Origin of the sequence: Streptomyces sp. NPDC004610 (assembly GCF_040609715.1) — a bacterium.
Taxonomy (GTDB): Bacteria; Actinomycetota; Actinomycetes; order Streptomycetales; family Streptomycetaceae; genus Streptomyces.
Genome location: NZ_JBEXLA010000008.1, coordinates 93349 through 208691 on the forward strand (window position 1 = coordinate 93349; position 115343 = coordinate 208691).

The following is a 115343-nucleotide window of genomic DNA, read 5'->3' on the forward strand; positions in this document are numbered from 1 at the left end:
ACGGCCGGAAGCAACCTGAGCGGGATCACCCCTACCGGGAACGCGGACACGGAGCATGCCAGGACGGCCGGAAGCGACCTCAGGGGGATCACCCCTACCGGGAACGCGGACACGGAGCATGCCAGGACGGCCGGAAGCGACCTCAGGGGGATCACCCCTACGGGGGCACAGACACGGGGCATGCCGCGACGGCCCACAACGACCTGAGGGGATCGCCCCACCGGGAACGCGGACGCGGCGCGGCCCCGGGCAGCCGACAACGACCTCAGCGATACGGGCCCCAACCGGGAACGCGAACGCGCGCCACACCGACGCAGCCGAAACGACCCGACGGCCGATGACGTCATACGCCCGGCGTAGCGCACCCCCCGCCGCTCCCCAGCGGGCTGACCAGGCCCGTTTCCCCGCACGCGGCGCCGACCGCGAACACCGCTGCGGGCGCCGAACGGCGGACCTCCCGACGATGAGGAGAACCCCGCCCGCCAGGGCCCCGCCGGAGGCTGGGCGCCGGGGGTGCACGTCACGCGGAACCCCCACCCGCCAAGAACCCCATCCGGAGCCCCGGGCACGGAAGGTGAACCCCCGACACAAACCCCACCCCCAAGAACCCAAGCCCAAGCCCAAGCCCAAGCCCCAGCCCCAGCCCCAGCCCCAGCCCCAGCCCCAGCCCCAGCCCCAACGCCAACGCCAGCGCGCGCCTCGGCGCCGAAGCCGCCCCCTCCGCCAAACCCAAGGAGCCCCCCCGTGCGTGTCTTCCTCACCGGCGCGACCGGATTCATCGGCAGTGCCGTCACGCGCCTGCTCCTGGACGCCGGTCACACGGTCGTCGGACTCGCCCGCTCGGAACAATCGGCCACCGCGCTGGCAGCGATCGGCGCGGAAGCCCACCCCGGCGACCTGGGCGATCTCGACGCCCTGCGCGCCGGGGCGGGCGCGGCGGACGGGGTGATCCACACCGCCTTCATCCATGACTTCGCCGACTACGCCGCCGCCTCCCTCACCGATCTGCGGGCCATCGGCGCGATGGGCGAGGCGCTCGCCGGGTCGGGCCGCCCGTTCGTGGTGACCTCGGGCACGGCCGGGCTCACCCAGGGCACCCTCGCCACCGAGGACACCCCCGCCGACCCCGCCGTACCGGGTGCGCTGCGGGCGCCCTCCGAGCAGGCGGCCCTGGCGCTGGCCGAACGCGGAGTGCGGGCCAGCGTCGTACGGCTGCCGCCGTCGGTGCACGGGCCGGGGGACAAGGGGTTCGTGCCGGCGCTGATCCGGATCGCGCGGGAGAAGGGGGCCGCCGCGTATGTGGGGGACGGCGGCAACCGGTGGCCGTCCGTGCACCGGCTGGACGCGGCCCGGCTGTTCCGGCTGGCGCTGGAGCGGGCACCGGCCGGTGCGCGGCTGCACGGTGTCGCCGACGAGGGCGTGCCGTTCCGGGACATCGCCGGGGCGATCGGGCGGGGCCTGGCGGTACCGGTGGAGTCCCTCGCCGCCGACGCCGCCCTCGACCACTTCGGATGGCTCGGCACCTTCGCCATGTCCGATGTCCCGGCGTCCAGCGCCCTCACCCGCGAACTGCTGGACTGGCACCCGGATCAGCCGGGCCTCCTGGCCGACCTGGAAGAGGGCTTCTACTTCCGCGCCTGAGGCGGGCCGCGCCACCACCGCCCTCGTACGAACTGGTGTGCCCCGTACGGCAGTATGAGCCCGCACCCGGTCCGCGTCGCGGCGGCCGGGACGCATGCGCTTCGCACATTCCGGAACCGAGCAGGTGACCCAGTGACGACACTCCCCATCCGCCCGCCCGCGCCCCCGCGCGCCGCCCCGCGTCCGACCGGAGGTGGCCGATGGACCGCGCGCTGACCCTGGACGATCTGATCCTGGCCGGGATCGCCCTGGCGGCGGGTGTGCTGGCGGCGTTCCTGCTGCGGGTGCTGCTGCGCTGGCTGGGCAAGCAGGCCGGCCGGACCCGCTGGAACGGCGACGACGTACTGGTCGCCGCGCTGCGGATCATGGTGCCGTGGGCGGCGGTGGTCGGGGGCGCGGCGGCCGGGGCGGCGGTGCTCCCGCTGACCCCGACCGTGCAGCACCACACCAATCAGACGCTGACCGTGCTGCTGATCTTCGTGGTGACGGCGGCGGCGGCGCGGCTGATCGCCGGGACGGTGCAGTCGGTGACGCTGTCCCGGTCCGGGGTGGCCGGGTCCGCCACCATCTTCGTCAACATCACCCGGGTGCTGGTGCTGGCCATCGGTTTCCTGGTGGTGCTCCAGACGCTGGGCGTCTCGATCGCGCCGATGATCACGGCCCTCGGGGTCGGCGGTCTGGCGGTGGCGCTGGCCCTCCAGGACACCCTGGCCAACCTCTTCGCGGGCATCCACATCCTCGCCTCCAACACCGTGCAGCGCGGCGACTACATCCGGCTGAGCAGCGGCGAGGAGGGCTATGTCGAGGACATCAACTGGCGTCAGACGACCGTGCGCAACCTCTCCAACAACCTGGTCGTGATCCCCAACGGCCAGCTCGCCAAGACCAATATGACCAACTTCATGCGCCCCGAGCAGGAGTTGACGATCCTGGTCCAGGTCGGGGTGGCGTACGACAGTGATCTGGAGCAGGTGGAGCGGGTGACCAATGAGGTCATCGGGCAGGTGATGAAGGACGTCGAGGGCGCGCTGCCGGAGCACGATCCGATCGTGCGGTTCCACACCTTCGGGGACTCGCGGATCGGGTTCACGGTGATCCTGGGCGTGGGTGAGTTCAGCGACCAGTACCGGATCAAGCACGAGTTCATCAAGCGGCTGCACAGGCGGTACCGCGAGGAGGGCATCCGGATCCCGGCGCCGACCCGGACGGTGGCGCTCCAGCAGGGTGCCGTGGTGATCCCGCAGCAGCGGGGCGCGGAGGCCGGGAACGAAGCGGGCGACCTCCCCTCTGCCCGCTTCGACTGACCGAGCGCCGCCCGGGTTCACAGGTGGCGGAGCCGCCGCGAGGCCCACTCCGCCACCACGCGGCGACCGGGACTGCCGGTGTCCCCGACCGCCGATCTCCAGGACCATCGGCGGCGTCCCCGACCATCGACGCCCAGGACCATCGGTGCCGAGCACCGAGCACCGACCCACATCGGCATCCAGAACCCTCCCCGCCGGGATCCGGATCCGACACACACCCGGCGCGCGGCGCGATTCCGCACGCCCCCGGCGCATTCCGTCCGCACCGCTGTCGAGCCACCCCGGGGCACGAGATATCTTGATGTCGAGCAATGTTGCAGACGTGGAGCGGAGCACCCGGTGACTGACTCGACCATCATCTATACGCACACTGACGAGGCCCCGGCCCTGGCGACGTATTCCTTCCTGCCGGTGGTCAAGACGTACGCCGCGCAGGCCGGTGTCGCCGTCGAGACGCGGGACATCTCGCTGGCCGGACGGATCATCGCCGTGTTCCCTGAGTACCTCAGCGAGGACCAGCGGATCCCGGACGCGCTCGCCGAGCTGGGCGAACTGGCCAAGACCCCCGAGGCCAACATCATCAAGCTGCCGAACATCTCGGCGTCGATCCCGCAGCTCAAGGCCGCCGTCGCCGAGCTCCAGGGCCAGGGCTACGCGCTGCCGGAGTACCCGGACGACCCCAAGACCGACGAGGAGCGCGACATCCGCGCCCGCTACGACAAGGTCAAGGGCTCCGCCGTGAACCCGGTGCTGCGCGAGGGCAACTCCGACCGCCGCGCCCCCGCCTCCGTCAAGAACTACGCCAAGACCCACCCGCACCGCATGGGCGCCTGGACCGGCGACTCCCGGACCAGCGTGGCCACCATGGGCGTGGACGACTTCCGCTCCACCGAGAAGTCGGTGGTGATCTCCGAGGCCGGGGCGCTCCGCATCGAGCTGACCGGCGACGACGGCTCCACCACCGTGCTCCGTGAGTCCGTGCCCGTCCTCGCGGGCGAGGTCGTCGACGCCTCCGTGATGCGGGTCGGCGCGCTGCGCGAGTTCCTCACCGCCCAGGTCGCGCGCGCCAAGGCGGACGGCGTGCTGTTCTCCGTGCACCTCAAGGCGACGATGATGAAGGTCTCCGACCCGATCATCTTCGGCCATGTCGTCCGCGCCTTCTTCCCGGAGACCTTCGCCCGGTACGGCGCCCAGCTCGCCGCCGCCGGTCTCACCCCGAACGACGGTCTGGGCGGTATCTACAAGGGCCTGGAGGCGCTGCCCGAGGGCGCCGAGATCAAGGCGTCCTTCGACGCCGAGCTGGCCCAGGGCCCGGCGCTGGCGATGGTCGACTCCGACAAGGGCATCACCAACCTGCACGTACCGTCCGATGTCATCGTGGACGCCTCCATGCCGGCCATGATCCGCACCTCGGGCCATATGTGGGGCCCGGACGGCCAGGAGGCCGACACCCTCGCCGTCCTCCCCGACTCCTCCTACTCGGGCGTCTACCAGGCCGTCATCGACGACTGCCGCACCAACGGCGCCTACGACCCGTCCACCATGGGCTCGGTGCCGAACGTCGGCCTGATGGCCCAGAAGGCCGAGGAGTACGGCAGCCACGACAAGACCTTCGAGATCCCGGTCACCGGCACGGTCCGGCTGGTCGACGCGAGCGGCACCGCCGTGATCGAGCAGGCCGTGTCCGCCGGGGACATCTTCCGCGCCTGCCAGACCAAGGACGCCCCGATCAAGGACTGGGTGAAGCTGGCCGTCACCCGCGCCAGCGCCAGCGGCGACCCGGCCGTGTTCTGGCTGGACGAGACCCGCGCCCACGACGCCAACCTGATCGCCAAGGTCACCGCCTACCTCGCCGAGCACGACACCGAGGGCCTGGACATCCGGATCCTCGCCCCCGTCGACGCCACCAAGCTGTCGGTCGAGCGCATCCGGCGCGGCGAGAACACCATCTCCGTCACCGGCAATGTGCTGCGCGACTACCTCACCGACCTGTTCCCCATCCTGGAGCTGGGCACCAGCGCCAAGATGCTGTCGGTGGTCCCGCTGATGGCGGGCGGCGGCCTCTTCGAGACCGGCGCCGGCGGCTCCGCGCCCAAGCACGTCCAGCAGCTCGTCAAGGAGAACTACCTGCGCTGGGACTCCCTCGGCGAGTTCTTCGCCCTGGTCCCGTCCCTGGAGCAGTACGCCAAGACCACCGGCAACGCCCGCGCCCAGGTGCTGGCCGACACCCTGGACCGGGCCACGGCGACCTTCCTCAACGAGGACAAGTCCCCGACCCGCCGCGTCGGCGGCATCGACAACCGCGGCAGCCACTTCTATCTGTCCCTGTACTGGGCGCAGGAGCTGGCCCGGCAGAGCGACGACGCCGAGCTGGCGAAGGCGTTCGCGCCGCTCGCCGAGACGCTCGCCGCGGACGAGCAGACGATCGTGGCCGAGCTGAACGCGGTGCAGGGCTCCCCGGCCGAGATCGGCGGCTACTACCAGCCCGACCCGGCGAAGGCGGCGCAGGTCATGCGGCCGTCGGCGACGTGGCGCTCCGCGCTGGCGTCCTTCGGGTGATCTGGCCCTAGGCCCCCTGCGTCGACCGAGCCCCGACCGGAGTCGTCCGGTCGGGGCTCGGTCGTGAGGGGGGCGGTGGGGGGTCGGTCGGTGGGGGGCGCTGCGGGTCGGTGGGGGGGGCGGCACACTGCGGGAACATTGCCCGTTCGTGTCATTTGTGACGTCACGTGACGTCGTGTGACGTGTTCGTTGCGCACCGCGCGCGGGGCCTGTCCGGGTCTTCCGGCCCGTGCTTGTCTCGTCGCAGGTCCCCGCTCGCCCCCGCACGAGGAGCACCACCATGTCGACGAGCCAGCCCATCGACTCCGTCACCGCCGGTCACACCCCCGAGGAGGCCCCGGCCGGGCCCGACACCTCGGCCTGGTCGTTCGAGACCCGGCAGATCCACGCCGGTGCCGTGCCCGATCCGACGACGGGCGCCCGTGCGACCCCGATCTACCAGACCACGTCGTACGTGTTCCGGGACACCCAGCACGCGGCGGATCTGTTCTCGCTCGCCGAGCCCGGCAACATCTACACCCGGATCCACAACCCCACCCAGGATGTCTTCGAGCAGCGGATCGCCGCGCTGGAGGGCGGGGTGGCGGCGGTCGCGCTGGCCTCGGGCCAGGCCGCGGAGACCCTGGCGATCCTCACCGTGGCGGGCGCGGGCGACCACCTCGTCTCCAGCACCTCCCTGTACGGCGGCACCTACAACCTGCTGCGGCACACCCTCCCCCGCTTCGGCATCGAGGTGTCCTTCGTGGACGACCCCGACGACCCCGAGGCATGGCGGGCGGCGATCCGGCCGAACACCAAGGCGCTGTTCGCGGAGACACTGGGCAATCCGCGCGGCAATGTCCTGGACATCCGGGCGGTCGCCGACGTCGCCCACGCGGCCGGGGTCCCGCTGATCGTCGACAACACCGTCCCCACCCCCTACCTCCTGCGGGCGATCGAGCACGGCGCGGATGTGGTGGTGCACTCGGCGACCAAGTTCCTCGGCGGGCACGGCACCACGATCGCCGGGGTCGTGGTGGACGGCGGCACCTTCGACTTCGGGGCGCACCCGGACCGCTTCCCCGGCTTCACCGAGCCCGACCCCAGCTACCACGGCCTCCAGTACTGGCCCGCCCTCGGCCCCGGCGCGTTCGCGATCAAACTGCGGGTGCAGTTGCTGCGGGACCTGGGCCCGGCGCTGTCCCCGCACTCGGCGTTCCTGCTGCTCCAGGGCGTGGAGACGCTGAGCCTGCGCCTGGAGCGGCACTCCGCCAACGCGCTGGCGCTGGCCGAGTGGCTGGAGCAGCGCGACGAGGTCGCCGCCGTCCACTACCCGGGACTGCCGTCCAGCCGCTGGTACGAGGCCGGGCAGACCTATCTGCCGCGCGGCGCGGGCGCGATCGTCTCCTTCGAGCTGCGGGACGGTATCGAGGCGGGCAAGCGATTCGTGGACGCGGTCGAGCTGTTCAGCCATCTCGCCAACATCGGCGATGTCCGCAGCCTGATCATCCACCCGGCGTCCACGACCCACAGCCAGCTGGACGAGGAGCAGCTCGCGGCGACCGGCACGACCCCCGGTCTGGTGCGGCTGTCGGTCGGCATCGAGAACCTCGCCGATCTCCGGGCCGACCTGGAGGCCGGTTTCCGGGCCGCCAAGGGCGCGTCCTGAACCCGGCGGCCACCGAGAGGTTCCCCCTCCCGCCGGTTCTGGGGGGCTGGCGGGAGGGGGATCCGCCCGGCCGACGCCGCTGGTGGCACGCACCGGGGCCGCTGCCGCTGGAGGCGGGCGGTGAACTGCCCGGCGTACGGCTGGCGTTCGAGACCTGGGGCACCCTGGCACCGGACGCCTCCAACGCCGTCCTGGTGCTGCACGCCCTGACCGGCGACAGCCATGTCACCGGCGACGCCGGTCCCGGACATCCCACGCCCGGCTGGTGGCGGGGGCTGGTCGGCCCGGGGCTGGCCCTGGACACCGACCGCTGGTTCGTGGTCGCCCCGAACGTCCTGGGCGGCTGCCAGGGCAGCACGGGCCCGTCGTCACCGCGCCCGGAGGGCACGGGCGGTTTCCGCGCGGGCTCGGTCGGCTTCCTGGCGGACCCGGCGGCTTCCCTGACGGGCGGGGCGACGTCCGTCGCGGGCCTGGCGACGTCCGTCGCGGGCTCGGCAGCTTCCCTGGCAGACGCGGCGGCATCCGTTGCGGGCTCGACGGCTTCCCTCGCGGGCGGGGCAGCGTCTGTCACGGGCCCGGCGACGTCCGTCGCGGGCTCTGCGGCTTCCCTGGCGGGCCCGGCGACATCCGTAGCGGGTTCGGAGGCTTCCCTCGCGGACCCGGCGGCGTCCGTTGCCGACTTGGCGGCTTCTGGCGCAGCCCCGGCGGCGTCTGGTACGGCCCCGGTGGCGTCTGGCGCGAACCCGGAGGCGCCTCTCGCGGGCTCGGCCGCGTCCATTGCAGACCGGGCTGCCCCCGCTGCGGACCCGGCCGTGTCTCTCGCAGGCCCGGCCGCGCCCGCCGGGGACCCGGCCGCGCCCATCGCAGTACCGGCAGCGCCCCCCTCAGTCCCGGCTGCCGCTCCTCAAAGCCCCGCGACTCCCCCCGTGGGCTCGAACGGTCCCGCGCACACGGCAGCTCCCGTGGCGGGCCCGCCCCCTTCCCCGGCAGGCCCAACCCCTGTCCCGGCAGACCCGACTCCTCCCCCGGCGAACCCAACCGCACCCCCACCCACCACGACCGCACGCCCACCCACCACGACCCCACCCACCCCACCCCCTCCCCCCACCATCCCCCAAGCCTGGGGCGGAGCCTTCCCCTTCCTCACCCAGCGCGACCAGGTAGCCGCCGAGACGAAACTCGCGGACGCGCTCGGCATCGACCGGTGGGCGCTGGTGGTCGGCGGGTCGATGGGCGGGATGCGGGCCGTGGAGTGGGCGGTGACCCATCCCTCCCGGGTGGGGGCGCTGCTGCTGCTCGCGACGACGGCCACGGCGAGCGCCGAGCAGATCGCCTGGGCCCGCGCCCAGCTCACCGCGGTCCGCGCCGACCCCGACTGGCAGGGCGGCGACTACCACGGCACCGGACGCGCCCCCCACACCGGTCTCGGCATCGCCCGCCGGATCGCCCATGTCACCTACCGCAGCGAACCGGAGCTGGCGGCCCGCTTCGGCCGCGAGGCGCAGAACGCCGAAGACCCGTGGCACGGCGGTCGCTACCAGGTCGAGTCGTATCTCGACCATCACGCCGGAAAGCTGGCCCGCCGCTTCGACGCGGGCAGCTATGTCACCCTCACCGAGGCCATGAACGCGCACGACGTGGGCCGCAGCCGGGGCGGGAGACGCGCCGCGCTCGGAAGGGTCACCGCCCGCACCCTGGTCGCCGGGGTGGACTCGGACCGGCTGTATCCCCCGGCCCAGCAGTCCGAGCTGGCCGCGCTGATCCCGTCCGCCGACCGGCTCCGGGTGATCGAGTCGCCGTACGGGCACGACGGGTTCCTGATCGAGACGGGACAGGTCGGGGAACTGGTGAAGGAACTGCTGGGCTGAGAGGACCCGGAGAGGAGGAGGAAAAGCCGGTCACCAGTCGCGGGGCGCGACCACTTCCTCCAGGTCGGCGCCCTGGAAGCCGTAGGTCTCCACGATGAACCAGAAATCCTTCGCTATCTCGTCCCGCGCCACGGTCTCGATCTCGCTGCCCGCCTCCCAGAACTCCTCCTGGAGGGCGTTGAACTCCTCGGTCGCGGTATGGGTCAGGGCATAGAACGCGGTGACATCGGCGGGCCGCTCGGTCTCGATGCGCTCGCAGAGCCGGACCAGGATGCCCCGGCCCTTGTCCAGCAGATGGTCCGGGAAGTAGGTGTCGGGATAGAGCAGCTTCAGGAACTCGCGGGCGGCGGCCTGTTCATTGACGATCGGCATGAGGTTCCCCCCTCGTTCGGGCATGTCCGGGCCTGTGACACCGTGGGCGTCACTCCCCATCACCCCGATCTTGCCGCACGCCACTGACAACGCCCCCCGAGCCGCCGTCGGCCCCGGCCGCCGCCCCCGCCTCCCCGGAGCCGCCCGTGTCCACGCCCGTACCTCCCGCCGCCCCCTACGAGCTGCTGCCCGGCACGCCCGGCTCCCCGGTGCTGCTGCACGTGCCGCACGCCGCGCGCCGCATCCCGCCCGGGGTGCGCGCGGGGATCGTGCTGGACGACGGGGCGCTGGCGGGCGAGCTGGACCACCTCACCGACGCCCACACCGACCGCATCGCCGCCGAGGCCGCCGCGCTGGCCGGGCGTACCCCCTGGCGGTTCGTCAACGGGCTCTCGCGGCTGGTCGTGGACCCGGAGCGGTTCCCGGACGAGCGGGAGGAGATGCTCGCCGCCGGGATGGGCGCGGTCTACACCCGGACCACGCACCGGGAGGCGCTGCGGGCGCCGGACACCGATCCCGGGCCGCTGGTCGAGGCGTACTTCCGGCCCTACGCGCGCGCGGTGGCGGACGCCGTGGCCGGGCGGCTGGCGGCCACCGGCCGGGCCGTGATCATCGACGTGCATTCGTACCCCACCGCCGCGCTGCCCTACGAGCTGCACGGGGACGGGCCGCGCCCGCCGGTGTGCCTGGGCACGGACCCCTTCCACACCCCGCCCGCGCTGCTGGCGGCGGCCCGCGAGGCGTTCGCGGGGTGCGGGGGGACGGGGCTGGACAGCCCGTTCGCGGGGACGTACGTACCGCTGGAGTACTACGGGACCGATCCCCGGGTGAGCGCGCTGATGGTGGAGATCCGCCGGGACGCGTACATGAGCGAGCCGGGCGGTCCGGCGACGGAGGGGCTGGCGCGGCTCGCGGGGGCGCTGGCGGCGCTCGTGGACGCCGTACCGGAGTGAGAGGGTGCCTCCGGCTGGAGCACTTGAGCGCGACAGCCCGGCCGCGCCGGGTCAGGGTGAGGTCATGACCGAGGACACCACCACGCTGACCGGCCGGTCCCTGCCGCCGGTACGGGACTGGCCCACGCCCGATCTGGACGGCACCGCGTTCGACCCGGTCCTCACGGACCTGATGCGGGAGGGGCCGCTGCACCGCATCCGGCTGCCGTTCGGCGACGGCTGGGCGTGGCTCGCGACCCGCTACGAGGACGTCCGGGCGATCACCAACGACCCGCGCTTCGGCCGTGCCGAGGTGACCCGGCGTCAGGTGACCCGGATGGCGCCGCACTTCAAGCCGCGGCCGGGTTCGCTCGCCTTCGCGGACCAGCCGGACCACAACCGGCTGCGCAAGGCGGTGGCGGGGGCGTTCACCCTCGGCAGGATGAAACGGCTGCGGCCCCGCGCCCAGGAGCTGCTGGACGGGCTGGTGGACGGTGTCGTCCGCGACGGGCCGCCGGCCGATCTGATCGCACGGGTGCTGGAGCCGTTCCCGATCACCCTGGTCAGTGAGGTGATGGGGGTGCCGGACGAGGACCGGGCGCGGGTGCACTCCTGGACCCGGGAGATCATCTCCACCTCGGGCGGCGCGGCGGGCGCCGAACGCGCCAAGCAGGGGCTGTACGGCTGGATCACCGAGACCATCCGGGCCCGCGCCGACAGCGGCGGGGAGGATGTGTACGGGCTGCTGGGCGCGGCGGTGGCGGGCGGCGAGGTGGCCGAGGAGGAGGCGATCGGGCTGGCAGGTCCGCTCCAGATCGGCGGCGAGGCGGTCACCCACAACTGCGGGCAGATGCTGTTCCTGCTGCTGACCCGGCCGGAGCTGATGTCCCGGTGGCGCCAGGACGTGCCGGGGCGCGGGCAGCTGATCGAGGAGCTGCTGCGTTTCGTCCCGCACCGCAGCTCGGTGGGGCTGGCCCGGATCGCGCTGGAGGACGTGGAGCTGCACGGGACGACGATCCGCGCGGGCGACCCGGTGTACGTCTCGTATCTGGCCGCGAACCGGGACCCGGAGGTCTTCCCCGACCCGGACCTGATCGACCCGGACCGGACCGTCAACCCCCATCTGGCCTTCGGCAACGGACCGCACTTCTGCACGGGCGCGGTCCTCGCCAAACTCCAGACGGAACTCCTCCTCACCACCCTCCTGACCCGCCTCCCCGGCCTCCATCTGGCGGTCCCCGCGGACCAGGTGGAGTGGCGGAAGAAGACGATGATCAGGGGCCCGAAGACGTTGCCGTGCGCGTGGTGAAGGGGCGGGTACGGCCGACCTGACCCACCGGGGCCGGTGCCGTCCGGCCTGACCGGCGAGGCGTGAGTGCACGGCCGGTCGAAGGCCGCGGGCCTGACCCGCCGGTATCGGCCCTGCCGGGGCGATTGCCGCTGGCGCGGGCACCGCCGCCGCCACAAACCGCCGGGCGGACGCCACCCTGGCGGGGCCTGCCGCGGGCGCCGTCGGCCCCACCAGCGCGACCGGCTGACGAGGAGACCCGAAACGGCTGCTGCGGCAGATGCGGGTCTCCCGGGCGCCGGGGTGAGTCCGAGGACTCCGACCCGCCGCCCTCCAAGGCGGACACCACCAGCCCCGTCCGTCCGCCAGAGCGAAACCGGCGGGCGCGAGCGGCGAGGGCGACCCGCTGGCGTGTCCAGCTGGTGCGACCGCGGACCTGATCCGACCGACCGAGCGCCGCGTGGGGGGCGGACACCACCGCCCCGCCCCCCGTCACGAAGCCCACCCCCGTCACCACCCCCGGCAGCGCCCCCCGCCCCCTCAGGCCCGGAGCCACTCCGTCACGACCACCTCGGCGCCGGTGCGCAGGCGGAGGGCGAAGGGGCCTATGGGGGGTGCCTCGCTGGTGAAGCGGCCCATGGCGTCGGCGGTGAGCACATCCGGGGTGGACAGCTGCGGGCCGCCGAGGACCTCGATGCGGGCGGGCTGCGGGGGCAGGACCTGGCCCATCAGCCCGTGCGAGGTGACCTCCACGTCCACGGTCAGCTCGCCGGTGCGGAAGGTCAGCATCCGCGGCGGATCCGTCACCCCCCGGACGGGAATGGCATGGACCAGGGAGTCGAAGGTCAGCTCGGCGATCTGGGCGTCCAGGTCGCGGAGCGTGAACGCCTCGACCGCGAGCCGCCGCAGCTCCGGCGGGACCGGGTCCAGGACGGCCACGGCACGCCGCAGTTCCGCCTCCACCGGGCTGGTGTCGAACTCCCCGGGTTCCGAGGGCTCCCCCGGTTCCCCGGGCCCGAGGGCCCCTGCCCCCGCGTTCTCCGCGCTCCCCCCGACGTGCTCGTCGTCGCGGTCGTCGTTGTCGTTGCGGTTCACGATGCTCCCCGTGCGTCGAGTCGGGCCCGCAGGCGGCGCAGACAGCGCTGGCGCAGCGGGCCGATGCTGCCGACGGCGATGCCGAGCGCGGCCGACACCTCCTGATAGCTGGGCGGCGGCGAGGCCATGAGCACGCGCAGCAACTGCCGGCAGCGCTCGCCGAGTTCCTCGAACTCCTGCCACACCCGGCGGACCCGCTCGCTCTGGGCGGCGGCCTCCTCGGCGTCGAGCAGCGACTCCTCGGGGGTGGGCTCCTCGCTGACCCGGTCCAGCAGGACCGGGTCGTCGGTCGGCATCAGCCGCCGCGTGCTCTTGATGACCTTCAGGCTCTCGTGCCGCGCGGTGCTCGCCAGCCACGATCCGGTCTTCTGCGGCTCCCGGATCCGCCCCAGGTTCTGGGCGAAGCGGAACCAGACCGTCTGGTAGACCTCATGGGCGTCGGCGTCGGACAGCCGGTGGGCGCGCACCACCGACCACACCAGCGGGCTGAGCCCCTCCACCAGCGCTTTCCAGGCCGCCGCGTCACCGTCGACGGCGGATTCTACGAGCGCGCCGACATCTGCACGATCCACGGACCCACCCCTCGTGTACGGCCTGTCATGGTACGCCGTGGAGGGGTGGGTTCCGGCACTCACCCGGAATCCCGCGTTCAGGGTGATGCTCATGCCGGTGGGGCCGGGTTCGCGACCGGTACCGGCTGCCAGGTGGGCGGCAGCAGCGCGGCCACATGACCGCCGCGGACCTCCGCCAACTCCGTGTTCAGTTCCAGGAGTTGACGGGCCGCCGCGCGCGGGTCGGGCTCCCCGGTGGCGGTCATGTGGGCGGCGACCAGACCGGCGACGACCGGGGTGGCGAAGGAGGTGCCGCTCCACTGGGCGAGGCCCTCGAACATCACCTGGTCCGCCTTGCCGACCGTGGTCCCGCCGTCCTCGCTGAGCACCCCGGTGTGCCCGGGGTGGGTGCAGGTGCACCCGTACCCGTACCCGTACCGGCACTCGTCGTACGTCGAGTGGTGGTAGATGTACGGCACCGGGGAGCCGAAGCCGGTCAGGGGGCCGGTGACGCGCTCGCCGGGGGCGAAGACGCGCACCCAGGGGCCGTGGTTGCTGAAGCAGGCGCCGAACTCGCCGTCGCTGCGCAGCGCGCCGACCGAGAGGACGGCGTCCTCGAAGCCGGGGCGGGTGGCGTAGGCGGCGGGCCAGAACGGGGTGGCGCTGCCGTTGTTCCCGGCGGCGGCGACCAGCAGGGTGGGCTGCTCGCGCAGCTCCCGCATGAAGTTCTCCAGGCCGAGGAGTCCGTCGAGGCGGCCGTTGGAGGTGCCGGCGGACAGGCTGAGGATGTCGGGCCAGCCGTTGTCGTCGATCGCCTCGAAGAGCTTGTTGCCGAACTCCGACTCCAGGATCGCCCCGACGTCACTGAGCGTGTTGCGCACGGTGACGCTGGTGTTGGGCGCCACGGCGGCGAGCAGGCCCGCGATGAAGGTGCCGTGGCCGATGTAGAGCTTCAGCAGTCCGTCGTCGTCGGTCTCCTGGTCGTGCGCGTCGCCCTCGGTGCGGGCGAGCGCCGGGTAGGAGCGGTAGTCGTGGGTCAGCCCGTTGTCGATCACCAGCACCCGGACGGCCGTCCCCGCGTCGTACGGGGTGACGGCGAGCTCCGGGTTGGGCTGGGGGTTCTCCTGGGCGGGCACCGGCTCGTCGCCGGGGCAGCAGTTGACCGGGGAGATGTGCACGACATGGTTGCGGGAGACCAGCCGGCGCCCGGCGCGGCCCTCGGCGGTCCGCATCGCGCGCAGCGCCCCGGCCACGTTCAGGTCGGCGAGGCGACCGCCCTCGCCGGCGTCGCCGACCCGGATGCGGGTGATGCCGGAGCGGTTGGTCTGCGGGCTCGCCCGGCGGACGTTCTCCGGGAGCAGTCCCTCGGTCGCGGTGAAGTGCGCGCGGACGGCGTCCTCGACCGCGAGGGCCTCCTCGCCGTCACGCGCGAGGACGACGCCCTTCTCGTAGATGAACTCGGCGGAGTCGTCCGGGCCCATCGCCAGGGGTGTGTCGGGGAGCGCCCGCTGGATCTGATCGAACTGCTCGCGGAATCGCTGTGGTGCCATGGCTGTCCTCCCACTGGGGCGGCGGTACGTCAATTCAGAGTCAGGGGGTGGCCGATTGATACAGACCCAAACTGATGTGACGTGGTTCCGCTCGCACTACCATCCCTGGGGTGACAGCGGGAAGCGACACGGTCCTCGAACTGCTGCCGATGGTGTTCGCCGCGCCGAACGACGCCCTGGTCCGGGCGCGGCGGGTGCTGGACGGCGCGGCACCGCCGCTGCACGCCTCCGTGGCGCATCAGGTGATCGGTATCTGGCAGCGGGACTTCGGTGACACCAAGCTCGCCCTGCACCATCTGCGCCGGGCCCGGGACTACGCGGTGCGCGCGGACTCCCCCGACCGGGAGGCGGACGTCCTCGGCACCCTGGGCGTGGCGCTGATCCACGCGGGCCAGACCCGGCAGGGGCAGGAGGCGCTGGAGCGGGGGGTGGCGCGGGGCAGCGGGCACACCCGCGCGCGGGTGCTGTTCCGGCGGGCGTACGCGGGGTGGGTGCTGGGGCATCACCGGTCGGCGCTGGAGGACGTACGGCGGGCGATCCCGGTGCTGCGGCAGGCGGACGACGTGATCTGGACGGCGCGGGCGCTGACCCTGCGCGCGACGGTGCATCTGGCGCTGGGCGCGGTGGACCGGGCGGAGCAGGACTTCACGGCGGCGGAGTCGCTGTGGGAGATCACCGGGCAGGAGCACGACAAGGCGGACGCGGTGGAGAGCCGGGGCCTGGCCGCGTTCCGGTCGGGGGACGTACCGGCGGCGCTGCGGCTGCTGGCGGAGGCGGAGGACCGGTACGCGAAGCTGGGCACGCCGATCTTCCAACTGATCGTGCGGCGCTGCGAGGTGCTGATGGCGGCCGGTCTGGCGCCGGAGGCGCTGGGCGAGGCGGACGCGGCCATCGCCCAGCTCGACGGGATCGGCGGGCAGTCCACGCGCAAGGCGGAGCTGCTGCTGACGGCCGCCCGCGCGGCCCGGCTCGCGGGTGATCCGCACACGGCCATAGCGCGGGCGGCGCTCGCGGTGCGGCTGTTCGCGGCGCAGCGGCGCTCCTGGTGGGAGACGCACGCGCGGCTGGTGCTGATCGAGTCGCGGGTGGCGACGGGGCGGGGTTCGGGGCGGATGGTCGCGGACGCGGCGGCGGTGGCGGAGCGGCTGTCCTCGTTCGGGGCTCCGGCGGCGCCGGAGGCGTCGCTGCTGGCGGGCCGGATCGCGCTCAGGCTGGGCTGGCGCACGGACGCGGAGCGGCATCTGGCGCTGGCCGCCCGCAGCCGCCACAGCGGGCCGCCGCTGGCCCGGCTGACGGGCTGGGCGGCGCAGGCGCTGCGGGCGGAGGCGGCGGGGTCGCGGCGGGGTGTCCTGGAGGCGTGCCGGCGGGGTCTGGACGTGCTGGACGACCACCGGATGACGCTGGGTGCCTCGGAGCTGCGGGCGCGGGCGACGGAGCAGGGGGCGGAGCTGGCGGCGCTGGCGCAGGGGGCGTCGCTCGCGCAGGGCGGGCCGCGGCGGATGCTGGAGTGGAGCGAGCGGTGGCGGGCGACCGCGCTGAGCACCCCGCCGACCCGGCCGCCCGCCGACCCCGAACTCCTCGGTGACCTCACCGCGTTCCGGGAGATAGCGGCCCGCGCGGAGGAGGCCCGCCGGGACAGGCGTCCGGTGCCGGCGCTGGAGCGGGAGCAGCGGCGGCTGGAGAAGGCGATCCGCTCGCGCACCCTGCATCTGCGGGGGGAGACGCCGGGCGGCGGCCGACGGGTGGACGTGGGGCGTCTCCTGGACCGGCTGGGCCCGACGCGGCTGGTGGAGCTGGCGGTGGTCGACGGGCGGGTGCAGGTGCTGCTGTGCGGGGACGGCCGGGTGCGGCGGTTCGCGGCCGGGCTGCTCGCGGAGGCCGAGTCGGAGGCGGAGCACATACAGGCGGGCCTCAGACGGCTGGCGCATCCCGGTGCGGAGGCCCGGCTGCCTTTGGTGGAGGCCATGGGGCGGCGGCTGGAGGAACTGCTGCTGGGTCCGGCGGCGGCGCAATTGGGCGGGGGCCCGGTGGTGGTCGTACCGCCGGGTCGGCTGCACCGGGTGCCGTGGGCGCTGCTGCCGTCGCTGCGGGAGCGGGTGGTGAATGTGTCGCCGTCGGCGGGCGCCTGGCTGCGGGCCCATGAGACGGCGCCGCCGCCGGGCGGGCGGAACGTCCTGGTGCGTGGCCCGGGGCTGGCGACGGAGGGCGCCGAGGTTCCCGAACTCGCCGCCCGCTACACCGCCCCCGTCGTCCTGGAGGGCGATCACGCGCGCGTGCCCCGGGTATTGGAGGAGCTGAACGGCGCGGCCCTCGCGCACATCGCCGCGCACGGCACGTTCCGCGCCGACAGTCCGCTGTTCTCGTCGCTGGGGATGTCCGACGGCCCGCTGATCGTGCACGACCTGGAACGCCTGGACCGCAGCCCGTACCGGATCATCCTGTCCTGCTGCGACACCGCCCGTTTCGCGTCCGTGGGGGCCGACGAACTCCTCGGGCTGGTCACCGCGCTCCTGCCGTACGGCACGGCCGGGGTCGTCGCGTGCAGCGCCCCGGTCAACGATGCCGCCGTGGTGCCCCTGATGCTGGCCCTGCACAAGGGCATCGGCGCGGGTCTGCCGCTCGCGGAGGCCCTCCGGGACGCCCGAGCGGCCCTGCCGGGCGACGCGACCCACCAGGCGACGGGCTGGGCCTTCTCGGCGTTCGGAGCGGCGTAGGGCCCTTCAGGCCGGCACCGGTTGCTCGTCCGGGAGGTCCACCAGCCAGGGCAGGGCGCCCCGGTCGCTCGCGCCGAGGCGGGTGTAGGCGCTGTACAGATGGTTGCCGACCGTGCGGACGGACAGCGTGAGGCGGTCGGCGATCTGGCGGTTGCTGAGGCCCGCCGCCGCCAGCGTGACGATCTGGCGCTGGCGGGCGGTGAGTTCCCCGAGGGCGAGTCCGGCGAGGGCCGGGGTGCGGGCGCCCTGGCAGCGGCGGGCCAGGGTGATGGCCCGGGTGCGGGAGAGCCGGGCGGCGCTGGGGTCGCGGTGCGCGCTGACCGCCTGGGCGTGCGCCTCGGCGGCGAACAGCAGGAACCCGCGCGCCTCCAGCGCCTGCGCCGCCCGGTCCAGGGCGGGCCCGTCCGCGCGGGCCAGCGCCTGGGCGTGCCGGGCGAACGGGCTCCCGGGCGGCAGCACCCCGGCGGCCCCCTCGGCGACACCGAGCCGTACGGCCTCGTACGCCTCCCGCCAGGCCGTGTGCGGGTCGGACGGGGTGGGCTCCGGGGCCGGGGCGGTCTCGCCGAGCTGGGCGGTGCTGCGGGCGAGTTCCGTGCGGCACAGCGGGTCGGCCGGGTCGGTGCGCAGGCCCTCGCGGGCCCAGGCCACCGCCTCGCGCAGGGCACCGCGCAGCCGGTCGTACCGCGCGCGTAGGGCCGCGTAGTCGGCGGGGACGGTGCCGGTCTCGGCGAGCAGCCACTCCCCCACCGGCAGCGGCAGCGGGCGTACGTCGGCGGCCTCGATCCGGTCCTCCAGGGCGGCGGCCTCGGACTTGAGGGCGGCGGTGTACTCGTCGGGCGTCCGGGCCAGGCGGCGGGTGCGCAGGGTGCCGGCGGCGGCGCGCAGCACCGGGCCGTACAGGGGGCGGGCGAGGGCGAGGGTGCCGGACGGGTCGACGGTGACCAGGCCGTCGGATTCGAGGCGTTCGAGGACCGGGAGGTCGAAGTCGTCGTCCAGATGGGGTGTCAGGGGTTCGGTGAAGGCGAGGCGGTCGAGGGTCTCGCGCTCGGCGGGGTCGGCGCGGCCGAGGACGGCGGCGGTGCGCAGCCGGACCGTCTCGGTGAGCGGCACGGGGCCGTGCCAGGCGGCGGTGGGGGTGCCGGGCACGGGGGTGAGCAGGGCGTGTTCGGTGAGCGCGGCGGACAGATCGCGCAGCAGCCGCAGATCGCCGCCGCTGAGCTTGCGCAGCCGGTTCATGGTGAGCGGTTCGAGCCGTCCGCCGGTACCGGCCGCCAGGAGCCGGGCGGTGTCGTCGCCGGGGAGCGGCTCCAGGGCGAGCCGGGGCAGCACCTCGCCGGTCCACAGCCGGGAGATCGCGCCGGGCAGGGGCGCGGTGTCCCGGGCGACGACGACCAGCCGGGTCCTGCCGTGCAGGGCCAGGTGGTGGACGAGGGCGGCGGAGGCGTCGTCCAGGAGATGGGCGTCGTCCACCAGCAGCAGGCGGACGCCGGTGAGGAGCTGGACCGCGCGGTGCAGGGAGACCGACTCGGGCAGGAGGTGGGCGAAGGCGGCGAACGGGATGCGGTGGGTGCCGGGGGTCCCGGCGACCCGGGCGCAGTCGGTGCCGCGCAGCGCCTCGGTGGCGAGCCGGGTCTTGCCGCTGCCGGCCGGGCCGGTCACCACGATGCCGTTGCGCCCGGCCGTCAAGGAGCGGCGGACCAGCTCCAGTTCACCGGCCCGGCCGGTGAACGGCCAGGGGAGTTCCCGCAGGTGCGCGTCCCGTTCGAAAGTCGTCACGCAGTCATGAGCGCCGGTACTCAGATCTGATACAGGGCGACTTGAGTAGACCCCGACTCAGGCGGCCACGGGTCCGGGGGCGGCAGGCTGGGCGCATGACCGGTCGCTACTGCTCGCTCGCGCAGCAGCCGGCCCCCGCCTTCGTGCCGGGGCTGGCCGCGGAGCGGCTCAGTGCGCTCGTGGACGGGCGGGCGAAGTGGGTCAACGGCACGGTTCTGCACTACTACTTCTTCGACCGTGACACCGACGCCTCCGTGATCCCCGTGCCGGGGACCGGGGAGACGCGGCGGGTCAGCTGGGTGGGGGCCGAGGAGCAGCGGGCGGTGGTGCGCGCGTGTTTCGCGGAGTGGCAGGGGCTCGGTATCGGGCTGTCGTTCACCGAGGTCGACGACCGGTCGGAGGCGGAGCTGCGGATCGGCTTCCAGCGCGGCGACGGCTCCTGGTCCACGGTGGGCCGGGACGCGCTGCGGCTCGGTCAGAACGAGCGGACGGCGAACTTCGGCTGGGATCTGACGGCGGGCGGTGAACACACCACCGCGCTCCACGAGATCGGCCACGCCCTCGGCATGCTGCACGAGCACCAGAGCCCGTTCGCCGGGATCCACTGGGACGACGAGGCGGTCTACGCCGAGCTGGCGGGCCCGCCGAACTTCTGGGACCGGGACACCACGTTCCACAACATCCTGCGCAAGCTGGACCGCGACGAGGTCAACGGCTCGGTGTGGGATCCGCAGTCGATCATGGAGTATCCGTTCCCGTCGGGGCTGATCCTGGAGCCGGAGCAGTTCCGGGCGGGTGTGAATCCGCCGGGCACCCTCTCCGTGCTGGACAAGGAGTTCGTCCTGCGCTGGTACCCGTCGGTCGGTACGGGGCTGCCCGAGGAACTGGTGCCGTTCCGCTCGGCGCCGGTACGGCTCGGGCCGGGCGAGCAGGCCGACTTCCGGATCGAGCCGACACAGACCCGCGAATACACGGTCGGGATCTTCGGCGACGGGGACGCCGTGGCCGTGCTGTTCGAGGAGCGGGACGGCGTGCCCCGCTTCGTCGCCGGGGACGACGACGGGGGCGCTCCGCACAACGCCACGGTCAAGGCCCGGCTCGTCAAGGGCCGCCGCTACTTCGTCCGCGTGCGCCTGTACTCCGGCTGGGGTTCGGGCGAGACGGCGGTCATGTGCTGGTGAGAGCACACGACCGCCTCACGCGGACGGCTGGACCACTGTCCGGCGCCGGGGGAAGCGGGCGGAATGTTCCCTTCGGGGGAGGGGGACATTCCGCCCGTGCCACCGCAATACAGACCATTATCGCCGTGCCCACTCCGCCGCCAGCAGCTCGTACGACCGCACCCGGTCCGCGTGTGCGTGGGTGATCGTCGTGATCAGCAGTTCGTCCGCGCCGGTCGCCTCCTGAAGCTGCTCCAACCCGTCGGCGACCCGCCCCGGTGAGCCCACGAACCGGGTGTCGAGCCGGTCCCGGACCAGCGCCCGGTCGGTCTCGCTCCAGGGCAGGGCGCGGGCCTCGTCCGGCGTCGGGAAGGGGATCGCGCCCTCGCCGGTGCGGATGCTGCGCACCCACGGCCCGTATCCGGCGGCCAGTTCGCGCGCGGTGTCGTCGTCCTCGGCGACCACCACATCCGCCGAGACACTGACATAGGGCTTGTCCAGGACGTCCGACGGGTGGAAGGCGGCCCGGTAGCCGTCCACCGCCTCCAGGACCGTGCCCGGACTGACGTGGTAGTTCGCGGCGAACCGCAGCCCGCGCGCGCCCGCGACCGTGGCGCTCTGCCCGCCGCTGCTGCCCAGGACCCACAACTCCAGTTCGGCGCCCTCGCCCGGCACCGCGTGGGCGTCGAGGCCGTCCGGGGAGCGGTAGGTCCCGGCGAGCAGGGCGAGGATGCCGTCGATCTGCTCGGCGTAGTCCTGTGCGGCGGCGCCCGGCAGATGCAGCAGCGCGTGGTGCAGGGCGAACCGGGGGGAGCCGAGGAGTTGGTCGAAGGAGAAGCGGTCGGGGATCAGCAGCCCGTTGGGGGCGCGGCCCTCAACCACCGGGGCGGGCGCGGGTGTCCGGGGGGACTGGCGTCCGCCGGAGCGGCCGAGGCCGAGGTCGATCCGGCCCGGGTGCAGGGCGTCGAGCAGACCGAACTCCTCGACCGTGGCCAGCGCGGTGCGGTGCCCGAGCTGGACGGCCCCGGAGCCGATCCGCAGACTGGAGGTCACGGCGGCGGTGAGCGCCAGCAGCACCGCCGGGGAGGTGCCGGCGACCCCCGGGTTGAGATGGTGCTCGGCGAACCAGTACCGGGCGTAGCCGAGGCGCTCGGCGTGCCGGGCGAGGTCCAGGGAATTGCGCAGGGCGTCGGCGGCGGTGGACCCGGAGGAGATCGGCACCAGATCGAGGACGCCGAGCGGGATGTCGTCGTCGGACATGGGCGGCTCTCCTCAGGATCCGGGGGCGGTCGTCGTACGGGGCGGGTCGGGCGGCGTGGCGCCATCGGGCGGGACCGGGGGCCTGGGCGCCGTGCCCGGCACGACCGGTGCCCAGGCGAACGGCGGGTCCGGGATCCGGCGGCGCAGTTCCGGTGCCACCGCCGACTGGAACAGCTCCAGCGAGTCGCGGTGCACGGTGTCCGGCAGGCCGTTCGCGTCGGCGGGGACGTGCTGGACGGTGTGGCCGAAGCGCTCGTGGTAGCGGTGGACCTTCTCCAGGACCTGCTGCGGGCTGCCGATCAGCGCGGACGAGCGGGCGGCGAAGTCCTCCAGGGTCTCGAAGACGACCGGCAGCCCGGCCTCCTTCTGGAAAGCGAGGTTCCCCTCGAAGACCGGGCGGTAGGCGGCCAGCGCCCGCTGCGAGGTGGGGGCGACGAGCAGCCCGGCCGAGCCCGCGCCGACGGCGATGCCCGCCGGGTCGTGGCCGTGGTGGGCCCAGCGTTCGCGGTAGTGGTCGATCAGCGCGGCGTACGGCTCGATGGGGTGGGTGACGTTCGCCGAGAACAGCGGGTCGCCGTAGCGGGCGGCGAGCTCCACGGACTCCTTGCTGGTGGCGCTGCCGTGCCAGACCCGTACCGGTCGCTGGAGGGGGCGCGGCCACACCTCGGCGTCGGTCAGCGGGGGCCGGAAGCGGGTGGCCGCAGTGACCCGGTCCTGGCGCCAGATCCGCCGGAACACCTCATAGCTCTCGGCGTTGCGCTCCCACTGGTCCTCGGGGGTGACCTGGAAGAGATCGCGCTGGGCGGTGCCGTTGCCCTTGCCGATGATCAGCTCCAGCCTGCCGTCGCTCAGCTGGTCGAGGGTGGCGTAGTCCTCGTAGGCGCGGACCGGGTCGAGGAGGCTGAGGGTGGTGACGGCGGTGAAGAGGCGGATGCGCCGGGTCAGGGCGGCGATATGGCTGAGGACGACGGTGGGGGCGGAGGAGAGGAACGGCCGCTCGTGCCGCTCCCCCACCCCGAAGCCGTCGAAGCCGAGTTCCTCGGCGAGCAGGGCGGCGCCGAGGACCTCCCGGAACCGGTCGTGGGTGGAGGTCCACGCGCCGGTGACCGGGTGGGGGCGATGCACGATGAGCGTGATCGCCAGAAACCTCACGATGCCGCCCGCGCGCCGGGGGTCTCGTCGGCGATCTCGTCCGGGTGGTCCAGGCCGAGATGGTGGCGCAGGGTCGTGCCCTCGTAGTCGGCGCGGAAGGAGCCCCGTTCCTGGAGCAGCGGCACCACCTCGTCGGCAAAGGCGTCGAGGCCGCCGGGGGTGAGGTGCGGGACGAGGATGAAACCGTCGGCGGCGTCGGTCTGGACGTACTCGTCGATGGTGCGGGCGACGGTGGCCGGGGAGCCGATGAAGCTCTGCCGGTTGCCGGTCTCGATGACCAGGTCGCGGATGGACCAGCCGTTGGCCTCGGCCAGCTCCCGCCACTCCCGGGCGGTCTGCTGCGGGTCGCGGTACATCCGCACCTGGGCGCGGCCCCGGGAGACGGTGTGCTCACCGGGCAGCGGGTCCACCTCGGGCAGCGGGCCCTCGGGGTCGTAGGAGGACAGGTCCCGGTTCCACACCCACTCCAGATGCTTGAGGGCGGTGGCGCCGCTGACCTGCTGGCGGCGGATCTCCTTGGCGAGTTCCTCCGCCTCGGCGTCGGTGTCGCCGAGGACGAAACTGGCGGCGGGCAGGATCAGCAACTGGTCGGCGCGGCGACCGTACCGGGGCAGCCGGGACTTGACGTCGGTGTAGAAGGCGCGGCCCGCGTCCAGGGTGGCGTGGCGGCTGAAGATGGCGTCCGCGTCGGCGGCGGCGAACTCGCGGCCCTCCTCGGAGTCCCCGGCCTGGAAGATCACCGGGCGGCCCTGCGGCGAGCGCGGGACGTTGAACTGCCCGTGGATGTCGAAGTGCTGCCCCTGGTGGACGAAGGCCCCGGCCTTGGCGTCCCGCAGGAAGGCGCCGGTGTCCTGGTCGGCGAGGATCTCGTCGCCACGCCAGGAGTCGAAGAGTTCCTGGGCGGTGGCGAGGAACTCCCGGGCGCGGGAGTAGCGCTCCTCCTGGGGCAGGAAGCCGCCACGGCGGAAGTTCTCGCCGGTGAAGGCGTCCCAGGAGGTGACGACGTTCCAGGCGGCCCGTCCGGCGGAGAGATGGTCCAGGCTGGCGAACTGGCGGGCCACCTCGTAGGGCTCGTTGAAGGTGGAGTTGATGGTGCCGGTCAGACCGAGGCGGTCGGTGACGGCGGCGAGCGCGGCGAGCACGGTGAAGGTGTCGGGGCGGCCGACGACGTCCAGGTCGTAGATCTGCCCGCCCTGTTCGCGCAGGCGCAAGCCCTCGGCGAGGAACAGGAAGTCGAACTTGGCGCGTTCGGCGGTGCGCGCGAAGTGCGCGAAGGAGCTGAACTCGATATGGCTCCCGGCCCGGGGATCGCTCCATACGGTGGTGTTGTTGACGCCGGGGAAGTGCGCGGCCAGGTGGATCTGCTTCTGCGGCTTGCTCATGGGTCGGGTTCCTCCGGCTCAGGCGGTCGCGGTGGCGTAGCGGTTGGCGGGGTGGGGCAGGCCCAGCAGGCCGCGCAGGGTGTCGGCCTCGTAGGCGGTGCGGAAGGCGCCCCGGCGCTGGAGTTCGGGCACCAGGGCGCGGGTGATGGCCGGGAGGTCGTGGCCGGTGACGGCGGGGCGCAGCCGGAAGCCGGTCAGTCCGGCGGCCCGCCACTCCTGGAGGAGATCGGCGAGCCCGGCCGCGGTGCCGGTGAAGATCCGGGCGTCGCTGGTGTACTCCCCTCCGGCGAGGCTGTCGAGCCGTTCCTTGCGGGCGCGGGCGGCGCTCTCGTCGTCGTCCAGCAGGACCACCAGATCGGCGAAGACATGGACGGTGTCGTCCGCGCGCCCGGCGGCGGTCTGTTCGGCGCGTACCCGGGCGAGGGTGGCGCGGGCCTCGTCGGTGTCGTGCGGGGTGATGTAGCCGATGTCGGCGGCGCGGCCGAGGAACCGGTAGGGGATCGTGTCGTGGCCGAGGGCGGTGACGACGGGCTGGCCCTGGGGCGGCCGGGGGGTGATGGAGGGTCCCTTGACGCTGAAGTGGCGGCCCTCGAAGTCGATGTAGTGGAGCTTGTCGCGGTCGATGAAGCGGCCGGTGGCAGCGTCCCGGATCTCGGCGTCGTCCTCCCAGCTGTCCCAGAGCCGGCGCAGCACCTCCACAGCGTCCGCCGCCTCGTCGAAGAGTTCGGCGATGATCTCCTGCGAGGCGGGGCTGCGGTAGTCGTCGATCCGGCGGATCGTACGGCGGCCGAAGTGGGCGGCCTCGCCCGGACGGGCGGTGAGCTGGGCGCGCAGTCCGGCGCGGCCGTTGCTGACGTAGTCGAGGGTGGCGATGGCCTTGGAGAGGTGGAACGGCTCGGTGTGGGTGGTGACCACGGTCGGCACCAGCCCGATGTGCCGGGTGAGCGGGGCGACCCGGGAGGCGATCAGGACCGCGTCGAGGCGTCCGCGGACCTGGTCGGTGCGCTCGTCGGGGTCGAGGAAGTGGGAGGACTGGGGGCCGAGGCCGTCCTCGATGGTGACGAAGTCGAGCAGTCCGCGCTCGGCCTCCGTCACCTGGTCCGTCCAGTAGGCGGCGGTGAACAGGTCCCGGGGGCGGGCGACCGGCTCGCGCCAGGAGGCGGGGTGCCAGCCGGTGCCGTCCAGGGCGACGGCGAGATGGAAGGGGAGGGCGGAGGAGCTTGCGGACACGGCGGGGCCTTCCTGAGGGGTGGCTGCGGCGCGGGCCGCCCGGCGGTGGGGGGACGCGGGCGGCCCGGTGGCACGGTGGCACGGAGGGGGGAAGGGATGGACGGGGCGGACCGGGTCGGGGGTGGGGGCGGGACTGGATCAGGAGTTGGTCAGGGGCAGGCCGGGCGGGTCGATCTCCGACTTCTCCACCGCCTCGGAGGAGAGGTTCCACGCCGTGAGCCACTGCTCGTACTGGCCGTTGTCGATCAGGTGGTTGATGGCGGCGGCGAGCGGTTCGGCGAGTCCGCTGTCCTTCTTGGCGGTCGCGGCGATCAGGCCCTGGAGGGTCTCACCGGCACCGGAGAAGGTGCCCGCGACCCGGGTCGCCTGGGGGGTGTCGGCGGTCTGGGTGGTGTGGTAGGCGATGCTGGGGTTGGGGCCGAGATAGGCGTCGATCTTGCCGCTGGACAGGGCCAGATAGAGGCTGTTGGACTCCTGGTAGTACTTGACCGTGAGGTCCTCGCCGTCCTCGGCCAGCTTGTCCTTCCACTCCAGCAGGATCTTCTCCTGGTTGGTCCCGGCGCCGACACTGACCGTCTTCCCGGCGAGGGCGCGGTAGTCGCCGTCGAAGCTCCAGTCGCTGTTCTCGGCGGTCTCGAAGGCGAGGTCGTCGTTGCGGTAGCTGGCGAACTCGTACTTCTGCTTGCGTTCCTCGGTGACGGTGACGTTCGATATCGCCACATCGACCTTGCCGCCGTCCAGGCCGATGAACATGTTCTCCCAGGTGGAGGGGGAGATCTCGGGTTCCAGTCCGAGGACGGCGGCGATCAGCCGGGCGAGGTCGGGCTCGGAGCCGGTGAGGGTCTTCTGGTCGTCGCCGATGTAGCCGAGCGGGGCGGAACCGGAGGGCAGGATGCCGGAGCCGACGACCAAGGTGCCTTTCTTCTTGACGGCGTCGGGCAGCAGGGTGCTGATCGAGGGCACTTCGGCGACCTCGATGTTGGTCTCCTTGGCGGCGCCGTTGGAGAGCCGGCCCACGGCGACCGTACCGGCGGCCGAGGTCGTGGCGGCGGCGTCGCTCTCCCCGCCGCAGGCGGCGAGGGTGGTGCCGAGTGCGGCGAAGGCGGTGGCGGCGGTGATACCGCGCAGGAGCTGACGTCGCGAGACGATCGTGGGCATGGCTGGTCCTTGTCTGGGTCTTCGGAAGACGGAGGTTGGGGAGGGGAGGGAGGTGACGGGGGCGAGCGAGGGGAAAGACATCGGCTCACCGGCGAGTTGCCGGTTGACTCGGTTCACAGCACCTTGCTGAGAAAGTCCCGGGTGCGTTCATGGCGCGGGTTGTCGAGGACGTCCGCGGGCGGGCCCTGTTCGACGATCCGGCCGGCGTCCAGGAAGACGACCCGGTCGGCGACCTCCCGGGCGAAGCCGATCTCATGGGTGACGACCACCAGCGTGGTGCCGCTGGTCGCCAGGTCCTTGATGACGGCGAGCACCTCACCGACGAGTTCGGGGTCGAGCGCCGAGGTCGGTTCGTCGAAGAGGATCACCCCGGGCCGCAGGGCGAGCGCGCGGGCGATGGCGACGCGCTGCTGCTGGCCGCCGGACAACTGCCGTGGATAGGCGTCCGCCTTGTCCCCGAGGCCGACCCGGTCCAGCAGCGACAGCGCCAGTTCCCCGGCGGCGGACCGGTCCAGCAGCCCGGTGGCGACGGGCGCGGCGGCCACGTTCTCCAGCGCGGTCAGATGCGGGAAGAGGTTGAAGTTCTGGAAGACGAAGCCGATCCGGCGCCGCTGGACGAGGATGGCCCGCTCGCTCAGCTCCTTCAGCCGCTCACCGTGCCGCCGTACGCCGATGGGCTCGCCGTTGAGGGTGACGTACCCGATGTCGGGCTTCTCCAGATGGTTGATGGCCCGCAGCAGGGTGGACTTGCCGGAGCCGGAGGGGCCGAGGATCGCGGTGACCTCCCCGGGCCGTACGGTCAGATCGATCCCGTCGAGGACGCGATGGGCGCCGTACCACTTGTGCACGCCGTGCACCTGGACGGCGGCGGGCGCGACGCCCCCGGCGCCGGTCTCGTGGCCGGTCTCTTTCCCGGTGACGGTGACGCTGACGGTGCTCATACGGCGGTCTCCCTGCGGGCGCGGGTCCGTACCTCGCGCAGGCCGGCGCGCAGGCGTTGCAGCGGGGTCGGCGGCAGGGTGCGGGTGGCGCCCCGGGCGTAGTGCCGCTCGACGTAGTACTGGACGACGGAGACGGCGCTGGTCAGGATCAGGTACCAGACGGTGACGACCATGAGCAGCGGGACGATGTCACCGGGGTAGGTGGAGCCCATGGTCTGGGCGGCGCCGAAGAGGTCGAGCAGGGAGACGTAGAAGACCAGCGAGGTGGCCTTGACGAGGCCGATGAGCTGGTTGACGTAGTTCGGGGTGATGGAGCGCAGCGCCTGGGGGAAGACGATCCGCCGGAACTGGTAGCGCCGGGGCAGACCGAGGGCGGCGGCGGCCTCGTGCTGGCCCTGGTCGACGGAGAGGATGCCGCCGCGGACCACTTCGGCGGCGTAGGCGGCCTCGGCGAGGCTCAGTCCGACGATGGCGACGGCCATGTCGGTGCCGAGGCGGGACTCGTCGAAGGTGAAGAGGGCCGGGCCGAAGGGGACGCCGAGGCTGAGGGTCTGGTAGAGGGCGCTGAAGTTGTAGAGGAAGAGCAGCACCACGATCAGTGGGATGGAGCGGAAGGCCCAGATGTAGGTCCAGCTCACCGCGCGCAGGACCGGGCTCCTGGAGAGCCGGGCGAGGGCGAGGACGATACCGCCGAGCAGCCCGAACACCGCGCTGTAGGCGGTGACTTCGAGGGTGACCAGCAGACCGTCGAGGATGGTGGGGCGCAGGAACCAGTAGCCGAAGCGGTCCCACTGGTAGAAGGGGTTGGTGGCCAGGCCGTTGATGAACTGGGCGGCCAGCACCAGCACGATCGCGGTGGCGATCCAGCGCCCGGGGCGCCGCAGCGGCTGGACCCGCTGGGCGGTCAGGGGCGGTGACGGAGGGTCGGCGGGGGGTTCGGCGGTCTGCCGCGACACGTCCTTCGTCTTCTCCGGTGTGATGGTGGGTGTTGTCGCGGCGAGGGACACGCCCGCGCCTGGGGGTTCGCTCATCGTGGGCTCCGGCGGGGAGGGAACGCCCGGGGAGCCGTGGTGGGCCGCGCGGCACCGCGCCGGATCGCCGGGCCGGGGCGGCACGGTGGTACGGGCGGGGGCGCGCGCTGAGCGCACGGGACCGGGGGTTCGGGCGGCGGGGACAGCACACCGGGAGGGGGTGTGCGTCGGGTGCGGTGGCCGGGCGGGGTCGTGGAGAGACGGTCAGACCCCGCGACGGGCTCGGCCCGGTGCGGTACACAGTGCGCTGCTGACGCGGAGCAGATCGACGGCGCGGTCGGCGACGAGACGGTCGGCGCGGGGACGGACACGGCCCGCGGAACGGCGTACGGCCGTCCCTGTAGCTGCGCGCATGTCGGTCGTCCTTCGTCGTTCCGGCCCCGGGAGGTGGCCCGTCGTGGTTCGGTGGCGCGGCGCGGCCTCGGAGGCGGGGCCGCGCGGTCGACGCGGAGGGGGCTCGGCTCGGGGCCGCGCGTTTCCGCACCGCCCCGATCCCGGATCCACACAGGTGTCCGAAAGTGGGGCAGGTGCCCGAAAGTTAAGGCCGCGATCCGAGCCCGTGTCAATGCCGGTCCACCGACTGGGATGGCATCAGGGCCGGTCGGCCCGTACGGGGACGCCCTTCGCGTCCGCCGCGTGGGCGGCCCAGTCCAGGATCTGGACGGCGGCTCCGGCGGCCTCCAGGCCACGGCAGTGGGCCTGATGGCGGCGGGCGATGCCATCGAGGTCGAGATGCGCGGCGAAGGCCGGTCCGGCGGTGAGCCGGCGTGCGAAATCCCACACCGCCGGATGCTCGGCGACCCGGTGCACCGCACCGGCGTCGAGGTGGTGTCGGTGGACGGTGTCGAGCTGGAGGAGGGTGACCCAGAGGGTCACATCGGCGGCGGTGAGCTGATCACCCGTCACATAGGGGTGGACGGCGAGGCGTCGCTCCAACTCCTCGAGCGCGTCGAGTAGTTCGGCCACGACGGTGGCCCGCTCCCCGGGGTCGGCACCGGCCCGGCCCGCGCGCTGGGCGGCGTCGTCGATCCGCTCGGCGCACAGCCGTTCCACGGTCTCGATGGAGGAGCCGAGGGCGTGGGGGAAGAGGGCCGGGCGGCCCGCGCCGAAGTGCTGGGCGAGGTCGCGGACGATGTCGGGGGCGTGGCCGCTGACGATCCGGCCGGACCAGTCGTCGGCGAGGACGGGGGCGAGGGCGGGACCGGTGTAGCGGTGCGCGGTGGCCTCGTAGAGGGGGCGCAGGGCGGCGTGACCGCCGCCGGGACAGTCGGGGACGGGGGGCAGCAGGGTGACGGGACAGCTGTCGCCGAGGCCGAGGAGGGAGTGGACGACGGCGATCCGCAGCCCGTCGGGGTCGGCGGTGGACAGATGCAGCCGGTAGCGGCGGGGGACGGCGTAGTGCCCACTGCGGGCGTCCCGTCCGATGCGGCCCCGGAACACGGGGGTCTCGGGGGTGGAGATACGGAGGGGGGCGGGCGGTGTGACGGTCATGGGTCTCCCCGGAATCGGGCGCGCGGACAACCGCGCGGCGGGCGGGACACGCGGGTGGGCCAGGCACGGTTGGGAGGCGGGGCGGCGGCTGCGGTGGGGGGCCGGTGGCACGCGGGGGCGTCAGCGTCCTCAGGGCCGTCGGCGTCGTCTGCGGCCGGTCGCGCCGCAGACCCGCAGCAGATCGATATGACGGCGGGAGGTGAGCAGGGGCGTGCGGCGGGGCCCATGGCTGGCCCTGCTGAAGACCGGCTCCAGGCGCCCCATATTTCCCTACCTATTCACTAGGATTCCCTACGGGAGTGTCGATCGCCCCCCGCCCGGCGTCAAGACCACGTCCACGGAGCGGTCATATTTCCTGGACGGCACAGACAGCACAGACGGCACAGACGGCCCCGGATGGCACAGACGACTCCGACGGGGCGCGCACAGCGACACCGACCCCCTCCGACCGGGCGGCACACAGCAGACCGCCCCGGGTCTCGCGCGGGGTGCGCGGATCCCGGGGCGGTACGAGGTGGACGGCCGTCGGACTGTTGCCACTCCTTCCCTACTCGACACCACTCGGCCCCGATGGGCCCGACTCAGCCGGCCGTGGCCGCCGCTCGGTGTGTCAGGACGTCGGGAAGGCGTCCGGCGTCCGGATCCGGTCGCGGATCCACACCCCCGCCTGCTTCAGCCGCGAGGTGCCGGCCCATGGTCCGCCGGCGTTGCAGGTGCCCTCGGTGAAGACGGCACCGGAGCGGCCGTCGTCGGAGAAGTTCCAGTTGACCCAGGAGATCTTCTTCGCGGCCATCAGATCGATGTACCGCTGCGACATGGCGAAGTCGTTGCTCCCCTCACCGGCGTAGTTCTGGGTGCCGAACTCGGTGACGAACATCGGGATGCGGTCGGCGGCGCGGGACAGGGTGTCGAGGTACTCGTCGCGGTGCGAGTAGGCGTAGAAGTGGAAGGTGTACATGATGTTTCCGGCGTTCACCGGGTTGTTGACGACCTCGGTCTCGGTGGCGCCCTCGGAGACCCCGAGCGAGGACCAGGCGCGGGTGCCGACGAGGACGGGGGCGTTGGAGTCGATGTTCCGGATCACCGGGATGATCTGCTCGGCGTAGGACTTGATGGTGCTCCAGGAGACCCCGGACGGCTCGTTGGCGATCTCGTAGAAGACGTTGAGCTTGTCCTTGTGGCGGTTCGCGATCTCGGTGAAGAAGGTGCGGGCGCGGGAGAGGTTGTAGTGGGGGTCGCCGGGGGTGAGCATGTGCCAGTCGACGATCACGTACATGCCCCGGCTGGTGGCGTCCTCGATGAGCCGGTGGGCGAGGTCGGTGAACTTGCGCGGGTCGGTCTCGTAGCCGCCTTCCTGGACATAGGTCGAGACGCGCAGCACATCGGCGTTCCAGTCCTTGGCGAGGGCGTCCAGTGAGCCCGAGGTCAGACACTGGGGGTACCACTGGGTGCCGTGGCTGGACATGCCGCGCAGCTGGATGGGGTTGCCGTACTGGTTGCAGAGCTTGGTGCCGCAGACGGTGAGCTGGCCGTTGATGCCGACGGGGGTCGTGCCGGGAGTGGGGCCGCTCTGGGTGTCGACGGTGAGGTGGTCCACGTTGGGGCCGCCGTTGGCGGTGGTGGCGGTGGCGCGGACGGTGTTGGCGCCGGCCTTGAGGGCGGTGGTGAGGGTGGTGGTGGTCCAGCCGGTCCAGGTGCCGGTGGAGTTGAAGGCCCTGGCGGGGGCGACGAGGGTGCCGTTGACCCGGATGTCCATGGGGCGGTTGACGGTGGTGCCGTTGGCGTAGCGCAGGGCGAGGGTGGCGTTTCCGGCGGTGGCGGCGTTCACCGTCCACTCGACGGAACTGCCGGTGGCGTTGTCGTAGTTGACGAATCCGCTGCCGGTGAAGCCGGTGTGGTTGGACTCCACGACGCCCTGGGAGACGGCCGCGCTCTCGGCCTCGTAGGTCTGCGCGGCGAGGGGGGCGGCGCCGGTGGCGGGGGCGGGTCGTGCCTCCGGTGCGGCGGTGGCCTGGGGCGCGAGGAGCGCGCCGGTCAGGGCGGTGGCGAGGAGAACGGACCGCGCCCACAGGCGCGACCGGGTGGTGCGTGGGGGAATCACCATGATCTCCGTCTCGGTCGAGGAGGGATGGGGGGGAGAGGGCGTGCGGGGGTGAGGGGGGTGTGTGGCTGAGGCCCCTCGATTGGTAAGGAAACTTTCCTAACAGTGAAATAGCAGTGGCGGCCGAGCGGAGGCAAGAGGTGTGACAGCGGGAGACGGGCGGGGTTGCGGTGGCCGCGCACCCTCGGCGAGGGACCCATCGGCCCCTCGCTGCACGGCTGATCAGCGGCGGAACCGGCCCATGGCATGGGGTAGTCTTGATCCGCACGTTCACGCGATTCACGATTCAGGGATCCACCCGAGTCATCCGATCCGCGCGGATGTGCCTCGCGTGACACACGCGATGACAGCGGGACGTGGCGCAGCTTGGTAGCGCACTTGACTGGGGGTCAAGGGGTCGCAGGTTCAAATCCTGTCGTCCCGACTCATGAGAGTCGTGGCAATCGCCGTCGCACGAAAGGGCCGCTTCCGGAGGCATCCGGGAGCGGCCCTTCGTCATGGGTGGGTCAGTTTCGGCGTCGTCATGGGTGACTGAGTCTCGGCGTCGTCATGGGTGGGTGAGTCTCGGCGTCTCAGCTCTGCTCGTCGCCCGAGTCGGGCTCCATGCCCGGACCCTCGCCCCGGTAGAACGCGGACGTACGGTCGGCCGCGCCGCGTGCCTTCTCCGGGTCCTCGCCCCCGGCCACGTTCGCCGCGTACCAGCCCTCGCTGGCCGCCGTGACGAACTCCTTGCCCTCGTCGGAGGCGCCCCACGCCTCGAACTCGGCCGGGTCGACGGCCGGAGCGCCGCCGAGGTGCCGGAACAGGCCCATGAGGGAGAGGTCCCAGCCGACACCGACCGCGCCGGGGCCGAACTGCGCCCACCGATCCTCGTCCACATGGGCGATGTGCTCCAGCTCGAAGCGGGTGCGCTCGTCGCCCTCCGGGATCAGGCGCAGTTCGATCCAGCTGACCTCGCCGCCGTACTCCCAGGTGGCGAAGAAGCTCTTGGGCGGGTCGCAGCGCTCCACCGTGCCGGAGGCGTTGCCCTGGACCTGGTACCGGCCGCCGAGCCTGAGGTCGCCGGTGACCGGGGCGAACCAGCGGGGCAGCCGCTCCAGGTTGGTGCAGGCGTCCCAGAGGTCGTCCAGCGGGGTGTCGTAGGTCTGGCCGATGGTGACGATCCGGGCCTCGCCCGCCTTGAAGTCGCGGGTGCCGACCTGGCGCCGTACGGCGTTGATCTGGTGGTTCACATCGATCACGGGGTACTCCTCGGTGGTTCCTCGCCGCGCAGGCGGCGTTCGCGTCGGCCGCGGGCCAGTTCGGTGGCCAGGGCGTCCAGTCGGGGGGTCCAGAAGCGCCGGAAGCGGTCGAGCCAGACATCGACATCGCGCAGCGGCTCGGAGTTCACCGCGTACAGCCGCCGGGCACCCTCGGGGCGCACCGTCGCGAAGCCGTTCTCCCGCAGCACCTTCAGATGCTGCGAGACCCCGGGCTGCGATATCCCGAACTCCGCGCGGATGACCTCACTGACCGCCCCGGAGGTCATCTCGCCGTCGGCGAGCAGCTCCAGGATCCGGCGACGCACGGGGTCGCCGAGCACATCGAAGGCGTGCATGGGCATTAATCTATCACCCTTCACTTATATAAGCGAATGCTGAATAGAGGGGGTGGTGGGGCGGGGCGGACGGGGGCGCTCAGCCCGTGCGGTACAGCGCGCTGAGGAGTTCGATCACCGCCGGGGTCGCCGGATGCGGTTCGTCGCGCCACCAGGCCAGCCGTACGGCGACCGGCTCCGCGTCCCGCACCGGGCGGTACACGACCCCGGGGCGCCGGTACTGGTGGGCCGTGGACTCGGCGGTGACCCCCACGCACCGGCCGGCCGCGATCACCGTCAGCCAGTCGTCCACGTCCTGGGTCTCCTCGGTGCGCGGCCGGGCGTCCGGCGGCCACAGCTCCGGCGTGGTGGTGCCGGTACGGCGGTCGATCAGCAGCCTGCGCCCGGCCAGTTCCGCCAGCCGGACCGAGCGGCGCCGGGCGAGAGGGTCGTCGGCGGGCAGCGCGCACATCCGCCGCTCCAGGCCGACGAGCGCGGTCTCGAAACGGCGCTCGGTGACCTCCCGGCGGATCACCGCGAGATCGCAGGCGCCCTCCAGCAGCCCGGCCGTGGACGAGTTGACCCGCACCAGTTGCAGTTCGGTGTCCGGGCGGGCGGCGCCCCACCCCCGCTGGAAGGGCACGGTGTGCCGGCCGAGCGCCGCCCAGGCGTACCCGATCCGCAGCCGGACCTGCCCCGAGGTCGCCTCGCCGACCAGGTCCGCCACCTCCGCGAGCACCCGGCGGGCGTGCGCCACCACCCGCAGTCCGGTCGCCGTCGGGGTCACCTCGCGCGAGGTGCGCCGCAGCAGCCGTACGCCCAGGGCGCGTTCCAGTCCGGCCAGGGCGCGGGAGACGGCGGCCTGGGAGACCCCGAGGACATGGGCCGCGTCGGTGAAGCCGCCCTCGTCGACGATCGCCAGCAGGACGCGCAGCTGACGTAGTTCCAGGTCTTTGTCTCTGTCTTTGTCTCTGTCTTTGTCTCTGTCTTTGTCTTTGTCTCTCTCCCTGTCCTTGTCCCTGTCTCTGGCATCGGTGGCATTAGTGGCATCGCGGGTGTCTCGGGTTGCCGAATCATGCATGCGTTCAGCGTATAGATCGGCCTGACTATGCATTTTGCGCAACCCGGGGGCGGGCGCACGATCGGGGGATGCGCCTTCGCCATCCCGACGGACGTCCCGACACGGGGCCCGCCGCGCACGTGCCGGCCGCGCGTGGGCTCCCCGTGTCCCCGTCCCCCGGGGGACGGCTCGCCGGGGTGGTCACCATGACCGGGAGCGGGCTGTCCAACCAGTTCGGCGCCGCCGTCGGCGCCCTCGCCTTCCCGGTGCTCGGGCCGCTCGGCGTGGTGGCGGTGCGGCAGTACGTGGCCGCCGCCGTGCTGCTGGCCGTCGGGCGGCCGAGGCTGCGGGAGTTCACCTGGGGGCAGTGGTGGCCGGTGCTGCTGCTGGCGCTGGTCTTCGGGACGATGAACCTCAGCCTCTACACCGCCGTGGAGCGGATCGGACTCGGCCTCGCCGTCACCCTGGAGTTCCTCGGCCCGCTGGCCATAGCGCTGGCCGCCGCCCGGCGACGGCTGGACGCCTGCTGCGCGCTGATCGCGGCGGCGGGTGTGGTGGTGCTGCTGCGCCCGCGCCCCTCCGCCGACGGCATGGGTCTCGGGCTGCTCGCGGCGTGCTGCTGGGCGGCGTACATCCTGCTGAACCGCACGGTCGGGCGGCGCCTGCCCGGTGCGCAGGGGGCGGGTGCGGCGGCGGCCGTGTCGGCGCTGATGTTTCTGCCGGCCGGGGTGCTGGTGGTGGCGCACCGGCCGCCGACCGCGACGGCGCTGGGGTGCGCGGTGGTGGCGGGGGTGCTGTCGTCGGCGGTGCCGTATCTGGCGGATCTGTTCACCCTGCGCCGGGTGCCCGCGCAGACCTTCGGTCTCTTCATGAGTGTCAACCCGGTGCTGGCCGCGGTGGTGGGGTTGGTGGTGCTGGGAGAGGGGCTCGGCGGGGCCGAGTGGGCGGGCGTCGGGGCGGTGGTGGCCGCCAACGCGGTGAGCATGGCCGTACCGCGCGGGGGCAGGCGTACCGCGTGCGGAGGCGGTTCATCGAGCGGGGGTGGGTCATCGAGCCGGGGCGGTTCGTCGAGTCGGGGCGGTTCGGCGCGCCGGGGTCGTTCGTCTCGCCGGGGTCGTTAGTCGCGCCGGGGCGGTTCGTGCGGGCGGGACTCAGGCGGGCGCGAGCAGCCGGGCTGACGATCTGAGTACGGCTACTCAGGCCGGGGAGCCGTGCCGGACGCAGCATGGAGACCTGACCAGGTTCCGGCCGACCATCGGGGAGACACATCATGGACCGTCGTACGCTGTTCCGCTTCGCCGTCGGCAATCCCGCGTCGGCGGTGTATCTGACCGCTGTGGGCGGGTCGATCGCGGTCACGGCCGCGGTGGTCGCGTTCAGCGACGACCCCGGGTTCATCGGGGTGTGGCCGGTCTTCCTCACCTCGCCGCTCTCGCTGCTGGCCGCGGTGCCGCTGGCGGGGGCGGAGGCGGAGCCGCCGCTGACGGTCCTCGCCGGGGGGATCGTCGCCGCGGGGCTGGTGCAGTCGCTGGTCATCGGCACCTGCTTCGAACTGTTCCGGGGACGCGGCCCGGGGTGGCGTTCGCGCCGGACGCGCACCCAGTGAGCGGGGGCGCCCGACGAAGTGTCCCGCCGGGCGGGGTGATCACGGACAGTGTGTCGACGTCCCGGCGGGGCGGCGCTGGCTAGGGTCGCCGTATGAACCACAGCTTCGCCGTGCACGTCCCGGACGCCGTACTCGAACCCGACCCGCTGGACCCCGGCCAGATCGTCTCCGGCACCCCCGAGGTGACCGGAAAGGTGGTCTGGGAGTCGGCGGACGGCAAGCAGATCCGCGGTATCTGGCAGATCACCCCGGGGGTGGTCACCGACACCGAGGCGGACGAGGTCTTCGTGGTGCTCAGCGGTTCGGCCACGATCGAGTTCGAGGACGGTCCCACGCTGACCGTCGGCCCCGGGGACATGGCGGTCCTGCGGCAGGGCGACCGGACGACCTGGACCGTGCACGAGACGCTGCGGAAGGTGTACTCGATCAACCTCTGACAGGGCCAGTCAGTGTCTGATGGCGCCGGTCGACTTCTGGCAGGGGCCAGTGAATCCCGGGCGGGGGCCTGGCAACCTCGGACCAGGGCCGGGGCCCAGTCAATCTCGGGCCAGGGCCGGGGAGTGATCAGACGCCGACCGGTCCCGTCGTGCCGCGGGCTTCCAGGCGCGGCACGGTCAGGTGGAGCCGTCCAGCTCCCCCGGCGCCCTCCCCCGTGCCCTCCAGCCGGTCGAGGAGGCAGCGGGCGGCCCGGTGGCCCATCTCGTGCCCCGCGTGATCGACCGTGGTGAGCCAGACATGCCGGAGCCTGGCGATGCTGGTGTTGTCATAGCCCGCCACCGAGACATCGCCCGGTACCTCCAGGCCCAGGTCCTGGGCGGCCGAGAGGGCGCCGACGGCCGCGATGTCATTGGCGGCGAGGACGGCGGTGGGCCGGTCGGGACGGGCCAGCAACCGGACGGCGGCGCGGTGACCGCCCTCCTCGGTGAGGTCGCAGGGCTCGGCCAGCGCCTCCGCGCCCAGACCGTGCGCCAGCATCACCGCCTGGAAGGCGCGCAGCCGCAGTTCGCCCACCGCTCCGTAGCCCGCGAGATGCGCGATGCGCCGGTGGCCCAGGGCGATCAGATGCTCGGTGATCAGCCGCACGCCCCGCTCGTCGTCCCCGGCGATCAGGTCCACCCCGTCCGGCACGGATTCCCGGGCGCCCGCGACGACGACCGGCATCCGGGCGGCCACGGTGTCGAGGGCGGCGGGGTCGGGCAGGGTGCCGACGACCACCAAGGCGTCGACCGCCAGGTCCAGGAACGGGCCGGTGAGGTCGTGTCCGGCGCGGCGGCTGAGACGGGCGTCGGCGAGCAGCATGTGCAGACCCGCCGTGCGCAGAGGGCCGTTGAGACCGTCGAGGAGGTCCACGAACCAGGGGTTGCGGAGGTCGTTGAGGAGGACGCCGACCGTGCGGGTGCGGCGCTCGCTGAGGCTGCGGGCGGCGGCGTTCGGCCGGTAGCCGAGGTCTCGGGCGGCGTTCAGGACCGCGTCCCGGCGTTCGGGGCTCACCTGGCCGGAGCCGCGCAGCACCAGGGAGACCAGCGACTTGGAGACACCGGCGCGCTCGGCGACATCGCGGATGGTGGGCGGTCGGGCCATGGGAGGGGGCACGGGTGGACCGTTCCATGCGCCACGCGGGCTTGTCAAAGGGTTGACACCGGCCAGGATGATGCTGATCGTGGCCGAAACAGGTCTTGGACCGGTCCAGGTTCCAAAAGTCAATCCATGGACCGGTCCATGAGCTGGTTCCTGAACCGGTTCAGGAACCCGTTCAGGAGCCGGTTCAGGAGCCGGTTCAGGACCGATCCCGAGGTAGTGGACTGGAGTGGAGTGTCGTGGTGGAAGCACTGGGTGTCGCCGTCGTCGGTTTCGGCTGGATGGGGCGGGTGCACACCCAGGCGTACGCGCGGGTGCGGCACCACTTCCCGGAGCTGGCGCTGCGGCCGGAGCTGGTGACGGTCGCGGAGGAGGTGCCGGGGCGGGCCGAGGAGGCGGCGGAGCGGTTCGGGTTCGCGTCGGCCACCCGGGACTGGCGGGAGGTGCTGGCCGATCCCCGGGTGCGGGCGGTGAGCGTCACCGCGCCGAACTTCCTGCACCGGGAGATCGGGGTCGCCGTCGCCGACGCGGGCAAGCATCTGTGGATCGAGAAGCCGGTCGGGCTGAACGCCGAGGACGCGGGCGCCGTCGCGGACGCGGTGGCCAAGGCCGGGGTGCAGGGCGCGGTGGGCTTCAACTACCGCAACGCGCCCGCCGTGGAAGCGGCCCGTGCGCTGATCGCGGACGGCGAGATCGGCACCGTCACCCATGTCCGGATCCGGCTGTTCAGCGACTACGCGGCACATCCGGAGGGGGCGCTGACCTGGCGGTACGAGCGGGCGCGCGGCGGCAGCGGGGTGCTGGGCGACCTGGCCTCGCACGGCGCCGATCTGGCCCGTTTCCTGCTGGGCGAGATCGCCTCGCTGACCGCGGACACCGCGGTGTTCGTCCCGGAGCGGGCGCGTCCGGCGGGGGCCACGGAGGGCCATTCCCGGGCGGCGGGCGGGGAGCTGGGACCGGTCGAGAACGACGACTACGTCAGCTGTCTGCTGCGCTTCGTCTCGGGGGCGCGCGGGGTGCTGGAGGCGTGCCGGGTCTCGGTCGGTGAGCAGAACGCGTACGGCTTCGAGGTGCACGGCACCCGGGGCGCGCTGTTCTGGGACTTCCGCCGGATGAACGAACTGGGCGTCAGCCGCGGCACCGGCTACCAGGACCAGCCGGTGAGCACGGTGTACGTCGGTCCGGGCGCGGGCGAGTTCGCCGCGTTCCAGCCGGGCGCGGCGAACGCCATGGGCTACGACGACCTCAAGGTGATCGAGGCGTACCGGTTCCTGCGCTCGATCGCCGAGGGGACACCGTACGGGGCGACGCTCCCGGACGCGGTGCGCAGTGCCCTGGTGCTGGACGCTATGGAACGGTCCACTCGGCGTGGGGAGTGGGTGGACGTGCCGCAGGCGTGAGGCGGCCACCCGGGGCCCCGCCAAGGGCCACCAGGGGGCTACGGTCCACACGCGCGGGGGTGTGGGTGGACCTGCCGCAGACGTGAGACGGCCACCCGGGGCCCCGCCAAGGGCCACCACGGGGCTGGCGGGGGGCCGCCAGGAGGGCACCGAAGGCACTGAGGGCACTGAGGGCACTGAGGGCACTGAGGGCACCGAAGGATCAGCGGAGCGGCACCGTCGGCATGTTGTGCGGGGTGACGATCTGGATCGCGGAGGGCTGGGCGGGGTCGGCCGGTGGCAGCGCGCCGTGCGCCCGCATCACCTGGTGGCAGGCTTCCCGTAGATCCTGGCGCAGATCGTGATGGAGAACGGCGGAGAGCCGGCCCTCGCGCAGCAGCCGGGTGTTGTCCATGTCGAGGTCGTGGGCGATGAACACCGCGCAGGGGCGGCCGAGGTCGGCGAAGGCGCGCAGGGTGGCGATGTTGCCGCCGCCGATGGAGTACACGGCCCGCACGGCGGGGTCCCGGTCCAGGGCGTCGCGGACCAGGTCGTACTGGGCGGCGTCCAGGCCCTGGCCCTCGGTGATCTCCACGAGGACCCGCTTGGGGTGCAGGCCGCGCATGGCGGCCCGGAAGCCCATCTCGCGCTCCTCCTCGTTGCGGAAGAAGTCGCTGCTGAGGCTGGTGAGGATGTTGCCGGGCCGGTCGCCGAGCCACTGGCCCATCAGATACGCGGCGGTCGCCCCGGCCGCGCGGTCGTCGATGCCGACATAGCCGAGGCGGCTGCTGGTGGGCAGATCGGTGACCAGGGTGACGACCGGGACCCCGGCCGCCGTCAGCCGGGCCACCGCTTCCACCACTTCGGGCACGTTGGGCGCCTTGAGGATCACGCCCTGCGAGCCGCGCCGGGCGATCCGGTCCAGGGTGCGCACCAGTTCCTGGACCGGTCCCGTCTCCCGGAAATGGAACCGGGAGCGCAGCACGGCCGGGTGCAGGGCGGGCAGTTCGGCCTCCAGGGCGGCCCGTACGGCGGTGGAGAACCGGTCGGGGGCCTGCATCACGATGTCGATCATGAAGGTACGGCCGACCAGGCGGACCTGGGTGCGCTGCCGGTCGAGGTCGGCGATGGCCCGGCGCACCTCGTCCGCGGTGCTGTCCCGGACGCCGCCGCGGCCGTTGAGGACCCGGTCCACGGTGGCCTCGCTGAGCCCGGCCTGACGTGCGATCTCCCGGATCGGGAAGGGGTGTCCCACGGGTGCCGGCCTCCTGGCGCGCTTGAGGGGTTTTTGATGGCTCGCTGCTGGTTGTTCGAGGGGTTTGTACTGACAACAATGACAGGGCGGCGCCGCTCCTGTCACCGAAAGGACGACGATGTCCCCGACCGCTCACCCCTCCCTCACCCCTCCCCCTGTCTGGCCGGCGGAGCGGGACTGCTCCCTCGACGCCTTCCGGGCGCTGGTCGAACGCACCACCGACCCCGCCGCCTACCCCTACGCGGCGGCCGTGGAGCGGAACATCCCCCTCTACGACACCTCGGCGCTGCCCGCCGACCGGCGTGCCCTCCAGGCCGAGCTGGTGCGGGCCCTCACCGACGGCCCCGGCATCGTGGTCTTCCGGGGGGCGTTCGCCGCGCCGGTGGTGGACGGGCTGACCGGGGTCTTCGAGGCGCTGATCGCCGGTCAGCGGAGGGCGGGCGGCGGCGCCGGGGACCACTTCGCCCGGCCCGGCGACAACGACCGGGTGTGGAACGCGCTGGAGAAGGCGGCGCTGCACGACCCGGAGGCGTTCGCCGACTACTACGCCAACGAGGTCCTGGCGCTGGTCGCCGATGCCTGGCTCGGCCCCGGCTACCAGGTCACCTCGCAGGTCAACGTGGTCAACCCGGGCGGCGCAGCCCAGACCGTCCACCGCGACTACCACCTCGGTTTCCTGCCCGCCGCGACCGCCGCCCGCTATCCGGAGCACGTCCACCGCCTCTCCCCCGTGCTCACCCTCCAGGGCGCGGTCGCGCACTGCGACATGCCGGTGGAGACCGGGCCGACCATGTACCTGCCGTACTCGCAGCGGTACGAGCCCGGCTATCTGGCCTGGCGGCTGCCCGCGTTCCGGTCGTACTTCGAGGAGCGGTACGTGCAGCTGCCGCTGGCCAAGGGAGACGCCGTGTTCTTCAATCCGGCGCTGTTCCACGCGGCGGGCACCAACCGCTCGGCGACGGTGCGGCGCACGGCCAATCTGCTCCAGATCTCGTCGGCGTTCGGGCGGGCGATGGAGACGGTGGACCGGGTGGCGGTGGTGAACGCCGTCTATCCGGTACTGCTCGGGCGGCGGCGTGCCGCGGGGGCGGCGGACCTGGCGGGTGCGGCGGCGCGGGTGATCGCGGCGAGCGCCGAGGGGTATCCGTTCCCCACGAACCTGGACCGTGATCCGCCGGCCGACGGTCTCGCCCCGGCGTCGCAGGCGGATCTGGTACGGCGGGCCCTCGCCGAAGAGTGGCCACCGGAAGCACTGCGGGACGCACTGCGCACAGCGGCGGAACGCCGGGAGAGCGGGACGCTGTGAAGTGGAACGCCATAAAACCGAAGGCCATGAGAGCCGAACGCCGTGAAAACTGAGAGGACGGACAGGACCGTGGGACTTCTGGACGACAAGGTCGTACTGGTCGGTGGCGGCAGCCAGGGCGTCGGTGCCGCCGTCGCGCGGGCCGCCGTACGGGCGGGTGCGGTGGTCGCCGTGTCCGGGCGGCGGACCGGGCCGGGCGAGGCGCTGGTGGCCGAACTGACCGAGGCGGGCGGCAAGGCCCTGTTCGTACAGGCCGATCTCGCCGATCCCGGGCAGGCGAAGGGGTCGGTGGCGCGGACCGTGGAGGCGTTCGGGCGGATCGACTGCCTGGTCAACTCGGCGGGGCTGACCTCGCGGGGCACCCTGCTCGACACCACGCCCGAGCTGTTCGACGCCCATGTGGCGATCAATCTGAAGGCGCCCTTCTTCACCATGCAGGCCGCGGTGGCGGACATGGTGGCGCGGGAGGCGCCCGGCACGATCGTCAACATCATCACGTCCTCCGCGCACGGCGGGCAGCCGTTCCTGGCTCCCTATGTCGCCGCCAAGGCCGGGCTGATCGGGCTGACCCGCAACGCCGCCCACGCCCACCGCTGGGACCGGATCCGGATCAACGGCCTGAACATCGGCTGGACGGCGACGGAGGGCGAGGACGCCACCCAGCGCGCCTTCCACGCGGCGGGCGACGACTGGCGCGAGCGGGCCGCCACCCGGCTGCCGATGGGCCGGCTCGGGCAGCCAGACGAGATCGCGGACTTCGTGGTGTTCCTGCTGTCCGACCGGTCCGGGGTGGTGACCGGGTCGGTCATCGACTGGGACCAGAACGTCCTGGGCGCCCTGGACTGACCCCGCCCATCGACCCCGTTCACCTGCACGACCCTCTCCACCCGTACCACCCTCTCCACCCGTACGACCCCCCATCAGCAAGGAGCGGCACCCCCATGCGTATCGGAGTACTCGGCCTCGGCCGGATCGGCGCCTTCCACGCCGAGACCCTGTCCGGGCTGGACGCGGTCACCTCGCTCGTCGTCACCGATCCCGTCGCGGACGCGGCACGGTCCGCCGCCGAGCGGTTCGGCGCGCGCGTCGCGGACTCGCCGGAGGCGATGCTCGCCGCCGGGGTGGACGGCGTGGTGATCGCCGCCGCGACCGACGCCCACCCCGGTCTGATCCGCGCGGCGGTGCACGCGGGCGTGCCGGTGTTCTGCGAGAAGCCCGTGGCCCGCACGATGGCCGAGGGCGTCACCGTGCTGAAGGACATCGACGGCTCCGGCGTCCCGGTGCAGATCGGGTACAACCGGCGTTTCGACGCCGGGTTCACGGCGGCGCGGGACGCGGTGCGCGCCGGTGAGCTGGGCACCCTGCACACCGTGCGGTCCACGACGCTGGATCCGGCGCCGCCGCCCGCCGGGTATGTGGCGGCCTCGGGCGGGATCTTCCGGGACTGCTCGGTGCACGACTTCGACATCATCCGCTGGGTGACCGGCCGGGAGGTCACCGAGGTGTTCGCGGTCGGCGGCAACCGGGGCGCGGACTACATCCGGGCGGCCGGGGACGCCGACACCACGGGCGCGGTGCTCACCCTGGACGACGGCACGATCGCGGTGGTGTCCAACAGCCGCCACAACGGGCGGGGGTACGACGTCCGGATGGAGTTGCACGGATTCGCGGACTCGCTCGCGGTCGGGCTGGAGGACCGGCTGCCGCTGCGGTCGGCGGAGCCCGGCGTGTCGTTCCCTGCGGGGGTGCCGTACGACTTCTTCATGGACCGGTTCACCGCCGCCTACCGGGCCGAGCTGACCGCGTTCACGGAGGTGGTGGCGGGTACCCGGCCGTCGCCGTGCACGGTCGCCGACGCGCTGGAGGCGGGCTGGATCGCGGAGGCGTGCACCCTGTCGCTGCACGAGCACCGGCCGGTGCGGATCGACGAGGTACGGCTGGGCTGAACGTTTCTCCAGGGAGCTGAACACTCTCCCGGGATCAGGGGACCGGCGTCAGTGGTGGAACCCGGGCTGTTCCGCCACATGGGCCGCCCGGCCCTCGGAGAGCTGGTCGACGGCCTTGCGGATGTCCTCGGCCAGCAGCACCACCTTGTCGTAGCCGATGCCGTGCCGGACCAGGACGCGGGCGATGACCGTGCCGTCCCGGCTGGCGGGCAGCGGGTAGGCCGGGACCTGCCAGCCGCGGCGGCGGAGCTGGTCGGTGAGGTCGTAGAGGGTGAAAGCGGTGGCGGCGGGGTCGGTGAGGGTCCAGGAGACGGCCGGGAGGGCGTCGCGCCCGTCGTGCAGCACGGTGAACGGGCCCATCTCGCGCAGCTTCCCGGCCAGCATCTGGGCGGTGGTGGCGCAGGAGCCGTGGACCTGGGTGTAGCCCTCGCGGCCGAGTCGCAGCAGATTGTAGTACTGGGCGACGACCTCGCCGCCGGGGCGGGAGAAGTTCAGGGCGAAGGTGGGCAGGTCGCCGCCGAGGTAGTCGACCCGGAACACCAGTTCGTCGGGGAGGAGGTCGGCCTCGCGCCAGACGATCCAGCCGACGCCGAGCGGGGCCATGCCGTACTTGTGGCCGGAGGCGTTGATGGAGGCCACCCGGGGCAGCCGGAAGTCCCAGACCAGGTCGGGCTGGAGGAACGGGGCGACGAAGGCACCGCTGGCCCCGTCGACATGGATCGGGATGTCGAGGCCGGTCTCCCGCTGGAGGCGGTCGAGTTCGGCGGCGATCTCGGCGACCGGCTCGTAGACGCAGGTGTAGGTGACGCCGAGGATGGCGACGACCCCGATGGTGTTCTCGTCGACGTAGTCGCTCAGCTGGTGGGCGCGCAGGCCCAGGGCGTCCGGTTCCAGCGGTACCTGGCGCAGTTCGACATCGAAGTAGCGGGCGAACTTCTCCCAGCACACTTGGACCGGTCCAGTGACCAGATTGGGCCGGTCGGTGGGCTTTCCGGCGGCCCGGCGCCGCTCGCGCCAGCGCCATTTCAGGGCGAGGCCGCCGAGCATGCACGCCTCACTGGAGCCGGTGGTGGAGCAGCCGAGGGTGCGGGCGCCCTCGGGTGAGTTCCAGAGGTCGGCGAGCATATGGACGCAGCGGTTCTCGATCTCGGCGGTCTGCGGGTACTCGTCCTTGTCGATCATGTTCTTGTCCAGGCACTCGTCCATCAGGGCGTGCACCTCGGGCTCGGCCCAGGTGGTGCAGAACGTGGCGAGGTTCTGCGAGGCGTTGCCGTCCAGGGTCAGCTCGTCATGGATCAGCGCCTTCACCGCCCGCGCGTCGGACACCCCCCGGGGCATCTGGTACTTCGGCAGCTCGCGCCCGCTGATGGGCAGCGAGTAGACATCGTCGAAGGGGATGTCGTCGTCGCGGTTGGTCTGGTGCAGAGCCATGAGGGCCACCCCCGGGCAGCTAGGGCCTGTGGTTCGGATCGTCCCGGCGCTTCGCGGGCCCCGGCCGGCCGCCGGTCCGCGCGGCTCGGTCCGCCGCCCGCCGCCCGCCGGGCACCGGACCGCACTCCGGAATCTGCCACGCCGCACGCCCTCCCGCGCGCCGGGCGCATCCGGACGAGGGGCGGACGGCGGGCGGTCCCCCCGCATTGGCCCCCGTTTTGTCATCCAGGTGCGTAGACGCGCCCCCGGGGGTGCTCCTACGGTCTGCGGGCAGCGTCGTCACGTATCGCCACGTGTCGCCACGTCAGCCGAATGCCGAATGCCGAATGCCGAGTCGAACGTCGAACGGGAGCAGCGGATGCGCCGGAGTGTCTCACCCCTCCCCCTGGTCCTGCTGGGCATCGGGGTGTTTCTGCTGGTGCTCGCGCCGATGCTGGTCTGGTACGTGAAGCCGCGGGCCGCGGTGAACCCGATCGACATCGATGTGACGGCGGTCTACAAGGGCAGCGGCAGCTACTTCGACACCGGTGAGGCGAAGACGCTGGAGAACCAGGCGATCACGGTCACCCAGCGGGTGCGGGGTGATGTGGCGGCCAGTGAGCGGGCCGACGCGGCGGTGTGGGACGTGGTGACCACCGTCGACACCGATGCCTCGCTGCCGGCCGCCGATCCCCATGACGCGCTGGACTTCGCCACCGCCCGCTGGGTCACCGACCGGCGCACCAACGAGCCCGTGCACTGCTGCGACGAGCAGCCGTACCACGAGGGCGAGGCGTATCTGAAGTTCCCGTTCGATGTGCAGGAGCGGTCCTACCGCTGGTGGGACAGCACCGGCGACACCACGGTGATGCTCCGCTACGAGGGCCCCGAGAAGGTGCGCGGCTACGAGGGGCTGGCGTTCACCGGGGAGGTCGCCCCGATGAAGGTGGGCACCCGGCAGGTGCCGGGCGCGTTGGTGGGGCGTACGGAGTCACCGCAGATCCTGGCCGAGGAGTGGTACTCCAACCAGGGCATCAAGCTGGTCGTGGACCAGGCGACCGGCCGCACGCTCTACGCCGAACTGGGCCCCAGGCGCACCCTGCGGGCGCCGGGTTCCGAGGACGACGCGGTGACCCTGCTGGATGTGGAGAAGCTGGCGTTCACCCCTGACACCCAGCAGTTCGCGGTGGACCGCGCGGAGGCGGACGCGGGGCAGTTGCGGGCGGTCGGGGTGACGGTCCCGATCGGCGCGGGGGCCGCGGGCGCGCTGCTGACGGCGGTGGGGGTGTTCCGGCTGGCGTGGCGACGCGGTGGCCCTCCGGTGCCGGTGGAGGAGGACACGCATCCCCGGTTCACTCCGGGTCCGGCGTGATCTGACCTTGTCCGTCGCGGGTGCGGGCCGGTGGGGAAGACCGGCGCTGCCGCCAGGGCATTCAGGGGCGCTGGGGGTACCCCCTCTGGGGGAGGAACTGCGCGACCAGCCCCCACGCACCCGCACCCCACCCCGCACCCGTACCGTAAGACCCCCCTCACGCCCCGCAAGACCGCAGGAACTTGCGCGTCCGAACAGCGATCGGCAGCGGAGCGTCCGGCTCGCACGGGTACATGTCCTGCTCCACGATCGCGAACAGCTCCACCCCGAGCCGCTGCGCGGCAACCAGCACCGGCTCCAGCTCCGGCACGCCGGACGGCGGCTCGCACATCACCCCGCGCGCGACCGCCGGGCCGAAGGGGACGCCGTCCGCCACCACGTCCGCGAGGATGTCGGGGTCGACCTGCTTGAGGTGGAGATAGCCGATGCGCTCACCGTAGGTCTCGATCAGCTTGACGCTGTCGCCGCCGCAGTAGGCGTAGTGCCCGGTGTCCAGGCAGAGGCCGACCAGGCCGGGGTCGGTGGCGTCGAGGAAGCGCTCGACATGGGCCTCGGTGTCGATATGGGTGTCGGCGTGTGGGTGGACGACGATGTCCAGGCCGTAGGTGTCGCGGACCTCGCGTCCGAGGCGTTCCATGCCCCGGGTGAGATGGCCCCACTGCTCGGCGGTCAGCTCGGCCGGCTCCAGGATCTCGGCGGTCTTGTCGTCGCGCCAGAAGGACGGGATGACGACGAGATGCCGGGCGCCCATGGCCTGGGTGAGCGCGGCGACCTCGCTGACATGCTGCCAGGTGGTGTCCCAGACGGCGGGGCCGCGGTGCAGTCCGGTGAAGACGGTTCCGGCGGAGACCTTGAGGTCGCGCCGGGCGATCTCGTCGGTGAGGCGGGCGGGGTCGGTGGGGAGGTAGCCGTAGGGGCCGAGTTCGATCCAGGAGTAGCCGGCGTCCGCGACCTCGTCCAGGAAGCGCTGCCAGGGGACCTGCTGGGGGTCGTCGGGGAACCAGACGCCCCAGGAGTCGGGGGCCGAGCCGACCCTGATCCGGTCGAGTGCGGCGGCGGGCATGGTCAGGACTTCCCTTCGGTGGGGCCGCTGGAGGGGCCGGTGGAGCGGTTGGTGGTGGGGTCGGTGGTGGAGGCGGTGGCCGGGTCGGTGCCAGGGGCCGCGTCCGGGAGTTCGTTGACGTCGACGCCCCGGACCTGGGACAGCTCGTGCTTGAGCGCGGCGAGTTCCGCGCCGCCCGCCATATGGTTGGTGAGCTGCTCCAGGCTGACCTCGCTGCGGTCGGCGGAGAGTTCGAGGGTGCCGAGCCGCAGCACGCTGAAGTGGTCGCCGACCATATAGGCGTGGTGGGGATTGTGGGTGATGAAGATGACGCCGAGGCCGCGGTCGCGGGCGGCGGCGATGTACTTCAGCACCACCCCGGACTGCTTGACGCCGAGGGCGGCGGTCGGCTCGTCCAGGATGAGCACCCGGGCGCCGAAGTGGACGGCGCGGGCGATGGCGACGCACTGGCGCTGGCCGCCGGAGAGGGTGCCGATGGGCTGTTCGAGGTCGTCGAGGACGATGCCCATGTTGCGCAGTTCCTCGTCGGCGGTGGCCTTCATCCGGGCGATGTCGAGGCGGCGGACGGGCCAGGGGCCGCGGGTCAGCTCGGAGCCGAGGAAGAAGTTGCGCCAGACCGGCATCAGGGGCACGGTCGCCAGATCCTGGTAGACGGTGGCGATCCCGCGGTCCAGAGCCTCGCGGGGGCTGGAGAAGCGGACGGGCTCACCGTCGACCAGGAAGTCGCCCTCGGTGTGCTGGTGCAGCCCCGAGACGATCTTGATCAGGGTGGACTTTCCGGCCCCGTTGTCGCCGAGGACGCAGGTCACCCGGGAGGGGTGGACGGCGAGATCGACGCCGTGCAGGGCGCGGATGTTGCCGTAGGACTTGCCCGCGGCGCGCAGTTCCACCAGGGGGCGGTCCGGGTCGGGCGGGGTGTCGGGGAGGACGGCCCCGTGGGTGCCGGCGGCGTTGCTGGTCATTTCTTCCGTCACCTCCGGGTCGCCGTACGGCTGACCCACAGATTGATGAGCACGGCCCCGAGCAGCATCACACCGAGGAACGCCTTGAACCAGTCGGGGTTCCACCCGGCGTAGACGATGCCCTGGTTGACCATGCCGAACATGAAGGCGCCGAAGACCGGGCCGATGGCCGAGCCGTAGCCGCCGGTGAGGAGGCAGCCGCCGATGACGGCCGCGGCGATGTAGATGAGTTCCTGGCCGACGCCTTCGCCGGACTGCACGGTGTTGAAGGAGAACAGATTGTGCATGCCGATGAACCAGGCGCCGACGCCGACCAGCATGAACAGGCTGATCTTGGTGAAGGTGACCGGGACGCCGACGGCCCGCGCGGAGTCCTTGTTGCCGCCGACGGCGAAGATCCAGTTGCCGTACCGGGTGCGCAGCAGGACCCAGGTCGCCAGGGCCGCGAAGACCAGCCACCACACCACGGTGATCTTCACCTGGACGCCGCCGAGCTCGAAGGAGGAGGCGAAGAGGGCCCTGGCCTGCTCGAAGCCGTCCATGTTCGAGATGTCGTCGGTGGCGACATTGCCGGTGACCCATTTGGTGACGGCGAGGTTCACGCCCTGGAGGATCAGAAAGGTGCCCAGGGTGATCAGGAAGCTGGGCAACCCGGTCTTCATCAGCATCCAGCCGTTGAACGCGCCGACCCCGACGGAGACGACGAGGGCGGCGATCACGCCCATCCAGACGTTCATCGTCAGCTGGTAGCTGAGCATGCTCGCGGTGAGCGCGGAGGTGATGACGGCGACCCCGGCGGACAGATCGAACTCGCCGCCGATCATCAGCAGCGCGACCGGCAGGGCCATGATGCCGATGGTGGACGCCTGGTAGAGGATCGTGGCCATCGAGCCGCCCTGGCGGACCGAGGGCGCGGCGATCAGGAAGAAGACCAGGACGGCGACCGCGCCGAGGAACACCCCGATCTCGGGCCGGGCGAGCAGCCGCAGGGCGAGCGGGCGCTGCCGGGTGCGGCCGTCGGCGGGGCGGGGGCCGGGGACCGGCGGTGTGCTCACCGCCGGTGCGGCCTGCGGGGTCGTACTCATCACCGGGTGCCCTTCTCGGCGAAGGCGGCGACGGCCTCGACATTGGTCTTGTCGACGAAGGCCGGACCGGTGAGCACGGGCTGCTCGCCGCCGCCGCTGTAGTTGCCGTTGTTCTTGTGGAGCCACAGTCCGTCGACGGCGAGGTAGCCCTGGAGGTAGGGCTGCTGGTCGACGGCGAACTCGATGTCACCGGCGGCGATGGCGCCGGTGAGCTGCTTGTTGAGGTCGAAGGTGGCGACCTTGGCCGAGCTGCCCGCCTCGTCCACCGACTGCACGGCGGTCAGCGCGAACGGGGCGCCGAGGGTGACGACATGGTCGACGGCGGTGTTCTCGGTGAGCTTGGCGGTGATGGTGGACTTCACGGACGGCATGTCGGTGCCGTTGACGTTGAGGATCTCGGTGGTGCCGGTGAAGGTCTTCTTCACTCCGTCGCAGCGCTGGGTGAGGCCGACGTTGCCCTGCTCCTGGATGACACAGACGACGTTCTTCGCGCCGTCCGCGTTGAGCCGCTTGCCGAGGGCCTCGCCCGCGACGGTCTCGTCCTGGCCGAAGAACGACATCAGGCCGAGGTCCTTCCAGTCGCTGAGACCGGAGTTGAGTCCGACCACGGGTATCCCGGCCTCGCGCGCCTTGTCGAGGACGCCCTTGAGGGCGTCGGGCTTGGCGAGGGTGACGGCGATCCCGTCGACCTTCTGGTCGATGGCGTTCTGCACCAGGTTGGCCTGGTTGCCGGCGTTGGGGTCGGCGGAGTAGACGAGTTTGACGTTGTCCTTGTCGGCGGCGGCCTGGGCGCCCTTGCGGACGATGTCCCAGAAGGTGTCGCCGGGTGCCTGGTGGGTGACCAGGGCGACGGTCATCCGGGGGGTGGTGGCCTTGCCCGCGGCGGCTCCCTCCCCCGCCGTCTCCTCGGCCTTCTTGCCGCCGGAGCCGCTGGAGCAGCCCGCGAGGGCGAGGGCCGCCGCCGCGGCCACGGCGAGGGCGGGGGTGATTCTGCGGGAGCGAGCGGAGCGGTCCATCGTTGCTGCACCTCACTGTGCGGCCGGGGAAAAGGAAGGGGCGACCGGGTCCACGGGGGTGCCGACCAGGTCGGCGGGGTCTCGGAGAACCCGGTGCCCGGGATCAAATCCCCTCAGGCGCCCGCTGTCAATACTTTGTTAGGACATCATTGCAGAACAAGGTCCGAATGTAAGTACAAAGCCTTGACAAGGCTCCCCCTCCGGCCTTTAGCTCTCAGGACGTCGAGTACCCCGCCGAGGAGGTGCCCCCGTGGCGACGACCGGAGCCCCGTCCGTCCCGTCCGTCTCCGCCCTCGCATCACTGGACTTCACGCTGGACCGGGCGAGTCCGGTGCCCCTCTATCACCAGCTCGCCCAGCAGTTGGAGGCCGCGATCGAGCGCGGGGAACTGCCCCCGGGCAATCTCCTCGGCAACGAGGTCGATCTCTCCGGCCGCCTGGGTCTGTCCCGGCCCACGGTCCGCCAGGCCATCCAGTCCCTGGTCGACAAGGGCCTGCTGGTCCGCCGCCGCGGCGTCGGCACCCAGGTCGTCCACCGCAAGGTGAAACGCCCCCTGGAACTGAGCAGCCTCTACGACGACCTGGAGGCGGCCGGCCAGCAGCCCACCACCCGCGTGCTGCGCAACGAGCCGGTCCCCGCCCCCGCCGAGGCGGCCAGCGCCCTCGGCCTCCCCGAGGGCACCCCGGTCACCCTCCTCGAACGGCTCCGGCTCACCCATGACCTCCCGGTCGCCTTCCTCGTCAACTACCTCCCGACGGACGTCCTCACCCCCGAGACCCTCCGCCTGGAGGCCACCGGCCTCTACCGCGCCCTGCGCACCGCCGGCATCACCCTGCACAGCGCCCATCAGACGGTCGGCGCCCGCTCCGCGACCCCCGAGGAGGGCCTCCTGCTCGACGAGCCCCCGGGAGCCGCCCTCCTCACCATGCGCCGCACCGCCTATGACGTCACCGGCCGCCCGGTGGAGTACGGCACCCATATCTACCGGGCGTCCCGCTACGCCTTCGACTTCCAGCTCCTCGTCCGGGGCTGACCGGCCCACGGGCCGACCGGCTCCTCAGTGCGCCCCGTCGAGCCGGGCCCGCTGGTCCTCGGTCAGCTCCAGGTCGACCGCAGCGAGGTTCTCCTCCAACTGGGCCACCGAGGAGGCCCCGGCGAGCGGCAGGATCGGCGGTTCCGAGGCGAGCTGCCAGGCCAGCACCACCTGGTTGAGGGTGGCGCCGGTCTCCCGGGCCACCTCCCGCAGCGCGGCCAGCCGCACCGGGTTGCCCGGGTGGTCGTAGTCCGCGGGCAGCGGCTTGTCGTCCCGGGTGTACGCGCCGGCCAGCAGCGGTGAGTACGCGACGAGGGTGAGGTCCGGCTCGGCCCGCAGATACGAGGCCAGTTCGGCGCCCGCGTGCCCGAGGCTGCCCTCCGGAAACATCTCGCTGGGCACGTCGTAGCGGGGGCGGAGCAGGCTGTGCTGGTACTGGAGCACCTCATAGCCGGGCAGTCCCGCGGCGGCGGCCAGCGCGCGGGCGCGCTCCACCCGCCAGATGGCGTGGTTGCTGACGCCGAGCAGTCCGACGGTGCCCTCGGCGACCAGCGCCGCGAACCCCTCGACGGTCTCCTCCAGCGGGACGGTCCGGTCCTCGATATGGGCGTAGAGCAGGTCCAGCTTCTCGACGCCGAGCCGCTCCCGGCTGCGCTCGGCGGACTCGCGGATCACCTTGGCGGACAGGCCCTCGGGGTCGTCGGTGAACGAGGTGCCGGGGGCGAGGGGGCGGGCGCCCAGTTTGGTGGCGATGACGATCTCGTCGCCGACGCCCCGGCTGCGCCGCCAGCGGCCGAGGAGTTCCTCGCTCTGCCCGCCCTGGCCGCCGTCCTCCCAGAAGGCGTAGTTGTCGGAGGTGTCGATGAAGGTGCCGCCGGCCTCGGCATAGCGGTCGAGCACGGCGAACGAGGTGGCCTCGTCGATGCGGGAGCCGAACAGCATCGCGCCCAGCGCGAGGACGCTCACCTCACGGCGATGGGCCGGGTCGGTGCCGATCGTGCGGTATTTCATGGGGATTCTTGCCATCCTTCCCAATCGAGCCGGGTTGTCCGGGCTCGAAAGGGAGTCTGGTCGTTGAAGCGCTCTTCAAGTCAAGGAGCTTCGGGGCGGTCTCCCGCGAACGGGCCCTCCAGTGCCGCCCACTGGAGCAGCATGATCGTCTTGGCGTCGGCGATCTCCCCCGAGCGGATCATCGCCAGGGCCCGCCGGAAGGGCAGTTCGAGGATCTCGATGTCCTCGCCCTCCTCGTCCAGTCCGCCGCCCTCGTGGGTGCGGGTCGAGGCCCCGTACTCGGCGGCGTAGAAACCGACCCGCTCGGTGACCGAACCCGGGCTCATATAGACGTCGAAGACATGGCGGACCGCGCCGATGGTGTGCCCGGTCTCCTCCACCACCTCGCGCCGCACGGCCAGCTCCGGGTGCTCGTCCTCGTCGTCGAGGAGTCCGCCGGGGGTCTCGATCAGCATGCCGTCGGGGTGCCCGTTGACATACGCCGGGAACCGGAACTGCCGGGTGAGCAGGACCGTTCCGCGCTCGGCGGAGTACAGCAGCATGGTGGCGCCGTTGCCCCGGTCATGGGTCTCGCGCTGCTGGGTGCTCCAGGTGCCGTCGGCACGCCGGAGGTCGAAGGTGGTGGCCCGCTCCACGTACCAGTGGCTGGACAGCAGCCGGACGTCCCGGACCCTGACCCGGGGGTTGCGGTCGAGGTCGAGTCCGGTGCGGTGCAGTCCGGTACGACCGCGGCTGTCGGGGGTGTCGGCGCCGGCGGTCATCGGGCACCTGCGGCGGGGGTGGGGGCGGGGGCTGAAACGGGGCCGGAGGCGGGGGCAGGGACAGGGGCGGGGGCGGAGGCGGGGCCGGGAAGAGGGGTGTGGGCGAGATCCATGCTCGTTTTCTAACATCCCGGCCCATGCCTGCCCGCCCCGGCCCGCCCCCTCCCCCGTGGAACGCGCGGCCCGGGGTCATTTGAGCCCGGAGTGGGACAGTCCCTCCACGAAGTGGCGCTGGGCCACGACGAAGACGATCAGCATCGGCAGCACGGTCATGGTGGCCGCGGCGAGCTGGGTGTTCCACATCTGGCCGCCATAGGCGTCGGTGAAGCGGGTCAGTGCCTGGGGCAGGGTGAACAGATCGGGTGAGGTGAGGTAGACGGTGGGTTCCAGATACAGGTTCCAGGAGGCGAGGAAGGTCAGGATCGCCACCGCCGACAGCGCCGGGCGGGCCAGCGGCAGACAGATCCGCCACCAGATCGCCGGGCGGCCGAGGCCGTCGAGGCGGGCCGCCTCCTCCAGTTCGACGGGGAGGGTGATGAAGAACTGCCGCATGATGAACGTGGCCAGCACACAGGGCGCGGCCAGCGCGGTCACCAGGATCAGCGGCCAGTGGGTGTTGACCAGTCCCGCCGACTTGAACAGCTGGAACAGCGGCACGATGGTCACTTCGCTCGGCACCAGCATCCCGGTCAGCACCACGAGGAACAGGGCGTTGGCCCCGGGGAACCGGATCCGGGCGAACGCGTACCCGGCCAGACTGGACACCGTCAAGGTGATGAGGGTGACCAGGACGGCGATATAGACACTGTTGAGGTACTGCCGGGCGAAGGGCTGGAAGCTGAACGCCTCGGTGTACGCGGACAGGGTGGGTGAGTCGGTCCACAGCGAGGGCGGGGCCTGGAAGATCTCCGCGAGGGGCTTGACCGACGCCGCGACCATCCAGACGGTCGGTACCACGAAGGGGATCGCCAGCACGGCGAGGGCCAGCACCAACAGGACCGAACGGGCTCGGTCAGTCCTCATAGAACACCCACCTACGGCGCAGCTGCCATTGCAGCAGGGTGAGCAGCATGACGAAGGACAGCAGCATCAGGGCGAGCGTCGAGCCGTAGCCGATGTCGTTGAACTCGAATGCCTGCTGGAACACGTAGTAGACGAGGACCGTGGTGGACAGCTCCGGTCCGCCGCCGGTCAGTACGGCGATCTGGGCGAAGGACTGGAGCGCCCCGACGATCGTGACGATGACGGTCAGCAGGATCGTCGGCGAGATCAGCGGCAGGGTGATCCGGGTGAACACCGCCCGGCTGCCCGCGCCGTCGATACGGGCCGCCTCGTACAGCTCGCGCGGGACGCCCTGGAGGGCGGCGAGGAAGAGGACCACGTTGACGCCGACGCTGCGGACCACCTGGGTGAGGATCACGGACACCATGGCGGTGTCGCCGCGCTGGAGCCAGTTGGGGCCGTCGATGCCGACGGTGGCCAGCAGGCCGTTGATGCCGCCGTTGTCCTGGAGGAGGAAGCCCCAGACCAGGGTCCAGGCGACCACGGAGACGACCACCGGGGAGAAGAACAGCATCCGGAAGAACGTGACCCCCCGGAACCGGCGGTTGAGCAGGACGGCGATGAGCAGCCCGAGGGTGATGTTGAGGACCACCACCCCGCCGGAGAAGAGCAGGGTCGCCAGCAGTACCTCGGGGAGCTGCGGGTCGTCGGCGAGGGCGGCGTAGTGCCGGGCGCCGACGAAGGTCTGCTCGCCGGTGAAGATGTTCCGCTGGTTGAGGCTGTACCAGATCGCCATCCCGACCGGCAGCAATACGAACACCGCCACCCCGGCGAGCTGCGGCAGGATGAAGAGGTAGCCGGTCAGGGTGTCCCGGCGGCGGGTGGTCCAAAAGCGTGGCCCGGTCGACCGGGCGGCGGTCCGGGCGGCGGGTGCCGCCGCCCGGCCGTCGCCCGGCGCGGCGGTCCGCACGGCGGTCCGTGCCGTGGTCCGTGGGCTGGTCCGTGCGCTGGTGCGTGCGCTGGTCACTTGACCAGAATCGGTTCGATCGCGGCGCAGACCGAGCGCAGTACGGCCGGGATGTCGGCGTCCGGCTGCCACATCGCGTCCAGGGCGGTCTTGCCCTTCTGGGCTATCTCGGCCGGGTTGGCGTGGTTGGGCAGGGTGACGGCCTGCGGCAACTGGTCGACCACCGCGCCCTGGAGCTGGGTGGCGTTCAGGACCTGGTTGTTCGCGGCGAGCTTCTCCCCGGTTAGCAGGGACTTTCGGGGCGGCGGGAAGTACTGGGCGAGCTTCTCGGCGTTCGCCGGGTTGGTCAGATAGGCCAGGAAGTCGGCGGCCTGCTCGGGGTTCCGGCTGGAGGCCAGGACACCCACCCCGGCCTGGCCGAGCACCGCGTAGTCACCGGCGGGGCCCTCGGGGAGGGGGTGGAGGGCGAAGTCGAACGAGCCGGTGAGCAGGGAGGCGCGGGACACCTGGGCGACGGTGAAGGCGGCGTCACCGGCGAAGAAGTCGGCGGTGGTGCCGGGGCCGGGCATGGCCTGGGTCGTGAACGCCGCCTCGTGCAGGAAGGTGAAGGCGTCCTCCATCTCGGGGCTGTCGAAGGTGCAGGTCTTGCCGTCCTCGCTCCAGGCCGACGCGCCCCAGCCGGTCCAGACCGTGGCCAGCGTGTTCCACGCCTTGTAGTCGAAGTCGCGGACGACGAACCCGGCCTTGCCGGTCTTGTCGTTCACGGCCGCTCCGGCGGCGGCGACCTGGTCCCAGGTGAGGGTGGCCGGATCGATCTCCTGCCCGGCCTCGGCCAGCAGATCGGTGTTCACGTACAGGGCGTACGGCGAGTTGGAGAAGGGGTAGGCGTAGAGGGTGCCGTCGCGGCTGAACTCGGCGGTGACGCTGCCCAGCAGGTCGTCGTACTTCCAGCCCGGGGTGGCCTTCAGCTTGTCGGTGAGACCGAGGAGGGCGTCGGAGGCGATGAGGTCGCTGGACAGATCGCCCATCCAGGCGAGGTCGGGGGCGTTGCCACCGGCGATCTGGGTGGTGAGCGTGGTGTTGTACTCGGCGAACGGCAGGGACTCGAAGGTGATCTTCGCGACGTCGGGGTGATCGGCGCGGTAGTCGGCGGCGATGCTGTTCAGCAGCTTCAGCTGGGCCTCGTCGGAGGTCCACACCGTCATCCGGAGCTGGACCGCCGAGTCCTGGGTGTCGGCCGCGGACCCGGAACAGGCGGTCGCGCCGAGCGTGAGCGCCGTGGTCACGGCGACGGCCGTCAGCGCCTTTCTGGTTCTGATCATGTGCGGGGTCCCTCTCGTGGTGCGGGTGCGGTGGTGCGGGGGGTGCGGGGTGCGGTGGTGCTTGGTATGGGGGGTGCCTTGGTACTCGGTGTGGGGAGGGTGCCTTGGTACTCGGTACGGGGGGGGTGTCTTGGAGTGAGGGGTGTCTTGACGTCGGGAGGGCTCAGTAGCCCAGTGGCTGAGTAGCCCAGTGGCTCAGTGGCTCAGTGGCTCAGTGGCTCAGTAACCGACGATCTCGGGCCAGTGCAGTTCCACGCCCGCCTCGGTCAGCCGGCGCTGGAGCTGATCGACGAGGGCGGGGGCGGTGGCGACCTGCTGCGGGCTCAGCCCCCGGTCCAGGCAGAACGCGGCGAGTTCACCGGCCGACTCGCCGATGTTCCATTCGACGGGGTGGAGCCGGTAGGCACCGTTGGTGATGTGGGTGGTGCCGATGTTCTTCGCGGCGGGGAGAAGGTTCTGCGTCCGGACCGGGACGAGCGCGCCGAGCGGGATCTCGAAGGGCGCCGACTCGATGTCGATGTAGTTGTCACCGCCGGTCGAGGGGTGCAGATCGATCCGGTACATGCCCACCCCGACGGACGCGTCGAAGCGGGCCGGTCCGCCATGGCCACGGGCCTTGATGGAGATGTCCTGCTCGCGGACGGTGGTCAGCGCCCTGATCCGGCGGGACTCCCGGATGTACGGGGCCTGCGCGAAGCCGTCGTCGGTGCCCACCAGGTCGCCGCGCAGCCGGAGGCCGGGCCAGCCGTGCCCGCCGTCGGGCCGGGGCGCCTCGGTCTGGAGCCAGTGCACATACGCCCGGGACTGCGCCTTCGCCGCGGCGAGATGGCGCTCCCGGTCGTCGGTGTCGATGACCGAGCCGCCGACGTAGTCCAGCTGGGGCCAGTTGGCGAGGACGATGTCGCTGTCGTACAGGCCGTCGGTGAACGTCTGCCGGGCGGCGATCCGCCGGAACTGCCACAGATCCCGGTCCCCGGCGTCGAACCGCGGATCGCCGGCGCCGTCCTGCTCCGGGTTGACGATCAGGGTGCGCTCCTGTGGGGCGAGGGTGCGCGGGTCGGGCGCGGTGAAGGACAGCATCGGAGCGCCCCAGAAGGGCAGTTCGAGCGAGCGCCAGTCGTCGTAGTCGTCCGGGCGGGGGATGGTGTGGTCCCCCGTCGCGTGGTCGAAGACGAAGCACCAGGCGATCGACTGCACATTGGCCGGGTCGGCGGTGTCGGCGGCGCTGGGCTCACCGGTGTCGGACCGTGCCTCGGCGCCGACGACGTACTCGGTGCCGGTCAGCGGGAGCAGATCGCCGGTCTCGGTGCCGTCGAGCACGTACTCGGCGGTGATCAGGGTCTCCGCCCCGGTGTGCGGGTCGGCCACCGTGACCGAGCGGACCACCCCGTCCACGACCTCGGCGGCGACCGGGACGGCGGGCTGGAGGACCGTCAGCCGCCCGCTCGACCGGTACGGGGCGAGGAGGGCCTCGATCACCGCGAGGGCGACCCGCGGCTCGTGGCAGAGCCGGCTCACCCGGCCGCGGCCGGGGTTGAGTTCCCGGTCGGCGCGGGCCGCCGCCGACAGCGGATAGTGGTCGCGGTAGTAGCGGCGGATGTCTTCGCGCAGGGCCCGGTAGCGGGCGGTGACGCCGAACCGCTCCACCCAGATGTGCTCGTCCGGCGGCACCGCCTGGGACGTCAACTGCCCGCCCAGCCAGGGGAATTCCTCGGTCATCACGACCCGGCGACCGCGCTGGAGCAGCGCGAGCGCGGCGGCCACCGAGCCGAGACCGCCGCCGATGACGGCCACCTCGGCGCCGACGGTCCGCTTCTCCCTGATCCGTCCCGCTCCCCCGCTCACGAACGGTCCCCGTCCCCCGCTCACGAACGGTTCCCGTCCCCCGCTCATGAACGGTCCTCCGCCCGCGCCACGACCGTCTCGCCCGTCTCGACCTCGGCGACCAGCAGCCGCTGGGTCTCCAGATCCGCCCACTCCTCGGGATCGGTGAGGATGAGCTGCCGCAGCAGTTCCAGCGCCTCGGCGGCGACCTGTTTGCGCGGCACCCGGAACCCGGTCAGTGCCCGGCCGTCGGCCCGATGACCGCGTACCTCACCGAGCGCGGCGACCGAGATCTCGCCGGGTACGTCCACCCCGGCGGCGACCAGCGCGAGGATGACGTCCTCGGTGAGGAAGGCGTCCTCGGCGAGGATGAGGGTGGCGCCGGTGGCCTGCGCCAGCCGGGGCAGGTCGGCGACCCGCTCCTCGCCGACCAGCATGAACGCCATCCGGCCCGCCGCCGAGGCGGCCTCGACCGCGCCACGCCGGTCGCGCGCGGTGGCGGTGTCCCGGCCGCGGTGCACATACAGGGCCTGGCGGTGTCCGCTGGCCGCGGCCTGGTCGATCACGGCGTCGGTGGGGCTGACGTAGTCGATCCCGACGTACGGCACCGGCGCGGCCGTCTCGTCCCGGCGGCCGACGGCGACGAACGGGAACTGCTCGGCGACCATCCGCTCCAGCTCGGAGCCGGCCATCTGCTGGCCGAGCAGGATGCAGCCGTCGGTCAGCCGCAGCCGGGTCTTGCGGTGGAACAGGCTGCGGGTGCCGTTCTCGACCGGGGAGGACGTGAAGAACAGCAGGTCCCAGCCGATCGTCTCGGCGGCGCGCTCGATGCCGTTGAGCAGCGGGCCGTAGAAGTCCATGCTCTCCGGCGACAGGGCTTCCTCGTAGGTGAAGACGCCGATGATCTGGTTGTCCAGGCCGGCCAGCCGGCGGGCCGCCGGGTCGGCGACATAGGTGGCCTGGTCGAGCGCCTGCTTGACCCGGGCGCGGGTCTCCTCCGAGATACGCGCGTTCGAGTCGTCACGGTCGTTCAGCACCACCGACACGGTGGTCTGGCTGACGCCCGCGATCTCGGCGATCTCGCGCTGGGTCACCCGGCGCGGCTTGCTTGGCATCGATCCTCCGCTGCTCTGCGCAGCGCTGTCACCGTCACTGTCACTGTCACAACGACGGTCACTGCGCTGTCACTGACGCTGATAATGCGTATCTTCACCGAACACCGGTGACCTTAAGCCGCCGGAAACAAGAACGCAATCCCCCCTTGACCGACGGGTCATCCGGTTGAGATCGTCCGTCACGCCGCGATGAAGATAGGCATTATCACGACGACCGTCGCGGCCGGACAGGAGCCGCACGATGTCAACGCCCCATGCCCAAGTCCCGGACCCCGCACCTCACTCCAGCCCCCTCCTGAGCCGCCGGGGGCTGCTCGGCGCCGCGCTCGCGGCCGGTGTCGTACTGATCGCCGAACCGACCGCCGTCACAGCGCACGCGGCGGCCGGTGATGTCACCCTGACCGCGGGCGGGATCAGCCTGCTGGCCAGTGTCGGCGGCCGACTCGCCATCCGTGACGCGAACGGCGTCACCCGCTCCGCCGGATCGAAGTTCCAGGTCAAGGACCGGCTCACCGGCATCCACCTCTCCACCGGCGGCACCCCCGCGCTCGCCACCCTGCCCGACGGCACCCCGGCGATCCGGATGGACTACATCTTCGACCCCGCCGCCGGAGCGGCCACCACCGTCACCGGCTGGTTCAGCGTCGCCACCCGCCACGCCCGGCTGGAGTGGCGGATCACCGGCGCGGACACCCTGGTCCCGGACGGTTTCCTGTTCAGCCGCGCGATCCAGTCCCCCACCGCGCCCGACGACTACATCCCGGTCACCGAGTGGGTCCGCGACGCGGGCGGCGGCATCCCGTACGAGGACACCGTCGGCGTGGCCCACACCTCCACCTGGACCACTCTCCACGGGCTGTACCTCCTGAACCGCTCGCGTCAGGCATGGTCGAACTCGACCTGGATCCACGCCCCCGGCGAGACCGACCCGGCCGGCGGCTGGACCAGCCGGGCCGACTTCTTCTTCTCCACGACCCGCCCCTCGGCCACGGCCACCATCGGCCGCGGCACCCAGCTCGGCCTCGAATTGACCACCGACCGCGACTTCAACCTCTACACCACCCCCGGCGAGCCGATGCAGCTCACCGCCCTGGTGGCCAACGGCAGCGCCGCCTCCCGCCCGGCCGAACTGGAGCTGTCGGTACGGGACTTCGACGGCACCCACCTGGCCGCCACGACCGTGACCGGCACCATCGCCGCGGCGGGCACCTGGCAGCACACCTTCACCGTGCCCGCCCCGGGAGCGGGCATCGCCCTCGCCGAGGTCGTCGTACGCTCCACGGGCGACGAGGCCTTCGCCCGCACCAACCTCGCCACCCTCCCCGCCCCCACCCACCAACCCGTCGCCGACAGCATGTTCGGCATCGCCAACTACCCCTGGCTGCTGCGCCCGAGCGCCACCGCCGTCCTGGACCTCTGGCAGCGCGTCGGCATCTCCCTGGTCCGGATCGCCTACGACGGCGGCCCCGGACTGCCCCCCGCCGCCTTCGACGCCCGCGGTATCCGCCACAACATCGAACTCCAGCCCTCCCTCGAAGCGACCGACACCGAGGCGGCGGCCTGGGCGGCCGACAAACTCACCGTGGCCCAGACCTCCGGAGCGGCCTACTTCGAGGTCGGCAACGAACTCAACCGCCCGTTCAACACCGGAGTGGCCGCCCAGGCGTACCTGGACAAGGCCCTGCGCCCGGTCCACGACCGCAGAGCAGCGACCGGCGCCACGATCAAACTGATGAACAACGGCCTGGCCGGCATGGACAAGCCCTGGGTGGAGAACTTCATCGCGGCGGGCGGCTGGAACCTGATCGACGCGTTCGCCTACCACCCCGGCCGCGGCAACTTCACCCCCGACTACATCCCGCCGGGCGGCGACTGGGGCACCGGCCCCGAGGGCGCGTACTGGAACTTCTACGGCGGGCTGAAGCAGCTCAAGGCCCTGATGGCGACGCACGGCGAGAAGGAGATCTGGCTGACCGAGGCGTACGCGCCGACCAAGCCGAACAGCTGGTGGCACGACACCTACCGGCACGCGGCGGAGAACGTCCTGCTCACCCTGGCCCTGGCGAAGGCGGAGGGGGTCACCTGCGTCTGCTGGTACCAGTTCCACGACAGTGTGCTGGGCATGCCGCAGGTCGCCGACCCGGACAATGTCGAGTACCACTACGGCCTGATGAACCGCGACCTCAGCCCCAAGCCGTCCCTGCTGGCCTACGCGACCGCCGCCCGGGTCCTGGACCGCGCCACGTTCACCGGACGCCTGACCTTCACCGACCCACACACCTTCGGCCTGTGGTTCGACACCCCCGACGGCCCGGCGCTCGTCCTGTGGAACCGGGCCGACGGCTACCTCCTCAACACCACGGGCCAGCGCACCGACTGGCACTTCCCCGCGCCCGAGGTGTGGACCGACCCCTGGCCGACGAAGACCCTCCTCACCCTCCCGTCCACCACCCCGGTCCGCGAACTCGACGCCATCGGCCGGGCGCGGGTGCTGTCACCGGTCCAGGGCGAGGTGACGCTGACGCTGGACGGGGCGCCTCGGGTGTACTTCGGGTTGACGCCGCAGGGCGGGACCGTGCCGGGGACGGGGACGTTGGCGGGGAGCCGGTTCGGTCCGGCGTAGGTGCCGCGGGCGGGGATGTCCCCGGGGTGGGCACCCCACGGCTACTCCCAGCGGATGAGGGCCGGACGGCACCGTGGTACCGGTGCCTCCGGCCGCATTCACCTCCGTGGGCGCAAGGCCGCCGGGCAAGGCGTTCATAGCGTGATGACCGGGCCGTGAGACGGCCCGCCATCGCCTGCCGACCGCCTCACTGGAGTACTCCGTGGCAACGTTCCTCTACCGGCTGGGCCGGTTCTCGTTCCGGCGACGACGGCTCGTCCTCGTGCTGTGGATCGCCGTGCTGGCCGCCGTCGGCCTCGGCGCGTCGAGCGTGTCGAGCAGGACGACGGACAGCTTCAGCATCCCCGGCACCCAGTCCCAGCGGGCGCTGGACCTGCTGGACGAGGAGTTCCCCCAGGCGTCCGCCGACGCGGCCACGGCCCAGGTGGTCTTCCGGGCGGACGACGGCCGGCCGCTGACGTCCGGCGCGCACCGGACGGAGATCGAGTCCCTCGTCGCCGGCCTCCGCACCGCCCATCAGGTGGCCGGGGTCGTCGACCCGTACACCGGCGCCACCGTCAGCGAGGACGGCACGATCGCCTACGCGCAGATGACCTACGAGGTCGCCCAGGGCGAGGTCTCCGACCGGGCCCACCAGGATCTGGAGGACCTGGTAGCCCGGGGTGAGCGCGCGGGCCTCGACATCAGCACCCGGGGTTCCGCGGTCGCCGGGGAGGCCCATCAGAGCGCCACCGAACTGATCGGCATCCTGGTCGCCGCCGTCGTCATGGTGATCACCTTCGGCTCGCTCATCGCGGCCGGGCTGCCGCTGCTGACCGCGCTGTTCGGGGTCGGGCTGGCCATCACCGGGATCACCGCGGCCGGGGCGTTCGTCGATCTCGGCTCCGACACCAGCACCCTGGCGCTGATGCTGGGCCTGGCCGTGGCGATCGACTACGCCCTGTTCATCGTCTCCCGCTACCGAGGCGAGCTGAAGGACGGCCACGCGCCCGAGGAGGCCGCCGGGCGGGCACTCGGCACGGCCGGATCGGCGGTGGTGTTCGCCGGGATGACCGTGGTGATCGCGCTGGCCGGACTCGGTGTCGTCGGTATCAAGGTGCTGACCGACATCGGGATCGGGGCCGCGTTCGCGGTGGTCGTCGCCGTGGTCATCGCGCTGACCCTGCTGCCCGCCATGCTCGGCTTCGCGGGTCCGAGGATCGCCGCCGGGAGATACCGGACGCGGCGGCTGCGGGCCGTCGAGAGCGGGGAGCGCGAGCCGATGGGCGTGCGCTGGGCGCGGTTCGTGCTGCGCAACCCGGTCAAGGTGCTCGGCGTGTCGGTTGCCGGGCTGCTGCTGCTCGCCGCTCCGGCCCTGTCGCTGGAACTGGGCATGCCCGATGACGCGACGGCCGCCCCGGGCAGCACCCAGCGCATCGCCTACGACACCGTCAGCGAGGGGTTCGGCGCCGGGTTCAACGGCCCCCTGACCGTCGTGGTCGACGCCCGGGAGAGCGCGGATCCCGAGGCCGCCGCGGACGAGGCGGCCACCCTGCTGGGGGACCTGCCCGACATCGCCTCCGTGAGCCCGGTGACCTTCAACGAGAGCGGTGACGTGGCCCTGCTGCGGGCGGTGCCGGGCTCGTCGCCCGGCAGCGCGGAGACCGTGGCCCTGGTCTCCGACATCCGTGACCGCGGCGCGGCCCTCGCCGACGACACCGGCGCCGATCTGATGGTCACCGGCACCACCGCCCTCAACATCGACATGTCCGGCAAGCTCAGCGACGCCCTGGTCCCGTATCTCTGCGTGGTCGTCGGGCTGGCCCTGCTCCTGCTGACGCTGGTGTTCCGCTCACTCCTCGTGCCGCTCAAGGCCGCCGCCGGTTTCCTGCTGAGCGTCCTCGCGACCCTCGGGGTCGTGGTCGCCGTCTTCCAGAAGGGCTGGTTCGCGGACCTGTTCGGCGTGGACCAGACCGCCCCCATCGTGAGCATCCTCCCGATCTTCCTGGTCGGCGTGGTCTTCGGTCTGGCGATGGACTACGAGGTCTTCCTGGTGACCCGGATGCGGGAGGAGTACGTGCACGGGGCGGGGCCGCGCGAGGCGGTCGTGGCCGGTTTCCGGCACGGGGCCCGGGTGGTCACCGCGGCGGCGGTCATCATGATCTCGGTGTTCGCCGGGTTCCTCCTCAGCGACACCGCGATCATCAAGTCCATGGGCCTGGGCCTCGCCACCGCCGTGCTGTTCGACGCGTTCGTGGTCCGGATGGCGCTGGTCCCGGCGGTGATGGCCCTGCTCGGCGACCGCGCCTGGTCCCTGCCCCGCCGCCTGGACCGGCTGCTGCCCGACGTGGACGTGGAGGGCGAGAAGCTGCGGCAGCGGCTCGACGCCCACCCGGAGGAGACGGCACGGCTCACACCGGTGGCGGGCGCGAAGAGCTGAGCGACGCGACCGGGGTGCGGTGGCGCGGGCCACTCCCCCCGGGGCGGGTCCCGCGCCCGGAGGTACGGTGGGAGCCGCCCGACAGGGCCCCCGCCCGGCCCGACCAGCGGCGTCACTCGGCCGGGGACCCCCGGAGCGAGGACCCCCCGGGGGACCCGGAGCGAGGACCTCGTACCTCCTTCCCCGGCCCCGCACGGACGGACCGACGGACGGACACGGCGACGGACCGGGGCCTCTTGGCAGCCAAGGACCGAACTGCCCCTCCCCAGCGAAGGGCCGAACAGGCTTTCCCCGGCCAAGGGCCGGACAGCCGCTCCCGGCCGCTCCCGGCGAAGGACCGGACGACGGCTCCCCGGCGGCGGCGAAGGACAGAGCGAGCGCCCCTCGGATCCGGAGATCCAGGGGGCGCCCCTGGATCGAAAGGTGACCCAGTGACCACACCCACCACGGCCCCGCCGCCACCTCCCCCTCCGGCGGCGTCGTCGTCCTCCCTCGCCCCCGAGACCCTGCTCGGCGGGGCGGAGGGACGCTCGGACGTGGCCGTGCTGCGCGCGCTGACCCGCGTGGCACGGGCGGACCAGAAGCATCTGTGGGTACGGCGCTGGACCGTCCCGCTGATCTGCACGCTGTTCGGCATCCCGGCGCTCCAGAGCGCGGCGGATGGCGCCGGGCCCGGTCTGCCGGTCATGGTGGCGCTGACCGCGGCCTTCTGCCTCCCCCTGCTGTGGCGGCACCAGCGGCCCATCCTGATCTTCGCCCTCACCTCCGCGGTCTCGGTGCTGGGTCTGGCGCTGGACACCAGCACCGGCTCGGAGACCGCGCGGGTGGCCGCGCTGCTCAGCCTGGGCCGGGGGGTGCGGCCGGTGCAGCTGGCGGTCTGTGTGGCGGTGGCGGTCGCCCAGACGGCGATCGTCAGCGTCGTCGAGAACCGGGGCCAGACGAGCGGTCTCCAGACGCCGGTGGTGGCCATCGTCCAGGCCCTTCTGGTGGTGGCGGTCGCCGCGGCGGGGGTCGTCGGCCGGGTGCTGAACGCGTACATCACCGCCCTGCGCGAGCGGGCGGTGAGGCTGGAGATCGAGCGGGACCAGCGGGCCCGGCTCGCCGCCGCCGCCGAGCGCTCCCGTGTGGCCCGCGAGATGCACGACATCCTGGGCCACACCCTCGCCGTGATCGTCGGCCTCGCGAACGGTGCCGCCGGACTGACCGAGGCGAAGCCGGAGCGGGGCGCCCAGACCCTGCGCATCATCGCCGACAGCGGCCGGGGCGCCCTGGCGGAACTGCGGCGCCTGCTGTCGGTCATCGGCGACGACGAGAAGTCCGCGCCCGGGGACACCCCGCTCGCCCCGCAGCCGGGGTTCGGCGATCTGGACGCGCTGCTGGAGCGGGTCAGGGCGGCGGGCCCCGCCGTCACCCTGGCCGTGGAGGGCAGCCCGGACGAACTGCCGCCCGGCCTCCAGCTCGCCGTCTACCGCGTGGTGCAGGAGGCGATGACGAACACCCTCAAGTACGCGGCGCCCGATACGGCGGTCCGCGTGACCATCGCCGTCGACGACACGGCGGTGGACCTGACCGTGCAGGACACCGGGCCGTCCCGCGCCCCCGGGGTCAACTCCGACGGCCGGGGGCTGGTCGGTATGCGCGAGCGGGCGGCGCTCTACGGCGGCGGGGTCACCGCGGGCACCAACCGTCTCGGCGGCTGGACCGTCCACGCCCGCTTCCTGACCGCCCGCCCGCCGGTACTGATGGAGAATCGATCGGTATGACCACCGTCCTCATCGTCGACGACCAGGCCCTGCAACGGCTCGGCTTCAGCATGCTCCTGGAGCAGCACGCCGACCTGAGCGTGGTCGGCGAGGCCACCCATGGCGCCGAGGCGGTCCGGATGACCGCCGAACTCCGCCCGGACGTCGTCCTGATGGACGTCCGCATGCCCGGCGTCGACGGCATCGAGGCGACCCGCCGCATCGTCCACTCCGGAGGCCGCTCCCGCGTCCTCGTGCTGACCACGTTCGACCTGGACGAGTACGCGTACGACGCGCTGCGCGCCGGGGCCAGCGGCTTCCTCCTCAAGGACGCGCTGCCGGAGGAACTGGTGGGCGGCATCAGGGCGGTGGCCGCCGGGGACGCGGTGATCGCGCCCGGCCTGACCCGCAAGCTGATCGACGCCTTCACCCATCGCCTGCCGGGCCGCACCCCCGACCAGGACCGCCGGCTCACCGCCCTCACCGAGCGCGAGTGCGAGGTCCTGGTCGCGATGGCCACGGGCTGGAGCAACGCGGAGATCGCCGAGCGGCTGTGCCTGGCCGAATCCACGGTCAAGTCCCATGTGAGCCGCGTCCTGGGAAAGACCGGCGCGCGGGACCGGGTGCAGGCGGTGATCTTCGCCTACGACGCGGGGTTGGTGAGACCGGCGTGAGCAGGCGCGGGGCCCGCTGTGTGCCGCTTCCCGTCGCCGGCGGAAACACCCACCGCGTCCCGGTCCGGGCCGTGCGGGCGACCGGGTCACCCGGCCGTGATCCCGCGAGGGGAACCAGGGGGACCTCCGCACGCATCCTGACCCACAGTCCCCCATTCACCCGAGCGAAGGAGGGACCGTGGAGCAGGCGAGGTCGGCGCCGGGAGCCTGCGCCCCGGCCGATCGGGGTCGCCCCGGTGGTCCGGATGCCCGCCCGGCGCGCGCCCGGGGTGCGGGCGTGAGGCCGGGGAGGAACTGACCGTGGGCATCGGCGACTTCATCAGTGACATCACGCCGGACTCGGTCGAGGACGCGGTCGAGGGCGGCGTCGAGTGGGTGGGCAACCGGGTCGAGGACGCCGGCAACTGGACCGCCGACCGGCTCGACGACGTCGGCTGGGAGTCCGGCGCCGACTGGGTGCGCGAGCAGTCCCGGTCGGTCGCCAACCGGATGGGCGCCGAAGCGGACGAGATGGACCTCGGCCAGACCGAGGACAAGACCAGGCTCATCCACGGCAGTCCGGGCACGCTCAACGCCACCGCCACCAAGCTCCGCGCCTTCCAGACGGCCTTCGAGGACACCGGCGACGGACTGAGGGGCCTCGACTCCTCCCGGCTCAAGGGCGAGGCGGCCGACGCGCTGCGCACCGCGGTGAGCACCCAGCCGCCCCGGTGGTACACGGCCGCCGATGCCGCGGCGAGGGTGCTCGGCGCGCTGGAGGCGTTCGCCGGGACGGTCACCTGGGCGCAGGGACAGGCGCAGACGGCGATCGACAAGTGGAAGGAAGGTGTCAGGGCCTCCGAGGCCGCCGCCGACGCCCACCGCGGAAAGGTCGACGCCTACAACGCCGCCGTCGACCGCTACAACGCCCGGCCCGCCGACGAGCGCGATCCGGCCTCGCTCCCACCCCGGCCCGCGCCGACGTTCGAGGACCCCGGCCGACGGCTGATGCAGGAGGCCCAGGACATCCTCGCCGAGGCCCGCGAGCAGCGGAACTCGGCGTCGGAGACCGCGCGCAGGGCGATCCGTACCGCCCGCGACGCGGCGCCGGAGAAGCCGTCCTACACCGAGCAGGTCAGCGACGGGCTCCAGGAACTCCAGATCATGGGGGACCACTTCGGCGGCGGCATCATCAAGGGCACGGCGGGACTGGTCAACTTCGTCCGCAGTGTGAACCCCGTCGACCCGTACAACCTCACGCACCCGGCCGAGTACGTCACCTCGCTCAACAGCCTGGCCGCGGGTCTGCTGGTGGCCGCCAACGATCCGGTCGGAACCGGCCGTCAGATGGTCAGCACCTTCATGAAAGACCCGGCGGAAGGCTTCGGCCGGCTGATCCCCGACCTCGCGCTCACCTTGGCCACCGGTGGCGGCGGCGCCGCGGTGCGGGCCGTCCGGGTCGCCGAGGAGGCCGCCGACGCGGCGCGGGCGCGCACGGTGATCGACAAGGCTCCGGACGGCACCCACAACCGGCCGGACGGGCAGCGCACGAGCGGGGGCACCGACCCCGTCGACCTCGCCTCCGGCCGGATGTTCCTGCCCCAGACCGATGTCGAGCTGCCCGGCATCCTGCCGCTGGTCTTCACCCGCCGCACCGAGTCCGGCAACCCCACCGGCCGCTTCCTGGGGCCCGCCTGGACGTCCACCGTCGATGAGCGTCTGGAGATCGACGCCATCGGGGTCGTCCATGTCACCGCCGACGGACTCCTGATCCCGTATCCGCATCCGGTACCCGGCCTTCCCGCCCGGCCGGACAGGGGCACCTCCCGCACCCTGCTGGCCCGGGACGGGCAGGGCGACTACACCGTCACCGCCCTCGACACCGGACTGACCCGCCACTTCCCCGGGCCGTCCGGCGGTGAACCGGGCGGTGACGGAACCGCCTGGCTGGCGGGCCTCTCCGAACCCAACGGTCACACGATCGCCGTGGACCGCGCCGAGGACGGCACGCCGCTGGCCCTGACCCACTCGGCGGGCCACCGGCTGAAGCTGACCACCGCCGACGGCCTGATCACCGCGCTGTCCCTGGCCGGCGCGGGCGAGGCCGGGGCGGATCTGCCGCTGATGGGCTACGGCTACACGGGCGCCGATCTCACCACCGTCACCAGGCCGTCGGGGGCCGTCACCGCCTTCGGCTACGACGACCGGCACCGGGTCGTCACCTGGATCGACTCCAACGAGAGCCGCTACGACTACGTCTACGACGACCGGGACCGGGTCGTGGCCGAGGGCGGTGAGGCCGGGCACGTCCAGGTCACCCTGGCCTACACCGATCCGGACCCCGTGAGCGGCCACCGCACCACCACCCTGACGACCGCCGACGGCCGCACCACCCGCCATCTCATCGACAGCCGCTGTCTGGTGATCGCCACCACCGATCCCCTCGGCCGCACCACCCGCGCCACCTACGACAGCCGCGGCAACCCCCTGACCCGCACCGACGCCCTCGGCCACACCACCGCCCACTCCTACGACAGGGAGGGCCGGGAGGTGTCCGTCACCCGGGCCGACGGGAGCGTACTGCGGACCGTGCGCGGCCCCTCGGGACTGCCGGTGGAGACGACCGGCGCGGACGGGTCCCGCAGGACGCAGGAGTTCGACGGGCGCGGCAACCGCACCTCGGTCACCGACGAGTCGGGCGCCACCACCCGCTACCGCTACGACGACGCCGGCCGGCTCACCTCCGTCACCGACCCGCTGGGCGCCCTCACCCGGGTACGGTGCGACGCGGCGGGACTGCCCGTGGAGGTGACCGGCCCGGCCGGGGCCGGTACACGCGTGGTACGCGACGCGCTGGGCCGTCCGGTGCGTATCACCGATCCGGTGGGCGGTGTCACCCGCCTTGAGTGGCACGCCGACGGACACCTCGCCCGCCGTACGGAGCCGGACGGCGCGACCCGGTCGTGGACCTATGACGGCGAAGGCAACTGCCTGACCCACACCGACGCGGCGGGCGGTGTCTCGCGGTTCGAGTACACCCACTTCGACCTGCCGCTCGCCCGCACCGAACCCGACGGGGCACGCTACGAGTTCGAGCACGACGCCTCCCTGCGCCTGCGCAAGGTCACCAATCCGCACGGGCTGACCTGGACCTACACCTACGACGCCGCCGACAACGTCATCAGTGAGACCGACTTCGACGGCCGTACCCTCACCTACCGCCACGACGCCGCCGGGCGGCTGGCCGACCGGGTCGACGCGCTCGGTGGGACCGTCTCCTTCGCGCGCGACCCGCTCGGCCGGATCGTCGGCAAGGACGCCGACGGACGGATGACGACCTACGCCTACGACCGGGCGGGACGCCTGCTGGAGGCGGTCGGACCGGACGGCGACCTGCGCTACCGGTACGACCGCCGCGGCAATGTCACCACCGAACTCGTGGACGGCCGCCCCCTCACCTTCGCCTACGACGCCCTCGGCCGCCGCACCCGCCGTACCACCCCCACGGGGCATGTCACCGCCTACACCTACGGCGCCGACGGAACACCGCAGCGGCTGATCACCGGCGCACACCATGTCGACTTCACCCACGACGCCGCGGGCCGGGAGGTCACCCGCGTCCTCGGCGACGCCCTCACCCTGACCTCCGCGTGGGACGGGGCCGGACGGCTCACCGCACAGCACATCACCGCCCGGACCGGCACCGTCAACAGCCGTGCCTACACCTACCGCGCCGACGGCCACCTGCGGTCCGTCACCGACGAGTTGTCGGGCAGCCGCACATTCGACCTCGACCCGGTCGGCCGGGTCACCGCGGTGCACGCCGACGGCTGGACCGAGCGCTACGCCTACGACCCGAGCGGCAACCAGACCGCGGCGTCCTGGCCGTCCCACCACCCGGGTCACGAGGCAACCGGGCCACGTGCCTACTCCGGCACGGCCGTCACCCGCGCCGGAGGCGTCCGATTCACCCACGACGCGCTCGGCCGGGTCGTCCTGCGGCAGAAAACCCGCCTGTCCCGCAGGCCCGACACCTGGCGCTACGAGTGGGACACCGAGGACCGCCTCACCGGTGTGACCACCCCCGACGGGACGCGGTGGCGGTACCGCTACGATCCGCTGGGCCGCCGCATCGCCAAGCAGCGCCTGGCGGCCGACGGCGACAGCGTGCGGGAGGAGGTCCGTTTCACCTGGGACGGCCCGATCCTGTGCGAACAGACCACCCATCAGCCGGATCTCCCGCACACCGTCGCCCTCACCTGGGACCATCGCGACGACGTACCCCTGGCCCAGACCGAACGCATCCTCACGGCCGATCACCAGCAGCAGGAGATCGACCGGCGCTTCTTCGCCATCGTCACCGACCTCATCGGCACCCCCACCGAACTCGTCGACGAGACGGGCCATGTCGCCTGGCGGGCACGGTCCACCTTGTGGGGCACCACCGCCTGGGCCCGTGACAGCAGCGCCTACACCCCGCTGCGCTTCCCCGGTCAGTACTACGACCCCGAGACCGGGCTCCATTACAACTGCTTCCGCCACTACGACCCCGAGACCGGCCGCTACACCTCCCCGGACCCGCTCGGGCTGGGCCCGGCGCCCAACCCGGTCGCCTATGTCGCCAATCCCCATACCTGGACGGACCCGCTGGGGCTCGCCCCCTGCCCTCGGGGGGCTTGGGCGGACCGGGCCGATTTCTCCAGCCAGAAGGTGATGAGCAAGAAGTTCCACGCCCACGCGGGTGACTTCCTCGACACCCCCGGAAATCTGAACAAGGCCAATCTGCAACGGTTCCAGGACGCCATGCGTGACCATATGACAGCCGACGGAACGAAGATCTACCGGTTCGACTACAGAAATCAGGGGCCGGCCATCGGATTCATCGACCCGGCATCCCAGAAAATGGTCATGCTGCACGCCGATGGTAGGTTCTGGTCGGGATGGAAACTGGGTGACAAACAGTTCCAGGGAATCATCGACAAAGGGTTTCTGTGGTGACCGGACCAGAACACGGAAGTCCTCCGGCCCCGGGCGACGCACTCGGTGCGGACGGCACTTTCACCCCGTCCTGGCTGGCGGGGAAGTCCGTGACCCCGGTGCCCGTGGGCGCGCGGATCGACGTGGCGCTGGCCCGACGGATCACGGCCGGTTGCCGTGCCGTCGGAGCCTCACACCTCCTCACCACGAACCTGTCCGGCGCCTCGTCCGGTCCCGGAACGACGTCCCGCCTCCCCGCCGACGAGGACCGCACGGGCACCCGCCCGCCCGTCCTGCTGAGCACACCCGACGCCCGGGGAGCCGTCCTGTTCCCGGCGGAGGGCTACGCGCTGATCGGGGGAACCCCCGCCTTCATGGCGGCGGCCGTCCCAGAGGGCATCGACACGGCACGCACCGGCTTCAGCCGCTACGCGCGAGCCCTCCAGCACCGTCACCCCTCCCTCACGTCCGTCGCCGCCTCCTACCCGCCCGTGCACCGGGCCTGGTCCCGTCCCGGCGACGTCGACCCGTCCAGTGCGGCGGCACGGCAGCTGGCGCTGCTGGCCGCCTTCACCGACGGGACCTGCGGCGCACCGGACTTCGCGCACGGCTGGTGGGAGGCCCGGCGGGCCTCGCGGGCCAACGGGGAACGGATCCAGGGGGCCCTCGGGGACCTCTTCGACCAGGTGTTCATGATCCTGGAGGACTACGCGCCGGAACCCGAGCTGGCGGAGCCCGGCGACCTCGACGACGCCGCGCTCAGGACCGCCGTACGCGCGACCTGGGAGGCGTTCCGGCTGCGCTGAAGCGTCCCCGGGAACGCGTCAGGGCCGGATTCGGATGCCTCCGAATCCGGCCCTGAACCGCGACTCCGTAAAGTCGGGACGACAGGATTTGAACCTGCGACCCCTTGACCCCCAGTCAAGTGCGCTACCAAGCTGCGCCACGTCCCGATGCGGTTCCCGCGGTGTGTTGCGGGTTCGCGCGGTGAGTACTTTACCCCACCTCCGGCGCGCGCTCGCCGGGGGCGATCATCGACAATCGCCCTATGGACCAGCGCAACGACACCGACGGCCGCGACCGGGACGACGACGGGCGGGCCCGCAACGCCCGGCCCCGGGACGGGCTGGGGCGTCCGCTGCCGTACGGGGCGGCCGGTGTGGAGCGGCAGGCCGAGGGGGTCGTACGGACGCCGGAGGAGACGGTCGCCGAGGCGCAGGCGCTGCTGGACGCGGGGAAACCGTTCCACGCGCATGAGGTGTTCGAGGACGCCTGGAAGTCGCGGCCGGACGGGGAGCGCACATTGTGGCGGGGGCTCGCCCAGCTCGCCGTCGGTCTCACCCATGCCGCGCGGGGCAACCCCACCGGCGGTGCCCGGCTGCTGCGGCGCGGCGCGGACGCGGTGGAGGAGTGGGCGGCGGTGACGGGGCGTCCGCTGCCGTACGGGATGGATCTCGGCGCGCTGGCCCGCTGGGGCCGGGAGCTGGCGGCGGAGGTGGCGCGGGACGCGGCGACGGTGGACGCGGTGGCGCGGGCGCCGCGGCTCGGCGGGCGGGCGGCGGGGTAGGCGGCCGGGCGGTACCCCCGTGAGGGAGTGCTGCCGGTCGCGTTGTCAGTGGCGTAGGGCAGACTCGGCGGTGTGCGAAGGATTCATGTCATCGGTATCGGCGCGGGCGACCCCGAGCAGCTCACCCTCCAGGCGGTGCGGGCGCTGCGGGGCACGGATGTGTTCTTCCTGCTCGACAAGGGCGAGGTGAAGGCGGACCTCACCCGGTTGCGGCGGGACATCCTGGACACGCACATACCCGAGGGCACCTACCGGCTGGTGTCGGCCCGGGACCCGGAGCGGGACCGCGCGGCGGACGGGGCCTCCTACTCCCCGGCCGTCGAGGACTGGCGCGGCGCGCGGGCGGCGATCTACGAGCGGCTGATCACCGAGGAGCTGGGCGACGACGAGCGGGGCGCGTTCCTGGTCTGGGGCGATCCGGCGCTGTACGACAGCACGCTGGGGATCCTGGAGGAGGTCCAGCGGCGCGGCACCGTGCCCTTCGCCTACGACGTGGTGCCCGGCATCAGCAGTGTCTCCGCGCTGGCCGCCCGGCATCGCACGGGGCTGAACAGAGTCGCGCGCCCGGTGCAGATCACCACGGGACGGCGCCTCGCCGAGGGCTTTCCGGAGGGGGTGGACGACGTGGTGGTGATGCTCGACGCCCACCAGGTCTTCCGGCGGTACGCGGACCAGGACATCGACATCTACTGGGGCGCGTACATCGGGACGCCGGACGAGATCCTCGTCTCGGGGCCGATCGCCGAGGCCGCGCCCCGGATCGAGCGGCTGCGGGCCGAGGCGCGTGAGCGCAAGGGGTGGATCATGGACACCTATCTGCTGCGGCGCGATGGAGGTGGACGCGGGGAGGAGTGAGGAGCAGGGCCGACGCGGCGCCGGATTCCGGGGTCGCCCCCGAGCACCACCACCCCGTCCACCACCCCGTCCACCGCCCGTTCGCCGCCCTGTCCACCGCACCGGGCCGACGGCCCCACGGCCATAGCCACCCCGGGCCGACCGTCCCACCACCGCGGCCACCCCGTCCGCCGCACCGTCCACCACCCCGGGCCGATCACCCCACCCCCACAGCCACCCACCCGGTCCGTCCCGGCGTGCAAGGCCCCGGCGGCGATGTGATCGTGGCCCCGTGACAGTCGCCGAGGAGACCGCCCCTACCGAGGCCCCGCCACCCGTGCTCGACCGACGGCGGCGCAATGTCGTCTTCGTCACGGTCATGCTCGGTGTGCTGCTGGCGGCGCTGGACCAGACGATCGTGGGGACGGCCCTGCCGACGATCGTGTCGGATCTCGGCGGCGGCGAGCACATGTCCTGGGTGGTCACCTCGTATCTGCTCGCGGAGACCGTGGCGACGGTGCTGGTGGGCAAGTTCGGTGATCTGTTCGGCCGCAAGGTGGTCTTCCAGATCTCGGCGGTCGTCTTCATCACCGGTTCGTTCCTGTGCGGTCTCGCGTCCAATATGACGCTGCTGATCGTGTGGCGCGGGATGCAGGGGATCGGCGCGGGCGGGCTGATGGTGACGGCCATGGCGCTGATCGCCGATGTGATCCCGCTGCGGGAGCGCGGCAAGTACCAGGGCGCGATCGGCGCGGTGTTCGGGGTGGCGACGGTCATCGGGCCGCTGCTCGGCGGGCTGTTCACCGACCATCTGACCTGGCGCTGGGCGTTCTACATCAATGTGCCCATCGCCATCGCCGTGGTGATCGCGGCGGCGCGGACGATTCCGGTGGTGAAGTCGGCGTCCCGGCCGGTGATCGACTATCTGGGGATCGCGCTGGTCGCGGTCGGGGCCAGCGCGCTGATCCTGGCGACGAGCTGGGGCGGCAACGAGTACGCCTGGAGCTCCGGGGTGATCATCGGGCTCTTCGCGGGCGGGGTCGTGGCGCTCGGGCTGTTCTGCTGGGTGGAGACCCGGGCGGCGGAACCGATGCTGCCGATGCGGCTGTTCGGCAACCCGGTGTTCACGGTGTGCTCGGTGCTGAGCTTCATCGTCGGCTTCGCGATGCTCGGGGCGCTGACCTATCTGCCGACCTATCTCCAGTACGTCGACGGCGACTCGGCGACGATCTCCGGGGTGCGGACGCTGCCGATGGTGATCGGGCTGCTGATCGCGTCGGTGTTCAGCGGCACCGTGGTGAGCCGGACCGGCCGGTACCGGATCTTCCCGCTCGTCGGCACACCGGTGATGGGGCTCGGGCTGTATCTGATGTCCCTGATGGGGCCCGACTCGGGTGTCTGGCTGGAGTCGCTGTACATGTTCGTGCTGGGCGCGGGCATCGGGCTCAGCATGCAGGTCCTGGTCATCGCCGTGCAGAACACCGTCGACTACGCCGACCTGGGCACCGCCACCTCCGGTGTCACCTTCTTCCGCACCCTGGGCAGTTCCTTCGGCACCGCCGTGTTCGGCACCCTCTACGCCAACTCGCTCACCCCGCATCTACGGGACGGCATCGCGTCGGCCACGGCGACGGCCACCGCCACCGGCACCGCCGATCCGGCGGCCGTCGCCCGCGCGGCCACCAGCCCCCAGGGCCTGCACCGGCTGCCGCCCGACACGGCGGCACCGATCGTCCAGGCGTACGCCGAGACCCTCCAGACCGTGTTCCGCTGGGCGGTGCCGGTCGCGGCCCTGGGCTTCGTCGTCGCCCTGTTCCTCAAGCAGGTGCCGCTGCGGGACAGCGCCCGGCTCTCCTCGACCGACATGGGCGACGGTTTCGCCCAGCCGCACGACGCCGACTCGCGGCGGGTCCTGGAGGCGTCCGTCGGCCGGATCATCGGCTCGACCGATCTGGACACCGCGCGGCGGCTGGTCCGTGAGTCCGACACCCGGCTCGATCCGGCGGGCGCGTGGGCGGTGATGCAGGTCGAGATGTTCACCCGCCTGGTCGGGCACGCCAGCCTGGGGCTGATCGCCGCGCGCCGCCATATGCCGCCGGAGGTGCTGCTCCCGGTGTTCGAGCGGATGGTCGACGAGGGGTATCTCAGCCGTCACGGTTCGCTCTTCCAGCACACCGAGGCCGGTGCCCGCGAGGCCCGGGTGATCACCGGCGCCTGGGCCCACTGGCTGGAGCATCGCGTCCAGGACGACATCGGCCGCCCCACCGGCAAGGATCTCCGGGCCGCCGTCGACGCCATCGCCAAACGCCTGCTGGTGGAAGACCTCAGTCAGGTCCTGCCGGTCGGCGCCACCGCCACGGACCGGCCGCCGACCACGCGATCCGGTCACGCACCGCAGGTCATGTGAGTCACCGCTCAGGCACCCCGGGCACGTCAGCCGCTCGCGCTCCCTCCCAGGTCGCGTCAGCCGCTCACGCACCCCAGGTCACGTGAGCAGCAACTGCACCCCGCCGATCACCGTCGCCGCGATCACCAGTTGTTCGAACATTCGCTGGTTGATCTTGTTCACAGCCCATTTCCCGATCAACGCACCCGGCACCACGAACACCACCAGCGCCGCGTCCAGCAGCAGCGACCGTGCGTCGATCAGCCCCAGCCCCACACTGAACGGCACCTTCGACACATTCACGATCAGAAAGAAGAACGCCGACGTCCCCAGGAACCCCAGCTTCCGGAAGCCCGCCGACAGCAGATACATCGCCATCACCGGCCCCCCGGCATTGGCCACCATCGTCGTGAACCCGCCGAGCACCCCGTACGACCGTGCCTTGACCCGTCCCGTCCGGGTGCGGATCTCGTCCGGGTCGGTCTCCCGCTCGCTCTCCCGGCGCCGCCGCCACACCGTGACCGCCGCCATCAGCAGCAGGATCGCCCCGATCGAGGTCCGTACCTGCGCGTCGTCCGCCCACATCAGATACACCGTGCCGAGCACGACCCCCACCGCCACCGCCGGGAACAGCCGCCACAACGTGGGCCAGTGGGCGTGCCGTCGGTAGATGAGCACGGCCAGCACATCACCGGCGATGAGCACCGGCAGCAGGATGCCCGTGGAGGCACGGGCCGGCAGTACCGCGGCGAAGATGGCGAGGCTGACGGTGTTGGCGCCGCTCACCGCGGTCTTGGAGAAGCCGACCAGGAGCGCGGCGCCGGCGAGCGCCGCGAATTCCCAGCCGGAGATCTGCCAGAGAGTCATCGTGTCCATGCGGACACCGATGCTAGGGCCACCTAACTCCCCGGGGTAAGGAGTGTCCCTCGCACGTGACCCTGATCACCCCCTCGCTCCCCCGGCCCGAACACCGTCCACGCGTGGCCGAAGACCGACTCAGCCAGACCGCCGCGGCCATGTCAGACTGCGCCGGGACCCACGGGAACCCCGAGAACCAGAACCAGAACGAGCACCAGAACCAGCAGCAGAAGCAGAACCGGCAGCAGAACCACAAGCGCTTCGAGCACAAGGAGAGCCCCCTTGACCGGGACCGAGCCGACCGGCCCGCTGATCGACACGACCAGGCCGCACCCCGCCCGGGTGTACGACTGGTTCCTCGGCGGCAAGGACAACTACCCGGTCGACGAGGAACTCGGCCACCGGATCATGTCCATCGACACCGGCGCCCCGCGCGCCGCCCGCAGCAACCGCTGGTTCATGCAGCGGGCGACCCGGCTGCTGGCGCGACAGCAGGGAATCAGCCAGTTCCTGGACATCGGCTCCGGCATACCCACCGAGCCCAACCTCCATCAGCTGGCCCAGACCGTCACCCCCGAGGCACGGATCGTGTACGTCGACAACGACCCGATCGTCCTCGCCCACGCCGGCGCCCTGCTGCGCGGCACCCCGCAGGGCGCGACGGACTACGTCCAGGCGGACGCCCGCGACCCGCGGCGGATCGTCGAACAGGCGGCCGGCGTGCTGGACTTCGACCGCCCGGTCGCCCTGTCCCTGATCGCGCTGCTGCACTTCATCGCCGACGAGGACGGCGCCCACGACCTGGTGGACACCCTCGTCGACGCGCTCGCGCCGGGCAGCTTCCTCGTACTGTCCGCGCTGACCGCCGACTTCGAGCCGGAGAACGTACAGCGCGGCATCGAGGCGTACACGGCGGGCGGGGTGACCCTGGTCGCCCGCTCGGAGAGCGAGTTCGGCACGTTCTTCAAGGGACTGGAACTGGTGGCGCCGGGGATCGTGCCGCTGCCCGCGTGGCATCCCGAACTGGCCGAGGACGAGTCGGACATCGGCGACGGCCCGGTGTCGCTGTACGGCGCGGTGGGCCGCAAGCCCTGATCCCGACCTGGGCGGCGACCCAGCCTCCCCCGTCACCTCATTTGAACCGCCGCCTCATATGTGCCCATCAGCGGGCCGAAGTCGATGACCGTGCCCGGTCCGAAGATCGCGCCGTGCACCGCGGCGATCCGGGTGTCGAGCGCGGCGTCGTTGACCATGACCGGATACCCGGGCCGCACGGTGATCCCGGGCGGCTCGGGGCAGCCGGCCGCCGCGCACTCACCCCGGACGATCCGCTCGACCGCGTCGAGGACCCGGGTCCGGACGGCGGGGTCCTGGGTCCGCAGATTCAGGGCGAGCCGGGCCTCGTCGGGAATGACGTTGTGCTTGGTACCGGCGTGGAACTGCCCCACGGTCAGCACCACCGAGTCCCGCGCGGCGACCTCCCGGGCGACGACGCCCTGGAGCCGCGTCAGATGTACGCGGCCGTCACCACCGGATCGACGGTGGACTCGGGGCGTGAGCCGTGCCCGCCGAGGCCGTGCACGACGATGTCGATGTCATCGGCGGCGGACATGGTCAGCCCGGGGGCGTGCGGGTAGAAGCCCACGACGCCGGGCGCGGCGTGCTGGCCGAACAGCGCGTCGGGGCGCGGGAACCGTTCATGGAGCCCGTCGGCCACCATCGCGCGCGCTCCGCCGCCGTTCTCCTCGGCGGGCTGGCCGACCACCAGCAGGGTGCCGGACCAGGTGTCGCGGGCGGCGGCCAGGCAGTCGGCGGCGGAGGCCGGCCAGGTGACGTGCAGATCATGACCGCAGGCGTGCATCACCCCGTCGACCGTGGAGGCGTACGGCAGGCCGGTGGCCTCGGTGACCGGGAGCGCGTCCAGGTCGGCGCGCAGCAGGACGACCGGTCCGTCGCCGTTCTCCAGGACGCCGACCACGCCCGTGGAGCCGACGCCCTCGGTGACCGTGAGTCCGGCGGCCCGCAGCCGCGCGCCGAGCTTCGCGGCGGTGCGGTGTTCCTGGAAGGACAGTTCGGGACGGCGATGCAGATCGCGGTAGAAGTCCTCCAGCACGGTGGGCTCCAGCCCGGAGGTGATGTCATGCGTCCGTCGGGCGACGGCGTCCGGCTCGCTCATCCCGCTGCTTCCTCCCTCTCGCTCCGGCTCCACCGCTCACTCCTGCTCCTCGCCCAGCGCCGCCTCGTACGCCGCCAGCGTCCCGACGAACATCCGCCGCTCGGCCGCGCTGAGCGGCGCCAGCGCCGTACGCCACGCACCGGCGCTCCGCCCGAGCCAGTCGTCGATGGCGGGCCGGTGCCCGGCCGCGATGCTGACGATCTTGCGACGCCGGTCGGCGTCGTCCTCGCGCCGCTCCAGGATCCCCTTCCGGCTCAGCTCGCCCACCATCAGGCTCACCGTGGTCGGGGCGACCTCCAGCCGGGCCGCCAGTTCATTGACGCTCATCGGGCCGTCGAACAGCAGACAGGCGAGCAGCGAGAGATGGCGCGGGGCGAGGGACATCGACTGGAACACCTCGGGGGCCCGCATCCGCTTGGCCCGGCCGACCATACGCGGCATGAGCAGCAGCAGCGCCCGGATCGCCGCGTCCACCCCGGCGTCGTCCTCCTCCACCTCTCCCTCTCCCTCACTCTCCCTCTCGCCCGTGCGCCGGGTCGACCGGTCCGTTGACACGCACCCCACCTCCACATACTTTTGCCATCAAAGCTTTTGCTATCAAAGCTGTTTTGCTTGCAATGCAAAGCAGCCCGTCCGCCATGCTAGCGCCGCCACTCCCACGAAGGGCTTCGCCATGCCCACCTCCCAGTCCTCACCCGCCGCACTGAACCAGCAGGTCATCGCCGAGTTCCGGGCCCGTTCCGGCCGGGTCGGCGGGATGTTCGAGGGCGCGCCCCTGCTGCTGCTCACCACCACCGGCGCCCGCTCGGGTCGGCTCCACACCACCCCGGCGGTCTACGCCCGCGACGGCGACCGCCTGCTGGTCTTCGCCTCCAACGCGGGCGCCCCACGCCACCCCGCCTGGTACCACAACCTCCTCGCCGACCCCCGGGTCAGCTACGAGATCGGCACCGGGGACGGCCGGGTGACCCGCTTCGCGGCCACCGCCGAGCCCCTGCGCGGCCCCGCCCGCGAACGGGCCTACGAGGAGCAGTGCGCCCGCGATCCGGCCTTCACCGCCTACCGGGCGGCGACCACCCGGGAGATCCCGGTGATCGTCCTGCACCGCCCCGACTTCACCGACCCGGCCCGCACTCGCGCGATCGGCGAGTTCCTCCTCCGGGTGCACGGCGAGCTACGGGAACAACTGGCGTCCCTGCTGGCCCGGTTCGACACCGCCCCCGACACCCCCGAGACCCGCCCCCTCGCCCTCCACTGCCTGACCCTCTGCACCGCCCTGCACGGCCACCACACCAACGAGGACGGCGCCTTCACCGACCTCGCCCACCGGTTCCCCGAACTGGCCCCGGCGATCGAGCGGCTGCGCCGGGACCACACCCGGGTGGCCGCCATGGTCCAGGACATCGAACGCCTCGCCGAGCAGCTGGACGCGGACCCCGCCGACCCGGCCCACCTCCGCGCGGACCCAGCGCATATCCCTGCCAACCCCGCCCGCCTACGCGCCGAACTGCTCACCCTCACCGCCGACTTGGAGCGGCACTTCGCCTATGAGGAGGAGCAGTTGCTGCCGACGCTGTTCGGCACGGCGGGGAGCCGGTGATCCCTTCCCCCCCCACCTTGTGCGAAGCCCGAGGCCCGTGCCGCTACCAGCTACCGCTCGACACCCGGCAACCCCAGCACCCGCGCGATCGTGCGAAGCACCCCGTTGTCGTTGTTGGACGGGGCGAGATGGCGGGCCCGCGCCACGATCTCGGGGTGGGCGTTGGCCATGGCGTAGGACCACTCGGCGGTGTCCAGCATCTCCAGGTCGTTGAGATAGTCGCCGAAGACCATGGTCTGCGCGGGGGTGATGCCCAGTTCGCGCTGGAGACGGCGGACGGCGGCGCCCTTGTCGGCGGTGCGGTTCATGACGTCGACCCAGTGCGCGCCGGACACCACGACCTGGTGGGTGGCGGCGAAGGCGGCCAGCGCCGGTACGGTCACCCGCTCGACGGCGCCGAAGTCGAACAGGGCCACCTTCAGGATGTCGTCGTCCACGGCGGTGACATCGTCCACGACCTCGTTGTTGAGGTAGTACCGGCGCACCTCGTCGAGGAAGGGTTCGTCGGACCGCTCCACATACGCCGCCCGCTTGCCGCAGACGACGGCGCCCACGTCCGCGCCCAGGTCGGCACCGGACGCCGCCAGGTCCCGTACGGTCGCGACGAGGCGGGTGACCAGGGCCGGGTCCAGGGTGTCGGAGCTGAGTTCCACCCCGTCGCGGACCACATAGGTGCCGTTCTCGGCGATGAACGCCATGCCCTGGGCGGCCGGGGCGAACTCGCGGGCCAGGGTGGCGTACTGGCGTCCGCTTGCCGGGCTGAACAGCACGCCGCGCTCCCGCAGCAGCTCCAGGACCGTCCACAGCTGGTCCGGCATCCGCTTGGCGTCGTCCAGCAAGGTGCCGTCCATGTCGGTGACGATCAGCCGGATCCCGGCGGGCCGGGCGGTGCCGGTCGCCTCGTCCTCGGGGGTGGCGCGCGGCGGCGCGGGGGCGTGGGAGGGGGGCGAGGAGGGCATGGACCGGTTTCCGCTTTCCGTGGAGGGCGCCCGGGGCGACGGGGGTCCGTCCGACGGTGGACGGATGTTCGAGCGCCAGGGTACCGGGCGGAGGTGAGCGGGCGGGCGGTACGGGGTCCGCCGGGCGCCCCGGCCGGTAGCGCTGCCCCGCCCCGCACCGGGCACCTCGCCACCCCACCCCCTGCCCCCGGCCCCCGGCCCCCGCCGAGACGCTCGTCCCATTCCCGGGACAGCCGATCATGGGCGGTGCACAATGACGGCGAGAACCGGCCGGGCGCGGCGGCCCCGGGGGGCGAGGAGGACGGACGACGTGAGCGAGAGCGGGATCCCGGCCGGCGGATCCGCGGGGGTGAGAACCCCGGTGGCGCACAGCGCACGGGTCTGGAACTACTGGGCGGGCGGCCGGGACAACTACGAGGTGGACGAGCGGGTCGGCGATCAGGTCGCCTCGATGTTCCCGGTGATCCGTGATGTGGCCCGCGCCAACCGGGAGTTCCTGGGGCGCGCGGTGGGCTTCCTGGCGGCAGAGTGCGGCCAACGTCAGTTTCTGGACATCGGCACGGGCCTCCCGACCGCCGAGAACACCCATGAGATCGCCCAGCGCGTCGACCCCGGCGCGCGGATCGTGTACGTCGACAACGACCCGGTCGTCCTGATGTACGCCCGTGCGCTGCTGACCGGTACCGGCGAGGGCACGACCGACTACATCGAGGCCGATGTCCACGATCCGGACACCCTGATCGAGCGGGCCGCCAAGACCCTGGACCTGACCCGCCCGGTCGCCGTGCTGATGCTGGGCATCCTGAACTTCGTGCCGGACGGCGGGCAGGCGCGGGACATCGTGCGCCGGGTGATGGCGGCGGTGCCGTCCGGCAGTCATCTGGTGCTGACCCATCCCACCGAGGACCCGGAGCTGGGGGGCGCGGGCCAGCGCGCGGCGATGTCGTACTGGAACGAGCACGCGCGCCCTCCGATCGTCGCCCGGGGGCGGGACGAGATCGCGGGCCTGTTCGAGGGGCTGGAGCTGCTGGAACCCGGACTGGTGTCCTGTGCGGCGTGGCGCGCGGACGGCCAAGCCGCGTCCGTGGTACCGCAGTTCGCAGCGGTGGCCGTGAAGCCCTGACCCGCGGCGCCGCCGGACCGCGCACCACCAGGAGGACCTATGACCACCCTTGCCGACCCCGTACCCGGCGGCCGACCCGGGGAGGCGGAGCGGGCTGTCGCGCTGTCCGCGGAACTGGCCGGGCGCGGGGTGCACGGCATCGTGCTCGCCTATGTCGACACGGCCGGTGTGGGCCGGGTGAAGACGGTCCCGGTGGGCAAGCTGGCGGCGACGGTGGCGTGGGGTGCCGGGATGTCCCCGGTGTTCGACACCTTCCTCGCGAACGACGCCATCGTCACCACGGACGTCCTCGGCTCCCCGGACGGCGATCTGCGGCTCTTCCCGGATCTGGACCAGCTGACCGTGCTGGCGGCGCAGCCCGGGTGGGCGTGGGCGCCGGTGGACCGGATCACCCAGGACGGCGATCCGCACCCGGGCTGCTCCCGCACCTTCCTGCGCCATCTGGTGGCCCGCGCCGGGCAGGACCACCGGCTGGACTTCCGGGCGGGCATCGAGGTGGAGTGGATGGTCACCCGCGCGGGGGCCACCGGCACCGGCACCGACGGAAGCCGAGGCGGTGGCGCAGGCAACGGTGTTGACGGAGTCAACGGCCAGAACGGCGACGCTCCCGGTTTCATCCCGGCCGCCACCGGCCCGGCCTACAGCGCCGACCGCCAGATCGAGCTGAGCGACTTCGCGGCCGAACTGCTCGCGGCCTGCGCGGCGCAGGGGCTGGATGTGGATCAGTTCCATCCGGAGTACGCGGCGGGGCAGTTCGAGCTGTCGGTGGCACCGCTGGACCCGGTGGCAGCGGCCGACCGGAGCGTACTGGTGAGGCAGACCGTCCGGGCGGTGGCCCGGCGGCACGGGCTGCGGGTGTCGTTCGCCCCGGCCGTGCGGGGCCAGGGCGTCGGCAACGGCGGCCATCTGCATCTCTCCGCCTGGCGCGACGGCGAGAATCTGCACACCGGGGGCGCCCGCCGGCACGGGATGACCGCCACCGCCGAGTCCTTCACGGCCGGGCTCCTCGCCCATCTCCCCGCGCTGACCGCGGTCACCGCGCCGAGCCCGGCGAGCTATCTGCGGCTGCGGCCCTCCCAGTGGGCCGGGGTGTTCACCGCGTGGGGCCTGGAGACCCGGGAGGCGGGGCTGCGGGTGATCCGGGGCACCGCCGGGCAGCGCGGCCAGGCCGCCAATGTGGAGGTCAAGCCGGTCGATCTGGCCGCCAACCCGTATCTCGCCCTCGGCTGCGCCCTCGCCGCCGGGCTCGACGGCATCGGCGCCGGGGCCGCGCTGCCCCCGGAGACCACCGGCGACCCGGCCGGGCTGGACCCCGCCGAGGCGAAGGCCCGGGAGGTGCGCAGACTGCCGGTCTCCCTGGCGGAGGCGGTCACCGCGTTCCGCGCGGACCCGGTCCTGCGCAACGCCCTCGGCCCGGTCCTCACGGACGCGGTGATCGCCGTACGGGAAGGGGAGATCGCGGCGGTGGCGGGACTGGACGACGAGCGGGTGGCGGCGGCCTACCGGTGGAAGTACTGAGATGGGGGCCGTGCGCGAGGCGCTGGACGCGCTGGAGCTGGTGGACCACCACTGCCACGGGGTCGTCACCACCGATCCGGCGCCCCGGGACTTCGAGGGACTGCTCACCGAGGCCGGCCCCTGGCCGGACCGCTCGCTCTCCCTCTTCGACACGCCGGTCGGCACCGCCGTACGACGGCACTGCGCCCCGGTGCTCGGGCTGCCCGCCCACGCCCCGCCCGCCGAGTATCTGCGGCGCCGGGCGGAGCTGGGCGCCGGGGAGGTCAACCGGCGGTTTCTGGCCGCCGCGCGCACCGGCGTGTTCTGTGTGGACACCGGTTACGCGGCCGACCGGCTGAGCACACCGGACGCCCTCGCCACGGCGGCGGGCGGCGGCGCGGTGGCGTACGAGGTGGTGCGGCTGGAGAGCGTCGCGGAGCGGGTGGCGGCCGAGGGGGTGGAGCCGGACGCCTACGGGGACGCCTTCCGGGAGGCCGCGCTGACGGCGGTACGGCGGCCGGGGGTGGTCGGGGTGAAGTCGGTGGCCGCGTACCGTACCGGCTTCGCCCTGGACCCGGCGCGGCCGGGCGGGGCCGAGGTGACGGCGGCGGCCCGGGGCTGGCTGGCGGGCGGTTCCGGACGGCTGGCGGACCCGGTGCTGGTCCGGCATCTGCTCTGGACGGCCGTCGATCTGGGCCTCCCCCTCCAACTGCACACCGGGTTCGGGGACAGCGACCTGCGGTTGCACCACGCCGACCCCGCCCTGCTCACCGACTGGCTGCACCGGATGGAGGGGGTCGTTCCGGTACTGCTGCTGCACTGCTGGCCGTATCAGCGGCAGGCCGGATATCTGGCCGCCATCCTCGAACATGTGTACCTGGACCTGGGGCTCACCCTGCACCATGTCGGTCCGGTGCGGGCACGGGCGGTGCTGGAGGAGGCCCTGGAGATCGTCCCGTACCGCAAACTGCTGCACAGCTCCGATGCCTTCGGGCTCGCGGAGTTCTACCATCTCGGCGCGCTCGCCTTCCGGCGCGGGCTCGCCGAACTGCTCCAGGACCGCGTGGACGCGGACGAGATGGCCCTGTCCGACGCGCTGCGGCTCGCCGACTGGGCGGGCCGGGACAACGCTCGCCGGATCTACCGGTTTTCCCACGACAACTGAAAGTATGATCTAGCAATGTCTGACTTGACCGAGACCACGCCCGGCTGGCTGACCAGCGACGAGCTGGAACTGGCCCGCGCCCAGATGCCGATCCTCTATGTCGAGGCGGTCCCGGTGCGGGTCGACGACAGCGGCGAGGTCACCAGCATCGGCCTGCTCCTGCGCATCGGGCCGGACGGCACGGTCAGCCGCACCCTGGTCTCCGGCCGGGTGCTGCTCCACGAGCGGGTCCGGGACGCCCTGCTGCGCCATCTGGAGAAGGACCTCGGCCCGGTGGCCCTGCCCCGCGTCCCGGCCTCCCTCCAGCCCTTCACGGTCGCGGAGTATTTCCCGACCCAGGGGATCACCCCGTACCACGACCCGCGCCAGCACGCCGTGTCGCTGGCGTACGTCGTGCCGGTCGCCGGTGACTGCCGACCCCGGCAGGACGCCCTGGACCTGGTGTGGTTCACCCCGCAGGAGGCGGCGTCGGAGGCCGTGCACAGCGAGATGCCCGGCGGCCACAGCGCCCTGCTGCGCCAGGCGCTCTCCCATGTGGGCATCGCCCTCTAGAACACCTTTCCGGTTACGGTGACCTTGCGCAATGTGACCGGAAATCGTCCACGCATCCCCGGGAGACCGTCATGAGCCTGAGCATCCGCAACCAGCTGCCCGGCACCGTCACCTCCGTCACCCCCGGAGAGGCCATGGCGACCGTCAAGGTGCGGCTGGCGGGCGGGCAGGACCTGACCGCCGCGATCACCGCGGAGGCCGTCACCGACCTCGGGCTCGCCTCGGGCAGCGGGGTGCGCGCCCTGGTGAAGTCCACCGAGGTCGCCCTCGCCACCGGCCCGGTCCAGGGCCTGTCCATCCGCAATCAGCTGCCGGGGACGGTCCGCGAGATCGCCGAGGGCGCGGCGATGGCCTCGGTCAAGGTGGAGGTACCGGGCGGCGAACTGACCGCCGCGGTCACCAGGGACGCCGTCGAGGACCTGGGCCTGCGGTCCGGCTCCGCCGTGGTGGCGCTGATCAAGGCGACGGAGGTGTCCCTGGCCGCCGGGTAGGGCGTTGTCTCGGCGGTGCCCCTGGCCGTCGACTGGGGGACGCCGTCTCGGAGGCCCCTGGCCGCCGACGGGCGGGGGGCCGCCTCAGGAGCCCTCCCCCGGTGCGGCGGCCGACACCATCTCCGCGCGGATGGCGAGGGGCTTCGCCCCCGGGGTTCGGGGGTGTTCGCCGGGGTCTGCGCGGTCTCCGCCGGGGTCCGCGCGGTCTCCGCCGGGGTCCGGGCCGTGTCCGTTGGGGTCCGGGCGGCCTCCGCCGGGCCATGGGCGCCGACGCCGAGCCCGATCCGGCCGTTGCACGCGCGGCTTGTGCACGCGCGGGCCGTGCACGCGCGCGAGGAGCGTCCCGCTCACCCCGGCCGCGCCGAGCATCGACGACACCCAGGGCCCCGTACGCGGGCCCCTGGGTGTCGATCAGGAGTGCGCCGGAGGGGCGGCGAGGTCCGAAGCCCCCTTCGCCGGGATATCCCCCGTTTCTTTGACGAATAAGTCAAATCCCGACAAGTCGTACTGGAGTACGGGAAGGTGATCTGCCCAGGTCACCGGGGGTGCGACCATGATTCTCTGGACGACGTACAAAGCTCGAACAACTTCTTTTCTTGAACCCTTCGCGTTGAAGCGGATAGGTTGGGGCCGTGACCGCAGCCCAGCCCCCGACCCCCGCCGAGGAGCTGCGCGGAACCGGCCCCCCAGGGAGGCCGTCCCGCGTCGCCGTTCTCCGCAGCGGCACCGTCCGGGGCACTGATCATCTCGGGTCCGGGGCGCCGACGGCCCCGGAACGGGCCCGTGTCGGCACCGCTGTCGGCCGCGCGACCGGCGAGGACCCCCCGCCCGCCGGATCGCGCGACCGCGCACGCACCAGCACCCGCACGCCCGGCGGGGCGCCTGTCCCACCGGGCGGTTCCTTGTCGACCACTCACCCCAGTCGCTTCAGCGACTCCCCTTACTCCCGTAACCCGCGTAACTCCTGTTACTCCCGTTACTCCAGCAATTCCTGAGCACCGATCAAGCAAGTTCGGAAGGATTCCCATGGCTGAGAACCCCGATGCGATCGTCACCGACCCGAAGGCGGAGGGCACCGGCGGCTGCCCTGTCGCGCACGGGCGTGCCGCGCACCCCACCCAGGGCGGTGGCAACCGGCAGTGGTGGCCGGAGCGGCTCAATCTGAAGATCCTTGCCAAGAACCCGGCGGTGGCGAACCCGCTGGGCGAGGAGTTCGACTACGCGGCGGCGTTCCAGGCCCTGGACCTGGCGGCCGTGAAGCAGGACATCGCCGAGGTGCTGACGACCTCGCAGGACTGGTGGCCGGCCGACTTCGGCAACTACGGCCCCCTGATGATCCGGATGGCCTGGCACTCCGCCGGTACCTACCGGATCAGTGACGGCCGCGGTGGCGCGGGCGCCGGTCAGCAGCGCTTCGCCCCGCTGAACAGCTGGCCGGACAATGCCAGCCTGGACAAGGCCCGCCGTCTGCTGTGGCCGGTGAAGAAGAAGTACGGCAAGTCCCTGTCCTGGGCCGACCTGATGGTCCTGACCGGCAATGTGGCCCTGGAGACGATGGGCTTCGAGACCTTCGGCTTCGGCGGTGGCCGCGCGGACGTCTGGGAGGCCGAGGAGGACGTCTACTGGGGCCCCGAGACCACCTGGCTCGGCGACGAGCGTTACACGGGCAACCGCGAGCTGGAGAACCCGCTCGGCGCGGTCCAGATGGGCCTGATCTACGTCAACCCGGAGGGCCCCAACGGCAACCCGGACCCGATCGCCGCCGCCCGTGACATCCGGGAGACGTTCCGCCGGATGGCGATGAACGACGAGGAGACCGTCGCCCTCATCGCCGGTGGCCACACCTTCGGCAAGACCCACGGCGCCGGTCCCGCGGACGCGGTCGGCCCGGACCCCGAGGCCGCCCCGATCGAGCAGCTCGGCCTCGGCTGGCAGAGCAGCTACGGCACGGGCTCCGGCAAGGACGCCATCACCTCGGGCCTGGAGGTCACCTGGACCACCACCCCGACCCAGTGGAGCAACGGGTTCTTCAAGAATCTGTTCGAGTACGAGTACGAGCTGTCGAAGAGCCCGGCCGGCGCCCACCAGTGGGTGGCGAAGGACGCCCCGGAGATCATCCCGGACGCCTTCGACGCGGACAAGAAGCACCGTCCGACCATGCTCACCACGGACCTCTCGCTCCGGTTCGACCCGATCTACGAGCCGATCTCGCGCCGGTTCTACGAGAACCCGGCGGAGTTCGCGGACGCGTTCGCCCGCGCCTGGTACAAGCTGACCCACCGTGACATGGGCCCGAAGTCGCTGTACCTCGGCGCCGAGGTCCCGGCGGAGACCCTGCTGTGGCAGGACCCGCTGCCCGCCGCCGAGGGCGAGGTCATCGACGCCGCGGATGTCACCGCGCTCAAGGCGAAGATCCTCGACTCCGGGCTCACGGTCTCGCAGCTGGTCGGCGCCGCCTGGGCGTCCGCGGCCACCTTCCGGGGCAGCGACAAGCGCGGTGGCGCCAACGGCGCCCGGATCCGTCTGGAGCCGCAGCGCGGCTGGGAGGTCAACAACCCGGACGACCTGGCCCAGGTGCTGCGCGTCCTGGAGGGCGTCCAGGGCGAGTTCAACTCCGGCGCCAAGAAGGTCTCGCTGGCCGACCTGATCGTCCTCGGCGGCACCGCGGCCGTGGAGAAGGCGGCCAAGGACGGCGGCGTCGAGGTCGAGGTGCCGTTCTCCCCGGGCCGGGTCGACGCGGGCGAGGAGCACACGGACGCCGAGTCGTTCGCCGCGCTGGAGCCGGCGTACGACGGCTTCCGCAACCACCTCGGCAAGGGCAACCGGCTGCCGGCCGAGTACCTGCTGCTGGACCGTGCCAACCTGCTCACGCTGAGCGCGCCGGAGACCACCGTCCTCGTCGGCGGTCTGCGGGTGCTGGGCGCCAACCAGGGCGGCGCCAAGCACGGTGTCCTCACCGAGCGGCCGGGCACGCTGACGAATGACTTCTTCGTCAATCTGCTCGACCTGGACACGTCCTGGAAGTCCACCTCCGAGGACCAGAGCACGTTCGAGGCCACGGACGCCTCCGGCGCGGTCAAGTGGACCGGCACCCGGGCCGACCTGGTCTTCGGCTCCAACTCCGAGCTGCGCGCCCTCGCGGAGGTCTACGCGAGCGACGACGCCAAGGAGAAGTTCGTGACGGACTTCGTCGCGGCCTGGGCGAAGGTCATGGACCTGGACCGGTTCGACCTGCGCTAGCCGCTCCGCGGGTTCAGCGTCACACCGGGGCCGGCCTTTCGGGGCCGGCCCCGGTTTCGTCGTTGTACGGGGGTATGGGGACGGCTGGATACGGACGCGGCTTGCGGACGGGGGCAGGGGTCGGGGAGGTAGGACGGGGGCAGGGGGCGGAGGCCGGGCGCGGAGAACCGGAAGGGGATGGTCGGAAGGGGACGGCCGGAAGGGGACGGCCGGAAGGGGACGGCCGGAAGGGGACGGTCGGAAGAGGATGGCCAGGGGCGAAGGGCCGGAAAGGGATGGCCTGGGGCCGGGAACCGGGAAAGGATGGCCGGAGCCGGAGGGCCGGAGGGCTGGAGCCGGGGCCGGGAACGGAGCGGCCCGCCCGGGAGTTGTAGAGACGCAGGCACCGGCACCGGCACGGGCACCGGCGGCACGGATGGACACCGGCATGGGTGGACATCGACACGGATGGACACCGGCATCGGAAGGCGCGAGGCATGATCATCTTCGGTACCAAGGGATACCTCTACCAGCTCGCGATACTCACGCTGGTCTGCGGGCGCTGCGGCAACCCGGCGGCACACACACTGCGCAAGCGGGTCACGAAATTCTCGCTCTTCTTCATCCCCCTGTTCCCGGTGTCGACCAAGTATCTGACGCAGTGCACGTTCTGCGGTGCCGAGGAGCGGGTGAGCGAGGAGCAGGCGGAGCGTCTCCAGGCCCAGTCCGCCGGCGGCCAGGGCCCCCACATATCGGCTCCGCAGCAGCCGCAGCAGTACCGCCCCTGAGCATCGGGCGGGGGTCCACCGGTCGGAGGCGGAAGGCCCCCGCTGCATCGAAGGATGCAGTGCCCTTTCCTCCACGCGCAGGAAGAACGCGGCCGGGTCGCCCGGGACGCTGGTCCCATGACCGAGAGCATGCGCGCGTCCACCGCCGCACCATCCCCCACCATGCCCTCCACCGGCCGATTGCCGGTGCTGGACGTCCTCAGAGGCGTGGCGATCCTCGGCACGCTGATGACGAACGTCTGGATCTTCGCCACCCCGGGTTCGGAGTGGGCCTTCCTCCAGGGCGTGCCGCTGGCGGACCCGTTCGAGGAGCCCTTCGAGGCGGTGTTCCGGTTCCTGGCGGACGGCAAGTTCCTGGCGATGCTGACGATCCTGTTCGGCGTCGGGCTGGCGATCCAGTACGACAGCGCGAAACGACGGGGCACGGCGTGGCCACGCGGCTACCGGCCGCGTGCCCTGTTTCTGTTCGCCGAGGGCACGGTGCACTTCGTCCTGGTCTTCGGCTTCGACGTCCTGATGGGGTACGCCCTCGCCGCGCTGCTCGGCGCCCGGCTGCTGGTGCGGTCCGAGCGCCGGCGCCGGGTGATCATGTGGGTGTCGGTGAGTGTGCACACCGCGCTGATGGCCCTGCTCACTCTCGCCCTGCTGGCCGACCCGTCCGACGGCCCGAGGGGCGCGTCCCCGGCGGTGGTGGAGATCTACGCGCACGGGAGCTGGTTCGACCAGATCGCCTTCCGGCTGGAGAACGCGGTGCCGCTGCGGATGGAGCCGGTGATCTCGTTCGGGCTGCTGCTCTTCCTGTTCCTGCTGGGGGTACGCCTGTACCGGGCGGGCGCGTTCACGCCCACCGAGGGCGGACGGCTGCTGCGCAGGCGGCTGGCGTACTGGGGCCTGGGCATCGGCCTCCCCCTGAACGCGGCCGTGTATCTGGGCGGCGAGGATCTCTTCTTCCTGGGCCGCTATGTGGCCGCGCCGGTCGTGGCCCTCGGCTATCTGGGGCTGATCGGGGTGCTGGTGGACCGCGCCTGGCTGCCGGGGGCGGCGACCCGCGGGCTGAGCGCGGTCGGCCGTACGGCGCTGACCTGCTATGTGCTCCAGAACGTCCTGGCGATGCTGGCCTGCTACGGCATCGGACTGGGGCTGGCCGAGACCTGGGCGGACAGCGGGCCGTGGTGGGTGATGGGACTGTGGGCGGTGATCTGCGCGATCCTGATCGCCTTCGCGACCCTGTGGCTACGCCGCTTCTCGCACGGACCGCTGGAGGGGGTACAGCGGTGGGCGTTGGGCCGGTGAGGAGGGGGCGGCGTGGGCCGGGCCGGAGGCATCCGAGCCCCCCGGTCCCCCTTCTCGTACCTCCCCTACCCTCCCCCTCCCTCCCCGGCTCACACCGGCTTGGTGAGGCCGCCCAGGAATTCGCGGTACTCCACGATCCGGCCCCGCTCGTCGATGCGGTGGAACACGCTGGTGAGGAGCCCCTTGTAGGGCTTGCCGCGCAGGACGCCCTCGCCGTGGTTGCAGGTGACGACCCAGGAGCCGTCGTAGAGACGGAGGTCCTCGCCGGTGGTGGTGAGGCGACCGGCCTCGAACATCGCGCGCCAGCGGTCGCGGTGTTCGACGGCCTCGCGGCCGGTCCAGCGGCCGGTGAGCGGGGGCGAGGGGAACTCGAAGACGAAGTCGTCGGCGTAGAGGGCGAAGTAGGCGTCCCAGGCCCCGTCGGTCCAGGCCCGGCCGAACGCGTCCGCCACGGTGTCCAGTGCTGCCCTGCGGTCGCGGTGCATGGGTGGACCTCCGTTGATCGTGGGGGGGGTGAGGGTGGGGGTGGGCGTAGGGATGGGCGGCGCCGGGATCGGCGGGCCTCGCTGACGACGTTAGTGAGGGTGAGGGGCCGGGTGGAGCCGTCAGCCGGGTGGTGTCAGTACCCGGGTCCATCGCCGGGTCCGTCGCCGGTTCCGGCGCCGGGTCCGGCGTGGGGTGCGTCCTCGGATCCGGCGTGCGGCCCGTCGTCGGATTCAGCGTGCGGCCCGGCCTCGGATCCGTCATGGGCCCCGGCGCCGGATCCAGCGTGCGGCCCGGCCTCGGATCCGGCGTCGGGATCGCCGGAGGCGCGCGCCGCGGTGCGTAGGGCGTCGGCCACCCGGAGGACGGCCTCGTCGGGTGGGGAGGGCAGCCGGGCGAGGAGCAGCCGGCGTTGTTCCTGGGCGCCGCCCCGGACGGGACGGACGGCGACCCCGGCGGGGGCGACGGCGGCGAGGGAGGCGGGGACGGTGGTGAGTCCGCAGCCCGCGGCGACCAGGGACAGCTTGGCCAGCCAGTCCCGGGCGGTGTGGGCGATCACGGGCCGTTCGTCGAGGCCGGGCCAGACGCCCATCAGCCGGTCCTCGCCGGAGGCGGGCGCGGCGATCCAGCGCTGTCCGTGCAGATCGGCGAGGTCGACGTAGGCGCCGCGGGCCAGGGGATGGTTGGCGGGCAGGGCCAGGCGCAGGCTGCGTTCGGTGAGCGTCTCGGTCACCAGGGCGGGCGACTCGGTGTCCAGGGGGCGGTAGGGCGGTGCGGCGCTGAGCAGGGCGAGGTCGATGCTGCCGGAGCGCAGGGCGCGGACGAGGGCGGGGGTGCCGGCCTCGCGGGAGGTGACGGTGATCGCCGGGTGCGAGGCGCGCAGCGCGATGAGGGCGCGGGGCAGCAGCGCGGCCCCGGCGTTGGGCGGCCAGCCCAGCCGTACGGTGCCGCCCTGGTCGGGCAGGCCGGACAGTTCTCGGGCGGTGCGGTCGATCTCGTCCAGGACGGTGGTGGCCCGGCGCAGCACGAGATGCCCGGCGGGGGTGAGGCGGACGCCGTCGCGGCGCCGGTCGAGCAGGGTCGATCCGGCGGCCCGCTCCAGCGAGGCCATCTGACGGGAGACCGCGGACTGGGTGTAGCCGAGGGAGACCGCGGCGGCGGTGAAGGTGCCCTGCTCGGCGACCGCGCGGAAGACCCGCAGCGCGGTGAGGGAGACATCCCGGAAATCCATGACGTCTACGCATACCACGCATGCCGAAGTCTCGCTGGTGTCATGGATGGCGATGATCTTAGGCTGGTCGGTATGACCGGATTCACGACACCCTTCGGGGGCGCTCGGATCATCGCCGTCAACCCGACCGGCGGCCACCAGCGCTCCCCGGTGATCTCCGAGACTCCGCACTCCACCTCCCGCGACGACGACCCGTCGGCGGCGCGCGCCCAGCCAAAGACGGCCAACGCGCCGCTGGGCGGACACCACTTCGAGGGCTGCCGGGAGACGGAGGCGGTGGACCACCGTACGGGGACGCCGCACGGTGTGGCCCGGTACGCGGTCGACTGGGCGAACGCGCGGCGGCTGCGGGACGTGCCGGAGGAACGGCTGACGGAGTCCCGCGCGCGGCACGAGGCCGCCCGCTGATGTCCGGGCTGACGCAGCGCGACGAACTCGGTTCCTTCCTGCGCGCCCGGCGCCGGGCCACCGATCCCGCCACGGCCGGGTTCCGGCCCGGCCCCCGGCGCCGCACACCAGGGCTGCGCCGCGAGGAACTCGCCCAGCTCTCCGGGCTCAGCGTCACCTGGTACACCTGGATCGAGCAGGGCCGTGACATCGGCGTCAGCCGTCAGGTGATCGAGAGCCTGGCGCGGGCACTGCGGCTGGCGCCCGCCGAACGCGCCCATCTCTTCACCCTGGCCGGCCTCGCCCTGCCACCCGCCGCGCCGCCCTCCCGGACGGTCGAGGTGGACCCGCTGCTGTGCCGTCTGGTCCGGGAACTCCACCCCCGGCCCGCCTACGTCATGAACCCCTGGTGGGACCTCCTGACGTACAACGAGGGGTACGCCGAACTGCTCGGCGGGCTCGACCAGCGGCCCGAGGGCGAGCGGAACGTCCTGTGGCTCACCTTCGTGGAGTCGCGCGGCTCGGGACTGTTCGTGGACTGGCCGGGCGAGGCGCGTGCCCTGGTCGGCCAGTTCCGGATGGCGCTGGGACGGCACCCGGACGATCCTCGCGGCCCCGAGCTGCTGCGTTCCCTTCGGCGGGCGTCGGACGCGTTCGGGGAATTGTGGGAGGAGCAGACGGTCAGCGGTTTCACTTCCTCCCGCAAGGAATTGCGGCACCCCCGGGACGGCCGACGGCTGGACCTGGATTATCTGAAACTCGCCGACGCGCAGGACGAACAGCAGTCGCTGATAGTCTTCCTGCCCGCCGAATGACCTACCGGCGTCATTTTCCCGCGTCAGGTCTGCCTGTTACTGCGGCTTCCCCGGCTGGAAGCACTCGAAGACATTCCCGTCCCGGTCGCGCACGATCGTGCGTCGGCCACCCGCCGCCTCGACCGGCCCGTCGAGCACCTCGCCGCCCTCCGCGACAAAGGACTCGACGGCCCCGGTCAGATCGTTGACGTGCAGTGTCGCCTCTCGGTGGAACGTCTTCAGGGTCTCCGGCCCATCACCCTCGATCAGCAGAAACGGCCCGACGACGGCCAGCCGCAGCCCGGGAAAGTCCAGTACGGACACCTCGGCGACACCGGTGAGCCGCTGATAGAGGGGCAGCGCGTTCTTGATGTCGTTGACTTCGATACGCGCCGAGACGGATTCGATGAAATTGCTCATGGACTCCACCGTAGGAATCCCCTCACCGGCTTTCCATACCTGTTCCGGGTGGCGCTGCCACCCGTATGAGCGGCACCCCGCCCAGGAATTCCACCACCCGCTCTCCGGCCGCATGCTGGATGGCATACACAGGAATTCCCGAGGAGACACCACTCATGGCGAACGAATTGAACGCATCCAGCGCATCCAGCGCATCGAGCACGACAAAGACGTCGAACACGTCGAACGCGTCGAACAACCCATCCAACGGCACAGGCGCCATCAGCGGAACCAACCGGCCACGCGCCGCCGACGAACCCCGGGTCGCCGTGGTCACCGGGGCCACCCAGGGGCTCGGCCTGGCCCTGGTGCGGGCGCTGGCGCGGCGGCTGGACGGCGCCGATGTGGTCTACGCGACGGGACGCGACCAGGACCGACTACGGGAGATCACCGCCGAACTGAAGGCCACCGACGCCCAATCGCCCACAAACCACCCCGGCACCGGCGCCCACATCCGCACCGAACACTTCGACGTCTCCGACCCCGAGCGCGCCGAAGAACTCGCGGCGACGCTCACCGCCCGGCACGGCGGGGTCGACATCGTCTTCAACAACGCCGTGATGCGGGTCGGCCCGCAGGACGACGCCCGCGCGATCGTCGGCCCGTACGCCGAGGTCAACAACTTCGGGACGACACGGGTGCTGCGCGCGTTCGCCCCGCGGCTGCGGGACGGCGGGCGGCTGATCGTGGTGGCGAGCGCGCTGGGCTCGCTGTCGTATCTCGCGCCGGTGCTGCACAGCCGGTTCGACGCCCCGCGGACGCTGGACGAGGTGGACCGCGCGGTCGCCGACTGGCGGGACGCGGTGCGCGACGGCAGCGCGTTCAGTGGGCCGTGGCCGGCGTTCGTCAACATCCCCTCCAAGATCGGGCAGGTCGCGGCCGTACGGACGCTGGCGCGGCAGCGGCGGGAGTCGGATCTGTCCCGTGATGTGCTGCTCGCCTCGGTGTGCCCCGGGATGATGAACACCCCGACCTCGCGGGAGTGGTGGGACGTCAGCGACGCCCCGACCCCGGACGAGGCGGCCGTCCCCCTGCTGGACCTGGTACTGAAGCCCACCCGCCCCGACCAGTACGGCGAGCTGCTGCGGGACGGCGAGGTCCTCCCGTGGTACCCGGCGCCCACGCCCCCCGCGAACTGACCGCCCTCCCCCCTGAAAGGCGCACCCCCACCATGTCCGACACCCGCACCCGCCCGACCCTCCAAGAGGCGATCCGGGCCCACCACCCCCTCGTCGTGCCCGGCGTCCACGACGGCATCTCAGCGCTCCTCGTCCGCGAGGCCGGCTTCCAGGCGGCCTATGTGGGCAGTTACGCCACCGGGGCCACCCGGTACGGTCTGCCGGACATCGGGTACATCGGCCTGGAGGACATGGCCGACCAGGTGCGCCGACTCGCCCCCGTCCTGGACGTGCCGATCATCGTGGACGGCGAAGGCGGCTGGGGCAATCCGCTCCATGTCGCCCACGCGGTGCGGGTGCTGGAGCGGGCGGGGGCCGCGGCCACGCACATCGAGGACCATGTGTTCGGCAAGCACATCATGGCCGATCCGGTGCTGGAGAGCGTGCGGGAGACGTCCGACAAGATCAGGGCGGCGGTGGACGCCCGCGCGTCGGAGGACTTCCTGATCATCGGCCGGACCGACGCGTCCAAGCGCGGTCCGGCGTCCGCCGACGGCCCCGCGGCGGCGGTCGAGCGGATGCTGGCGTATCAGGAGGCGGGCGCGGACGGTGTGTTCATCGCCGGGCAACTGGACGAGGAGCACTGGCGGTTGCTGAAGGCGGAGGCGAAGGTGCCGGTCTACACCGTGGACTTCCCCGGGCGTTCGGCGGCGGAGGTCGGGGCGTGGGGCGCGGATGTGGTGCTGTACCGGGCGCTCGGCCCGTTCGCGGCGGCGCGGGCGATGCGACGCGCGTTCCGGACGCTGGCACGGGAGGGGACGACCGTCCCGATCGAACCGGAGCTGGGCACGATGCCGGACTTCGATGTGTTCCTGGGCATCGAGGAGGCGCGGGAGGAGGCACGGAGATACGGCCTCCTGGACTGACCTGGAGATACAGCCTCCGGGACTGCCCCCTGGAATCCCCCGGGACGGCACCCCATCGCCCCGTCACCCAACTTCCCCCTCCCCACCCGAGACAGGCGGATCGACCCATGCCTCCTCCCACCCTCTTCCACCACGCCCGGGTCATCACGGGTGACGGCCGGACGGTCATCGAGGACGCGGCCGTCATCGTGGCCGCGGACGGCCTGATCACCGACCTCGGTCCCCGCGCAGCCGTCCCCGTCCCCCCGGGAACCGCCACCGTCGACCTGGGCGGCCGGACCGTCATGCCCACGATCATCAATCCACACGTCCACCTCGGCTATCTCCGCGATGCTACGGTCTCCAGCGACAACTACTCCCGGACGAACGTCCTGGACCACCTGCGCCGCCTGGCGTACTACGGCGTCGGGGTCGTCCAGTCCCTCGGCACCGACCGCGACGACACCGAGATCACCCTGCGCGACGAGCAGCGCTCCGGAGCCCTGGACGACCCCGAACTGCCCCTGCTCTTCACGGCGGGCACCGGCCTGGTGGCCCCGACCCCCGGCGAGATCAACGGCGGTCCCTACTTCGCGACGGACGTCGTGCACGAGGTGTCCGACCCGGCGCAGGCCCGCGCCACTGTCCGCGCGCTGGCCCGCAAGCGCCCCGACGCCATCAAGTTCTGGGTCGACGACCGCTGGGGCACCCGCGCCAAACTGACGCCGGATGTGTACGGGGCGATCATCGGGGAGGCCCATGACCTGGGCTTCCTCGCCATCGCGCACATCTTCGAGCTGGCGGACGCCAAGGGCGTGCTGCGGGCCGGGGCCGACGGCATCGCGCACATGGTCCGCTCCCCCGGCCCCGACGCGGAACTCCTCGAACTCCTCCAGCAGGACACCGTCTTCGCGTTCACCTCGATGGGCATCCAGCGCACCGCCTACGACGACAGCGGCTGGCTGGACGAGCCCGCGCTCACCGCGACGGTGTCGGAGGCGGCGCGGGCCGACACCCGCGCCCGTATCGCCGCGCTCACCTCCGAGGAGGCCGCCACCGCCAGGGCCGGGTACGCCATCCTGGAGGACGGGCTGCGCCGGTACGTCGAGAGCGGTGTCCGGGTGCTGCTGTCGGCCGACACCGGCGCCCGCACCCAGTTCTTCGGCATCGCGGAACACCGCGAGCTGGAGTCCATGGTCCGGGCGGGGATGCCCGCGCTCCAGGCGATCCGCTCGGCGACCCAGCTGCCCGCCGAGGTCCTCGGCCTGCCCGACCGGGGCACACTCGCCCCGGGCAGACGCGCCGACCTGCTGATCCTGGACGCCGACCCACTGACCGACATCACCGCGACCCGCGCCATCTCGGCGGTCTACTTCGCCGGCCGAAGGGTGAACAGGGAGGCCCTGCGGGGGCGGTGGGGGCCGGGGGGGAGGACGGAGGCCGTAGGGCCGAGGGGAGGGCGGGGGCGGTGAGTCCGGGAGGAGAACGGAGGCTGTGAGGCCCGGAGGAGGACGGGGGCTGCGCGGCGGCTCGGTGCCGGGCAGCGGACGGGCCGACTCCTCTTCCTCGACACCTCCATGCCCTTGAGGGCGAGGCCCCGACCTGCGCGTTCGACCGCCGGAGTGCAGTGCCACAACCGTGAGCGGCGACGGGCCGGGACTGGGCCGTTCAGCGCCTGCGGGCCGTGTACACCTCGAAGTGGTGCTCGGCCTCCGCCACGATGACGAGCCGGTCGAGCGAACCGGAGGCGGCGGGGCCCGAACCCGGCGGACCGGACAGGAACATCCACGGCTCCTCGACGGCCGCCCTCAGCCGGGCGGTCCAGCCGGTCGCGGGGACCTGGCACTCCAGCCACGGCCGGAGTCCGACATGGCTCGCCACATAACGATCAAGGGCCGCTTTCGGATCTCTCCGAAAGCGGCCCTGACCTGCGACTGTCTCCAGTCGGGACGACAGGATTTGAACCTGCGACCCCTTGACCCCCAGTCAAGTGCGCTACCAAGCTGCGCCACGTCCCGATGCCGTCTGACCTGGGTTTTTCCCTGGCCGAACGCGCACAGAAACCATACCGCACTCCGCCGGGTGGTCGCGCACGCGTTTCCTTGACCTGAACTTCGGTTGAGGTTGCACGATCGTCCGTATGACGATCACGGATCCCCGGCAGCGCCCGTACGGCTACGGCGAGCTGCCCGCGCTGATGAGCCGGATGACCGGCGACGAGAAGCACGGCCCCGCCGCGACCTCCACCCTGGATGTGCTGTGGGTGCTGTACGACCGGGTGCTGCGGGTCGACCCGCAGTGGCCCGAGGACCCGGAGCGGGACCGGTTCCTGCTGTCCAAGGGGCACGGGCCGATGGCCTACTACGCGGTCCTCGCCGCGAAGGGGTTCATTCCGGCCGGGTGGCTGGACGGCTTCGGCTCCTATGACTCCCCGCTCGGTCACCATCCCGACCGCACCCTGGTGCCGGGGGTGGAGATCGGCAGCGGTTCGCTGGGGCACGGGCTGCCGATCGCCGTCGGTACGGCGCTCGGGCTGCGCGCCCAGGGGCGGGGCGGACCGGCGGTGTGGGCGCTGGTCGGGGACGCCGAGCTGGACGAGGGCAGCAATCACGAGGCCATCGCCTACGCCGGGCCCGCCGGACTGGATCGGCTGCACACCGTCGTGGTCGACAACTCCTCCGCCACCTATGCCCGCCCCGGCGGGATCGCGGCCCGTTTCGAGGCGGGCGGCTGGTCCGCCCGTACCGTCGACGGCCGTGATCACCGGGCCCTGTACGACGCCTTCACCGCGCCGCACCCGGGCCGCCCGCATGTCGTCGTCGCCCGCGTCGAGCCGAAGGCTCCCTGACGCCCCGCGCCCCCTGGTCTTCCCGTCCTTCCCGTCTTCTCGACCTTCTGAAAGGCCGCACCCCATGGACACCATGCGTGACCGTTTCGCCCCCACGATGACCCGGCTGCTGGACGAGGATCCCCGGCTCGCGGTGGTCCTCGCCGAGATCGGCGTCGCCTCGTTCGACGAGGAGGTACGGCGGCGGCATCGGGACCGGCTGATCAATGTCGGGATCCGTGAGCAGTTGCTGATCGGCGCCGGGGCCGGGCTGGCGCTCACCGGGATGCGGCCGGTGCTGCACACCTTCGCCAGTTTTCTGGTGGAGCGGCCCTTCGAGCAGATCAAGCTGGACCTCGGTCATCAGGGGGCCGGCGCGGTGCTGGTGAGCGCCGCCGCGTCCTTCGACTGGCCGGCGGGCGGCTACACCCATATGGCGCCGGGCGATGTCGCCGTCCTGGACACGCTGGACGACTGGACCGTGCACGTCCCCGGGCATCCCGACGAGGCCGAGGCCCTGCTGCGGCACGCGGTCGCCGCCGGTGACGACAAGGTGTACGTCCGGCTGTCGGTCCAGTCGAACGCCGAGGCGCTCCCGGTCGACGGGGCCCGCTTCCGCACCGTCCGCGAGGGCCGCTCGGGGGTGGTCCTGGCCGTCGGGCCGACCCTGGACGCCACCCTCGCCGCGACCGAGGGGCTCGATGTCACGGTCCTGTACGCCACGACCGTACGGCCCTTCGACTCGGCGGCGCTGCGGGCCGCGACCGAGCGGGCCGGGGCGGATGTCGTGCTGGTGGAGCCGTATCTCGCGGGGACCTCGACCGGACTCGCGAACGATGCCCTGTCCGAGGTGCCGCACCGGGTGCTGGGGCTGGGGGTGGGCCGCCGGGAGCTGCGGCGCTACGGCACGGTCGAGGAGCATGTGGCGGCGCACGGGCTGGACGCCGGGGCGCTGCGGGAGCGGATCAGCCGCTTTCTGGCGGGGGCGCGGGTGCCGGTCACCGTCTGAGCTTCGGGGCGATGACCTGTTCCCCGGGCGGCGTCCGGAGAGGCGTCCCGGGGGGGGGGCGTGCCGGGCGGCGTCCCGGGCAGCTCGGACGGCCCGCGCCCGCTCTGCCGACCGACCGCTCTACCGGCCTCCCGCACTCCCGCTCGCCCGCCCGCCGCTCACTTCGCCTCGCAGCCGAAACGCACGTCCCGGGCCTCGCCCAGCTCCGGCTCCGGCTCCTCCGGTCTCGGCGTGCCGCCCGCGCCCACCGGCGCCGCGTCCACCCGGACCAGGTTGCGCACCGCCGGGATCGCGAGCAGGGCGATGACCACGAAGACGCTGGTCACGGCGGCGACCATGAGGACGCCTCCGGCGCCGAGCGCCGCCGCGGCGGGACCGGCGAGGGCCTGGCCGACCGGCATCATGGCGAGGGAGCCCGCCACGTCGTAGGCGTGGATGCGGTTCAGGACGTCGGGCTGGACCTGGGTCTGGACGCTGGTCGCCCACATCACGCCCCAGAACGCCATCCCGGCCCCGGCCACCGCCGCGCCCGCCGCCATGGCCGGGACGTCCATCCCGAGCCCGACGGTGGCCGGGAACCCGGCGAAGCCGAGGAGGCTGATCGCGCCCGCGCGGAGCATCCGGCGGGGTCTGATGCGCAGGGCGAGCAGCCCGCCGACCACGGTCCCGGCGCCGAGCGCGGAGTTGACCAGGCCGTACGCCCCGGCGCCGTGCTCACCGATCACCTCGGTGGCCACCAGCGGGGTGGTGGGGCCCCAGACGGCGATCATGTAGAGGCACCAGACGAGGATGACCGACCAGAGCCAGGTGCGGCTGCGGAACTCGCGCCAGCCCTCGACCAGGTCGGCAGTGAAGGTCGACCGGGCCTCCGCCGTACCGCGCCCGGGGCCCTTGCCGTGGCGCGAGCCGTACCTCTGGGGTGGCAGCCGGAGCAGCAGCAGGCACAGGGCGCTGATGGCGTAGGTGGCCGCGTGGGCGACGAACACGCCGCCGGGGTCGGTCAGTCCGACCAGGATGCCCGCAGCGGCCGGTCCGGCGAGCTGGGCGGCGGACTCGGCGATGCGTATCGCGCCGTTGGCGCCCTGGACGTCACGGGACAGCCGCGGGACCGTGCTGGCCACGCCGGGCTGGAAGACCGCGCCCGCCACCCCGTTGACCACGCCGATGACGCAGATCTCCCAGAGCACCACCCGCCCGGAGAAGAACAGCACCGCCGTCACGGCCTGGGCGACCAGCCGCACCAGATCGGCGCCGATCATCAGCCCGCGGGTGCCGAACCGGTCCGCGATCACCCCGCCGAAGACGACGAGCCCGGCGAAGGAGGCGGCCGTCGACGCCATCGCGAGGCCCACCGCCCCCGCGCCGTACCCGTGCTGGAGCAGTCCGGCGGCGAGGGCCACCGGCAGCATGGTGTCGCCGAGGCGGGCGACCGCGCGGGCGACGAAGAACAGCCCGAAGTCCCGTGACCAGACGCGGGGGGCGGGCTTCCCCTCGCCCCGTGCCCCGCCCGACTTTCCCGCCGCCCCTGGCGGCCCCTCCCCCACCGGCCGCGATGACATCCCCGGCATTGCGCGCGCACCCTCCCCGTCGTGCCGTTCCACCCCTGTCCTGCGGATGATGTCACGCGGCACTGACAGCGCACCCGGCGGTTTTCATCCCCCGGCGGGCGTCCCCAACCGGGGGTGCTCGTCCAGCAGTCGGGTCGGGGCGGCCTGGCGCCAGGAGTCGGCGAGGATGTCCCGCAGCTCCGCCTCGTCCTCCAGCGCCGCCAGCCGGGCGCGGACCCAGGCGAACTGCGCCTCGTGCCCGGCGATCCAGAACTTCTTCGGCTCGGCGAGCACCAGTTCGTCGCGCTCCTCCTTGGGGCAGCGCACGGCGATCGAGGTCTCGTCCTCGGGCAGCGTGGCGAACATCTTGCCCGCCACCCGGAAGGTGGGCATGCTCCAGGCGATCTTCTCCGAGGTGTCGGGGAGCGAGAGGGCGATTCGGCGTACGGCTTCGGCATCCGGCATGACAGGCACCGTAGCGGCTGCCACTGACAATCACCTGGTGGGAGGGGTCAGCGGCCCGCTGGAGCGGCCCCGGGCCGCTTGTAGTAGAGCGAGGTCGGCCGCAGTACCCCGCCGGGGTCGGCCGCGTAGTCCGGGATCGCGCCGACCCTGGTCCAGCCCGCCGCCCCGTACAGCCGCTCGGCGCCGCTGCCGGTCTCGGTGTCGAGGTGGAGAAGGGTGATGCCGGACGCGGCGGCGGCCTCCTCGGCGGTGGTGAGCAGCAGGCGGCCGAGGCCCTGTCCGCGCGCGTCCCGGTGCACCATCAGCTTGACCAGTTCGGCCCGGTGGCGGCTGTTGGGCTTGTCGGCGAACGCGAGGCCGACGGTTCCGGCCGCGCGCCCGTCCCGGAGGGCGATCCAGACCGCGTGCCGCCCCTGCCGCACCTCGTCGGCCCGTTCCTTCCACCAGGCGAGGGCCTCGCCGCGGCCGAGCGGTGCGAGGAAGCCGATGGAGGCGCCGCTGTCGACGGTGTCCACCAGCAGGTCCGCCAGGTCGTCCGCGAGGGCCTCCAGCCGGGCCGCGGCCGCGCGCAGGATCGTCACGGCAGCACCACCGCCAGCAGATACCGGACGGCCCCGGGCCCCGGGCAGCGAAAACGGGTGGCCCCCCAGACCCGCAGCCGCAGACAGTCCCCCTCCTCCAACCGGTGCTCCGTGTCGCCCGCGGTGACCTCCAGGGTGCCTTCCAGAATCCAGAGGTGCTGTTCCAGTCCGGGCACGGGCGGGCGGTCGTAGGCGAGGTCGGCGCCCGCGGTGAGCCTGCCCTCGACCAGTTCGCCGCGCAGCCCGGGATGCGGCGGCGACACGGACCGCCGTACGAAGCCGGAGGCGCGGTCCTCCCAGCGGGGCTGCTCTGCGGCGCGCAGCAGGGGCGCGGGTTCGCCCTCGACCTCGCCCAGCAGCCGGGACATGGTCCGGCCGTAGACATGGCACAGCCGGTTGAGGGTGGCGGCGGTGGGGCTGATCTCGGCGCGTTCGGCCCGCGAGAGGGTGGAGCGGCTCACTCCGGTGCGCTCCGCGAGATCGTCCAGGGACCAGCCGTGCTCGGCCCGGAGCGCGGCGAGCCGCGCGGCGAGCCGGGCGTCGACTGGGTCATGGCCTCTCATACGAGAGAGACTATCTGCATTTCGTCCCAGATGCGAGATAGCGGGGTTCCTGGGGGCCTCATAGCGAGGGGCGCCGGGCTCCCTGTGGGCTTCATAGCGAGGGCTCCCTGGGGGCTTCATAGCGCGAGGTCCCCGAGAGCCTCGGTCTCACACCGGTGCCGCCTCCCCCAGGGCCGCCAGGACCGGGCGGATCAGCGGATGCTCCTCGGCGCCCCGGCGGACGGCCGCGAAGACGCGGCGGGTCGGGGCCACTTGGTCGACCGGGCGGACCACCACACCGGTGAGGTCCATACCGCGCAGCGCGGAGCGCGGGACGAGGGCGACACCGACGGCGGCCGAGGCGAGCGCGACCACCGCTCGGAAGTCGTCGGAGGAGTGCTCAAGGCGGGGCTGGAACCCGGCGTTCTCGCAGGCCAGGACCACCACGTCATGGCAGGGGTTGCCGGGGTAGGGGCCGATCCAGGGGTCCTTGGCCAGCTCGGCGAGCGGCACCACGGCGGCGCCCGCGAGCCGGTGGCCGACCGGCACGACCGCGTCGAACGGCTCGGCGTACAGGGGGACGTGGGTCAGCCGGGGATCGTCGGCGGGCGGCGCTCCCCGGTACTCGACGGCCACCGCCACATCGATCTGCCGGTCCAGGACCATCAGGAGGCTGGCGTCGCCCTCGGCGTCCCGGACGCGGATCCGGATGCCGGGCGCGCTGTCGGCGAGCCGGGCGACGGCCGGGGCGACGACCAGGGCGATACCGGTCGCGAAGGAGGCGACGGTGACCGTGCCCGCCGCGCCCGAGCCGTAGGCGGCGAGTTCCGCCTCGGCCCGCTCCAGCTGGGCCAGCACGGCGTGGGTGTGGCCGAGCAGGATCTCTCCGGCGGGGGTGAGCCGTACGCCCTTGGCGCCGCGCTCGACCAGGCGGTGGCCGGTCTCCTGCTCCAGGGCGGTGAGCTGCTGGGAGACCGCGGAGGGGGTGAGGTAGAGCGCGGCGGCAGCCGCGGTGACCGTGCGGTGGTCGGCCACCGCACGGAGGATGTGGAGCCGCCGTGCTTCGATCATGTGTCCCATTATCCCCGGGGGGTGAGAGGGATCGGCGCTGGTCAGCCCGCCAGTTCCGCCCGAGCCGCCACGAACGCGTCCACCGCCCGCCGTACGTCCTCGGTGCTGTGGGCGGCGGAGAGCTGGACCCGGATACGGGCCTGGCCCTGGGGGACGACCGGGTAGGAGAAGCCGATCACGTACACCCCGCGGTCCAGGAGCAGTTCGGCCATCCGGGCCGCCTCCGCCGCGTCGCCGATCATCACGGGCGCGATGGCGTGGTCGCCGGGGAGGAGGTCGAAGCCCTCCTCGGTCATCCGGCTCCGGAACAGCGCGGTGTTCGCGGCGAGCCTCTCCCGCAGGTCACCGGCGGACTCCAGCAGGTCGAGGACCTTGAGGGAGGCGGCGGCGATGACCGGCGCGAGGGTGTTGGAGAAGAGATAGGGGCGGGAGCGCTGGCGCAGCAGGGCGACGATCTCGGCGCGGGCGGCGACATAGCCGCCGGAGGCCCCGCCGAGGGCCTTGCCGAGGGTGCCGGTGACGATGTCGACGCGGTCCATGACGCCGTGCAGTTCGGGGGTGCCGCGCCCGCCGGGGCCGACGAAACCGACGGCGTGGGAGTCGTCGACCATGACCATGGCCCCGTACCGGTCGGCGAGGTCGCAGATGTCGGCGAGGGGGGCGAGGTAGCCGTCCATGGAGAAGACGCCGTCGGTGACGATCAGCCGCCTGCGGGCGTCGGCCGACTCCTTGAGCCGCGCCTCCAGCTCGGCCATGTCCCGGTTGGCGTAGCGCAGGCGGCGGGCCTTGGAGAGGCGGATGCCGTCGATGATGGAGGCGTGGTTGAGGGCGTCGGAGATCACCGCGTCCTCGGGGCCGAGCAGGGTCTCGAAGACACCGCCGTTGGCGTCGAAGCAGGAGGAGTAGAGGATCGTGTCCTCCTGGCCGAGGAAGGCCGACAGCCGGGCCTCCAGCTGCTTGTGCACCTCCTGCGTCCCGCAGATGAAGCGGACGGAGGCCATGCCGTAGCCCCAGCGGTCCAGCGCCTCGTGCGCGGCGGCGACGACCTCGGGGTGGTCGGCGAGCCCGAGGTAGTTGTTGGCGCAGAAGTTGAGGACCTCGCCGGGGCGTCCGCCCGCGGTGACCGTGACGGTCGCGGACTGCGGGGTGCCGAGGACCCGCTCGGGCTTGTGCAGTCCGGCGGCGCGGATCTCGTCGAGGGTGGCGCGCAGATCGTCACGCACGGAGTCGAACATCGGGGGCTCCTGAGAGGAGAGGAGGAGGAAGAAGAAGAGAGGAGAACGACGGGTGGACGGAGGGGGAGGCTTACGTGGTCCAGTCCAGGATGACCTTGCCGCCCCGGCCGCTCGCCGCGTCCGCGAAGGCCGCCTCGTGGTCGCGGTAGCCGTAGCGGCCGGTGATCACGGGGGCGAGGTCGAGGCCGCCTTCGAGCAGCACCGACATGGCGTACCAGGTCTCGAACATCTCCCGGCCGTAGATGCCCTTGAGGGTGATCATCGAGGTGACGATCCGGGCCCAGTCGACGGGGAACTCCTCGGCGGGCAGCCCCAGCAGGGCGATCCGGCCGCCGTGGGTCATATTGGCGAGCATGTCGCGCAGCGCCTCGGGGCGGCCGGACATCTCCAGACCGATGTCGAAGCCCTCGCGCAGGCCCAGGGCGCGCTGTCCCTCGGCGATGGGTTCTTGGGAGACGTCGAGCGCCAGGCTCACCCCGATCTTCCGGGCCAGGTCGAGCCGTTCCTCGCTGACATCGGTGATCATCACATGCCGGGCACCCGCGTGCCGGGCCACGGCGGCGGCCATCAGACCGATCGGCCCGGCGCCGGTGATCAGTACGTCCTCGCCGACCAGCGGGAACGACAGCGCGGTGTGCACGGCGTTGCCGAACGGGTCGAAGAGGGCGGCCACATCGAGGTCGACCGGGACGCGGTGCACCCAGACGTTCCCGGCGGGCAGGGCCACGTACTCGGCGAAGGCGCCGTCGCGGCCGACGCCCAGTCCGACGGTGGCCCGGCACAGATGGCGCCGCCCGGCCTGGCAGTTGCGGCACTTGCCGCACACCAGATGGCCTTCGCCGCTGACCCGGTCGCCGACGGCGACCTCGGTGACGTCCCGGCCGATCGCGACGGCCTCGCCGACGAACTCGTGGCCGACGACCAGCGGGGTGCGGATCGCCTGCCGGGCCCAGCCGTCCCAGGACCGGATGTGCAGATCGGTGCCGCAGATGCCGGTGCGCAGCACCTTGATGAGGACATCGCCGGGTCCGACGGCCGGTTCGGGCACGTCCGCGAGCCACAGACCGGGCTCGGCCTTCTCCTTGACCAGCGCCTTCACGGACGGCTCCAGGGGTTCGGGTCCCGGGCCCGCGCATGCCGAAGTGGCCCGGACCGGGGGAAGGGTGGATTCCCGGAGCAATCTGCCGCACCGGAGCCGCCCGGTCCATCGAGGATTTCTTAACCGGTGCCGCAGCTTTCCTACAGACCCCGCTACGGCAGCACCACACTCTGCCGGACCCAGTACGGCACCCTGCCAGGCCCAGTACGGCACCCGGGCCTGACCCCGCTACGGCACCCGGCCCACTCCCGGGTGCCTCGCGCCGCTCCCTCTGCGAGGCTCGGCCTCCGGTGGCGGGGACGGCCCGCGCCGGAACGGGAGAGCCGAGAGAGCGGGAGAGCCGAGATGCGTGAGTTTCTGGTGCGGATCACCACGACCGTGCCCGAGGGCACCCCGCCCGAGGAGGTCGCCGCGCGCCGCGCCGCCGAGGCGGAGCACGCCGGGGAGCTGGCCGCCGCCGGTCACCTCTACCGGCTGTGGCGCCCCGAGGGCGAACGCCGCGCCAGCGTCGGCATCTGGTGCGCCGACAACGAGGCGGAGCTGCACGCCAAGGTGCTGGACACCCTGCCGCTGCGGCCCTGGATGACCGTCGCCGTCACTCCGCTCGAACCGCACCCCAGTGACCCGGGCCGCGCCGACGGCTCCCCCTGAACGGCGCCCGGACGCGCCCGGGAGCGACGCCCCGCGCGCGATGGGCCCCGCAGCGCGGCTCGGGCGGCGAGAATCGTGGGGAGATCACCGGCCGCCCAGGCCGGTGGCGCGTTCGGCCGACCGACCAGGAGCCGCTCATGAACACCGCCCGGGACCTCGCCATCGCCGCCCTGGACGCGGCACCCGACCACGGCCCGGCCCAGGGCGATCTGTCGCTCGCGCTGGCCGGTGCCGAACTCCTCGACCTCGCCGACGCGGGCGCGCTCTCCCTGGACGGCGACGACATCGTCCCCGGCACGACGACCTCGACGGGCGACCCCCTGCTGGACGAGGCCGCCGCCCTGGTCGTCCGGGAACTGCCCCACGAGTCGGTGGAGGACTGGCTGTGGCGGCGGGGCCGGGAGCTGGCCGCGGCCTACACGGCCGATCTGGAGCGGGCGGGGCTGGCCACCCGGCGCGGCGGACGCCGGCTTCCCGTGCGCTCCTCCCGGACGACGCTGGTGGACTCGCCGGAGCGGGTCCGGGCCCATGAGCGCCTCACCTCCGGCGACCCGGTGTTCACCGCGCTGGCCGTCTCCGCCGGGATCCTGGAGGACCCGAACGAGGACCCGAACGCGGGCGCCGACGAGGACACCCGGAGCGCCGAGGACCCCCAGGGCACCAAAGACGCCAAGGACGCCAAGGACGCCAAGGACACCGACGACAGCGCGGACACCGACGACAGCGAGGACGGCGGCGACACCGACCACGACGGTCAGATCACCGACGACACCGTCATCGCCGTACTCGCCGGAGTCGGCGACGCGGTGATGGAGCTGGAGGCCGTCCGTCAGCGGCGGGCCATCGAGAGCGCGGCGTTCGACAATGTCTGGCGGGGCTGGTGACGCCCGGCGTCACAGCGCCGGGAACCCGTCCGTCTCCCGGCGCTCCAGCCGGGCGGTGAGTTCCGCGGCGGCGGCCTTCATGGTCTCCAGACCGGGTCTGCCCCAGGGGCGCGGGGCGATGTCGGAGACGGAGACCGTGCCCAGGACCATCCCGCAGGTGTCGATCATCGGAGCGCCCAGATACGACCGGACGCCGAACGCGTCGACCACCGGATTGCCCGCGAAGCGCGGGAAGTCGCGGACGTCGTCCAGGGCGAGGGCCCGGCGCCGGGCCACCACATGGGGACAGTAACCGTGGTCACGCGGCTGGAAGCGGCCGAACTCGGGCCGGGTGCCGTCCTCCCGGACCACCGGCACGGGGTCCACCACATGCAGCCCGGCGAAGAACTGCCCTTGTTCGCACAGGAAGTTGACCATCGCGTAGGGCACCCCCACATGGTCGGCGAGACCGGTCGCGAAGGCGTCGAGGGCGGGCTCCGGACGGGCGCCGATGCCCAGTCCGCGCAGTCGGCGGGCGCGGGCCGGGGCCTCCTTGTCGTCGGGCGTGAGCAGCAGCCGACCGACCGGGCGGGGCGGGTCGTAGCTCATCGCACGGCTCCCGCGCGGTGGACGCTTAGCATGTGCGGCTCCGATGGCTGGGCCGGGGCGAGCGGCGGGACGGCGGTCACCTGGGCACGCCATGGCTCGGCGCGGGGGCCGGCGCGTGCGCGATCAGATGCCGTACGAGGGTGAGCAGGGTCTGCACCCCGGACGCGGAGATCCGGGCGTCGCAGCGCACGACCGGGATCCTCGGGTCCAGGTCGAGCGCGGCGCGCACCTCGTCGGGCGCGTAGCGGTGACCGCCGTCGAACTCATTGACGGCGACGATGAATCCGAGGCCGCGTTCCTCGAAGAAGTCGACGGCGGCGAAGCACTCGGCGAGGCGCCGGGTGTCGGCCAGGACGACCGCGCCGAGGGCGCCCTCGGACAGCTCGTCCCACATGAACCAGAACCGTTCCTGTCCGGGGGTGCCGAACAGGTACAGCACATGCCGGGGGTCGAGGGTGATCCGGCCGAAGTCCATGGCGACGGTGGTCTCGACCTTGTTCTCGACGCCGTCGAGGCTGTCGGTGGCCGCGCTGACGGTGGTGAGCAGTTCCTCGGTGCTGAGCGGGGCGATCTCGCTGACCGCGCCGACGAAGGTGGTCTTGCCGACGCCGAAGCCGCCCGCGACCAGGATCTTCAGCGCGGTGGGGAAGGGGTCGCCGTCCCCGCCGCGTGGGTCGTGGCCGGGGTCGCGGCGGCTGCGGGGGACGCGCGGGACGGGGTCGTGGTGGAGGGATTCGTAGAGGGGGGTGGGGGTGGGGTCGGCGTGGCGCCGGTCGTCGTGGTCAGAGCTGTCGTCGTAGTCCATCGAGCACTGCCTCCAAAAGAGCCCGGTCTGTGGGGTTGTGGTGGAACGCGGGGGGCCTGGTGGTGAGCACCCCACAGTCGACCAGGTCGGACAGCAGCACCTTGGTGACCACCGCCGGCAGCTTCAGGTGGGCTGCCACCTCGGCGACGGGGACGGGTGCCCGGCACAGGGCGAGGGCCTGTGCGTGCTCCGGACCGAGATGGCCGAGGGGGGTCGCCCCGGTGGCCATCACCTGTGACATCAGATCGAGTGCGACGGTCGGACGGGTACGGCCGTTGCTGACGGTGAACGGCCGCACCAGCCGTCCCGCCGCCTCGTCGAGCCAGGGCCCGTCACCGGCCGCCACCACGCTCAGGACCTCATCGCCGTGGGTTCGACGGCGTGCTGCCGGGGCGCGGTGACCAGATAGGGGCGGACGCTCTTGACCAGCATGGCCATCTCGTAGCCGAGCACCGCGGCGTCGGCCTCCCGGCCGGCCAGGACGGCGAGACAGGTGCCCGAGCCGGCCTTGGTGACGAACAGCAGCATCGCGTCGAGTTCGACCACGACCTGGCGGACATCGCCGCTGTCGCCGAAGCGGACTCCGGCGCTGCGGCCGAGCGAGTACAGCCCGGAGGCCAGGGCCGCCATGTGGTCGGCGCTGTCGGGGTCGAGGCCATGCACCGACTTGACCAGTCCGTCGCTGGAGAGGAGGACGGCGCTGCTGGTGTGCGGTACGCGCTGCACGAGGCCGCTCATCAGCCAGTCGAGATCGGATGCGTGGCCGGTGTGCGCATCGCTCGCCATGGTGGATCGACTCCTTGGGGTACGAAGGTCTGCGGGAGCGGTGGGGATGACGGGGGTGGTGGGGATGACGGGGGTGGTGGTGGGGCGGGGGGTTTTCATCCGGCGGGAGCGCTCCCGTCGTGCCGGACGGTGGGGTGGTGGTGCGCTGCGGTGCGGGACGGCAGGGGGGCCGGACGCGGGACGGGGGCGAGGGGGGCCGCCTGGGGTTCGTGGGGGAGGTCCGGCGGGACGGTGTCCGGGTCGGGGCCGTAGCGGGCCTCGGCGAGGCTGACGCCGCGCTGGTAGGCGGCCATCAGCCCGGGGTCGTGGCCCTCGTCGGTGTCGGGGTCCTCGCGGCCGGCGGGGCGTTCGCGCAACTGGGGGGCGAGGTGGTGCTGGGCGTGGCGGCGGGGCAGTTGGGGGCGGCCGATCGTGCCGCGCACCGCCCCCGGTCGGGGGGTCAGGGGGGTGGTCGCGTGCTCCGCCAGGAACGACCCCTCGCCGGACGGGGCAGCGGGGGCGGCGACGGCCGACGCGGACGGCCCGTCGGAACGCTCGTCGTAGGCGCCCCGCACGGGCAGCGGCTCGGCCCCGGCGTGCGCTGCGCTCCCGATGCCGTACGAGACCGGCGCACCCCCCGTGTCGTACGGCCCGACCGTGTGCGCGCCGCCGCCGTACGGGCCGGTGAGGGCGCCTCCCGACCCGTACCCGGCGTCGTGGGTGACCGGCATGGCACCGGTGTCGGTCTGGTCGGTGGTGGTGGGGGTGGGGGGCGGGGTGCCGAGGAGGGCGCCGGGGACGACCAGGACGGCCTGGACACCGCCGTAGATATTGGTCTGGAGGCGGACGGTGATGCCGTGGCGGCGGGCGAGTTGGGAGACCACGAACAGGCCGATGCGGCCGTCGGCGAGGAGGCTGGCGACATTGACCTGGTCCGGGTCGGTCAGCAGGGCGTTCATCCGGGCCTGCTCCTCGACGGGCATCCCGAGGCCGCGGTCCTCGACCTCGACGGCGAGCCCGGAGGTGACGAGGCCGGCCCGCAGCAGGACCTGGGTCCCCGGGGCGGAGTACAGGGTGGCGTTCTCGACGAGTTCGGCGAGCAGATGGATGACATCGGCGACGGCGTGGCCGCGCAGGGTGCCGTCGACCGGGGGCACCAGTTTGACCCGGGAGTACTGCTCGACCTCGGCGATGGCGGAGCGCAGCACCTCGGTCATGGGGAGCGGGTTGCTCCACTGGCGGCGGGAGACGGCGCCGCCGAGCACGGCGAGGTTCTCGGCGTGGCGGCGGATGCGGGTGGCGAGGTGGTCGACCTGGAAGAGGCCCTTGAGGAGTTCGGGGTCCTCCAGTTCGTTCTCCAGGTCGTCGAGGATGGCGATCTCGCGGTGCACCAGGGACTGGAGGCGCCGGGCGAGATTGACGAAGACCTCCAGTTTCTGTTCGCTGCCGGTCCGGCTGGAGAGCTGGGCGGCCTGGACGACACAGGCGAGGGCGCCGTCGTGGGCGCGGGCGAGATCGGCGGCGAGGAGTTCGAAGTCGTCGGCGTCGGCGGGCGGGGTGCCGTGGGTCTTGCGGCGGGGCGGTGGATCGCCGCGGCGCAGGGTGTCGACCAGGGCGCGCAGTTCGGCCTCGCGCCGGGTGGCGCCGCGGCGCAGCGCGTCGACCCGTTCCTGGACGGACCGGGAGGCGCGGCGGGCCGCGATGGCGGCGATGGCGACGGCGGCGAAGGTCACCGAGACGGCTCCGGCCAGCACGGCGAGCAGGGTGGGGCTGAGCGGCAGACGGGCGGAGCGGACGGTGAAGGTGACGGCGGACGCGGCCCCGAGGGCGACCGCGATCGGGGGCAGTACCGCGAGCCGGATCAGCTGTGACCGTATGTGGGCCTCGGGCAGCGAGGGGGTGGTGCGGGCGACCGGCCGTCCGTGCCGGCCGCCTTCGCGGCGGTCTGCGCGTGCGGCCGGTGCGCGGAGGTGTGACATCGGTTCCCTCGTACTGGTCCGTCGGTCGGGCCGGTGGCTCGCGCGCGGGGCGCGAGGCGGGCAGGGTGCCCTCGCGGTGCCGGTCGTGAGAGCAGAGCCGTGATGATCGGTTGTTCGGCTTCTCGTCGCCCGACGGACACTCACAGTAGTCGCCGAAGCGCCACGCGCGGTGGGCAGTTGACAAACTCCTCCGCCCGGCGTCCCGCTCTGGTATGAGGCGTCGTACGACAGGCCGAGAGGTCGACCGCGACGGGGCGGGCCGACCCTCCACATGCGATCAATGCTGGTCGGTTGCGGTCATGAAGAGACGGCGGGGGTGGAGGGGCGCCGCTCCCCTCCACCCCCGCCGTCTGCGCCGGCTGCGCGCGATCGATCGTTCCGGACCCCCGGGGATCGTTTCCGATCTCCGGATGCCCACCCCAGAACATCACCCACCGTGACCAGCGGGCGGGGTCAGGGCTTACGGGCGACCGCCCCGTACATCGCGATGTCCTCGTCGCGGATGTTCTGCTCGCCGGTGCCGTCGGGGTGCCATTTGTGGACCTGGACGATGCCGGGCTCGACCAGTTCGAGACCGTCGAAGAACTCGTGCGCCTCGTCGATCGTCCGCAGCCGCATCGGCATGTCCCGGGCGGCGTACTCCCGGGCGACCCGGGCGACGTCGTCCGGGGCGAACTCGGCGGTGCCGATGGACATCGCGAGATAGCTCCCGGACGGCAGCGGCTCCAGCAGCCGGCGCACGATGGCGACCGCGTCGTCCTCGTCCAGGACGAAGTGCACGATGGCGATGACGGTGAGCGCCACCGGCCGGTCCGGGTCGAGGGTCTCGCGCAGTTCGGGGGCGTTCAGGATGGAGCCGGGGTCGCGGAAGTCGGCCTCGATGTACGCCGTCCGGCCCTCGGGCGAGCTGGCCAGCAGGCCCTGGGAGAGGGTGAGGACGATCGGGTCGTTGTCGACGTAGACGACCCGGGACTCGGGTGCCACCGCCTGGGCGATCTCATGCAGATTGGGCGAGGTGGGGATGCCGGTGCCGATGTCCAGGAACTGGCGCATCCCGGCGTCCTCGGCGAGCCAGCGCACGGCCCGGTTCATCCAGTCGCGGTTGGCCCGCATATGGATCGGGAGCGCGGGCCACTCCCGGGA

At 72.5% G+C, this 115343-nt stretch carries 97 protein-coding genes, 3 tRNA genes and 4 pseudogenes (1 of these 104 running past the window's edge); 48 read left to right on the top strand and 56 right to left on the bottom strand.

The genetic code is table 11. The features are described 5' to 3' along the window. Positions 1-744: 744 nt before the first annotated feature. From ABZX40_RS11055 to metX, 6 genes and pseudogenes are all read left to right on the top strand, one after another. Positions 745-1641 carry an SDR family oxidoreductase gene (locus ABZX40_RS11055; RefSeq protein WP_355741429.1) on the top strand — a complete coding sequence of 299 codons (897 nt, stop codon included), beginning with the start codon at positions 745-747 and terminating at the stop codon, positions 1639-1641. A 200-nt stretch (positions 1642-1841) separates the two neighbouring features. After that, on the top strand, positions 1842-2945 hold the full coding sequence (locus tag ABZX40_RS11060) for a mechanosensitive ion channel family protein (protein WP_355741427.1): 1104 nt from the start codon (positions 1842-1844) through the stop codon (positions 2943-2945). 339 nt (positions 2946-3284) lie between these two features. Next, on the top strand, positions 3285-5504 hold the full coding sequence (locus ABZX40_RS11065) for an NADP-dependent isocitrate dehydrogenase (protein WP_355741425.1): 2220 nt from the start codon (positions 3285-3287) through the stop codon (positions 5502-5504). A gap of 280 nt (positions 5505-5784) precedes the next feature. Next, the gene (locus tag ABZX40_RS11070) at positions 5785-7152 is read left to right on the top strand and encodes a bifunctional o-acetylhomoserine/o-acetylserine sulfhydrylase (RefSeq protein ID WP_355741423.1); all 1368 of its coding nucleotides are present in this window, start codon (positions 5785-5787) and stop codon (positions 7150-7152) included. Then, positions 7149-7532: pseudogene (locus ABZX40_RS11075) on the top strand (homoserine O-acetyltransferase); the annotation flags it as partial. The gene ABZX40_RS11070 and the pseudogene ABZX40_RS11075, both read left to right, overlap by 4 nt. Positions 7533-8273: 741 nt before the next feature. Continuing rightward, positions 8274-9020, top strand: a pseudogene (gene metX, locus ABZX40_RS11080) (homoserine O-acetyltransferase); the annotation flags it as partial. 30 nt (positions 9021-9050) lie between these two features. On the opposite strand, the gene ABZX40_RS11085 reads toward metX, so the two are convergent. Next, on the bottom strand, positions 9051-9392 hold the full coding sequence (locus ABZX40_RS11085) for a DUF5713 family protein (protein WP_355741421.1): 342 nt from the start codon (positions 9390-9392) through the stop codon (positions 9051-9053). A gap of 146 nt (positions 9393-9538) precedes the next feature. Here ABZX40_RS11085 and ABZX40_RS11090 point away from each other — a divergent pair, with 146 nt between their 5' ends. Further along, on the top strand, positions 9539-10345 hold the full coding sequence (locus tag ABZX40_RS11090; RefSeq protein ID WP_355741419.1) for an N-formylglutamate amidohydrolase: 807 nt from the start codon (positions 9539-9541) through the stop codon (positions 10343-10345). A 64-nt stretch (positions 10346-10409) separates the two neighbouring features. After that, on the top strand, positions 10410-11633 hold the full coding sequence (locus tag ABZX40_RS11095) for a cytochrome P450 (protein WP_355741417.1): 1224 nt from the start codon (positions 10410-10412) through the stop codon (positions 11631-11633). A gap of 519 nt (positions 11634-12152) precedes the next feature. Here the strand turns inward: ABZX40_RS11095 and ABZX40_RS11100 are convergent. The 3 genes from ABZX40_RS11100 to ABZX40_RS11110 form a co-directional block, all read right to left on the bottom strand. Continuing rightward, entirely contained in the window at positions 12153-12575 is a 423-nt protein-coding gene (locus ABZX40_RS11100; protein ID WP_355741457.1) for a hypothetical protein, read from the bottom strand. Positions 12576-12703: 128 nt separating this feature from the next. Beyond that, on the bottom strand, positions 12704-13342 hold the full coding sequence (locus ABZX40_RS11105) for a sigma-70 family RNA polymerase sigma factor (protein ID WP_355741456.1): 639 nt from the start codon (positions 13340-13342) through the stop codon (positions 12704-12706). Between the two features lie 26 nt (positions 13343-13368). After that, positions 13369-14808 (bottom strand): S8/S53 family peptidase, encoded by a 1440-nt coding sequence (locus ABZX40_RS11110; RefSeq protein ID WP_355741415.1) that lies wholly within the window; start codon positions 14806-14808, stop codon positions 13369-13371. A 149-nt stretch (positions 14809-14957) separates the two neighbouring features. On the opposite strand from ABZX40_RS11110, the gene ABZX40_RS11115 reads away from it, so the two are divergent. Then, positions 14958-17522 (top strand): CHAT domain-containing protein, encoded by a 2565-nt coding sequence (locus tag ABZX40_RS11115; RefSeq protein WP_355741454.1) that lies wholly within the window; start codon positions 14958-14960, stop codon positions 17520-17522. A 6-nt stretch (positions 17523-17528) separates the two neighbouring features. Here the strand turns inward: ABZX40_RS11115 and ABZX40_RS11120 are convergent, their stop codons facing one another. After that, the gene (locus ABZX40_RS11120; RefSeq protein WP_355741413.1) at positions 17529-19298 is read right to left on the bottom strand and encodes a LuxR C-terminal-related transcriptional regulator; all 1770 of its coding nucleotides are present in this window, start codon (positions 19296-19298) and stop codon (positions 17529-17531) included. A gap of 95 nt (positions 19299-19393) precedes the next feature. On the opposite strand from ABZX40_RS11120, the gene ABZX40_RS11125 reads away from it, so the two are divergent. Continuing rightward, positions 19394-20479 carry a M12 family metallopeptidase gene (locus ABZX40_RS11125; RefSeq protein WP_355741411.1) on the top strand — a complete coding sequence of 362 codons (1086 nt, stop codon included), beginning with the start codon at positions 19394-19396 and terminating at the stop codon, positions 20477-20479. Between the two features lie 117 nt (positions 20480-20596). Here the strand turns inward: ABZX40_RS11125 and ABZX40_RS11130 are convergent, their stop codons facing one another. The 10 genes from ABZX40_RS11130 to ABZX40_RS11175 all read right to left on the bottom strand — a co-directional run bounded on the left by ABZX40_RS11130 (position 20597) and on the right by ABZX40_RS11175 (position 32207). After that, positions 20597-21718, bottom strand: coding sequence for an LLM class flavin-dependent oxidoreductase (locus tag ABZX40_RS11130; protein ID WP_355741409.1), 1122 nt, complete (start codon positions 21716-21718; stop codon positions 20597-20599). 12 nt (positions 21719-21730) lie between these two features. After that, entirely contained in the window at positions 21731-22870 is a 1140-nt protein-coding gene (locus ABZX40_RS11135) for an LLM class flavin-dependent oxidoreductase (protein ID WP_355741407.1), read from the bottom strand. Continuing rightward, positions 22867-24252, bottom strand: a complete 1386-nt coding sequence (locus ABZX40_RS11140) for an NtaA/DmoA family FMN-dependent monooxygenase (protein ID WP_355741405.1) — start codon at positions 24250-24252, stop codon at positions 22867-22869. Before ABZX40_RS11140 ends, ABZX40_RS11135 begins: the two co-directional genes overlap by 4 nt. An 18-nt stretch (positions 24253-24270) precedes the next feature. Continuing rightward, a complete protein-coding gene (locus ABZX40_RS11145; RefSeq protein ID WP_355741403.1) occupies positions 24271-25482 on the bottom strand; it encodes an LLM class flavin-dependent oxidoreductase in 1212 nt (403 codons plus the stop codon). Positions 25483-25620: 138 nt separating this feature from the next. Further along, positions 25621-26640, bottom strand: a complete 1020-nt coding sequence (locus ABZX40_RS11150; RefSeq protein WP_355741401.1) for a transporter substrate-binding domain-containing protein — start codon at positions 26638-26640, stop codon at positions 25621-25623. Positions 26641-26753: 113 nt separating this feature from the next. Continuing rightward, positions 26754-27581: an amino acid ABC transporter ATP-binding protein gene (locus ABZX40_RS11155; RefSeq protein WP_355741400.1), complete on the bottom strand. Its 828-nt coding sequence runs from the start codon at positions 27579-27581 to the stop codon at positions 26754-26756. Then, positions 27578-28612: an amino acid ABC transporter permease gene (locus tag ABZX40_RS11160; RefSeq protein ID WP_355741398.1), complete on the bottom strand. Its 1035-nt coding sequence runs from the start codon at positions 28610-28612 to the stop codon at positions 27578-27580. Before ABZX40_RS11160 ends, ABZX40_RS11155 begins: the two co-directional genes overlap by 4 nt. Before the next feature lie 591 nt (positions 28613-29203). Further along, positions 29204-30103, bottom strand: coding sequence for a glutathione S-transferase C-terminal domain-containing protein (locus ABZX40_RS11165; RefSeq protein WP_355741396.1), 900 nt, complete (start codon positions 30101-30103; stop codon positions 29204-29206). A 129-nt stretch (positions 30104-30232) separates the two neighbouring features. After that, positions 30233-30367, bottom strand: coding sequence for a hypothetical protein (locus tag ABZX40_RS11170; protein WP_355741394.1), 135 nt, complete (start codon positions 30365-30367; stop codon positions 30233-30235). 346 nt (positions 30368-30713) lie between these two features. Then, on the bottom strand, positions 30714-32207 hold the full coding sequence (locus tag ABZX40_RS11175) for a cellulase family glycosylhydrolase (RefSeq protein WP_355741392.1): 1494 nt from the start codon (positions 32205-32207) through the stop codon (positions 30714-30716). 347 nt (positions 32208-32554) lie between these two features. Here ABZX40_RS11175 and ABZX40_RS11180 point away from each other — a divergent pair. Then, positions 32555-32628: transfer RNA gene (locus ABZX40_RS11180), tRNA-Pro, on the top strand. Positions 32629-32776: 148 nt separating this feature from the next. Here the strand turns inward: ABZX40_RS11180 and ABZX40_RS11185 are convergent. The 3 genes from ABZX40_RS11185 to ABZX40_RS11195 form a co-directional block, all read right to left on the bottom strand. Next, positions 32777-33445, bottom strand: a complete 669-nt coding sequence (locus ABZX40_RS11185) for an SRPBCC family protein (RefSeq protein ID WP_355741390.1) — start codon at positions 33443-33445, stop codon at positions 32777-32779. Further along, entirely contained in the window at positions 33442-33801 is a 360-nt protein-coding gene (locus ABZX40_RS11190; protein WP_355741388.1) for a metalloregulator ArsR/SmtB family transcription factor, read from the bottom strand. Before ABZX40_RS11190 ends, ABZX40_RS11185 begins: the two co-directional genes overlap by 4 nt. A gap of 79 nt (positions 33802-33880) precedes the next feature. Then, positions 33881-34861, bottom strand: coding sequence for a LysR family transcriptional regulator (locus tag ABZX40_RS11195; protein ID WP_355741386.1), 981 nt, complete (start codon positions 34859-34861; stop codon positions 33881-33883). Positions 34862-35046: 185 nt separating this feature from the next. Between ABZX40_RS11195 and ABZX40_RS11200 the strand changes: the two genes are divergently transcribed. From ABZX40_RS11200 to ABZX40_RS11210, 3 genes are all read left to right on the top strand, one after another. Further along, the gene (locus ABZX40_RS11200; protein ID WP_355741384.1) at positions 35047-35961 is read left to right on the top strand and encodes an EamA family transporter; all 915 of its coding nucleotides are present in this window, start codon (positions 35047-35049) and stop codon (positions 35959-35961) included. 149 nt (positions 35962-36110) lie between these two features. Continuing rightward, complete coding sequence (locus tag ABZX40_RS11205; protein ID WP_355741382.1) at positions 36111-36446, top strand: hypothetical protein; 336 nt, start codon at positions 36111-36113, stop codon at positions 36444-36446. A 92-nt stretch (positions 36447-36538) separates the two neighbouring features. Next, a complete protein-coding gene (locus tag ABZX40_RS11210; protein ID WP_355741380.1) occupies positions 36539-36883 on the top strand; it encodes a cupin domain-containing protein in 345 nt (114 codons plus the stop codon). Positions 36884-37010: 127 nt separating this feature from the next. On the opposite strand, the gene ABZX40_RS11215 is transcribed toward ABZX40_RS11210, so the two are convergent. After that, complete coding sequence (locus ABZX40_RS11215; protein WP_355741452.1) at positions 37011-38027, bottom strand: LacI family DNA-binding transcriptional regulator; 1017 nt, start codon at positions 38025-38027, stop codon at positions 37011-37013. Positions 38028-38263: 236 nt separating this feature from the next. Here ABZX40_RS11215 and ABZX40_RS11220 point away from each other — a divergent pair, with 236 nt between their 5' ends. Then, complete coding sequence (locus tag ABZX40_RS11220; protein WP_355741378.1) at positions 38264-39424, top strand: Gfo/Idh/MocA family oxidoreductase; 1161 nt, start codon at positions 38264-38266, stop codon at positions 39422-39424. A gap of 202 nt (positions 39425-39626) precedes the next feature. Here the strand turns inward: ABZX40_RS11220 and ABZX40_RS11225 are convergent, their stop codons facing one another. Further along, the gene (locus ABZX40_RS11225; RefSeq protein ID WP_355741376.1) at positions 39627-40658 is read right to left on the bottom strand and encodes a LacI family DNA-binding transcriptional regulator; all 1032 of its coding nucleotides are present in this window, start codon (positions 40656-40658) and stop codon (positions 39627-39629) included. 118 nt (positions 40659-40776) lie between these two features. Between ABZX40_RS11225 and ABZX40_RS11230 the strand changes: the two genes are divergently transcribed. The 3 genes from ABZX40_RS11230 to ABZX40_RS11240 all read left to right on the top strand — a co-directional run bounded on the left by ABZX40_RS11230 (position 40777) and on the right by ABZX40_RS11240 (position 43910). Next, complete coding sequence (locus ABZX40_RS11230; RefSeq protein WP_355741374.1) at positions 40777-41964, top strand: phytanoyl-CoA dioxygenase family protein; 1188 nt, start codon at positions 40777-40779, stop codon at positions 41962-41964. 69 nt (positions 41965-42033) lie between these two features. Beyond that, a complete protein-coding gene (locus ABZX40_RS11235; RefSeq protein WP_355741372.1) occupies positions 42034-42810 on the top strand; it encodes an SDR family oxidoreductase in 777 nt (258 codons plus the stop codon). A gap of 95 nt (positions 42811-42905) precedes the next feature. Beyond that, positions 42906-43910, top strand: a complete 1005-nt coding sequence (locus tag ABZX40_RS11240) for a Gfo/Idh/MocA family oxidoreductase (RefSeq protein WP_355741371.1) — start codon at positions 42906-42908, stop codon at positions 43908-43910. A 48-nt stretch (positions 43911-43958) separates the two neighbouring features. Here ABZX40_RS11240 and ABZX40_RS11245 read toward each other — a convergent pair whose 3' ends face one another. Beyond that, positions 43959-45341, bottom strand: a complete 1383-nt coding sequence (locus tag ABZX40_RS11245) for a glutamate decarboxylase (RefSeq protein ID WP_355741369.1) — start codon at positions 45339-45341, stop codon at positions 43959-43961. Between the two features lie 358 nt (positions 45342-45699). On the opposite strand from ABZX40_RS11245, the gene ABZX40_RS11250 reads away from it, so the two are divergent. Continuing rightward, the gene (locus ABZX40_RS11250; RefSeq protein WP_355741450.1) at positions 45700-46692 is read left to right on the top strand and encodes a DUF3068 domain-containing protein; all 993 of its coding nucleotides are present in this window, start codon (positions 45700-45702) and stop codon (positions 46690-46692) included. Positions 46693-46849: 157 nt separating this feature from the next. Here ABZX40_RS11250 and ABZX40_RS11255 read toward each other — a convergent pair whose 3' ends face one another. From ABZX40_RS11255 to ABZX40_RS11270, 4 genes are read right to left on the bottom strand one after another with little or no spacing between them, the layout of a single operon-like run. After that, a complete protein-coding gene (locus ABZX40_RS11255) occupies positions 46850-47755 on the bottom strand; it encodes a sugar phosphate isomerase/epimerase (protein WP_355741367.1) in 906 nt (301 codons plus the stop codon). A 2-nt stretch (positions 47756-47757) separates the two neighbouring features. Then, complete coding sequence (locus tag ABZX40_RS11260; RefSeq protein ID WP_355741365.1) at positions 47758-48717, bottom strand: ATP-binding cassette domain-containing protein; 960 nt, start codon at positions 48715-48717, stop codon at positions 47758-47760. An 8-nt stretch (positions 48718-48725) separates the two neighbouring features. Beyond that, positions 48726-49802: an ABC transporter permease gene (locus ABZX40_RS11265; protein ID WP_355741363.1), complete on the bottom strand. Its 1077-nt coding sequence runs from the start codon at positions 49800-49802 to the stop codon at positions 48726-48728. Continuing rightward, the gene (locus ABZX40_RS11270) at positions 49802-50818 is read right to left on the bottom strand and encodes a sugar ABC transporter substrate-binding protein (protein ID WP_355741361.1); all 1017 of its coding nucleotides are present in this window, start codon (positions 50816-50818) and stop codon (positions 49802-49804) included. The genes ABZX40_RS11265 and ABZX40_RS11270 overlap by 1 nt, the downstream gene beginning before the upstream one ends. Before the next feature lie 250 nt (positions 50819-51068). On the opposite strand from ABZX40_RS11270, the gene ABZX40_RS11275 reads away from it, so the two are divergent. Continuing rightward, positions 51069-51851 (top strand): GntR family transcriptional regulator, encoded by a 783-nt coding sequence (locus tag ABZX40_RS11275; protein WP_355741359.1) that lies wholly within the window; start codon positions 51069-51071, stop codon positions 51849-51851. Between the two features lie 24 nt (positions 51852-51875). Here ABZX40_RS11275 and ABZX40_RS11280 read toward each other — a convergent pair whose 3' ends face one another. The 7 genes from ABZX40_RS11280 to ABZX40_RS11310 form a co-directional block, all read right to left on the bottom strand. Continuing rightward, positions 51876-52862: an aldo/keto reductase gene (locus ABZX40_RS11280; protein WP_355741357.1), complete on the bottom strand. Its 987-nt coding sequence runs from the start codon at positions 52860-52862 to the stop codon at positions 51876-51878. An 80-nt stretch (positions 52863-52942) separates the two neighbouring features. Next, positions 52943-53623 carry an NUDIX domain-containing protein gene (locus tag ABZX40_RS11285; RefSeq protein WP_355741355.1) on the bottom strand — a complete coding sequence of 227 codons (681 nt, stop codon included), beginning with the start codon at positions 53621-53623 and terminating at the stop codon, positions 52943-52945. Between the two features lie 189 nt (positions 53624-53812). Continuing rightward, positions 53813-54646: a carbohydrate ABC transporter permease gene (locus tag ABZX40_RS11290; RefSeq protein WP_355741353.1), complete on the bottom strand. Its 834-nt coding sequence runs from the start codon at positions 54644-54646 to the stop codon at positions 53813-53815. Beyond that, entirely contained in the window at positions 54636-55490 is an 855-nt protein-coding gene (locus tag ABZX40_RS11295; RefSeq protein WP_355741448.1) for a sugar ABC transporter permease, read from the bottom strand. The genes ABZX40_RS11290 and ABZX40_RS11295 overlap by 11 nt, the downstream gene beginning before the upstream one ends. A gap of 158 nt (positions 55491-55648) precedes the next feature. Further along, positions 55649-56914 (bottom strand): sugar ABC transporter substrate-binding protein, encoded by a 1266-nt coding sequence (locus ABZX40_RS11300; RefSeq protein WP_355741351.1) that lies wholly within the window; start codon positions 56912-56914, stop codon positions 55649-55651. Between the two features lie 219 nt (positions 56915-57133). Continuing rightward, positions 57134-58759, bottom strand: a complete 1626-nt coding sequence (locus ABZX40_RS11305) for an FAD-dependent oxidoreductase (protein ID WP_355741349.1) — start codon at positions 58757-58759, stop codon at positions 57134-57136. A gap of 44 nt (positions 58760-58803) precedes the next feature. Beyond that, entirely contained in the window at positions 58804-59853 is a 1050-nt protein-coding gene (locus ABZX40_RS11310; protein WP_355741347.1) for a LacI family DNA-binding transcriptional regulator, read from the bottom strand. A gap of 241 nt (positions 59854-60094) precedes the next feature. Between ABZX40_RS11310 and ABZX40_RS11315 the strand changes: the two genes are divergently transcribed. From ABZX40_RS11315 to ABZX40_RS11340, 6 genes are all read left to right on the top strand, one after another. Beyond that, positions 60095-62476 carry a hypothetical protein gene (locus ABZX40_RS11315; protein ID WP_355741345.1) on the top strand — a complete coding sequence of 794 codons (2382 nt, stop codon included), beginning with the start codon at positions 60095-60097 and terminating at the stop codon, positions 62474-62476. Positions 62477-62678: 202 nt separating this feature from the next. After that, positions 62679-64895 (top strand): MMPL family transporter, encoded by a 2217-nt coding sequence (locus ABZX40_RS11320; RefSeq protein ID WP_355741343.1) that lies wholly within the window; start codon positions 62679-62681, stop codon positions 64893-64895. 431 nt (positions 64896-65326) lie between these two features. After that, positions 65327-66658, top strand: coding sequence for a histidine kinase (locus ABZX40_RS11325; RefSeq protein ID WP_355741341.1), 1332 nt, complete (start codon positions 65327-65329; stop codon positions 66656-66658). Further along, positions 66655-67311 carry a response regulator transcription factor gene (locus tag ABZX40_RS11330; protein WP_355741339.1) on the top strand — a complete coding sequence of 219 codons (657 nt, stop codon included), beginning with the start codon at positions 66655-66657 and terminating at the stop codon, positions 67309-67311. The genes ABZX40_RS11325 and ABZX40_RS11330 overlap by 4 nt, the downstream gene beginning before the upstream one ends. A 300-nt stretch (positions 67312-67611) precedes the next feature. After that, positions 67612-72288: a putative T7SS-secreted protein gene (locus ABZX40_RS11335; protein WP_355741337.1), complete on the top strand. Its 4677-nt coding sequence runs from the start codon at positions 67612-67614 to the stop codon at positions 72286-72288. Positions 72289-72377: 89 nt separating this feature from the next. Continuing rightward, on the top strand, positions 72378-73073 hold the full coding sequence (locus ABZX40_RS11340; protein WP_355741335.1) for a hypothetical protein: 696 nt from the start codon (positions 72378-72380) through the stop codon (positions 73071-73073). Positions 73074-73146: 73 nt separating this feature from the next. Here the strand turns inward: ABZX40_RS11340 and ABZX40_RS11345 are convergent. Further along, positions 73147-73220 (bottom strand) — tRNA-Pro (locus ABZX40_RS11345). Between the two features lie 95 nt (positions 73221-73315). On the opposite strand from ABZX40_RS11345, the gene ABZX40_RS11350 reads away from it, so the two are divergent. The 3 genes from ABZX40_RS11350 to ABZX40_RS11360 all read left to right on the top strand — a co-directional run bounded on the left by ABZX40_RS11350 (position 73316) and on the right by ABZX40_RS11360 (position 77075). Beyond that, positions 73316-73834, top strand: a complete 519-nt coding sequence (locus tag ABZX40_RS11350; protein ID WP_355741333.1) for a DUF309 domain-containing protein — start codon at positions 73316-73318, stop codon at positions 73832-73834. 72 nt (positions 73835-73906) lie between these two features. After that, entirely contained in the window at positions 73907-74689 is a 783-nt protein-coding gene (gene cobF / locus ABZX40_RS11355) for a precorrin-6A synthase (deacetylating) (protein WP_355741331.1), read from the top strand. A gap of 271 nt (positions 74690-74960) precedes the next feature. After that, entirely contained in the window at positions 74961-77075 is a 2115-nt protein-coding gene (locus ABZX40_RS11360) for an MDR family MFS transporter (protein WP_355741329.1), read from the top strand. A 78-nt stretch (positions 77076-77153) separates the two neighbouring features. Here ABZX40_RS11360 and ABZX40_RS11365 read toward each other — a convergent pair whose 3' ends face one another. Beyond that, positions 77154-77930, bottom strand: coding sequence for a sulfite exporter TauE/SafE family protein (locus ABZX40_RS11365; RefSeq protein WP_355741327.1), 777 nt, complete (start codon positions 77928-77930; stop codon positions 77154-77156). A gap of 264 nt (positions 77931-78194) precedes the next feature. Here ABZX40_RS11365 and ABZX40_RS11370 point away from each other — a divergent pair, with 264 nt between their 5' ends. Beyond that, on the top strand, positions 78195-79007 hold the full coding sequence (locus tag ABZX40_RS11370) for an SAM-dependent methyltransferase (protein ID WP_355741326.1): 813 nt from the start codon (positions 78195-78197) through the stop codon (positions 79005-79007). A 53-nt stretch (positions 79008-79060) separates the two neighbouring features. Here the strand turns inward: ABZX40_RS11370 and ABZX40_RS11375 are convergent. Continuing rightward, a pseudogene (locus tag ABZX40_RS11375) lies at positions 79061-80088 on the bottom strand (amidohydrolase); the annotation flags it as partial. Positions 80089-80124: 36 nt separating this feature from the next. Next, positions 80125-80529, bottom strand: coding sequence for a MarR family transcriptional regulator (locus ABZX40_RS11380; RefSeq protein ID WP_355741446.1), 405 nt, complete (start codon positions 80527-80529; stop codon positions 80125-80127). Positions 80530-80761: 232 nt separating this feature from the next. Between ABZX40_RS11380 and ABZX40_RS11385 the strand changes: the two genes are divergently transcribed. Beyond that, positions 80762-81688 carry a nitroreductase/quinone reductase family protein gene (locus tag ABZX40_RS11385; RefSeq protein ID WP_355741324.1) on the top strand — a complete coding sequence of 309 codons (927 nt, stop codon included), beginning with the start codon at positions 80762-80764 and terminating at the stop codon, positions 81686-81688. A 50-nt stretch (positions 81689-81738) separates the two neighbouring features. Here ABZX40_RS11385 and ABZX40_RS11390 read toward each other — a convergent pair whose 3' ends face one another. Continuing rightward, entirely contained in the window at positions 81739-82647 is a 909-nt protein-coding gene (locus ABZX40_RS11390) for a Cof-type HAD-IIB family hydrolase (protein WP_355741322.1), read from the bottom strand. 310 nt (positions 82648-82957) lie between these two features. On the opposite strand from ABZX40_RS11390, the gene ABZX40_RS11395 reads away from it, so the two are divergent. The 8 genes from ABZX40_RS11395 (at position 82958) to ABZX40_RS11430 (ending at position 92775) form a co-directional block, all read left to right on the top strand. Continuing rightward, positions 82958-83770: an SAM-dependent methyltransferase gene (locus tag ABZX40_RS11395; RefSeq protein ID WP_355741320.1), complete on the top strand. Its 813-nt coding sequence runs from the start codon at positions 82958-82960 to the stop codon at positions 83768-83770. A gap of 39 nt (positions 83771-83809) precedes the next feature. Then, positions 83810-85288, top strand: a complete 1479-nt coding sequence (locus ABZX40_RS11400) for a glutamine synthetase family protein (protein ID WP_355741318.1) — start codon at positions 83810-83812, stop codon at positions 85286-85288. A 1-nt stretch (position 85289) separates the two neighbouring features. Beyond that, positions 85290-86432 carry an amidohydrolase family protein gene (locus tag ABZX40_RS11405; RefSeq protein ID WP_355741316.1) on the top strand — a complete coding sequence of 381 codons (1143 nt, stop codon included), beginning with the start codon at positions 85290-85292 and terminating at the stop codon, positions 86430-86432. A gap of 15 nt (positions 86433-86447) precedes the next feature. Continuing rightward, complete coding sequence (locus ABZX40_RS11410) at positions 86448-86984, top strand: NUDIX hydrolase family protein (RefSeq protein ID WP_355741314.1); 537 nt, start codon at positions 86448-86450, stop codon at positions 86982-86984. 71 nt (positions 86985-87055) lie between these two features. After that, complete coding sequence (locus tag ABZX40_RS11415; RefSeq protein WP_355741312.1) at positions 87056-87475, top strand: TOBE domain-containing protein; 420 nt, start codon at positions 87056-87058, stop codon at positions 87473-87475. Positions 87476-88501: 1026 nt separating this feature from the next. Then, a complete protein-coding gene (katG, locus tag ABZX40_RS11420; protein ID WP_355741310.1) occupies positions 88502-90715 on the top strand; it encodes a catalase/peroxidase HPI in 2214 nt (737 codons plus the stop codon). A 476-nt stretch (positions 90716-91191) separates the two neighbouring features. Then, positions 91192-91482, top strand: coding sequence for a zinc-ribbon domain-containing protein (locus tag ABZX40_RS11425; protein WP_355741308.1), 291 nt, complete (start codon positions 91192-91194; stop codon positions 91480-91482). Between the two features lie 117 nt (positions 91483-91599). Next, a complete protein-coding gene (locus ABZX40_RS11430; RefSeq protein ID WP_355741307.1) occupies positions 91600-92775 on the top strand; it encodes a DUF418 domain-containing protein in 1176 nt (391 codons plus the stop codon). An 89-nt stretch (positions 92776-92864) separates the two neighbouring features. Here the strand turns inward: ABZX40_RS11430 and ABZX40_RS11435 are convergent, their stop codons facing one another. Beyond that, positions 92865-93260: a nuclear transport factor 2 family protein gene (locus ABZX40_RS11435; RefSeq protein ID WP_355741305.1), complete on the bottom strand. Its 396-nt coding sequence runs from the start codon at positions 93258-93260 to the stop codon at positions 92865-92867. Positions 93261-93589: 329 nt separating this feature from the next. Further along, positions 93590-94489: pseudogene (locus tag ABZX40_RS11440) on the bottom strand (LysR family transcriptional regulator); the annotation flags it as partial. Positions 94490-94561: 72 nt separating this feature from the next. On the opposite strand from ABZX40_RS11440, the gene ABZX40_RS11445 reads away from it, so the two are divergent. Beyond that, positions 94562-94897 carry a hypothetical protein gene (locus ABZX40_RS11445; protein ID WP_355741303.1) on the top strand — a complete coding sequence of 112 codons (336 nt, stop codon included), beginning with the start codon at positions 94562-94564 and terminating at the stop codon, positions 94895-94897. Next, positions 94897-95691, top strand: a complete 795-nt coding sequence (locus tag ABZX40_RS11450) for a helix-turn-helix transcriptional regulator (RefSeq protein ID WP_355741301.1) — start codon at positions 94897-94899, stop codon at positions 95689-95691. The genes ABZX40_RS11445 and ABZX40_RS11450 overlap by 1 nt, the downstream gene beginning before the upstream one ends. Before the next feature lie 36 nt (positions 95692-95727). Here ABZX40_RS11450 and ABZX40_RS11455 read toward each other — a convergent pair whose 3' ends face one another. Both ABZX40_RS11455 and ABZX40_RS11460 read right to left on the bottom strand, forming a co-directional pair. Further along, complete coding sequence (locus ABZX40_RS11455) at positions 95728-96090, bottom strand: VOC family protein (protein WP_355741299.1); 363 nt, start codon at positions 96088-96090, stop codon at positions 95728-95730. A 22-nt stretch (positions 96091-96112) separates the two neighbouring features. After that, on the bottom strand, positions 96113-96406 hold the full coding sequence (locus tag ABZX40_RS11460; protein WP_355741297.1) for a hypothetical protein: 294 nt from the start codon (positions 96404-96406) through the stop codon (positions 96113-96115). Between ABZX40_RS11460 and ABZX40_RS11465 the strand changes: the two genes are divergently transcribed. From ABZX40_RS11465 to ABZX40_RS11475, 3 genes are all read left to right on the top strand, one after another. Further along, positions 96399-97268: an SDR family NAD(P)-dependent oxidoreductase gene (locus ABZX40_RS11465; RefSeq protein WP_355741295.1), complete on the top strand. Its 870-nt coding sequence runs from the start codon at positions 96399-96401 to the stop codon at positions 97266-97268. The two genes, ABZX40_RS11460 and ABZX40_RS11465, sit on opposite strands and share 8 nt — an antisense overlap. Before the next feature lie 32 nt (positions 97269-97300). After that, positions 97301-98173 carry an isocitrate lyase/PEP mutase family protein gene (locus ABZX40_RS11470; RefSeq protein WP_355741293.1) on the top strand — a complete coding sequence of 291 codons (873 nt, stop codon included), beginning with the start codon at positions 97301-97303 and terminating at the stop codon, positions 98171-98173. 107 nt (positions 98174-98280) lie between these two features. After that, entirely contained in the window at positions 98281-99624 is a 1344-nt protein-coding gene (locus ABZX40_RS11475; protein WP_355741291.1) for an amidohydrolase family protein, read from the top strand. Between the two features lie 196 nt (positions 99625-99820). Here ABZX40_RS11475 and ABZX40_RS11480 read toward each other — a convergent pair whose 3' ends face one another. Together ABZX40_RS11480 and ABZX40_RS11485 are read right to left on the bottom strand one after the other, a co-directional pair. Next, positions 99821-100033: a hypothetical protein gene (locus ABZX40_RS11480; protein ID WP_355741289.1), complete on the bottom strand. Its 213-nt coding sequence runs from the start codon at positions 100031-100033 to the stop codon at positions 99821-99823. 63 nt (positions 100034-100096) lie between these two features. Further along, a tRNA-Pro gene (locus ABZX40_RS11485) sits at positions 100097-100170 on the bottom strand. 122 nt (positions 100171-100292) lie between these two features. Between ABZX40_RS11485 and ABZX40_RS11490 the strand changes: the two genes are divergently transcribed. Both ABZX40_RS11490 and ABZX40_RS11495 read left to right on the top strand, forming a co-directional pair. Then, positions 100293-101000 carry a transketolase gene (locus ABZX40_RS11490; protein ID WP_355741287.1) on the top strand — a complete coding sequence of 236 codons (708 nt, stop codon included), beginning with the start codon at positions 100293-100295 and terminating at the stop codon, positions 100998-101000. 64 nt (positions 101001-101064) lie between these two features. After that, positions 101065-101988 carry a transketolase gene (locus ABZX40_RS11495; protein WP_355741285.1) on the top strand — a complete coding sequence of 308 codons (924 nt, stop codon included), beginning with the start codon at positions 101065-101067 and terminating at the stop codon, positions 101986-101988. A gap of 158 nt (positions 101989-102146) precedes the next feature. On the opposite strand, the gene ABZX40_RS11500 is transcribed toward ABZX40_RS11495, so the two are convergent. From ABZX40_RS11500 to tdh, 7 genes are all read right to left on the bottom strand, one after another. Beyond that, entirely contained in the window at positions 102147-103547 is a 1401-nt protein-coding gene (locus tag ABZX40_RS11500; protein WP_355741284.1) for an MFS transporter, read from the bottom strand. 93 nt (positions 103548-103640) lie between these two features. Continuing rightward, complete coding sequence (locus tag ABZX40_RS11505; RefSeq protein ID WP_355741283.1) at positions 103641-104000, bottom strand: MmcQ/YjbR family DNA-binding protein; 360 nt, start codon at positions 103998-104000, stop codon at positions 103641-103643. A gap of 47 nt (positions 104001-104047) precedes the next feature. Beyond that, complete coding sequence (locus ABZX40_RS11510; protein ID WP_355741281.1) at positions 104048-104581, bottom strand: GNAT family N-acetyltransferase; 534 nt, start codon at positions 104579-104581, stop codon at positions 104048-104050. Then, positions 104578-105144 (bottom strand): XRE family transcriptional regulator, encoded by a 567-nt coding sequence (locus tag ABZX40_RS11515; protein ID WP_355741279.1) that lies wholly within the window; start codon positions 105142-105144, stop codon positions 104578-104580. The genes ABZX40_RS11510 and ABZX40_RS11515 overlap by 4 nt, the downstream gene beginning before the upstream one ends. A 147-nt stretch (positions 105145-105291) precedes the next feature. Then, on the bottom strand, positions 105292-106194 hold the full coding sequence (locus ABZX40_RS11520; RefSeq protein WP_355741277.1) for a LysR family transcriptional regulator: 903 nt from the start codon (positions 106192-106194) through the stop codon (positions 105292-105294). Between the two features lie 41 nt (positions 106195-106235). After that, a complete protein-coding gene (locus ABZX40_RS11525) occupies positions 106236-107429 on the bottom strand; it encodes a glycine C-acetyltransferase (protein WP_355741275.1) in 1194 nt (397 codons plus the stop codon). A 70-nt stretch (positions 107430-107499) separates the two neighbouring features. Continuing rightward, complete coding sequence (gene tdh / locus ABZX40_RS11530) at positions 107500-108528, bottom strand: L-threonine 3-dehydrogenase (RefSeq protein WP_355741273.1); 1029 nt, start codon at positions 108526-108528, stop codon at positions 107500-107502. A gap of 345 nt (positions 108529-108873) precedes the next feature. Between tdh and ABZX40_RS11535 the strand changes: the two genes are divergently transcribed. Then, positions 108874-109179, top strand: coding sequence for a muconolactone Delta-isomerase family protein (locus ABZX40_RS11535; RefSeq protein WP_355741271.1), 306 nt, complete (start codon positions 108874-108876; stop codon positions 109177-109179). A gap of 137 nt (positions 109180-109316) precedes the next feature. After that, positions 109317-110063 (top strand): GPP34 family phosphoprotein, encoded by a 747-nt coding sequence (locus ABZX40_RS11540; protein ID WP_355741269.1) that lies wholly within the window; start codon positions 109317-109319, stop codon positions 110061-110063. A gap of 9 nt (positions 110064-110072) precedes the next feature. On the opposite strand, the gene ABZX40_RS11545 is transcribed toward ABZX40_RS11540, so the two are convergent. The 6 genes from ABZX40_RS11545 to ABZX40_RS11570 form a co-directional block, all read right to left on the bottom strand. Then, a complete protein-coding gene (locus ABZX40_RS11545; protein WP_355741267.1) occupies positions 110073-110651 on the bottom strand; it encodes a GAF domain-containing protein in 579 nt (192 codons plus the stop codon). 76 nt (positions 110652-110727) lie between these two features. Then, positions 110728-111456 carry an ATP/GTP-binding protein gene (locus ABZX40_RS11550; RefSeq protein ID WP_355741265.1) on the bottom strand — a complete coding sequence of 243 codons (729 nt, stop codon included), beginning with the start codon at positions 111454-111456 and terminating at the stop codon, positions 110728-110730. Next, positions 111434-111805 carry a DUF742 domain-containing protein gene (locus ABZX40_RS11555; RefSeq protein WP_355741263.1) on the bottom strand — a complete coding sequence of 124 codons (372 nt, stop codon included), beginning with the start codon at positions 111803-111805 and terminating at the stop codon, positions 111434-111436. The genes ABZX40_RS11550 and ABZX40_RS11555 overlap by 23 nt, the downstream gene beginning before the upstream one ends. Before the next feature lie 2 nt (positions 111806-111807). Next, complete coding sequence (locus ABZX40_RS11560) at positions 111808-112242, bottom strand: roadblock/LC7 domain-containing protein (RefSeq protein WP_355741261.1); 435 nt, start codon at positions 112240-112242, stop codon at positions 111808-111810. A 95-nt stretch (positions 112243-112337) separates the two neighbouring features. Further along, positions 112338-114200, bottom strand: coding sequence for an ATP-binding protein (locus ABZX40_RS11565; RefSeq protein WP_355741259.1), 1863 nt, complete (start codon positions 114198-114200; stop codon positions 112338-112340). A gap of 453 nt (positions 114201-114653) precedes the next feature. Continuing rightward, a protein-coding gene (locus tag ABZX40_RS11570; RefSeq protein ID WP_355741257.1) for an SAM-dependent methyltransferase crosses the window boundary here: on the bottom strand, positions 114654-115343 show its 3' portion. 126 nt of this gene lie beyond the right edge of the window; 690 of the gene's 816 nt are visible here — the last part of the coding sequence; its start codon lies beyond the right edge, outside the window; the stop codon is at positions 114654-114656.

Coding starts and splice junctions, on each gene's coding strand:
- ABZX40_RS11060 (WP_355741427.1), top strand. CDS start 1,842: ATGGACCGCGCGCTGACCCTGGACGATCTGATCCTGGCCGGGATCGCC.
- ABZX40_RS11070 (WP_355741423.1), top strand. CDS start 5,785: ATGTCGACGAGCCAGCCCATCGACTCCGTCACCGCCGGTCACACCCCC.
- ABZX40_RS11085 (WP_355741421.1), bottom strand. CDS start 9,392: ATGCCGATCGTCAATGAACAGGCCGCCGCCCGCGAGTTCCTGAAGCTG.
- ABZX40_RS11095 (WP_355741417.1), top strand. CDS start 10,410: ATGACCGAGGACACCACCACGCTGACCGGCCGGTCCCTGCCGCCGGTA.
- ABZX40_RS11110 (WP_355741415.1), bottom strand. CDS start 14,808: ATGGCACCACAGCGATTCCGCGAGCAGTTCGATCAGATCCAGCGGGCG.
- ABZX40_RS11115 (WP_355741454.1), top strand. CDS start 14,958: ATGGTGTTCGCCGCGCCGAACGACGCCCTGGTCCGGGCGCGGCGGGTG.
- ABZX40_RS11125 (WP_355741411.1), top strand. CDS start 19,394: ATGACCGGTCGCTACTGCTCGCTCGCGCAGCAGCCGGCCCCCGCCTTC.
- ABZX40_RS11130 (WP_355741409.1), bottom strand. CDS start 21,718: ATGTCCGACGACGACATCCCGCTCGGCGTCCTCGATCTGGTGCCGATC.
- ABZX40_RS11140 (WP_355741405.1), bottom strand. CDS start 24,252: ATGAGCAAGCCGCAGAAGCAGATCCACCTGGCCGCGCACTTCCCCGGC.
- ABZX40_RS11150 (WP_355741401.1), bottom strand. CDS start 26,640: ATGCCCACGATCGTCTCGCGACGTCAGCTCCTGCGCGGTATCACCGCC.
- ABZX40_RS11155 (WP_355741400.1), bottom strand. CDS start 27,581: ATGAGCACCGTCAGCGTCACCGTCACCGGGAAAGAGACCGGCCACGAG.
- ABZX40_RS11160 (WP_355741398.1), bottom strand. CDS start 28,612: ATGAGCGAACCCCCAGGCGCGGGCGTGTCCCTCGCCGCGACAACACCC.
- ABZX40_RS11165 (WP_355741396.1), bottom strand. CDS start 30,103: ATGACCGTCACACCGCCCGCCCCCCTCCGTATCTCCACCCCCGAGACC.
- ABZX40_RS11170 (WP_355741394.1), bottom strand. CDS start 30,367: ATGGGGCGCCTGGAGCCGGTCTTCAGCAGGGCCAGCCATGGGCCCCGC.
- ABZX40_RS11175 (WP_355741392.1), bottom strand. CDS start 32,207: ATGGTGATTCCCCCACGCACCACCCGGTCGCGCCTGTGGGCGCGGTCC.
- ABZX40_RS11190 (WP_355741388.1), bottom strand. CDS start 33,801: ATGCACGCCTTCGATGTGCTCGGCGACCCCGTGCGTCGCCGGATCCTG.
- ABZX40_RS11195 (WP_355741386.1), bottom strand. CDS start 34,861: ATGCATGATTCGGCAACCCGAGACACCCGCGATGCCACTAATGCCACC.
- ABZX40_RS11200 (WP_355741384.1), top strand. CDS start 35,047: ATGACCGGGAGCGGGCTGTCCAACCAGTTCGGCGCCGCCGTCGGCGCC.
- ABZX40_RS11205 (WP_355741382.1), top strand. CDS start 36,111: ATGGACCGTCGTACGCTGTTCCGCTTCGCCGTCGGCAATCCCGCGTCG.
- ABZX40_RS11210 (WP_355741380.1), top strand. CDS start 36,539: ATGAACCACAGCTTCGCCGTGCACGTCCCGGACGCCGTACTCGAACCC.
- ABZX40_RS11215 (WP_355741452.1), bottom strand. CDS start 38,027: ATGGCCCGACCGCCCACCATCCGCGATGTCGCCGAGCGCGCCGGTGTC.
- ABZX40_RS11230 (WP_355741374.1), top strand. CDS start 40,777: ATGTCCCCGACCGCTCACCCCTCCCTCACCCCTCCCCCTGTCTGGCCG.
- ABZX40_RS11240 (WP_355741371.1), top strand. CDS start 42,906: ATGCGTATCGGAGTACTCGGCCTCGGCCGGATCGGCGCCTTCCACGCC.
- ABZX40_RS11245 (WP_355741369.1), bottom strand. CDS start 45,341: ATGGCTCTGCACCAGACCAACCGCGACGACGACATCCCCTTCGACGAT.
- ABZX40_RS11250 (WP_355741450.1), top strand. CDS start 45,700: ATGCGCCGGAGTGTCTCACCCCTCCCCCTGGTCCTGCTGGGCATCGGG.
- ABZX40_RS11255 (WP_355741367.1), bottom strand. CDS start 47,755: ATGCCCGCCGCCGCACTCGACCGGATCAGGGTCGGCTCGGCCCCCGAC.
- ABZX40_RS11260 (WP_355741365.1), bottom strand. CDS start 48,717: ATGACCAGCAACGCCGCCGGCACCCACGGGGCCGTCCTCCCCGACACC.
- ABZX40_RS11265 (WP_355741363.1), bottom strand. CDS start 49,802: ATGAGTACGACCCCGCAGGCCGCACCGGCGGTGAGCACACCGCCGGTC.
- ABZX40_RS11270 (WP_355741361.1), bottom strand. CDS start 50,818: ATGGACCGCTCCGCTCGCTCCCGCAGAATCACCCCCGCCCTCGCCGTG.
- ABZX40_RS11280 (WP_355741357.1), bottom strand. CDS start 52,862: ATGAAATACCGCACGATCGGCACCGACCCGGCCCATCGCCGTGAGGTG.
- ABZX40_RS11285 (WP_355741355.1), bottom strand. CDS start 53,623: ATGACCGCCGGCGCCGACACCCCCGACAGCCGCGGTCGTACCGGACTG.
- ABZX40_RS11290 (WP_355741353.1), bottom strand. CDS start 54,646: ATGAGGACTGACCGAGCCCGTTCGGTCCTGTTGGTGCTGGCCCTCGCC.
- ABZX40_RS11300 (WP_355741351.1), bottom strand. CDS start 56,914: ATGATCAGAACCAGAAAGGCGCTGACGGCCGTCGCCGTGACCACGGCG.
- ABZX40_RS11310 (WP_355741347.1), bottom strand. CDS start 59,853: ATGCCAAGCAAGCCGCGCCGGGTGACCCAGCGCGAGATCGCCGAGATC.
- ABZX40_RS11315 (WP_355741345.1), top strand. CDS start 60,095: ATGTCAACGCCCCATGCCCAAGTCCCGGACCCCGCACCTCACTCCAGC.
- ABZX40_RS11330 (WP_355741339.1), top strand. CDS start 66,655: ATGACCACCGTCCTCATCGTCGACGACCAGGCCCTGCAACGGCTCGGC.
- ABZX40_RS11350 (WP_355741333.1), top strand. CDS start 73,316: ATGGACCAGCGCAACGACACCGACGGCCGCGACCGGGACGACGACGGG.
- ABZX40_RS11365 (WP_355741327.1), bottom strand. CDS start 77,930: ATGGACACGATGACTCTCTGGCAGATCTCCGGCTGGGAATTCGCGGCG.
- ABZX40_RS11380 (WP_355741446.1), bottom strand. CDS start 80,529: ATGCCGCGTATGGTCGGCCGGGCCAAGCGGATGCGGGCCCCCGAGGTG.
- ABZX40_RS11385 (WP_355741324.1), top strand. CDS start 80,762: ATGCCCACCTCCCAGTCCTCACCCGCCGCACTGAACCAGCAGGTCATC.
- ABZX40_RS11390 (WP_355741322.1), bottom strand. CDS start 82,647: ATGCCCTCCTCGCCCCCCTCCCACGCCCCCGCGCCGCCGCGCGCCACC.
- ABZX40_RS11400 (WP_355741318.1), top strand. CDS start 83,810: ATGACCACCCTTGCCGACCCCGTACCCGGCGGCCGACCCGGGGAGGCG.
- ABZX40_RS11405 (WP_355741316.1), top strand. CDS start 85,290: ATGGGGGCCGTGCGCGAGGCGCTGGACGCGCTGGAGCTGGTGGACCAC.
- ABZX40_RS11410 (WP_355741314.1), top strand. CDS start 86,448: ATGTCTGACTTGACCGAGACCACGCCCGGCTGGCTGACCAGCGACGAG.
- ABZX40_RS11415 (WP_355741312.1), top strand. CDS start 87,056: ATGAGCCTGAGCATCCGCAACCAGCTGCCCGGCACCGTCACCTCCGTC.
- katG (WP_355741310.1), top strand. CDS start 88,502: ATGGCTGAGAACCCCGATGCGATCGTCACCGACCCGAAGGCGGAGGGC.
- ABZX40_RS11425 (WP_355741308.1), top strand. CDS start 91,192: ATGATCATCTTCGGTACCAAGGGATACCTCTACCAGCTCGCGATACTC.
- ABZX40_RS11430 (WP_355741307.1), top strand. CDS start 91,600: ATGACCGAGAGCATGCGCGCGTCCACCGCCGCACCATCCCCCACCATG.
- ABZX40_RS11435 (WP_355741305.1), bottom strand. CDS start 93,260: ATGCACCGCGACCGCAGGGCAGCACTGGACACCGTGGCGGACGCGTTC.
- ABZX40_RS11445 (WP_355741303.1), top strand. CDS start 94,562: ATGACCGGATTCACGACACCCTTCGGGGGCGCTCGGATCATCGCCGTC.
- ABZX40_RS11450 (WP_355741301.1), top strand. CDS start 94,897: ATGTCCGGGCTGACGCAGCGCGACGAACTCGGTTCCTTCCTGCGCGCC.
- ABZX40_RS11455 (WP_355741299.1), bottom strand. CDS start 96,090: ATGAGCAATTTCATCGAATCCGTCTCGGCGCGTATCGAAGTCAACGAC.
- ABZX40_RS11470 (WP_355741293.1), top strand. CDS start 97,301: ATGTCCGACACCCGCACCCGCCCGACCCTCCAAGAGGCGATCCGGGCC.
- ABZX40_RS11475 (WP_355741291.1), top strand. CDS start 98,281: ATGCCTCCTCCCACCCTCTTCCACCACGCCCGGGTCATCACGGGTGAC.
- ABZX40_RS11490 (WP_355741287.1), top strand. CDS start 100,293: ATGACGATCACGGATCCCCGGCAGCGCCCGTACGGCTACGGCGAGCTG.
- ABZX40_RS11495 (WP_355741285.1), top strand. CDS start 101,065: ATGGACACCATGCGTGACCGTTTCGCCCCCACGATGACCCGGCTGCTG.
- ABZX40_RS11500 (WP_355741284.1), bottom strand. CDS start 103,547: ATGTCATCGCGGCCGGTGGGGGAGGGGCCGCCAGGGGCGGCGGGAAAG.
- ABZX40_RS11505 (WP_355741283.1), bottom strand. CDS start 104,000: ATGCCGGATGCCGAAGCCGTACGCCGAATCGCCCTCTCGCTCCCCGAC.
- ABZX40_RS11515 (WP_355741279.1), bottom strand. CDS start 105,144: ATGAGAGGCCATGACCCAGTCGACGCCCGGCTCGCCGCGCGGCTCGCC.
- ABZX40_RS11520 (WP_355741277.1), bottom strand. CDS start 106,194: ATGATCGAAGCACGGCGGCTCCACATCCTCCGTGCGGTGGCCGACCAC.
- ABZX40_RS11525 (WP_355741275.1), bottom strand. CDS start 107,429: ATGTTCGACTCCGTGCGTGACGATCTGCGCGCCACCCTCGACGAGATC.
- ABZX40_RS11535 (WP_355741271.1), top strand. CDS start 108,874: ATGCGTGAGTTTCTGGTGCGGATCACCACGACCGTGCCCGAGGGCACC.
- ABZX40_RS11540 (WP_355741269.1), top strand. CDS start 109,317: ATGAACACCGCCCGGGACCTCGCCATCGCCGCCCTGGACGCGGCACCC.
- ABZX40_RS11545 (WP_355741267.1), bottom strand. CDS start 110,651: ATGAGCTACGACCCGCCCCGCCCGGTCGGTCGGCTGCTGCTCACGCCC.
- ABZX40_RS11550 (WP_355741265.1), bottom strand. CDS start 111,456: ATGGACTACGACGACAGCTCTGACCACGACGACCGGCGCCACGCCGAC.
- ABZX40_RS11560 (WP_355741261.1), bottom strand. CDS start 112,242: ATGGCGAGCGATGCGCACACCGGCCACGCATCCGATCTCGACTGGCTG.
- ABZX40_RS11565 (WP_355741259.1), bottom strand. CDS start 114,200: ATGTCACACCTCCGCGCACCGGCCGCACGCGCAGACCGCCGCGAAGGC.